Genomic DNA, 115,343 nt, shown 5'->3' on the forward strand with positions numbered 1-115,343 from the left:
GTGGCCTTGCCCGCGCCCGCGCGGGGCGGGTCGAGGACGATGAGGTCGCATTCGGTGATGCCGGTGCGGGGCAGGACCTGGTCGACCTTGCCGTGTTCGATGCGGACGCGGTCCAGGTCCTTGAGGTTGTGGCGGGCGTCCTCGACCGCGCGCTTGCCGGATTCGATGCCGAGGACGGCGCCCTTCTCGCCGATGCGCTGGCCGATGGCGCCGGCGAAGAGGCCGACGCCGCAGTAGAGGTCGAGGGCGGTGTCGTTCTTGCGGGGCAGGAGACCCTGCATGACGGCGCGGACGAGGGTGTCGGCGGCCTGGGGGTGGACCTGCCAGAAGCCGCCGGAGCCGACGCGGTAGGTGCGGTCGTCGGCGCGTTCGCGGACGAAGGCGCGGCCGTGGACGCGGTGGACGCCGCCGTCGCGTTCGTCGACGCGGAGGACGGAGACGGGCTTGTCGAGTTCGACGAGGGGGAGGCGGCCGCCGGGGCGGGGGGTGAGGATGACCTGGCGGTCGTGGGAGCCGGTGGCGGCGATGGCCTCGACCGACGCCATGCGGGGCCAGTCCTGGTGCTCGATGCCGAGTTCGGTGACGCCGGGAGCGGCGATCATGCAGTGGTCGATGATCTCGACGTCGTGGGAGCGGTGCCTGCGCAGTCCGACGCGGCCGTCCTCGTCGATGGCGTACTGGACGCGGGTGCGCCACGCGGGCACTTCGCCGGCCGGGAGCTTGTCGCCCTCGGCGGGCATGACGGTGCCGTCCCAGCCCGCCTCCTCGGGGGTGAGGCCCGCGAGCCGCTTGAGCTGTTCGGCGATGACCTCGCCCTTGAGGCGGCGCTGCGCGCCCGGCTTGGCGTGCTGCCAGTCGCAGCCGCCGCACTTGCCGGGGCCGGAGAACGGGCAGGGCGCAGGGACGCGGTCCTTGGACGCCTCGATGATCCGTACCGCGTCGGCGCGCAGGAAACGGGAGTCCGTGGCGCCGTCGGTGACCTTCGCGACGATCTTCTCGCCGGGCAGGGTGTGGCGGACGAACAGGACCCGGCCCTCGTCCGTACGGGCGATGCAGTGGCCGCCGTGGGCGACCGGGCCGACCTCGACCTCGTACTCCCTGCCGACCAGCGACTCCGGCTGCGTCTCCCCGGTCTGCGGCGACGTCGATTCGTTCTGCATGAGGGGATGGCTCCAGAGGGGAAGGGGACGGCCGGCGGCCGGACGACAACCTACGAGTCTACGTGGGTGTCGCCGGACCGCCGACCACCGTCGAGCAGCGAGTGGGCCCCGGCCGCCGTGGGACGAGGCGACCACCGTCACCGGCTCAGCCCTTCGGGGCCGGTTCCTTCGGCTTGCGCTCCACCGGGCCCCGGCGGACGGAGCCGGGGGCGTTCCAGTCGGCGCGCCTGCGGGCCCGCTTCTTGGCGGCCTCGGAGGACTCCAGCTGGTACGGGACGGAGGTGACCATCACGCCGGGGGTGAAGAGGAGCCGGCCCTTGAGGCGCAGGGCGCTCTGGTTGTGGAGCAGGTGCTCGTACCAGTGGCCGACCACGTACTCCGGGATGTAGACGCTCACGACGTCGCGCGGGCTCTCGCGGCGCAGGCTCTTGACGTACTCGATGACCGGGCGGGTCACCTCGCGGTACGGGGAGTCGAGGATCTTGAGGGGGACGTTGATGCCGCGTCGCTCCCAGTCCTCCCTGAGGGCCTTGGTCTCGGCCGGGTCGACGCTGATGGAGAGCGCCTCCAGGTGGTCCGAGCGGATGAGCTTGGCGTAGGCGAGGGCGCGCAGGGTGGGGCGGTGGAGCTTGGAGACGAGGACGATGGAGTGCACCCGGGAGGGGCGGATCGTCTCGTCCGCGGGGGTCTCGTCGGCGGCGATCTCCTCGGCGACGCGGTCGTAGTGGCGGCGGATGGCGGTCATCGTGCCGAAGAAGATCACCATGCCGAGCAGGGCGACCCAGGCGCCGTGGGTGAACTTGGTCGCGAGGACGACGACGAGCACCAGGCCGGTGAAGAAGGCGCCGAAGGTGTTGATGGCCCGCGAGCGGATCATGTGGCGGCGCTTGGCCGGGTCCTTCTCGGTACGCAGGTGGCGGTTCCAGTGCCGGACCATGCCGGTCTGGCTCAGGGTGAAGGAGACGAAGACGCCGACGATGTAGAGCTGGATGAGCCGGGTCGAGTCGGCTCCGTAGATCCACACCAGGAGGATCGCCGCGCCGGCCAGCAGCACGATGCCGTTGGAGAAGGCGAGCCGGTCGCCACGGGTGTGCAGCTGCCGCGGCAGATAGCGGTCCTGGGCCAAGATCGAGCCGAGCAGCGGGAACCCGTTGTACGCCGTGTTCGCGGCCAGGAAGAGGACGAGCGCGGTGGCCGCGGCGAGGATCACGAAGAAGAACGTCCCGTCGCCGAAGACTGCTGCCGCGACCTGGGAGATCACCGGGTCCTGGACGAATCCGGAACCGACCGGTGTGCCGTTGCTGATCAGGTCCTTCGCCGGGTTCTCGGCCATTTTCACATCGGTGGCCATGGCCAGTCCGATGATGCCGCAGAACATGGTGACGGCCAGCAGGCCCATCATCGCGAGGGTCGTGGCGGCGTTCTTGCTCTTCGGCTTGCGGAAGGCGGGGACACCGTTGCTGATGGCCTCGACGCCGGTGAGCGCGGCACAGCCGGAGGAGAACGCGCGCAGCAGCAGGAAGACGAGGGCGAATCCCGCCAGGCCCTCGCGTTCGGGCCGGATGGTGTATTCGGAGGTCGGCGCGTGCATCGTGTCGCCGAGGACCAGTCCCCGGAAGGCGCCCCACACGATCATGATGAAGACGCCGGCCACGAACAGATACGTGGGGATGGCGAAGAGCTTGCCGGACTCCTTGACTCCGCGCAGGTTCATCAGGGTGAGCAGCACGATCGCGGCGATGGCGCACAGCGTCTTGTGCTCGACGACGAAGGGAATCGCGGAGCCGAGGTTCTCCACCCCGGAGGAGATCGACACGGCGACCGTCAGGACGTAGTCGACCAGCAGCGCGCTGGCCACGGTCAGTCCGGCCTTGGGGCCGAGGTTGGTGGTGGCGACCTCGTAGTCGCCGCCACCGCTCGGGTACGCGTGCACGTTCTGGCGGTACGAGGCGACGACGGTGAACATGAGCACCACGACGGCGACCGCGATCCACGGGCTGAAGTGGTACGCCGACACACCCGCGATGGACAGCACCAGCAGGACTTCGCCGGGTGCGTACGCCACCGAGGACAGCGGGTCGGAGGCGAAGACGGGAAGGGCGATGCGTTTGGGGAGGAGCGTCTCCCCCAGCTTGTCGCTGCGCAGGGCCCGGCCGATCAGGATCCGTTTGGGCAGGTCGGTCAGTTTGGACACGCTGAGGATCGTAAGGGTTTCGTATGGGACTCTCCGACGCACCACCCCCGTGGCCCCGCAATCTCCTGCGGTTGGGCGGAAAGGCCACGGAATCCTTAACGCAATCCTTGCGCCGCCGTCGCGCGAAAGCGCGCAAATGCCCTGCGGGCCGTGTCGGACGGCGTCGCCTTTGCCACAGGGACGGCGCGATGGCCAGACTCGAATGAGGCAACGCACCCCGCGCCGCATAAGCTCATCCTGGGCAACGGCACGAAACCGTTGCCCCATTGTTTGCCCGGCCAGCCGAGGAAAGAGTGTGAGCAGGGTGTTTTCGCAGGTCAGCCGGACGACCAGGACTGCGAGGTAGGCGCAAGGTGCACATCGTCATCATGGGCTGCGGGCGCGTGGGAGCCGCTCTCGCGCAGACCCTGGAGCAGCAGGGGCACACGGTCGCCGTGATCGACCAGGACCCCACGGCGTTCCGGCGCCTGGGCTCGGGTTTCGGCGGCCGGCGGGTCACGGGCGTGGGCTTCGACCAGGACACGCTGCGCGAGGCGGGGATCGAGGAGGCCGGCGCGTTCGCGGCGGTGAGCAGCGGCGACAACTCGAACATCATCGCCGCCCGGGTGGCGCGCGAGATGTTCGGCATCGAGAACGTCGCGGCCCGGATCTACGATCCCCGGCGCGCCGAGGTCTACCAGCGCCTCGGCATCCCCACGGTCGCCACCGTGCGGTGGACGGCGGACCAGATGCTGCGCCGGCTGCTGCCCTCGGGCGCGGAGCCGCTGTGGCGCGATCCGAGCGGTGGGGTGCAGCTCGCGGAGGTGCACACGACGCCGTCGTGGATCGGCCACAAGATCAGCACCCTCCAGGAGGAGACGGGGGTGCGCGTGGCCTTCCTCACCCGTCTGGGCGAGGCGATTCTGCCGTCCTCGCAGACGGTGCTGCAGGAGGGCGACCTCGTCCACGTGATGATGCGGACGGACGAGATCGCGAAGGTCGAGGCGGCCTTCGCCGAGGGCCCCGAGGAGGGCGGTCACTGATGCGTGTCGCGATTGCCGGGGCCGGCGCGGTGGGTCGTTCCATCGCGGGCGAGCTGCTGGAGAACGGTCACGAGGTGCTGCTCGTGGACAAGGCGCCGACCGCCATCTCGGTGGAACGGGTGCCGATGGCCGAGTGGCTGCTGGCGGACGCCTGTGAGATCACCTCGCTGGACGAGGCCGCGCTGCAACGCTGCAACGTGGTGATCGCGGCGACCGGCGACGACAAGGTGAACCTGGTCGTCTCGCTGCTCGCCAAGACGGAGTACGGCGTTCCACGGGTGGTCGCCCGGGTGAACAACCCGAAGAACGAGTGGCTGTTCAACGAGGCCTGGGGCGTCGACGTCGCGGTGTCCACGCCGCGTCTGATGTCGGCCCTGGTCGAGGAGGCGGTGAGCGTCGGCGATCTGGTCCGGCTGCTGCGCTTCAGCCACGGCGACGCGAACCTGGTCGAGCTGACCCTGCCGCCGGAGTCGGCGCTGGCGGGGACGCAGGTCGGGGAGGTCGCCTGGCCCGAGGACACCTCGCTGGTCACGATCATCCGCGGGCAGCGGGTGCTGACGCCCAGCACGGAGGAGACCCTGGAGGCCGGTGACGAGCTGCTGTTCGTGGCCGCCCAGGCGCGCGAGGAGCAGCTGGAGGACCTGCTGTCGGTCCGCCGGGGCGACGACGCCGAGGACTGACCGGCGCGGGTACGCACGTACGCGAGGGGCCCGGTACCGCCAGTGGCGGTGCCGGGCCCCTCGTACGTGTGCGTGTGACGTGTGCGTGGTGCCGTGCGCTCTGGTGTGTCAGAGCTTCCCGGCCGTGTGTCAGAGTTCCCCGGCCGTGTGTCAGAGTTCCTGGCCGCGGGCCGCCTCGGCGGCGGCCGCCTTGCGGGCCTTCTCGGCCTGTTCCTCGGCCTCCATCTCGGCGAAGACGTCGATGGGCGGCGGGGCCTTCGCCAGGAAGACCCAGGTGAGGTAGACGGCGAGCAGGAACGGCGGGATCTTCAGGGCGACCAGGACCCAGCCGAACTGGGTGGTGTCGGCCCACCAGTACAGCGGGAAGAGGATCGCGCACTTGGCGAGGAGGATCAGCCCCCACGCGTAGCTGGCCTTGGTGTACGCCGTCTTGCGGCCGGGGTTACGGGTGCGCCAGGAGAGGTTCTCCTTGAACACCGGGCCCAGGATGAGGCCGATGAGCGGGACGCCCGCGAGGGCGGTGACCAGGTAGGCGAGGGCCAGACCCAGGGTGTAGAGCATGCCCGGGAGGTAGAAGTCCTTGGCGTTGCCGGTCATCTTGGCGAAGACCACACCGAAGGCGACGCCGAAGACACCGCTGAAGGCGTGCTTGACGGTGTCCTTGCGGATCAGCCGGACGGCCACGAGCACCAGCGACACGGCGACGGCCGCGATGGCCGAGTTCGTGAGGTTCTTGTCGATGGTGAAGATCGTGACGAAGAGGAGTCCGGGCAGGACCGTCTCCACCATGCCGCGCACGCCGCCGAAGGCCTCGAAGAGCGCGGCCTCGGTGACGGCCTTCGCATCGGCCTCCTGCTGGTCGGTGGTGCGGTCCGTGTCGGACGTCGGCTTGTCGAGAGACGTCACCGGCTACTCCTTGCCGAGCGGTCGGAGTTCGTATTTGGGGTTGAACAGCACCCGGCGCCCGTGGCTCATGGCGATGCGGCCGGAGGCGATGAGCTTGCGGCCCGGCTCTATGCCCACGATGGAGCGGCGGCCGAGCCAGACCACGTCGAGCGGCGCGGTGCCGTCGAAGAGCTCCGCCTCCAGGGCGGGGACTCCGGCGCGCGGTCGCAGGGTGACCGTCCGCAAGGTACCAGTGACCTTCACGATCTGGCGGTCGGTGCACTCGGAGATGCGGGTGCATCCCGACGCCTGCGCGTCCTCCTCCAGCTCCTCGCACTCCAGGTCCTCCTGGGAGCTGGAGAGGCGGTCGAGCATCCGCCGGAAGCGCCCGGACGGCCGTGGGGCCTTCGGGGACTTCTCGAATCGAGGAACAGCACTCATACCCGAAGGGTACCGGTCCCCCGGGGTCCCGGCGGGTGGCCACCGTCTCACTCGAACGGGTTATCTGCGTGGCCCCGCTCACGCCCCTTCCGGGGGCCTGCAGGGCTCACGCCTTGACGCTCACGGCCTGTCCTGGGAGTGCGGCAGGACTCACGCCTTCTCGAAGCGGTAGCCCATGCCCGGTTCGGTGACGAAGTGGCGGGGGTGCGAGGGGTCGGCCTCCAGCTTGCGCCTCAGCTGGGCCATGTAGACCCGCAGGTAGTTGGTCTCGGTGCCGTACGAGGGCCCCCAGACCTCCTGGAGCAGCTGCTTCTGGCTGACCAGGCGGCCGCTGTTGCGGACCAGGACCTCCAGCAGGTGCCATTCGGTCGGGGTGAGCCGTACGTCGCGGCCCGCGCGGTGGACCTTCTTGGCGGCGAGGTCGACGGTGAAGTCCTCGGTCTCCACGAGCACCACCTCGTCGCCGCCGTCCTGGCCGACGGGCTCGGCGCGCCGCACCGAGGCGCGCAGCCGGGCCAGCAGCTCGTCCATGCCGAACGGCTTGGTGACGTAGTCGTCGGCGCCCGCGTCCAGGGCCTCGACCTTCTCGTCGGAGGTGTGCCGGGCCGAGAGGACCAGGATCGGCACCCGGGTCCAGCCGCGCAGTCCCCGGATCACCTCGACGCCGTCCATGTCGGGCAGGCCCAGGTCCAGCACGACGACGTCGGGGTGGCGGGCGGCGGCCAGCTGGAGCGCGGTGGCCCCGTCCGGCGCCGCGTCCACCTCGTACTTGCGCGCCTTGAGGTTGATCACGAGGGCGCGCACGATCTGCGGCTCGTCGTCGACCACGAGCACCCGGGTCATCGGGGTCCTGCCTTTCTGCCGTGTGTACGCGGGGCGCGGGGCGTTCCGCGTTTCATGAGGTGACCCGCGCGGGCAGGTCGGGGCCGACCGGGGCGTGCCCGGGGGCCGCCTTGAGGGTCAGGACCATGGTGAGGCCGCCTCCGGGCGTGTCCTCCGCGTCGAGTGTGCCGCCCATGGACTCGGTGAAGCCGCGCGCGACGGCGAGGCCGAGGCCCACGCCGGCTCCGCGCGGGGCGTCCCCGTAGCGCTGGAAGGGTTCGAAGATGCGTTCCTTGGCCTCGTCGGGGACGCCGCGGCCGCGGTCGGCGACGCGGAGTTCGACCCGGTCGGCGAGGGCGCTGGCGGCCACGGTGACGCGGTCGCCCTCGGGGCTGTACTTGACGGCGTTCTCGACGACGTTCGCCACGGCCCGCTCCAGCAGTCCGGGGTCGACGGCCACCATGGGCAGCGTTTCGGGGATGTCCAGGTCGACGCTGTCCTCGGGGACACCGCCCAGGGCCATGGGCACCACCTCGTCGAGGTCGATCTCGCGGATCAGCGGGGTGACGGTGCCGGTCTGCAGGCGGGACATGTCGAGGAGGTTGCCGACGAGGTGGTCGAGACGGTCGGCGCCTGCCTCGATGCCTTCGAGGAGTTCCGCCTCGTCGTCGTCGGACCAGGCGACGTCGTCGGAGCGCAGGGAGCTGACGGCGGCCTTGATGGCGGCGAGCGGGGTGCGCAGATCGTGGCTGACGGCGGCCAGCAGGGCGGTCCTGATCCGGTTGCCCTCGGCGAGCCGGCGGGCCTCCTCCGCCTCGCCGACGAGGCGCTGGCGGTCCAGGACCACGGCGGCCTGGGCGGCGAAGGCGCCCAGCACCCGGCGGTCCTCGGCGGGCAGCACCCGGCCGGAGAGCGCGAGGGCCATGTGGTCGCCGACGGGCATGTCCGCGTCGGCGTCCTCGGGCCGGGTGACGGGCGCCGGGCCGACGCTCCCCGCGCAGGTCCACGGTTCGACGTCGCTGGTGCGCTCCAGCAGCGCGACCGACTCCATGCCGAAGGTCTCGCGGACCCGGTCCAGCAGCGCGGCCAGGGTGGTCTCGCCACGCAGCACGCTGCCGGCCAGGAAGGACAGGATCTCGGACTCTGCGCGCAGCCGGGCGGCCTGATGGGTACGGCGGGCCGCCAGGTCCACCACGGAGGCCACCGCGACCGCCACCGCGAAGAAGATCACGATGGCGACGAAGTTCTCGGGGTCCTGCACGGTCAGGGTGTGGGTGGGCGGGGTGAACCAGTAGTTCAGCAGCAGCGAGCCCACGGCGGCCGAGGCGAGGGCGGGCCGCAGCCCGCCGAGGAGGGCGGCGGCGACGGTCATGAAGAGGAAGAGCAGGACGTCGTTGGCGAGCCCCGGGCCGTTCTCCAGGCCCTTGAGGAGCAGCGCGAGCAGGGCCGGCCCCCCGACGCCCACGAACCAGCCCCAGATGATGCGGGCCCGGCCGAGCCGGGCGCCGCGGGCCATGGGCAGGCCCCGGCCCTTGGCGACCTCGTCGTGCGTGACGATGTGGACGTCCAGGTCGGTGCCGGACTCGCGGGCGACGGTGGCGCCGACGCCGGGTCCGTAGATGTACTGCCAGGTCTTGCGGCGGCTGGAGCCGAGGACGATCTGGGTGGCGTTGACGCCCCGGGCGAATTCGAGGAGCGCGGAGGGTATGTCGTCGCCGATGACGTGGTGGAAGGTGCCACCCAGGTCCTCGACGAGGGTGCGCTGGACGGTCAGCTCCTTGGGCGAGGCGGAGGTCAGTCCGTCGCTGCGGGCGACGTAGACGGCGAGGATCTCGCTGCCCGAGCCCTTGGCGGCCATCCGGGCGGCACGGCGGATGAGGGTGCGGCCCTCGGGGCCTCCGGTGAGCCCGACGACTATGCGCTCGCGGGCCTGCCAGGTGGTGCGGATGTTGTGCTCGCCCCGGTACTGCTGGAGGTATTCGTCGACCCGGTCGGCGACCCAGAGGAGGGCCAGCTCGCGCAGGGCGGTGAGGTTGCCGGGGCGGAAGTAGTTGGAGAGCGAGGCGTCGATCCGGTCGGGCTTGTAGATGTTGCCGTGGGCCATCCGGCGGCGCAGGGCCTGGGGCGACATGTCGACCAGTTCGAGCTGGTCGGCGCGGCGGACCACCTCGTCGGGGACGGTCTCGCGCTGGCGTACGCCGGTTATGGACTCGACGACGTCGCCGAGGGACTCCAGGTGCTGGATGTTGACGGTGGAGACCACGTCGATGCCGGCCTGGAGGAGTTCCTCGACGTCCTGCCAGCGCTTGGCGTTGCGGGAGCCGGGGACGTTGGTGTGGGCGAGTTCGTCGACGAGGGCGACGGCGGGGGCGCGTTCCAGTACGGCGTCGACGTCCATCTCCGTGAAGACGGCGGAGCGGTACTCGATCTCGCGGCGCCGGACCTCCTCCAGGCCGTGCAGCATCACTTCGGTGCGCGGCCGGTCGTGGTGCTCGACGAAGCCGATGACGCAGTCGGTGCCCCGCTCGACCCGGCGGTGCGCCTCGGAGAGCATCGCGTACGTCTTGCCGACGCCCGGTGCCGCACCGAGGTAGATCCGAAGTTTGCCGCGCCCCATGGCCCCATTGTCTTCCCGGTCCCGGTCACCACCAGCGGGACCGGTGGCCGCCGCGCGGCGGCCACTGTCGAAAATACCCCGTGGATATCCGGCATATCGGGCGCGGGGTGGGGCGGTGACCCGTCTTGACACAACTCTGATGCCACCGCCGCCACCGCCGTCGTCAGTGGTGGAAGAGGCGCAGACCGGTGCGGGCGAGGGCGATCCCGTGGGTGCGGCAGGCCTCGGCGACCTCGTCGGAGCGGATCGATCCGCCGGGTTCCGCGATGCAGGTCACACCGTGGCGCCGGGCGTGGTCGACGTTGTCGCGGAAGGGCAGCGAGCCGTCCGACACGAAGGCGACCCCGGTGAGCCGGGCGAGCCAGGCGGCGCGCTCCTGCGGGCCGAGTTCCGGCGGCTCGCCGCCGAGCGCCTCGCGGCAGCGGTCCCGCTCGTCGGCGGTGAGGTCGCCCTCGACGAGCCGGATCTGCCAGTTGATCCGGTCCTGCCGGCGGATTCCCTCGCGGAAGACGAGATCCCGGACGAGGGGGTGCCGGCGCAGCCACCAGGTGTCCGTCTTGGCCCCGGCCAGCCGGGTGCAGTCCACCCGGGACTGCTGTCCCGCGCCGATGCCCAGGGCCATGCCGTCCTTGAGGTAGCAGACCGCGTTGGACTGGGTACGGCGCAGCACCACGAGTCCGAGGAGCAGGTCCCGGCGGGACGCGTCGGGCATCTCCCCGGTGACGACGTCGGCGAGGAGGCCGGCGGAGACGGGGACGGGGTCGCGTTCCTGGGAGAGCCGCAGGCCGTAGACCTCGCGGGACTCGGCGGCGGGCGGGATGAAGTCCGCATCGGCCTCCAGCACCAGGAAGGACCCCTTCCGCTTCCGGCCGAGGGCGGCGGCCACGCCCGGCGCGTAACCGGGGGCGACGATGCCGTCGCAGACCACGCGGGCCAGCAGCTCGGCCAGTTCGGCGTCGACCTCGTGCGAGACGGCCGCGAAGTCCCCGTACGAGGACTTGGGGTCGCCGTCCCGGGCCCGCAGATAGGCGCTGGTGAGCGGACCGACGGTGGCCGGGTCGACGCCGTGCTGCCGGGCGACGGCCTCGTCGACAGGACCGGCCAGCGCGGCCCCGGCGGGCGAGACGTGCTTGAAGGAGGCCGCGGCCGGGGCGCCGAGCACCTCTGCGGCCTCGCGTACGAGCTGCCAGGCGTTGAGCGCGTCCAGCCAGTTGATGTAGGACGGGGTGCCGTACAGCACCCGGAGCGGGGCCCGGCCCGGGTGCACGGGGGCCGCCTCGGCGGCGGTCTGCTGGGGGTTCATTCCGTAACGCATGCGCACTGTCGCACTCCTGGTCGGACGGGCCGACGGAGCGCCCAGGCGGTCGGCGGCTCCTCCGTGGAGGGGTCGCTTCCCGGTGGTGATCCACCCTCGCCAGTCGCGACGGTGATGATCCTAAGGCGCGTCCGGGGTCTCCCGCCGGAGAGCGCCGGAAGCGGCGGCGGGAAGCCCCCGGGCCACCGACCAAAATGGACGGCCCGGAGGGCTCGGCGCCGGTCTCCCGGTTCAGTGCTCGATGATGTGCCCGTCTCAGTGCTCGATGATGTGCCCGTCGCTCAGCTCCAGCACCCGGTCGGCGAGGCCGAGCAGCTGGGCGTCGTGGGTGGCGACGAGGGCGGTGACGCCCTCGCTGCGCACCACGGCGCGCAGCAGCTCCATGACGGCCAGGCCGGTCTCCTGGTCGAGCTGGCCGGTCGGCTCGTCGGCGATCAGGAGGGCGGGCCGGTTGGCGAGCGCGCGGGCGATGGCGACGCGCTGCTGCTGACCGCCGGAGAGTTCGCCGGGGCGCTGGGCCGCGTGGTCGGCGAGGCCGACCAGGGAGAGCATGAGCGAGACGCGCTCCTCGCGCTCGCGCGGGTCGGCCTTGCGCAGCCGCAGCGGTACGCCGACGTTCTCGGCGGCGGTCAGGATCGGGATCAGGCCGAAGGACTGGAAGATGAAGCCGATCCGGTCGCGGCGCAGCTCCAGCAGCCCGTTCTCGCCGAGCGTGGAGAGGTCGGTGCCGTCGACGGTGATCCGGCCGCCGTCGGGGGTGTCCAGGCCGCCGACCAGGTTGAGCAGCGTCGTCTTGCCGGAGCCCGAGCGCCCCTTGAGGGCGACCAGCTCGCCGCGCGGGATGTCGAAGGAGACGCCGCGCAGCGCGTGCACGGCGCCCGCGCCGGAGCCGTAAGACCGGTGCAGGTCCTCGATCCGGACCATGGGGCCTTCGGCGACGGCGGTGCCGCCTCCCGCTCCGTTGTCCGGCGCGGCGCTTGTCTCGGTCATGTCGCTCCCCGTGGGTCCTCGGTCCGTCGGCCGCCAGTATGGGCACGCGGTGCGGGGACGGGCAATGCCCGGGGCGGGTCCGCGCGGGACCCGCCCCGGGACGTCCGGGCCGGTCAGGACGTCCGCGCGTCGTCCACGAGCTGCCGCAGCGCGATGTTGAGCCGCAGCACGTTGACGCGGGGCTCCCCGACGAAGCCGAGGATCCGGCCGTCGGTGTGCTGCTCGACGAGCTGTTGCACGCGCGCCGGGTCGAGGTGGTTGCGGAGGGCGACGCGCTGGACCTGGAGGCGGGCGTAGGCCGGGGAGATGTCGGGGTCGAGGCCGGAACCGGAGGAGGTGACGGCGTCGGCCGGGACGTCGGAGGGGTCGACCGGGTGGCCGGGGACGGAGTTGTCCTCGACGACGGCGGCCTTGGCGGCGGTGACCCAGTCGATCAGCTCCTTGTTGTCGCCGGAGCGGTTGGTGGCGCCGGAGAGGATCAGGGAGTACTGGGTGTTGACGCTGTTGGTGCCCAGCCCGTTGGAGGGCCGGGGCTGGAACCAGCGCAGATCGGGGGCCGCGGTGTCCTCGCCCTTCTTCAGGGGCAGGTCGTAGCGCTGCCCGATGAGTTCCGAGCCGACGGTCCGGCCGTCGGCGGTGATCTCGGAGCCGTTCGCCCGGCCCGGCATGAGGCCCTGGGCGACGCCCGTGACGACGAGCGGGTAGAGGACGCCGCAGACCAGGGTGAGGACGAGCAGGGCGCGCAGTGCGGCCCAGAGCTGCCGTGCGGAGTTGCCGAGTGAGGTGTTCATGGCGGTTCAGCCGATCCCGGGGACGAGGGAGAGGAGCAGGTCGATGATCTTGATGCCGATGAACGGGGCGATCAGGCCGCCGAGTCCGTAGACGCCGAGATTGCGGCGGAGCATCGCGTCGGCGCCGCTGGGCCGGTAGCGGACGCCCTTGAGGGCGAGCGGCACCAGTGCCACGATGATCAGCGCGTTGAAGATCACCGCAGAGAGGATCGCGGAGCGCGGCGAGGCCAGATCCATGATGTTGAGGGTCTCCAGGCCCGGGTAGACCGCGGCGAACATCGCGGGGATGATCGCGAAGTACTTCGCCACGTCGTTGGCGATGGAGAACGTGGTCAGCGCGCCCCGGGTGATCAGGAGCTGCTTGCCGATCTCCACGATCTCGATGAGCTTGGTGGGGTCGGAGTCCAGGTCCACCATGTTCCCGGCCTCCTTGGCGGCCGAGGTTCCGGTGTTCATGGCCACGCCGACATCGGCCTGGGCGAGCGCCGGGGCGTCGTTGGTGCCGTCCCCGGTCATCGCGACGAGTCCGCCGCCGGACTGCTCCCGTTTGATGAGGGCCATCTTGTCCTCGGGCGTGGCCTCGGCGAGGAAGTCGTCGACTCCGGCCTCCTCGGCGATGGCCTTCGCCGTCAGCGGGTTGTCGCCGGTGATCATGACCGTACGAATGCCCATGCGGCGCAGTTCGGCGAAGCGTTCCCGCATGCCGTCCTTGACGACGTCCTTGAGGTGGACGACGCCCAGGACCCGGGCCCCGCGCCCGTCCTCGGCGGCGACCAGCAGCGGGGTGCCGCCGGCGCGGGCGATGCGGTCGGCGAGTTCCTCGGCGTCCGGGGAGACCGCGCCGCCCCGCTCCCGCACCCAGGCCACGACCGATCCGGCCGCTCCCTTGCGGACGCGGCGTCCGTCGAGGTCCACGCCCGACATCCGGGTCTGGGCGGTGAATTCCACCCACTGGGCGCCGGACAGTTCGTCCCGGGTCCGCTCGCGCAGCCCGTACCGCTCCTTGGCGAGCACCACCACGGACCGGCCCTCGGGCGTCTCGTCGGCGAGCGACGAGAGCTGGGCGGCGTCCGCGAGTTCGTCCTCCGTGACCCCGCCCACCGGCAGGAACTCGGCGGCCTGCCGGTTCCCCAGGGTGATGGTGCCGGTCTTGTCGAGCAGCAGCGTCGACACGTCGCCGGCGGCCTCGACGGCGCGCCCGGACATGGCGAGCACATTGCGCTGCACCAGACGGTCCATGCCGGCGATGCCGATCGCCGAGAGCAGCGCCCCGATGGTGGTCGGGATCAGGCAGACCAGCAGCGCGGCCAGCACGATCATGGACTGCTCGCTGCCGGCGTAGACCGCGAAGGGCTGGAGGGTGACGACGGCCAGCAGGAAGACGACGGTGAGGGAGGCCAGCAGGATGTTCAGGGCGATCTCGTTGGGCGTCTTCTGCCGGGCGGCGCCCTCGACCAGGGCGATCATGCGGTCGATGAACGTCTCGCCGGGTTTGGTGGTGATCCGGACGACGATCCGGTCGGAGAGCACCTTCGTCCCGCCGGTGACGGCGCTGCGGTCGCCGCCCGACTCGCGGATGACCGGGGCCGACTCGCCGGTGATGGCGGACTCGTCGACGCTGGCCACGCCTTCGACGACGTCGCCGTCGCCGGGGATGACGTCACCGGTCTCGCAGACGACCAGGTCGCCGACGCGCAGATCGGTCCCGGCGACCGCCTCCTCACCGCCGGCGGTGACGCGGCGGGCGACCGTGTCGGTCCTGGCCCGGCGCAGGGTGTCCGCCTGGGCCTTGCCGCGGCCCTCGGCGACCGCCTCGGCCAGATTGGCGAAGACCGTGGTCAGCCAGAGCCAGGCGGTGATCGCCCAGCCGAACCAGTCGGTCGGGTCCAGTACGGCGAGCACGGTGGTGAGCACCGAGCCGACCAGCACCACGAACATCACCGGTGACGTCACCATCACCCGGGGGTCCAGCTTGCGTATCGCGTCGGGCAGGGCCGCTACCAGCATCCGGGGGTCGAACGCCCCGGCGCCGACGCGCCCTTCGGGACCGGGCCCGGCCGCCGTGTCGCGGTGCGGTGCGCGGACCGGAGTGGTTGCGGACATGGTGTGTTCCTGCTTCGTACGGAGGGTCATGACGCCAGCCCCTCGGCCAGCGGCCCCAGGGCGAGGGCGGGGAAGTAGGTCAGTCCGGCGACGATCACGACGGTGGCGCCGAGCACCCCGCTGAACAGCGGGCGGTGGGTGCCGAGCGTGCCGACCGTCGCCGGTACGGGCCGCTGCTCGGCCAGCGAACCGGCCAGGGCCAGGACGAACACCATGGGCAGGAAGCGGCCCAGGAGCATCGCGAGGCCGATCGTGGTGTTGAACCACTGGGTGTCGGCGTTGAGACCGGCGAAGGCGGAGCCGTTGTTGTTGGCGCCGGAGGTGTAGGCGTACAGGATCTCGGAGAAGCCGTGCGCCCCGGTGTTGGTCATGGAGTGCGGCGGGGTGGGCAGGGCCATCGCTGCGGCGGCGAAGCCGAGCACCAGGGCCGGGGTGATCAGGATGTAGCAGGCGGCGAGCTTGATCTGCCGGGTGCCGATCTTCTTGCCCAGGTACTCGGGGGTGCGGCCGACCATCAGTCCGGCGATGAACACCGCGATGACCGCCATGATCAGCATCCCGTAGAGACCGGAGCCGGTGCCTCCGGGGGCGATCTCGCCGAGTTGCATCCCGAGCATGGTGATGCCGCCGCCGAGGCCGGTGAACGAGGAGTGGAAGGAGTTCACCGCACCCGTCGAGGTCAGCGTCGTGGCCACGGCGAAAAGGGACGACCCCCCGACGCCGAACCGGTTCTCCTTGCCCTCCATGGCCCCGCCGGCGATCTCGAAGGCGGGCCCGTGGTGGGAGAACTCGGTCCACATCATCAGCGCGGTGAAGCCGAGCCAGATGACGCCCATCGTGGCGAGGATCGCGTAGCCCTGCTTGAGGGAGCCGACCATGCGGCCGAAGGTCCGGGTCAGGGCGAAGGGGATGACGAGGATCAGGAAGATCTCGAAGAGGTTGGAGAGTCCGTTGGGGTTCTCGAAGGGGTGGGCCGAGTTGGCGTTGAAGTAGCCGCCGCCGTTGGTGCCCAGCTCCTTGATGACCTCCTGGGAGGCGACCGCGCCGCCGTTCCACTGCTGCGAGCCGCCCGTGAACTGCCCTACCTCGTGGATCCCGGAGAAGTTCTGGATCGCCCCGCAGGCGACCAGCACGAGCGCGCCGAGCACGGCGATCGGCAGCAGCACGCGGACCGTGCCGCGCACCAGATCGGCCCAGAAGTTGCCCAGTTCGCCGCCGCGCGCGGCGGCGAAGCCCCTCACGAGCGCCACGGCCACGGCGATGCCGACGGCGGCCGAGACGAAGTTCTGCACCGCGAGTCCGCCGGTCTGCACGACGTGGCCCATGGCCTGCTCGCCGTAGTACGACTGCCAGTTGGTGTTCGCGACGAAGGACGCGGCCGTGTTGAACGCCTGGTCCGGATCGATCGAGGAGAAGCCGAGCGACCCGGGCAGCGCGCCCTGGAGCCGCTGCATCAGGTACAGGAACAGGACGCTCACGGCGGAGAAGGCGAGAACGCCGCGGAGGTAGGCGGGCCAGCGCATCCGGGTGTCCGGATCGGCGCCTATGGCCCGGTAGATCCAGCGCTCCACCCGCAGATGGCGGGTGGAGGTGTAGACGCGGGCCATGTGGTCACCCAGCGGGCGGTACGCCAGGGCCAGGGCCACGAGCAGCGCGAGCAGTTGGAGCACGGCTGCGAGGACGGGGCTCATATCGGACTAGAACCTCTCCGGATACAGAAGGGCGAGGACGAGATAGCCCAGCAGGGCCACGGCGACGACGAGACCGACCACGTTCTCTGCGCTCACAGCTTCGCCACCCCCTTGGCGACGAGTGCCACCAGCGCGAAGACCGCGATCGTGGTGACGACGAAGGCCAGATCGGCCATCGGATGCTCCCGGATGAGGTGCGGAGGGTTGGGACCCTCTGAGCAAACCCCTCGCCGGCCCGGCCATGACCTGCGTTGATGCCTTCCTTACGGAGACGGACGCGCCCTTGACGGCGTCCGTACGTGCCCGATACGCGCCCCATACGCACGCCCCCGCGCGCCACTCCCCCGTCCCCCTCCCCCGGGCATGCGAAAAGGCCGGTGGCCCGCACCCCACGAGGGGGTACGGGCCACCGGCCTGTGTACCGGGAGGGTGCGGGTCAGCGCACCTCGGTGATCTCGGGACCGCGCTGGAGACCGGCCATGCCGCCGGAGAACCGCGATCCCTCCTGCTCCTCCTGCTGCACGCCCTCGGGCACCATCTGGGCGTCGTTGGGGAGCTTGAGGACGATCGGGTCGCGCGGGGCCATCGGGCCCTCGCCGCGGACGACCACGGTGTCCCGGAAGATCGTCTCCAGCAGGCCCGCGGCCTCCGGCTGCACGGCACCCTGGCCGGAGATCACTCCGCGCAGGAACCAGCGGGGACCGTCGACACCCACGAAGCGCACCAGCTGCACACCGTTCGTCCCGTCGGGGAGCTGTACGGGGACCTGCGCGCGCAGCTCCCAGCCCAGCGGGCCCTCGACCTCGTCGATGATGCCGCCCTGCTGGGTGATGCCGGCGGCGATCTCCTCGCGGACCTCGCCCCAGATGCCCTCCTTCTTGGGGGCGGCGAAGGCCTGCAGCTGGATCGCGCTGTCGCGCATCACGACGGTGGCCGCGACGATCGCGTCGCCGGCGACCTCCACACGCAGCTCCATGCCCTCGACCCCGGGGACGAAGATCCCGCCCAGGTCGACCCGTCCCTCGCCGGGCTTGGACACCTCGCCGATGTCCCACGGGCCGTCCGGGCGCGGCGCCGGCGGAAGGTTCGTCCGGCGCGAGGCGCCCTCGGTGTCACCCTGCTCGTCGACGACCTGCTCGGCCTCGCGCGTCTCGTCCGCCGTGTCCTCGGCGGAACCACTGTTCTTGCGACGTCCGAACACGTCACTGTCCTTCCCGGTCGGATTCGACCGAAGCGTAGCCGTTCCCGCCCTGGGGAACCCCGCCCCGGACGCCATCAACATCAACGGCGGCATGACCGCCGGTGGACCCGAAGCCCCCTTCGGCCCGCGCCGAACCGGGGAGCTCCGACACTTCGTGGAAGCGCACCTTCTCGACCTGCTGCACGACCAGTTGGGCAATCCGGTCGAACCGCTCGAACCGCACGGTCTCGCGAGGATCGAGATTGATGACGATCACCTTGATCTCCCCACGGTACCCGGCATCCACCGTCCCCGGGGCATTCACCAGGGCGACTCCGCAGCGTGCGGCGAGGCCGGACCGGGGGTGCACGAACGCGGCGTACCCGTCCGGAAGGGCGATCGAAACCCCGGTGGGGAGTACGGTCCGCTCGCCGGGTGCCAGCTCGGCGGCCTCGGTCGTCACGAGGTCGGCCCCGGCGTCCCCGGGGTGTCCGTACGACGGAAGGGGAACCTCCGGGTCGACCCGGCGGATCAGCACGTCGACGGGGTGGCGCATCAGGGGTTCACCTCGAAGGCGCGGGCCCGCTTGACCTGGTCGGGGTCGGCCATCGCCGCCTCGATCTCGGCCGGCCGGCCGTTCTCGATGAAGTGGTCGACCTTGACCTCGATGAACAGGGCCTCGGCGCGGACCGCCACGGGCCCGTCGGGGCCGCCGATCCGGCCGGTCGCCCGGGAGTAGATCTTGCGGCCGTGCACGGCGGTGATCTCCGCGTCGAGGAAGAGCACGGTGTCGACGGGCACGGGGCGGACGAAGTCGGTCTCCAGCCGGCCGGTCACCGCGATCACCCGCAGCAGCCAGTTCAGCGAGCCGAGCGTCTCGTCCAGCGCGGTGGCCAGCACCCCGCCGTGGGCGAGACCGGGAGCACCCTGGTGGGCGGCCTGGACGGTGAACTCCGCGGTGACGCAGACGCCCTCTCCGGCCCGTGCCTGGAGGTGCAGCCCGTGCGGCTGCCCGTCGCCGCAGCCGAAACAGTGTTCGTAGTGCGCGCCGAGCAGTTCGCCGGGGGCCGGGGCTTCGGGGTGCCGGACCGGTTTCACCGCGTCGGCGGGGGGCGTCAGAGCCGCAGATGTTCCACTCACAGGCGCAGACCTTACCCGCGCGGCTCCCCGCAGGTCGCGCCGTGCCAAGCTTGGATCCATGCAGCCCTCCACCCCGCCGTTCGACGAACGGCTCACCGCACCCCGTTCGTGGTGGTTCATCGCCGTTCTGGTCGGTATCGCGTGCGCGCTGATGCTGCTGCCGCTGGGCACCCTTCCGCTGCTGGCCGGCCTCGCGGGCGGCACGGCTCTTTCGGCGGTCGCGGTGAGCGCGTACGGCTCCGCCCGGATCCGGGTGGTGGCCGGTGCCCTGGTCGCGGGGGACGCGCGGATCCCCCTGTCGGCGCTCGGCGAGGCCGAGGTGCTGGACGGCGAGGAGGCGCGCGCCTGGCGTTCGTACAAGGCGGACACCCGGGCCTTCATGCTGCTGCGCAGCTACATCCCGACGGCGGTGCGGGTGACGGTCACGGATCCGGCGGACCCCACGCCGTACGTCTATCTGTCGACGCGGCAGCCGCGGCAGCTGGCGGCGGCCCTCGGGGCGGCCGCTCCGGCGGCCTGACGCCCCTCTCAGGCCTTCCCGGTGCCGGGGCCCCCGGTATCCCCGGGAAGGCCCTCGTACGGGGTCTCGGGCCGTTCCAGCGGCGGCAGCCCGGTGAGGCGGTCCCAGGGGACCTGCCGGCTGCGCAGATCCTTGCGGACGCGCTCGGCGAGCTTCCTGGTGTCGCGCCGGTTCATCATCGCGCCGACGGCCGCGCCGATCAGGAACGGGATGAGGTTCGGCAGGTCGCGCACGGTGCGCTTCATGATCTGGTGGCGCAGTTCGCGCTTCATATGGCCGCCGAGCGCCGCGTCCACGGACATGGGCTGGGCGATGTCGATGCCGCGCTCCTCCGTCCAGGACGTGAGGTAGGCGGTGGAACGCCGTCCGAGGCCGCCGGGCGGACGCTGTCCGTAGACCTCGTGCAGCTCGGCGACGAGCTTCATCTCGATCGCGGCCACACCGGTGATCTCGGCCGCCAGCTCGGTGAGCATGGCGGGAGGCACGGGCATCATGGCCACCGCGCCGATTCCGGCGCCGACGGTGGCGGTGCCCCTGGTCGCGCCGGCGATGAGCCGGTCGGCGATCTCCTCGGGCCCCAGGCCCGGGAACTGCGCGCGCAGGGTGTCGAGGTCACGCACGGGAACGCGGGGAGCGATGTCGATGATCAGATCGGCGATATGGCCGACCACCGCCTTCGCACTCTCCCCGCTCCTGCGTACGCCCCGTTTCACTGATGTCAGACGGCCTGCCCCGGTCACGGGCTCCGTCCGCTCGGCCTGCTCGGCCCTGTCGGCCGCATCGGCCTCGATCGCGGCGATGGCCGCCTCGACCGCTTCGAGCGAGGCCGGCAGGCCCCGCCCGTCGTCGTCCTGCTCGTCGGGCCTGGGTGGCAGGGCGGACCGCTCGGCAGGGGCTGCTGTGCCTTCTGCCGGGCCTGTACCGCCCTGTCGCGCCTCCGGCTCTCCGGTCCTGCGCCGGCGACGCCGCTTCCGGAACGGTGAGTCCCGTGTCACGGCGACCGGACCTCAGTCGCAGTCGCGGCAGATCGGCTGGCCGTTCTTCTCGCGGGCCAGCTGACTGCGGTGGTGCACGAGGAAGCAGCTCATGCAGGTGAACTCGTCCGCCTGCTTGGGCAGGACCCGGACGGCCAGTTCCTCGTTGGACAGGTCGGCGCCGGGCAGCTCCAGGCCCTCGGCCGCGTCGAATTCGTCGACGTCGACGGCGGAGGCCGTCTTGTCGCTCCGGCGGGCCTTGAGCTCTTCGAGGCTGTCCTGGTCGACGTCGTCGTCGGTCTTGCGTGGGGTGTCGTAATCCGTTGCCATGTCGCTCTCCCCCTCTGGGTGTATGCGGTGTCTCAGCGCACGTAACGCGTGAGAGGCCGGACTTGTGCCCGACCCGAGGCGGAGATTTTGCCTCACATCAAGGTCTGTTACTCAATCGACACCCAAAAGGACCGCTCGAGAGTGATCGGTTTGGGTGGCGATGGGGACCGTACACGGTCCCGCTGGTGCCGCTCACGGGCGCCACCCCGTGTACTTCCCGTGATGCGGGCCCCCGAAAACCCCGGCTATCACCGGATTTCCGCGGGATCCATCGTCACGGAGCGTGGACAGGCGGAAAATCGCTCCTGTGATCGATCACACAGGAACGGCTCGGGAGCCGGTCCAGAAAATTCCGCTTAAAGCGAACGAAACTGCTGCGTGTGCCGGACGCCTCGCCCGGCCTCTCAGACGGGAAGTGAGACGCGCATCACAAGACCACCGCCTTCGCGAGGCTCCGCGATGATACGGCCTCCGTGGGCGCGCGCGACGGACCGCGCGATCGACAGGCCGAGACCGACCCCCTTGTCGCTGCCCGTGCGCTCCGTACGCAGCCGTCTGAAGGGCTCGAAGAGGTTGTCGATCTCGTACGCCGGGACCACGGGCCCGGTGTTCGTGACGACCATCAGGGCCTGGCCGGGCAGCAGCTCGGTGGTGACCTCGACCCAGCCGTCCCCGGCGACGTTGTAGCGCACCGCGTTCTGGACGAGGTTCAGTGCGATCCGCTCCAGCAGGACGCCGTTGCCCTGGACGACCGCGGGAGCGAGCACGGCCCGCATCTCCACGCCCTTGGCCTCGGCCTCGCCCCGGGCCTGGTCCAGAGCCCGGGAGGCCACCTCGGCCAGATCGACGGGTTTGCGCTCGACGATCTGGTTGTCGCTGCGGGCCAGCAGCAGCAGGCCCTCGACGAGCTGCTCGCTGCGCTCGTTGGTGGCCAGCAGCGTCTTGCCGAGCTGCTGGAGCTCGGGCGGCGCCTCCGGATCGGAGAGGTGGACCTCCAGCAGCGTGCGGTTGATCGCCAGCGGCGTGCGCAGCTCGTGCGAGGCGTTGCCGACGAACCGCTGCTGCGCGGTGAACGCGCGCTCCAGCCGGTCCAGCATGTCGTCGAAGGTGTCCGCCAGCTCCTTCAGCTCGTCGTCGGGCCCGTCCAGCTCGATCCGCCGGGCCAGGTCCGTACCGGCGACGGTCCGGGCGATGCGGGTGATCCGGCCCAGCGGCGAGAGCACCCGCCCCGCCATGGCGTAGCCGAAGGCGAAGGCGATGACGCTGAGGCCCACCAGGGCCAGCAGCGATCTGTTCAGGAGCGTGTCCAGCGCCTGCTGGCGCTGGTGGTTGACGCAGGCGTTCATCGCGGCGTTGAAGTCGTCCGCGGACGCCTTCTCCGGCAGGTTGCAGATCTCGCTGGTCACCTGGCCGTTGGCGATCTTGAAGGGCAGCTCGCTGCCCACGTGCAGGGCCTGGGCGGCCAGCATGTAGATGATCGACAGCAGCAGGATGCCCGCGATCAGGAACATGCCGCCGTACAGCAGCGTGAGCCGTATCCGGATGGTCGGCCGGAGCCAGGGGTACGGGGGCTCCTGCTGCTTGGGCTCCCAGGTGGGTTTGGGGGGCGCCGACGCGGGCGGCGGGACGGTGGGCACGGGCCTCAGATCCGGTAGCCGGAGCCGGGCACCGTGACGATCACCGGCGGCTCGCCGAGCTTGCGCCGCAGAGTCATGACGGTCACCCGGACCACATTGGTGAACGGGTCGGTGTTCTCGTCCCAGGCCTTCTCCAGCAGCTGCTCGGCCGAGACCACGGCGCCCTCGCTGCGCATCAGGACCTCCAGGACGGCGAACTCCTTGGGCGCGAGCTGCACCTCCTGGCCGCCCCGGAAGACCTCGCGGCGGTTGGGGTCGAGCTTGATGCCCGCGCGCTCCAGGACGGGCGGCAGGGCCACCGTCGTACGGCGTCCCAGGGCCCGGACCCGTGCGGTCAGCTCGGTGAACGCGAAGGGCTTGGGCAGATAGTCGTCGGCGCCGAGCTCCAGGCCCTCCACCCGGTCGCTGACGTCCCCGGACGCGGTGAGCATCAGCACCCTGGTGGGCATGCCCAGCTCGACGATCCGCCGGCACACGTCGTCGCCGTGCACCAGCGGGAGGTCGCGGTCCAGGACGACGACGTCGTAGTCGTTGACCTCGATGCGCTCCAGGGCGGCGGCACCGTCGTACACGACATCGACGGCCATGGCCTCCCGGCGCAGTCCGGTGGCCACCGCATCGGCGAGCAGCTGCTCGTCCTCCACGACGAGTACGCGCACGGCGTTTCCTTCCTCAGTGCTTCACGGGGTTCACGGGCCCGTACGGGCGGGCCCGGACAGGTGGCGTGCGGCTCCATCCTGCCCGGAACACGCATAAACCGGCGGTAAGACGGCGCTGCCCCACCTGCGGCTTCCGGGAATTCGACGGATTCCCGGGCCAGTTGAGGTTTCTCTGAGGGTCGGGCCGGGGAGGACGAATGCACACCCGCGATCACGTCTTGTATGTGGCGTGCCACAGGTCCCTCCGGCCCCGGAGAGTTGCGTGATCACCCGCCCTACCGCCTCGGCGGAGGGAAACCCGGGCACACCCCCGTGCCACCGACCCACGATGAGGGGGCGCTTCATGGACGCTTTCACCGCAGGTCTGCTGCAACGCATCAAGACCACCGAGTCCGACCTCACCAAAGCCCGCGAGACGGGCGACGACTTCCTCGCCGACGTCGAACAGAGCGAACTGGACGATCTCCACCGCCTCGCGGCGGAGCACGGCGTACACATCGGCGCGACCAGCGTCTGAGCCGTCACGAGAAGGCCCCTCGGTGCTCCACAGGCACCGGAGGGGCCTTCTCGGTTCCGCGGCCCTCCACGGCCCGTACACACGGGGTGGGACGCGTCGGGCGGCCGGGCTCTCCCCCGGGTCAGTCGTGCCAGGCTCCCAGGTCCTCCAGCAGCGCCTGGAGGGGTTCGAAGACGCCCGGTGACGCGGCCACGGTCAGTCCGCCGTCGGCGGGCTCCCCGGGCCGTCCGCCGGTGAGCGCGCCCGCCTCCCGGGCGATCAGGTCCCCGGCGGCCAGGTCCCAGGGGTGCAGTCCGCGCTCGTAGTAGCCGTCCAGGCGGCCCGCGGCCACGTCGCACAGGTCGATGGCGGCCGAGCCGCCGCGCCGGACGTCGCGCAGCCGCGGGATCAGGACCCGGGCCACCTCCGCCTGGTGCGCGCGCACGTCGGCGACGTAGTTGAACCCGGTCGACACGAGCGCCTGGGCGAGCGGCGGGGCCGGACGGCAGCGCAGCCGGGCCCCGTCCCCGTAGGGTCCGCCCCTCGCGTGGGCGCCGCCACCGAGGACGGCGTGGTAGGTCTCGCCGCGCATCGGGGCCTCCACCACGCCCACGACCCGTTCCCCGTCGCGTTCGGCGGCGACGGAGACGGCCCAGGTGGGCAGGCCGTAGAGATAGTTCACGGTGCCGTCGAGCGGGTCGATCACCCAGCGGATCCCGCTGGTCCCCTCGGAGCTGGCCCCCTCCTCGCCGAGGAAGCCGTCCCGGGGGCGGCGCTCGGTGAGGAAGCCGGTGATCAGCTGCTCGGCGGCGATGTCCATCTCGGTGACGACGTCGACCGGGCTGGACTTGGTCGCGGCCACGCCGAGGTCGGCCGGGCGGCCGTCGCGCAGCAGGGCACCGGCCCGGTGGGCGACGTCCAGGGCGAGGTCGAGCAGTTCGGACAGCAGGGGGTCGGTCACGGCGCTCCCGGAGGGGTGAGGAGGGGCTGCGGTCGGTGGCGGAGGCGTCACGCGAAGGGGCTGTCGGCACCCGCGGCGGCCGGCTTGGGCGCTCGGGCGGGGCAGCAGCCGACCGGGCAGAGATCGTGGCTCGCCCCGAGGCTGCCGAGGGCGCACCTCTCGGGGCTTCGGCCGCTCTCGGTGGCGGCGCGCTCCAGCACGAGCTCGCGGACGGCGGCGGCGAAGCGGGGGTCCGAGCCGACGGTCGCGGAGCGCCGGACGGGCAGGCCCAGCTCGGCGGCCTTCGCGGTGGCCTCGGTGTCGAGGTCGTAGAGGACCTCCATGTGGTCGGAGACGAAGCCGATGGGCGCCATCACCACGGCCGGGACCCCGTCGGCGTGCAGGGCCTCCAGGTGGTCGCAGATGTCGGGCTCCAGCCACGGGATGTGCGGGGCGCCGCTGCGCGACTGGTAGACGAGCTTCCAGGGGTGGGTGACGCCGGTGCGGTCGGCCACGGCGTCGACGATCAGCCGGGCCACGTCCAGGTGCTCGGCCACATAGGCGCCGCCGTCCCCGTGCCCCTCGGCCGGGCCGGAGGTGTCGGCGGCCGAGGTGGGGATGGAGTGCGTGGTGAACGCGAGGTGCGCGCCGGCCCGTACGTCCTCGGGGAGGTCGGCGAGGGAGGCGAGGACGCCGTCCACCATCGGCTCGACGAAGCCGGGGTGGTTGAAGTAGTGCCGCAGTTTGTCCACGCGGGGCACGGACAGCCCCTCGGCCTCCAGGGCGGCCAGTGACTCGGCGAGGTTCTCGCGGTACTGGCGGCAGCCGGAGTAGGAGGCGTAGGCGCTGGTGGCCAGGACGGCGATGCGGCGGTGTCCGGCGCGGGTCATCTCGCGCAGGGTGTCGGTCAGGTAGGGCGCCCAGTTGCGGTTGCCCCAGTACACGGGCAGATCGAGTCCGTGGCCGGCGAAGTCCTCGCGCAGGGCGTCGAGCAGCGCCCGGTTCTGGGCGTTGATGGGGCTGACGCCGCCGAAGAGGAAGTAGTGCTTGCCGACCTCCTTGAGCCGCTCCTCGGGGATTCCCCGGCCGCGGGTCACGTTCGCCAGGAACGGAACCACGTCGTCCGGTCCTTCGGGGCCTCCGAAGGAGAGCAGCAGCAGGGCGTCGTAGGGAGCGGGATCACGCACATCGGACATGGCACCGATCCTGCCACCCGCCCCGCGCCCCGTTTCCACCGACACCGGCCACCCGGGACCGCCGCGCGGGGACGGGCCGTGCCGCCCGGAAACCCACTGTCGGACATGTCGCCCGCGACCGTAAGCTGTATCGGCCGCATTCACCCCTGACATCGCGCGTGACCACGCCGTTCCGGAGATCCCTTGTCCAGTCCCTACCGCGCGATCTTCGCCGCACCCGGCTCCCGGGCGTTCTCCGCCGCCGGTTTCCTCGGCCGGATGCCGTTGTCCATGATGGGCATCGGCGTGGTGACCATGGTGTCCCAGCTGACCGGCCGGTACGGGCTGGCCGGGGCGCTCTCGGCGACGCTGGCCATGTCGGCCGCGGTCATCGGCCCCCAGATATCCCGGCTCGTCGACCGGTACGGACAGCGCCGGGTGCTGCGCCCGGCGACGCTCGTCGCGCTGGCGGCGGTGACGGGGCTGCTGGTCTGCGCGCAGCAGGGGCTGGCGGACTGGACGCTCTTCGTCTTCGCGGCGGGCGCGGGGTGCGTACCCAGCGTCGGATCGATGGTCCGGGCCCGCTGGGCGGAGATCTACCGGGGCTCGGCGCAGCGACTGCACACCGCGTACGCGTGGGAGTCGATCGTCGACGAGGTGTGCTTCATCTTCGGCCCGATCATCTCGATCGGGCTCTCCACCGCCTGGTTCCCGGAGGCCGGGCCGCTGATAGCGGCCGGATTCCTGCTGGTCGGCGTGGTCTGGCTGACCGCTCAGCGGTCCACGGAGCCGGTGCCGCATCCGCAGGCCCGGCACACCACGGGCTCCGCGCTCTCCTCCCGCGGCCTCCAGGTGCTCGTGATCACCTTCGTGGCGACCGGGGCGATCTTCGGGGCCGTCGACGTGGTGACGGTGGCCTTCGCCGAGGAGCTCGGGCACAAGGCCGCGGCCAGTCTGGTCCTCGCCGTGTACGCGCTGGGCTCGTGCCTCGCCGGAGCGGTCTTCGGCCTGCTTCGGCTGCGGGGGAAGCCGTCCACGCGATGGCTGGTGGGTGTGTGTGCGATGGCCGTGAGTATGATCCCCCTCCAACTGGCCGGGAACCTTCCGTTTCTGGCCGTGGCGCTCTTTGTCGCGGGCCTGTTCGTCGCACCGACGATGGTGACCACCATGGCTCTCGTCGAACAGCACGTACCCCGCGCCCGGCTGACCGAGGGCATGACCTGGACCAGCACCGGGCTCGCCGTCGGCGTGGCGCTCGGCTCCTCGGCCGCCGGCTGGGTGGTCGACGCCTCCGGGGCGGAGGCGGGGTACGCGGTGCCCGCCGTGGCGGGAGCGCTCGCGGCCGCGGTGGCGTTCCTGGGGTACCGCCGGCTCAGTGGACCGGCTCCTAGGGAAGGGCGCGGGGAAGATGACCGACACCTACGCACGGACGACGACGAGCGCGTGGCGTAACTGGGCGGGCAACGTCACCGCCCGTCCGGCACGGACCGTGTCCCCCGCCTCCGTGGACGAGCTGTCCGAGGCGCTGCGCCGGGCCTCGGAGGACGGGCTGAAGGTGAAGCCGGTCGGCACCGGCCACTCCTTCACCGCGACGGCGGCCACCGACGGACTGCTGATCCGCCCCGATCTGCTCACCGGCATCCGGGAGATCGACCGGGACGCGATGACGGTGACGGTCGAGGCCGGCACCCCGCTGAAGCGGATGAACGCGGCGCTGGCCCGCGAGGGCCTCTCGCTCACCAACATGGGCGACATCATGGAGCAGACGGTCGCCGGGGCGACCTCGACCGGGACGCACGGCACCGGCCGCGACTCGGCGTCCATATCGGCGCAGATCCGCGCCCTGGAGCTGGTCACCGCCGACGGTACGGTGCTGACCTGCTCGGAGACCGAGAACCCCGAGGTCTTCGCCGTGGCCCGGATCGGGCTCGGCGCGCTGGGCGTCATCACGGCGATCACCTTCGCCGTGGAGCCGGTCTTCCTGCTGACCGCCCGCGAGGAGCCGATGACCTTCGACCGGGTCACGTCCGACTTCGACGAGCTGGTCGCGGAGAACGAGCACTTCGAGTTCTACTGGTTCCCGCACACCGGCAACACCAACACCAAGCGCAACAACCGCAGCGCCGGTCCCGCGGCTCCTCCCGGGCGGATCAGCGGCTGGATCGAGGACGAGTTCCTCTCCAACGGCGTCTTCCAGGTCGCCTGCTCGCTCGGCCGGGCGGTCCCCGCCACGATCCCCTCGATCGCCAGGGTCTCCAGCCGCGCCCTGTCCGCGCGCACGTACACCGACATCCCCTACAAGGTCTTCACCAGTCCGCGCCGGGTCCGGTTCGTGGAGATGGAGTACGCCCTGCCGCGCGAGGCCGCCGTGGAGGCGCTGCGCGAACTCAAGGCGATGGTGGAGCGCTCGCCGCTGCGGATCAGCTTCCCGGTGGAGGTGCGCACGGCCCCGGCGGACGACATCGCGCTCTCCACGGCCTCGGGCCGGGACAGCGCCTACATCGCCGTGCACCTGTACCGGGGCACCCCGTACCAGGCCTACTTCACGGCGGTCGAGCGGATCATGACCGCGCACGCCGGCCGTCCGCACTGGGGCAAGGTCAACACCCGGGACGCCGCGTACCTGTCCGGGGTGTACCCGCGCTTCGGCGAGTTCACCGCGGTACGGGACCGGCTGGACCCGGACCGTCTGTTCGCCAACGACTATCTGCGCCGGGTGCTGGGCGACTGACCCCTCCCCCGTCACCCCGCGCATGGATCGGCCCCCGCCCGGAATCTCCGGGCGGGGGCCGATCCATGCGCGGGGGCCGCGGGTTCAGCGGCCGGTGTCGCCGGTGGCCGGGTCGCCCTCCTGCGCGGGGGCGCTGCCGGCGTCCGAGGGCGCGGGGGACGCGCCGTCGCCGGTGGCCGACGGGGTGGGGGTGGCGGACGGCTGAGCGCCACCGCCGGTGCCGCTGCCCGTGCCGTCCGACGGGGCCGGGGTGGGCGTCGGCGCGTCGGTGGCGGCGCCGCTGTCGCGCGGGCCAGGGCGGGTGCTCCCCCCGTCCCGCGGTGCGGTGGGCGCCGGGGAGCCGTCCCCGGCCGGGGTGGTGGCGTCGCGGTCCGTGCCGGTTCCGGGGGTCGGCTGCGGATCGGTGGATCCGCCCGATCCGCGTTCGCCGCGCACGACCGAGCCGACGGTGGTGCCCTGACCACCGCTCAGGTCGTTGCCGGAGAGCAGTTCGAAGGTGGTGATCCCGACCATGGCGACGACGAACACCACGGCGGCGCCGAGAGCCGAACGCTTCCAGCCCCGGATCCGGGTGCCGTGCGTGGTCGCCGAGGAGAAGGCGTCGTCCTGGTCCGCGGGGGCGACGGCGAGCGGCCGGGTGCCGTCCACCGCGCGCAGCTGCCGGGTCCGCTCCGCGTCGGCGGGAACCTGCCGCAGCACGGTCGTGGCATCGACCCGGCGCAGCGCCCGCGTGGCGTCGGCGTCGGCGGGGTCCACGCGGCCCAGTACCGTCGTGGCGTCCGCCGGGCGCGGGATCGCGGTGGTCGGGGCGGACGCGGCCGCCTCGCGCAGGGCGATCCGCGTACCGGCCGTCTCCCACTCCGCGTCCGGGTCACCCGCGTCGCGCGTCTGGCGCGTATGCACCGTCACCTCGCGGTCCGGGTGCTTGACCTGGACGGTCACCTCGCGGATCTGCTCGCCCGTGCGCCGGAAGAAGTGCTGGAAGACGGAGCCCCCGCAGGTGGCCACGACGCTCATCACCCCGGCGCCCATAATCGTCCCGTAGACCCCCAGTTGGGACGCCGCGACGGCCGCCGCCACCGCCGCCACCGCGCTGCCCGCCACCTGGGGCAGGCTCAGATCGATCCGCCTTTCCTTGGGTTCTATGTCGCTTTCCGGCTTCTGCACCATTTCCAGCCCTTGATTGACATCGCTCCCACCATGCACCAACAAGGGACAATTGAGCGAAGCGGATAGTTCCGTTTACGGTGATTCTGTGAAGCAGGACACGCACGACGGGCATCACGTCCCCAACTGGGTACGCCAACTCCCGTGCCCGACGAGAACTTGGACGGCGCGGCGGTCCACCCACATGGTCCTAATGGAGTACTGTGGCGAGCCCTGGGGCCGGACACCCATGCGGATGTCCGGAACCTTCGGGAGGGGGCCGAAGGAGGCACTCGATCCGGCGGCGCGGCGGCATCGCACGGGGGCCAGCTACGCGGAGTGACCATCGGTCACTGCGTGTCGCGTGAAGAGGTCACCGTGTCACACCGGCGATCACGGGCTCACGCCCGACACGCCGGGCAACACGGCAATGTTGTGGCAGGCTGCACCCGGGCAGGCCACACTCGACTAGCGGAAGCAGCGACGCACGTGACGTCGGCAGGCACCACCCGGGAGGTCCCCATGCCCGAACTGCGTGTCGTGGCCGTCTCCAACGACGGCACACGACTGGTGCTCAAAGCTGCGGACAGTACGGAGTACACGCTTCCGATCGACGAGCGGCTGCGAGCCGCCGTGCGCAACGACCGCGCCCGGCTCGGCCAGATCGAGATCGAGGTGGAGAGCCACCTCCGGCCCCGCGACATCCAGGCCCGGATACGAGCCGGCGCCTCCGCGGAGGAGGTCGCCCAGTTCGCCGGGATCCCGGTCGACCGTGTCCGCCGCTTCGAGGGCCCCGTGCTCGCGGAGCGCGCCTTCATGGCCGAGCGCGCCCGGAAGACTCCCGTGCGCCGTCCCGGCGAGAACACCGGCCCCCAGCTCGGCGAGGCGGTGCAGGAACGGCTCCTGCTGCGCGGCGCCGACAAGGAAACCGTCCAGTGGGACTCCTGGCGCCGTGACGACGGCACCTGGGAGGTCCTGCTGGTGTACCGGGTCGCCGGCGAACCTCACTCGGCGAGCTGGACCTACGACCCGCCGCGCCGGCTCGTCCAGGCCGTCGACGACGAGGCCCGTTCGCTGATCGGCGAGACGGACGACGTCGCCGCGCCCGAGCCCAGCTTCCCGTTCGTCCCCCGGATCGCCCGGCTGCCCCGTGACCGGCCGCTGGACCGCGCCCTGGACCGCCAGATGGAGCGCCCCGCTCCGCCGCCTCCCCCTGAGCCGGAGGAGCGCGTCGGCGGGGTCACCGCGAGCGAGCGGGACTCGCTGACCAGCCTGCTGGAGGCGGTGCCCAGCTTCCGCGGCGACATGGTCGTCCCCGAGCGCCCGGCTCCGCCCGAGCCGCCCGCCCTCGAACCGGCCCCCGTGCAGGAGCCCGAGGCGGAGGAACCGCCCGCCGCGTCCGCCGGCGCGGGCGCCGCGTACGCGGACGTGCTGATGCCGCGCGCGGTCGCCGGTCACCGCGACCGGCTCACCGGGACGACCGACCGGCAGGCCGAGGCCGACGGGGTCCGTCCGGGCCGCCGGGCCGCGGTGCCGAGCTGGGACGAGATCGTCTTCGGCACGCGCCGCAAGAAGCAGGACTGAGGGACCGGGTGACCGCAGCATGACGAGGGCCCGTACGCAGCGGCGTACGGGCCTTTGTCGGCTGCCCGCGCGGAACCGTGCCGCCCGGTACGGTTCCGGCGCTCCCCTACTGGGGATCGGGTCCCGTGGCGACCGGGCGGGACTCGTCGGCCGACCACTGCGACCAGGAGCCGGCGTAGAGCGCGCTGGGGCGGCCGGTGATCTCCAGGGCCAGCACCTCGTGGGCGCCGGAGACCCCGGAGCCGCAGTAGACACCGATCTCCGTACCGTCCCCCTCGGCACCCACGGCACGGAACCGGGCGTCCAGGGCGTCCGCGTCCAGGAAGCGTCCGTCTGCGTCGGTGTTCTCCGTGGTGGGCGCGGAGACCGCGCCCGGGATGTGGCCGCCCACCCGGTCGATCGGCTCCACCTCGCCCCGGTACCGCTCGGCGGCGCGGGCGTCGAGCAGCAGACCGGAACGGGCGAGCGCCGCCGCGCCGTCCGCGTCCAGCAGCGGCATGGAGCCCGGTACGGGCACGAAGTCGCCCTCGGCGGGCTCCGGGGTCTCCTTGGACAGCTCGCCGGTCCAGGCGGCGAGCCCGCCGTCCAGTACCCGGACGTCCCGGTGCCCCGTCCAGCGCAGCAGCCACCACGCACGGGCCGCGGCCCAGCCGAGCCCGCCGTCGTACACGATCACGGCACTGTCCCGGCGGACGCCCGCGCGCCGCATCGCCGCGCCGAACGCCTCCGGATCGGGCAGTGGATGGCGTCCGCCGTCACCGGCCGGACCGGCGAGTTCGGCGTCCAGGTCGACGAAGACCGCGCCGGGCAGATGACCGGCCTCGTAGTCGGGCAGGCCGTGCGGCCCGCCCAGCTGCCAACGTACGTCCAGGAGCACCGGCGGACGTGGCCCCGCCGACTCGCTCGCACATGCGGATGCGGAGATGATGGGCTTCATACCGGCCATCCTCGCGCAGCGACCGGCCCGCCCGTAACCACGCCGAAACGGCTTCACCGCCCCCATCCGGATCTCCTCCGTCGAGATCGCGGTGCCGGCGGCGCGGCCGGGGCGCATCACGCGTCCGGTGGTGCGAGCATCTTCACGGGGCGTACACATCCCGTACCGCACAACGGCGCGCCGGCCCCGATCCCCCCGTACGGCCACCACGATGGTCGGAGGAGAGAGTGACGATGACCGAGGCTGCCGCCCGACGGACACCGGGAACGCCCTGCTGGGTCAGTCTGATCGTGCACGGCCTGCACACCACCCAGACCTTCTACACCGAACTCTTCGGCTGGGAGTACGGCCCCGGGCCCGAGCAGCTCGGCCCGTACGTCCGGGCGCTGAGCGACGGCAAGGAGGTGGCGGGGCTGGGACTGCTCTCGCCCGACCGGCACCTGCCGATCGCCTGGACGACCTATCTGGCCACCGACGACGCCGATGCCACGGCCGAGGCGATCCGGTCCTGCGGCGGCACGGTGGGGGTGGGCCCGCTGGACGCCGGCGAGGCGGGCCGGATGGCGGTGGCGTCCGATCCGTGCGGGGCCGTCTTCGGGATCTGGCAGGCCGGTTCCCACGCCGGTACGGCGCAGACCGGGGCACCCGGCACCCCGGTCTGGAACGAACTGGTCACCCGGGAGACGTCGACGGTCGCGAAGTTTTACCAGACGGTCTTCGGCTACGAGACCGAGGCGGTCGTCTCGGCCGACTTCGACTACCAGACCCTGCACCTGGGCGGGCGCCCGGTGGCCTCGCTGCACGGGGTCGGCAACGCCCTCCCCCGGGACCGGGGTCCGCACTGGATGACGTACTTCGAGGTCGCGGACACCGACGAGGCCGCGCGGCACGTGGTGGAGCTGGGCGGCCATGTCCTCCAGCAGCCGCGGGACGGGTCCGCGGGCCGGGTGGCCACGGTGGCCGACCCGGAGGGCGCGGTCTTCACGATCGTGCGGTCGGAGCGTCCCTGAAGCGAGCGGTCAGCGGCCCGGGGCCTGTCCCGCGGGCCGCGCCGCCGGGGCGCCGATCATCAGTCCGGCGGTCAGGCAGGCGAGCAGCAGCGCGCCGACGGCCCACCACAGACCCGTGGTGTAGGCGCGCAGAACGGCCGTGGTCACCCCGTCCGGCGAGGTCACCCGTCCGATCTCGGCGGCGAGAACCGCCGCCGTCAGCGCGCTGCCGAGCACGGACCCCAGGTTCTGGCCGGCCGTGACCGTCCCGGCGCGTACGCCCGAGCGCCCGGGACCGCCGGCGGCCGTCGCGGTGGCGAGCAGCGGCATGAGGGCGAGTCCGCCGCCGAACCCGACGAGGACGAGGCCGGGCAGGACGTCGGCGTAGGCACCGCCGCTGTCGAGCCGGGTCATCAGGACCAGGCCGAGCGCGGTGGCCAGCAGACCGCCGATGATCAGAACGCGGGGTGCGACGCGGGGCATCAGCCGGGCGGCCACCTGGGTGGCCCCGACGACGGCGCCGGCGGCCAGTGGCAGGAAGGCGGCGCCGGCCGTGGCGGGACTGAAGCCCACGACACCGAGCAGGTAGTAGTCGCAGGCCGAGAGCGCGGCCATGGTCCCGCAGCCGGCCAGGGCCAGGGTGAGGAAGGAGCCGGCCCGGTCGAGTCCGGTGGCGGGCGACGCCTCGGGGAAGGTGTCGGTCCGTCCGGCCTGCCACACCAGGTAGGCGACGAGCAGCAGCACGCCCGAGGTCAGGGCGGCCAGGATCAGCGGGTCGGTCCAGCCGTGCGCGTCCGCCTGGGCGAGTCCGTAGCCGAGGGCGGCGAGGGCTGCGGTGCCGAGCAGGATCCCGCCCGTGTCCAGCGGGGGCTTCGGGGGTTCGGGGCGTTCGTGGACCAGGGGGACCGCGGCGATCAGGGTGACGACGGCGAGGAGGGCCGCCGCGAACAGGCAGACGCGCCAGTTCGCGGATTCGATGATCCATCCTCCGGCGAGGACGCCGACGGCCGAACCGCCCGCGGCGGTCGCGGCGTAGACCCCGAGAGCGCGGTGCCGTTCCCTCGTATCGGTGAATCCGCTCGTGACCAGGGCCAGCGCCGACGGGGTCAGCAGCGCGGCGCAGGCCCCCTGGAGGAACCGGGCGAGGATCAGGGGTCCCTCGCCCCCGGTGAGCCCGCCGAGCCCCGAGGCGAGCACGCATCCGACGAGCCCGATGACGAAGGTGCGCCGGCGGCCGATCCGGTCGGCGAGGTGCCCGCCCATGATCAGCAGACCGCCGAAGGCGAGCGTGTACGCGAGGTACAGCGGGCTCAGTCCGTCGGTGCGCATGCCCAGATCGGCCTGGACGGCCGGGGCCGCCAGGTTGAAGGACATGAGGTCGAACAGGACCAGGAGCTGGGCCAGGGTGATCACCACCAGCCCCCACCAGCGGTGCGGGTGCGGCGGCGCGGCGTCGCCGTCCGGGGCGGGGGCCGGGAATCCCGTCCAGTGGGCCGGGGGCGTCGGCGGCCCGAACCCCTGCGGCGCGCCGAACGGCGCGGGGACGGTCGGTGCGTGGGCGGGCGGCGAGGGCACCCGCTGCGGCGCGGCGTCCTTCACCAGCGGGACGGGCTGCGGGGCCGGGGTGTCCGCGGGCTGCTCCGGAGCGAAGTCGAGGAGCCCGGCCGCGTGCCGTCCGAGCTGGGCCAGGACCGCGCCGGGCAGCCACTCCTCCGGGGACTCCTGTGCGGTCCGGTCGGCGATCTCCTGCGGTGTGGGCCGCGCGGCCGGGTCCTTCGCCAGACAGGCGCGTACGAGACCGAGGAGGGAGGCGGGCACTCCGGTGAGATCCGGCTCGTCCTCGGCGATCTTGAACAGATGGGCGGGCAGACCGGTGTCGGCGGCGCCGAAGAGCAGCCGTCCGGTGGCCGCGTGGACGAGGACCGCGCCGAGGCAGAAGACATCGCTCGCCGGGGTGAGTTCCCGGCCGCGGACCTGTTCGGGGGACATGAAGCCCGGGGAGCCGATCAGCATGCCGGTGCGGGTGTGCAGGCTGTCCCCGGCGAGGCTGTCCATGGCCCGCGCGATGCCGAAGTCGATGACGCGCGGCCCGTCGACGGTGACGAGGACGTTCGACGGCTTGAGGTCGCGGTGGATGAGCCCCGCCTCGTGCACCGCCCGCAGGGCCAGGGCCAGCCGGTTGGCGAGGACCAGGACCGAGTGCTCGGGCAGCGGTCCGTAGTCCTTGCCGACGACGGTGCTCAGATCGGGTCCGGGAACGTACCGCGTGGCCACCCACGGGACCTCGGCCTCCGGATCGGCGTCCAGCACCTCGGCGGTCCACTCGCCGCCGACCCGGCGCGCGGCGGTCACCTCGCGGGCGAAGCGCCTGCGGAACTCCTGGTTCCCCGCGTACTCGGCCTGGACGACCTTGACCGCCACCGTCCGTCCGGCGTCGGACCGGCCGAGATAGACCAGGCCCATGCCTCCCTCGCCCAGCCGGGCGATCAGTCGGTACGGGCCGATGCGGGCCGGGTCCTGGGAGGTCAGCGGTTTCACGCAAGCAACATAGGGCAACTCCCGCACCGTCGCGGGTGATCGGCCCAATCGCTGAGGAAGTCCGGTGGATTCAGGGGGTATTGACCGGCAGCACATCCGGTGACAGCGCGCCCGCGCGGGCCGACGCGCTGGTCATCCGGCGGCGGTGGTGGCTGCGGCACAGCACCTCGTACCCGATGTCCTCGGCCGGGCGGTTGACGTCGCCGACCACGACCTGGGCGCCCTCGACGACCATCCGGCCGCCGACGGTGCGGGCGTTGTGGGTGGCGCGGGCGCCGCACCAGCACAGCGCCTCCACCTGGAGCGCCTCTATCCGGTCGGCCAGCTCGATCAGGCGCTGGGAGCCGGGGAAAAGCCGGGTCCGGAAGTCGGTGGTGATGCCGAAGGCGAAGACGTCGAGGCCCAGATCGTCCACGACACGGGCCAGTTGGTCGATCTGCTCGGGGGCGAGGAACTGCGCCTCGTCGACGATGACGTAGTCGGCCCTGCCGCCCCGGGAGAGCTGGTCGACGAGGTGGGCGTACAGGTCCATGCCCTCGGCCGCCTCGACGGCCTCGGTGACCAGGCCCAGCCGGGAGGAGAGCTTCCCCTGCCCCGCCCGGTCGTCCCGGGTGAAGATCACGCCCTGGAGTCCGCGGGCCGAGCGGTTGTGCCCGATCTGGAGGGCCAGCGTGCTCTTTCCGCAGTCCATCGTTCCGGAGAAGAACACAAGCTCGGGCATGAGGGGGCTATGACCTTTCGGGAGGGAGGGAAGAAGGGGCCGGACGGCAGTCTACGAGCGTACTTCGAGCAGGGGGACGAACTGCTCGACGGGGGTCATGGAGCCGTGCATCCCGACCATCGCGGACTCGTGCGGCTCGTTGACGGAGGCGGTGATCACCACATCGTCCCGGGCCGCCGCCACCACGTCGCCGATCCGGCCGAGGACCCGCTCGTCGACGCGCGGACCGAACCAGCCCGCGGCGACGGCCTCCTCGCGGCTCGCCACCCAGAACTGCTCGCCGAGCACCTCGCGCCAGACGGTCAGCACATCCGCCTCCGCGCCCGGGACGGCGTACGCGTGACGGGCACGGCCCTCGCCGCCGAGGAGCGCGACGCCCGCGCGCAGCTCCCAGTCCTCGTCGAAGTCGATCCGGGAGTGCTCGTCGAACGGGATGTCGATCATGCCGTGGTCGGCGGTGATGTAGAGCGCGGAGCGCGGCGGCAGCTGCTCGGCCAGGCGCCGGGCCAGCCCGTCCACGTACATCAGCTGTCCGCGCCAGGCGTCGGAGTCCACCCCGAAGCGGTGCCCCGCGCCGTCGACCTCGCTGTAGTAGGTGTAGACGAGCGAGCGGTCCCCGGCGGCGAGCCGCTGGGCGGCGACGTCCATCCGCTCCTCGCCGGCGAGCCGGCCGAGGAAGGAGCCGCCGCTGAGCGCGACCTTGGTCAGCGGGGTCTGCTCGAAGGCCGGGGCGGAGACCTGTGCGGTGCGCACGCCGGCGGCGTCGGCGAGCTGGAAGACCGTCGGGTGGGGCTGCCAGGCCCTGGGCGGGGTCCACGGCTTCCAGCGGAGCTGGTTCATCAGCTCGCCGGTCTCCGGGTTGCGCGCCGTGTATCCGGGCAGGCCGTGCTCGCCCGGCGGCAGACCGGTGCCGACGGAGGCGAGCGAGGTCGCGGTGGTGGCCGGGAAGCCCGCGGTGATCGGGCGGCCGGTGCCGCCGCGCGAGCTGGGCAGCAGGGAGTGCAGGAAGGGGGCCTCATCGGGGTGGGCCCCGATCTGCTCCCAGCCGAGGCCGTCGATCAGGAACACGCAGTTCCGGTCGGCGGGGGTCAGCTCGGGGATCGCGGCGGTGAACCCGGGGACCTCCTGGCCCGCGACGAGCGTGGGCAGCAGATCGGCGAGCGATCCGCCGCCGTACTCCGGTACGGGGGCGCTGTCGACGGACAGCAGGACGGGGTCCTGCCAGGCCGGCTGGGCCATCAGCGGCCGGCCGCCGTCGCGGCGGTGGCCTCGGAGAGCGCCTGGGCGAAGGCGAGCGTCTGGCGCACGGTGTCCGGGCCGTCGCCGGCCTCGCTGACCCGCAGGCTCAGGTCGTCGGCGGTGGAGCTGCCGGTGTAGCCGTGGTCGGCCTCGCAGTTGGGGTCGCCGCAGGCGGCGGGCTCCAGGTCGATCCGGGAGACCGCGCCCCAGCCGATGGTCAGGACGACCTCGCGGGGCAGGGTGCCCGCGACGTACTTCTCGGGGTTGGCGACGACGCGGCTGACCACGACCGAGGAGATCCGGTCGAGCTTGACCGACTCGGTGGAGGTGGTGGCGTACGGCGAGGGGGAGCTGGTGTCCGCGTTCTGCTCGTCGGTGTGGCTGACGATGAAGCGGGTGTCCGTGAGCACCAGGACCGTGACGTGCCGGCGCACCTCGTTGGAGTCGAACGTCGTCTCCTGGTGCACCAGGTACGAGGCGACCGGCTCACCGCCCACGGCGGCCTCCACCGCCTCGGCCACGAGGGCCGGGTAGTAGCCGCTGCGCTCGATCGCCGCGCGCAGCCCCTGGGTCGTCGTACCGGTCTTAGCCATGGACACCATCCTACGGCGGACCGATGGCTGCCGGGGACGCCCGTGACGGCCCCGGCGGGCCGGGCCCCGGGGGCCACGTGTCAGTAGTTGGAGAGCCGGCGCGGGCCCAGATCGGTGCGGGGCGGCGGAGGGGAGAGCCGGACGCTCGCGCCGAGGACGGTGAGGCCGTGCGGGGCGACGACGACCGGCTCCAGCGCGACGGAGACGACCTCGGGGTGCTCGTCGACCAGCCGGGAGACCCGCAGCAGCAGTTCCTCCAGCGCGGCGGTGTCCACCGGGGCCGCACCGCGCCAGCCGAAGAGGACGGGGGCGGCCCGGATGGACCGGATCAGCTCGGCGGCGTCGCGGTCGGTGGCGGGGACCAGCCGGTGCGCGGTGTCGCCGAGGAGTTCGGACGGGGCTCCCGCCAGACCGAACGAGAGGACGGCGCCGGCGGCCGGGTCGATGGTGGCGCGGACGACCGTGTCCACACCGCGCGGGGCCATGGACTGGACGACGGGACGCAGTTCGGCGGGGGTGCCGAGCAGATCGGTCAGCTCGCCGTACGCCCTGCGCAGCGCGGTCTCGCCCGCGAGGTCGAGGCGGACCCCGCCGAGGTCGGCGCGGTGGCGCAGATGGGGGGCGGTGGTCTTCAGCGCGACCGGGTAGCCGAGCCGGGCCGCCGCGGCGACCGCCTCCTCGGGGCCGGGCGCGGGCAGCGTCGGCCGGACGGTGATGCCGTAGCAGGCCAGGAGCGCGCGGGCCTCGTCGTGGTCCAGCGGCTTGCCCCGGGGGTCGGGGTCCGGGCCCAGCAGGGTGTCGATGAGTGCGGCGGCGGCCGGTTCGTCGATGGTGTCGTCGAGGAATTCGGGCACCTTGCCCGGCAGGGCCGCCTGCCGCCGCCACTGCGCGTACCGCACGGCCTCCGCGAGCGCCCGCACCGCCCGCTCGGCGGCGGGGTACGCGGGGATCCGGCCGGCGGCCCGGGGCGTGTCGGCGGTCGGTCCGGGGTCGGGGGCGGTGGACGCGGCGGCAGGGGTGGTCGGCGGGGCGGAGGTGGCCGGTGTCGTGGCGGGACCGTTCGGCGTTCCCGCGCTGTTCGGCGTTCCGGCACCGGCCGTCGCTCCCGTGCCGGTCGCGGGTGCCGTGCCCGGTGCCGGGCGCGGGGCGGCGGGCTGGGGGCGCTGCTGGGCGACCGTGCTGGTCGCGGCGGCCAGGGCCTCCGCCAGACCGCCGATCTCCACGTGCACCACGGCGACCGGCTTCGCGGGACCCGCGGCGGCCGCCGCGTGCAGGGCGGTCGCCAGCACCTCCCCGTCGCCGGACTCCGCCTCCCCGTCCTCGCCCACCCACGGGATCGCCGTCACCACGACCGCGTCGCAGCCGCCGTCGGCCAGGGCCGCCGACAGCGCGTCGCGGAAGTCCTGCGGCGTCGCCGCCGTGGTGAGGTCGACGGGCGGCCGGGGACGCAGCCCCTCCGCCAGGCAGGCGTCGTACGTGAGGAGCCCGAGCGACTCCGAGTTGCCGAGGATGGCGACGCGCCCGCCCGCGGGGAGCGGCTGGTCGGCCAGGAGCAGCCCGGCGTCGACCATCTCCGTGACCGTGTCGACGCGGATGACGCCAGCCTGCCGCATCAGCGCGGAGACCGTGGCGTCCGGGATCCGGCTGACCGGGACCGCGTGGCCGGGCGGGGTGGAGCCGCTGTGCCGGGCGCCCTTGACCACGACGACGGGCTTCACCGCGGCGGTCCGCCGGGCGAGGCGGGTGAACTTGCGGGGGTTGCCGAGCGATTCCAGGTACAGCAGGGCGACGTCGGTGTCCGGGTCCTCGTACCAGTACTGCAGGAAGTCGTTGCCCGAGATGTCGGCCCGGTTGCCGGCCGAGATGAAGGTGGAGAGCCCCGCGCCGCGCCGGTAGAGACCGGACAGCAGGGCGATGCCGATCGCGCCGGACTGGGTGAACAGGCCGATGCGGCCGGATGCGGGCCGCTCCGGTGCGAGGGAGGCGTTGAGCCGGACGGCCTCGGAGTTGTTGATGATGCCGAAGGCGTTGGGGCCGATGATCCGCATGCCGTACGAACGGGCCTGCCGCACCAGTTCGCGCTGGCGCTCGCGGCCCTCGGCGCCCCACTCGGCGTATCCGGCGGAGAGGACGACGAGGCCCTGGACGCCGTGCTCGCCGCAGTCGGCGACGGCTTCGGGGACGCGGTCGGCGGGGACGGCGACCACCGCGAGGTCGACCGGTTCGCCGATCTCGCCGAGTGAGCGGTGGGCGGGTACGCCGTCGAGGGTGTCCTGGCCGGGGGTGATGGCGTGGTTCACGGCGTGGACGCGGCCGGTGAAACCGGCGGCCAGGAGGTTGCGCAGGACGGTGCGTCCGACGCCGCCCGGGGTGCGTCCGGCGCCGATGACGGCGACGGAGCCGGGGGCGAGCAGTCGCTGCACGGAGCGGGCCTCGGCACGCTGTTCACGGGCGCGCTGCACGGCCAGGGACTCGGCGGTGGGTTCGAGGTCCAGGGTGAGGTGGACGGATCCGTCCTCGAAGCTGCGCTGCTGGGTGTAGCCGGCGTCACGGAACACCTTGATCATCTTGGTGTTGGCGGGCAGCACCTCGGCGGCGAAGCGCCGGATGCCGCGTTCGCGGGCGACGGCCGCGATGTGTTCGAGGAGGGTGGAGGCGACTCCACGGCCCTGGTGCGCGTCCTGGACGAGGAAGGCCACCTCGGCCTCGTCGGCGGGCGCGGAGGCGGGGCGTCCGGTCGCATCGATCCGGTCGTAGCGGACGGTGGCGATGAACTCGCCGCCCACCGTGACCGCGAGGCCCACCCGGTCGACGTAGTCGTGATGGGTGAAGCGGTGGACGTCCTTGGCGGAGAGCCGGGGGTAGGGCGCGAAGAACCGGTAGTACTTCGACTCGTCGGAGACCTGCTCGTAGAAGCTGACCAGCCGCTCGGCGTCGTCCGTGGTGATGGGCCTGATCCGGGCGGTGCCACCGTCACGGAGCACCACGTCCGCCTCCCAGTGATCGGGGTAGGCGTGATGCGGACTCTGCTCCGGAGAGGGCTGCATGCGCAAAGCCTACGGCGCCGCCACCGGTCGCGTGGGGCACGGGGCCGGGGCAGTCTGGGGTGGCCGGGCGGCGGTGGCGCACCTGCCAGGGTGCGCGGCGCGGCCCGGCCGGAGCACCGCGCACTGCATGAGAGACTGGTCTAGACAACTATTGATTCGTGAAGGGCAGAACCATGGCTGAGCGCCGCGTCAACGTCGGTTGGGCCGAGGGCCTGCACGCCCGCCCCGCTTCCATCTTCGTCCGTGCCGCCACGGCCTCCGGCATCCCCGTGACGATCGCCAAGGCCGACGGCAACCCGGTCAACGCCGCCTCGATGCTCGCCGTGCTCGGCCTCGGCGCGCAGGGCGGCGAGGAGATCGTCCTGGCGTCCGACGCGGAGAACGCCGACGCCGCCCTGGACCGCCTCTCCAAGCTGGTCGCCGAGGGCCTGGACGAGCTCCCCGAGACCGTCTGAACCGGACCGGCCGCACCCGCCGGAGCACTCCGCGCCGAAACCGCGCCACCCCCCGACCGGGGCGGCGCGGTTTTCGCTTTCCGGGGCGCCGGATCACCGCCGGACGAATCGGCGACGACCTTCGGCACGGATAACGGCACCCCTGAAAAGAAAACCGAATTCAGGGCAGCAGAAAAGCCCCCCTCGAATTCCGCTCCTCTTTGTATACGGCGCCTTCATTACGAACGGCCACTCGGGGTGTGTACGGGATGTTGCGCATTCCTCACCTTGCCCGCGGAGGCGGTACGGCGCAGCCGGTGAGCGGCCCCGGCCCGCTCGGCGTGCTGGGCGGTGAGGGCCCTGGCCCGTTCGGCGTCGCCGCGCGCCACGGCGTCCACGATGGCCCCGTACTCGGCCCAGACGTCGCCCGGCCGGGACGGCGGGTCGGCCGTGTACATCCAGGCGATCTTGTGACGGAGCTGGGTGAGCAGAGCGATGAGGCCCGGACTGCCGGAGGCCTGGGCGAGCGTCTCGTGGAACCAAGCGCCCAGGGACCGCAGGTCCTCGCCCTCGCCGCGCCTGGCCCGCTCCTGACCGAGTCTGACCAGGCCCCGGAGCACCTTCAGATGCGCCTCGGTGCGGCGCCGCGCGGCACGGGCCGCCCCCAGCGGCTCCAGCAGCGTCCGCATCTCCAGGAGGTCGACGGCCTCCTGCTCGGTGGGTTCGGCGACACAGGCTCCCGCGTGTCTGCGGGTGACCACGAACCCCTCGGACTCCAGGGTGCGCAGCGCCTCGCGCACCGGCACGCGGGAGACCCCGTACCGTCGCGCCAGCACCTCCTCGGTGAGCCGGCTGCCGCGTTCGAAGACACCCGACACAATGTCTTCACGAATGGCCGTGCATACCGAATGCGCTGGAATACGCATGTCCGAACCCCCGCCCTCGTCCCCGCGGATCGCGGCCGATCGACACCTGTCCCGCGACTCTATTGCAATGCGGTCGCATTTCCGATGCCGGGCGTTCATTCATGAATATCTTTTGGCCCCGGGCCGAGTCGGGCGCGGGTGTCCCGTCCGCGCGCCCGGACCGCCCGGACATGCCGAAGGCCCCGGCGGTGCGTGCCGGGGCCTTCGGGGTGTCGCGGGTCTCAGAGGGAGACGCCGTGGGCGCGGAGGTAGGCGATCGGATCCATGTCGGAGCCGTACGAGGGGGTGGTGCGCGCCTCGAAGTGGAGGTGGGGACCGGTCGAGTTGCCGGTGGAGCCGGAGAGTCCGATCTGCTGCCCGGCGGCGACGCCCTGGCCGACGGACACGCCGATCGAGGACAGGTGGCCGTACTGGGTGTACGTGCCGTCCGTCATCCGCAGCACGATGTTGTTGCCGTACGCGCCGCCCCAGCCGGCCTCGACGACCGTGCCGGCGCCGACGGCGACGACGGAGCTGCCGGAGGCGGCGTGGAAGTCGATGCCGGAGTGGCTGCCGGAGGACCAGAGGGAACCGCTCGACTTGTAGCCGGTGGAGACGTACGTCCCTGCGACGGGGAGCCGGTACGCGCCGAGGCGGGCGCGCTCGGCGGAACGGGCGGCGCGGGCGGCGCTCTCGCGGGCCTCCTCGGCGTCGGCGGCGCGGGCCTCGGCGGCGGCGCGGGCCTTCTTCTTCGCCTCCGCCCGGAGCTCGGCCTTCTTCTTCGCCTCGGCCTTCTTCCTGGCGGCCGCCTCGGCCTTCGCCTTCTTCTTCGCGGCGGCGTCGGCCTGGTGCTGCTGCGCCTCGGCCTGGGCGCCGACGCGGTCGGCGAGGTCCTGCTCGATGGCGATGACCTGGGTGAGGCCGGTGTCGGCGACGGACGGGGTCTCGGCGTCGGCGGCGACGGACGGGGAGGCCAGTGCGCCGACGACTCCGGTGGTGGCCAGGGTCGCGATGCCGACGGCCTTCGCACCGGCGCGGGTCAGACGGCCCGGGGCACGATGCTTCCCGGTGGCACGGGTGAACGCCATGGAGTGGCTGGTCCTTTCCTTCCTTCTCGCCTACCGGGTTAGCTGACGGGTTCGGAGCAGGAAGGTCTCCTACGGATGCCGTGGCCCCGGTCCGGGGCGTGGGCGTCCGATTCACCCCAGGGACTGCGTGGGTCCCCGGCTCCCCCGGCTCGCGCCTGAGGGGGACTCGGCGATGGCTGCCCGGTACGTCACGGATGCGGCATACGGGTGCGGACAGCGGAGCCGACGCTAAGCGGCGGCACGGAGGCGGACCAAACGGACAGCCGGATTTGTCGCACATCCCACAGGGCGAACAGTCAGCTTTCCTCCCAGAAGGTACAAAAGGGATGGACCGCGCGGAGTGTTCTCCGTGCGGTCCATCCCTCGGTCCCGTTCCCCCGGTCCCGTTCCCTCCGGACGTGTCCGTCGGCGACGCGACCGGGCCGGCCGGCCCTCAGCCCGTGACGACCGACACCTCTCCGATGCCCAGGGCCCGGACGGGCTCGGCGATCTGCGAGGCGTCCCCCACCAGCACCGTGACGAGACGGTCCACCGGGAACGCGTTCACGACGGCGGCGGTCGCCTCCACCGTGCCGGTCTCGGCGAGCCGGGCGTACAGCGTCGCCTGGTAGTCGTCGGGCAGATGCTGCTCGACCTGGTCGGCGAGGGTCCCGGCGACGGAGGCCGCCGTCTCGAACTTCAGCGGGGCGACCCCCACGAGGTTCTGCACGGCCGTCTCGCGCTCGGCGTCCGTCAGCCCCTCGGCGGCCAGTGTGCGCAGCACCTTCCACAGGTCGTCCAGCGCCGGGCCGGTGGATTCCGTGTCCACCGAACCGCTGATGGCGAGCGTCGAGGCACCCGTCGCCCCGGAGGCCGAGTCGGGGGCCGAGGAGCGCAGCACCTGGGCGAAGGCCCGCACGCCGTACGTGTAGCCCTTCTCCTCGCGCAGCACCCGGTCGAGCCGGGAGGTCAGGGTGCCGCCCAGGCAGTAGGTGCCGAGCACCTGCGCGGGCCAGACGCTGTCGTGGCGGTCGGCGCCGATCCGGCCGATCAGCAGCTGCGTCTGCACCGCGCCCGGACGGTCCACGATCACCACGCGGCCGGTGTCGTCGGCGGTGATCGGCGGGGCCGGGCGGGGCTCGACGGTGTTGCCCGACCAGTCGCCGAGGGTGTCGGCGAGCAGCGCGTCCAGGTCGATGTCCGTGAGATCACCGACGACCACGGCGGTGGCGGTGGACGGGCGGACATGGGCGTCGTAGAAGGCGCGCACGGCCGCGGCGTCGATCCGGGACACGGTCTCCTCGGTGCCCTGGCGCGGCCGGGACATCCGGGCGGTGGCCGGGAAGAGCTCCTTGGAGAGCTGCTTGGCGGCCCGCCGGGCGGGGTTCGCCTGCTCGTGCGGGATCTCGTCCAGGCGGTTGCCCACCAGGCGCTCGACCTCGCTGTCGGCGAAGGCGGGGGCGCGCAGCGCCTCGGCGACCAGCCCCAGCGCCTTGGGCAGCCGGGAGGCCGGGACCTCCAGGGAGACCCGGAGGCCGGGGTGGTCCGCGTGAGCGTCCAGGGTGGCGCCGCACCGCTCCAGCTCGGCCGCGAACTCCTCGGCGCTGCGCTTGTCGGTGCCCTCCGACAGGGCCCGCGCCATGATCGTGGCGACGCCGTCGAGGCCCGCGGGCTCGGCGTCCAGCGGGGCGTCGAGGAAGATCTCGACGGCGACGACCTGCTGGCCGGGGCGGTGGCAGCGCAGCACCGTGAGCCCGTTGGGCAGCGCGCCGCGCTCGGGGGCGGGGAAGGCCCAGGGCTTGGCCGCGCCCGGGGCGGGCTGCGGGTGGTACTGCATCGAAACTCCAGTCGCGGCAGCGTCGGTCACTGGTCCGCCCCCTCGTGCGCGTCGGTGTCGGTGTCGGCGTCCGCCTCGTCGGCCGGCTCGACCGGCTCGTAGACCAGGACCGCCCGGTTGTCGGGCCGCAGCTGGGCCCTGGCGGCCGCCTTGACCTCGTCGGCCGTGACGTCGAGGACGCGGTGCACGGCGGTCAGGGCGAGCTGGGGGTCGCCGAACAGCACCGCGTACCGGCACAGTTCGTCCGCGCGGCCCGCGACGGTACCGAGACGGTCCAGCCACTCGCGCTCCAACTGGGCCTGCGCGCGTTCCATTTCCTCGGGGGTGGGGCCCTCCTCGGCGAACCGCGCCAGCTCCTCGTCGACCGCGGTCTCGATCTGCGCCACCTCGACACCGCCGGACGTCTTGACGTCCAGCCAGCCGAGCGAGGGGGCGCCCGCCAGGCGCAGCAGTCCGAATCCGGCGGCGACGGCCGTCCGGTCGCGGCGGACCAGGCGGTTGTGCAGCCGGGACGACTCGCCGCCGCCGAGCACGGTCAGCGCGAGGTCCGCGGCGTCGCACTCGCGGGTGCCGTCGTGGGGCAGCCGGTAGGCGGCCATCAGGGCCCTCGCCGGGACCTCCTCGCGGACCTCCTCGCGCAGCTCGCCGCCGATGGTCCCGGGCAGCGCGCCGTCGCGCGGCGGCCGCTTGCCGTCGTGCGAGGGGATCGATCCGAAGTACTTCTCGATCCAGGCGAGGGTCTGCTCGGGGTCGATGTCGCCGACGACCGAGAGCACCGCGTTGTTCGGCGCGTAGTACGTACGGAAGAACGTCCGGGCGTCCTCCAGCGTCGCGGCGTCCAGGTCGGCCATCGAGCCGATCGGGGTGTGGTGGTACGGGTGGCCCTCCGGGTAGGCGAGGGCGGTCAGCCGCTCGAACGCGGTGCCGTACGGAACGTTGTCGTAGCGCTGGCGGCGCTCGTTCTTGACGACGTCGCGCTGGTTCTCCATGGACTCCTCGTCGAGCGCGGCGAGCAGCGAGCCCATCCGGTCGGCCTCGAGCCACAGGGCCAGCTCCAGCTGGTGCGCCGGCATCGTCTCGAAGTAGTTGGTGCGCTCGAAGCTCGTGGTCCCGTTGAGGGAGCCGCCGGCGCCCTGCACGAGTTCGAAGTGTCCGTTCCCCTTCACCTGTCCGGAGCCCTGGAACATCAGGTGCTCGAAGAGGTGAGCCAGTCCGGTGCGTCCCTCGACCTCGTGGCGCGAGCCGACGTCGTACCAGAGGCACACCGCGGCGACCGGGGTCAGATGGTCCTCGGAGAGCACCACGCGCAGGCCGTTGGCCAGACGGTGCTCGGTCGCTGTCAAGCCGCCGGAGCCGGCCTGGGCTGTGGCCGTGTGACCCATGGGCATGTACGTCCCTTCGATCGCGATACTGGTTTTACTGCGAGACCTGCCACTGTAAGCAAGCGCACCGACACCTGGCGAAGTTCCCGTACCGCGAAAGTTCGCGGGAAAGAGGGTCACCACCGCCTCGGGGCGGACGGAGAACGTGCTTTGGGACGGGTCGAGGTCCACGTTGTCAGTGGGGCGGTCCACAATGGTGCGCGTCAGAACCTGAGGAAACCCGAGGGAACCTGAGGTTGCCCGATCAGAATCCGTGAAGGAGTCGCAGCAGCGATGGCCCGCCGCAGCACGAAGACCCCGCCGCCGGACGACTTCGAGGAGAAGATCCTCGACATCGACGTCGTCGACGAAATGCAGGGCTCCTTCCTGGAGTACGCGTACTCGGTGATCTACTCCCGGGCCCTGCCGGACGCCCGCGACGGTCTGAAGCCGGTCCACCGCCGCATCGTCTACCAGATGAACGAGATGGGCCTGCGCCCCGAGCGCGGGTTCGTGAAGTGCGCCCGGGTGGTCGGCGAGGTCATGGGCAAGCTGCACCCGCACGGCGACGCGTCGATCTACGACGCGCTGGTACGTATGGCGCAGCCCTTCTCCATGCGGCTCCCGCTGGTCGACGGCCACGGCAACTTCGGCTCGCTGGGCAACGACGACCCGCCCGCCGCCATGCGGTACACGGAATGCCGGATGGCCGACGCGACCTCGTTGATGACGGAGTCGATCGACGAGGAGACCGTCGCCTTCCAGTCGAACTACGACGGGCAGGAGAAGGAGCCGGTCGTCCTCCCGGCCGCGTATCCGAACCTGCTGGTCAACGGCACGACCGGGATCGCGGTCGGCATGGCGACCAATATGCCGCCGCACAACCTGGGCGAGGTCGTCGCGGCCGCCCGGCACCTGATCAGGCATCCGGGCGCCGACCTGGAGACCCTGATGCGGTTCGTCCCCGGACCCGACCTGCCGACCGGCGGCCGGATCGTGGGCCTGGGCGGCATCAAGGACGCGTACGCCTCGGGCCGCGGCACGTTCAAGATCCGCGCCACCGCCTCCGTGGAGAACGTCACCCCCCGCCGCAAGGGCCTGGTCGTCACCGAACTGCCCTTCACCGTCGGCCCGGAGAAGGTGATCGGCAAGATCAAGGACCTGGTCGCGGCGAAGAAGCTCCAGGGCATCGCCGACGTCAAGGACCTCACCGACCGCGCGCACGGTCTGCGTCTGGTCATCGAGATCAAGAACGGCTTCGTGCCCGAGGCCGTCCTCGAACAGCTCTACAAGCTGACGCCGATGGAGGAGTCCTTCGGCATCAACAACGTGGCGCTGGTCGACGGACAGCCGCTCACGCTCGGCCTCAAGGAGCTTCTGGAGGTCTATCTCGACCACCGCTTCGACGTGGTGCGCCGGCGCAGCGAGTTCCGCCGGGGCAAGCGCCGCGACCGGCTGCACCTGGTCGAGGGCCTGCTCGTCGCGCTGCTCGACATCGACGAGGTCATCCGCCTCATCCGTTCCAGTGACAACTCGGCCCAGGCGAAGGAGCGGCTCGTCGAGCGCTTCTCGCTGAGCGAGATCCAGACCCAGTACATCCTGGACACCCCGCTGCGCCGGCTGACCCGTTTCGACCGGATCGAGCTGGAGAGCGAGCGGGACCGGCTCAACACGGAGATCGAGGAGCTGACCGCGATCCTGGAGTCGGACTCCGAGCTGCGCAAGCTGGTCTCCTCGGAACTGGCGGCGGTCGCGAAGAAGTTCGGCACCGACCGGCGCACGGTGCTGCTGGAGTCGGCCGGCGCTCCGGTCGCCTCGGTGCCGCTGGAGGTCGCGGACGACCCCTGCCGGGTGCTGCTGTCCTCGACGGGTCTGCTGGCTCGCACGGCCAACGACGACCCGATCGTGTTCGCCGAGGACGCCAAGCGGGCCAAGCACGATGTGATCGTGTCGGCCGTCCCGGCCACGGCGCGCGGCGACGTCGGGGTGGTGACGACCACCGGGCGGCTGCTGCGCCTCGCGGTCATCGACCTGCCGCAGCTGCCCGGCACGCACGCGGCGCCCGTCCTCTCCGGCGGGGCGATGGTCTCGGAGTTCCTGACGCTGGAGTCGGACGAGGAGGTCGTCTGCCTCACCACGCTCGACGAGTCGTCCCCGGGACTGGCGATCGGCACGCTCCAGGGCGTCGTGAAGCGTGTCGTACCCGATTACCCGGCCAACAAGGACGAGCTGGAGGTCATCGCCCTCAAGGACGGCGACCGCGTCGTCGGCGCGGCCGAGCTGCGGACGGGCGAGGAGGACCTGGTCTTCGTCACCTCGGACGCGCAGCTGCTGCGGTATCCGGCGGCGCAGGTCCGTCCGCAGGGCCGTCCGGCCGGCGGTATGGCGGGCGTCAAGCTGGCGGCCGGTGCCGAGGTGCTGTCCTTCTCCGCGGTGGACCCGGCGGCGGACGCGATGGTGTTCACGGTCGCCGGATCGCACGGCACGCTGGACGATTCGGTGCTGACCTGCAAGCTCACCCCGTTCGACCAGTACCCGCGCAAGGGCCGGGCGACCGGTGGGGTGCGCTGCCAGCGGTTCCTGAAGGGCGAGGACGTGCTGGTGTTCGCCTGGGCCGGTGCCGCGCCGGCGCGCGCCGCGCAGAAGAACGGCGCGCCGTCCGAGCTGCCCGAGCCGGACCCGCGCCGCGACGGTTCGGGGACGCCGCTGGCGGCCCCGGTCGCGGTGGTCGCCGGCCCCGTGTAGCCCCCGGCCCGGCGGCGGTGGCGCGTTACGCGTCGTCGCCGCCGGGCTGCTGCACGTAGCGCAGGACGCCCCACATGGCTCGCTCGTGTGCGGCGTCCCGCGTCGTTTCCGGGCCGGTCTCCCCCACCGCCCGGCAGCTCTCCAGTTCCTTGCGCAGGGCGGACGCGTCGATGCCGGAGCCGATCAGGACGAGACGGGTGAGCCGGGGTTCGTCGCGGGCCCAGGGGCGCGGGACGAAGCGCAGGAACCGTCCCACGGCGTGCACCCCGTAGGCGTTGTCCCGGTCGCCGTCGCCGAAGTCGACATGTCCCTTGATGCGGTAGAGGCCCTCGGGCCGGGAGTCCAGGAACGCCATCAGCGCACGCGGGTCCATGGGGACGTCGGCGGTGAAGTCGACGCTTTCGTACGCCGTGTGCAGATGGTCCCCGTGCGCCTCGCCGGTCTCCTCGGCCCGCTGTTCCAGGTACAGGTCCTCGAACGTGAGCTGCCGGGCCCTCTCCTCGCCGTCGGGGCGCAGCGCCGGGTCGAAGAGCAGTTCCGGGTCGATCCGTCCGTGGACGGCGGGGACGACGGCCGCGGTGCTGCCGCTCGCCGCGACGGCCTCGCGCACCCGGGCCTGTTCCGCCTCGTCGGCGCGGTCCGTCTTGTTCAGCACGACGAGGTCGGCGACGGCGAGATGGCGGTCGATCTCGGGGTGCCGCTCCCGGGTGGCCGAGAACTCGGCGGCGTCCACGACCTCGACCAGTCCGCCGTACAGGATGTGCGGGTTGTCGCTGGCCAGGATCATCCGGACGAGTTCCTGGGGTTCCGCCAGCCCGCTCGCCTCGATGACGATCACATCGAGGCGGGCGGCGGGGCGGGTCAGGGTCTCCAGATAGGTGTCCAGTTCGCTCGCGTCGACCGCGCAGCACAGGCAGCCGCCGCCGAGCGAGACCGTCGAACCGACCTGTCCGGACACCGTCATGGCGTCGATCTCGATGGTGCCGAAATCGTTGACGACGACGCCGATGCGGTTGCCCGCGCGGTGGCGCAGGAGGTGGTTGAGCAAGGTCGTCTTGCCCGATCCCAGGAATCCCGCGAGGACGATGACGGGGATCTGCCGGCTGCGGGAGGGGGACGACACGTTCGACGGGGCCTTTCCTGAGGGTCAGACGGCCGGGACCGGCTGCGGCGGGGGCGGGCCGACGTAACGGGCCGCCGGGCGGATGATCTTGGTGTCCTCCGCCTGCTCCAGGATATTGGCGCTCCAGCCGACGACCCGCGCCGCGCAGAAGGTCGGGGTGAACATCTCGCGCGGCAGCCCGCACAGTTCCATGACGACGCCGGCGTAGAACTCGACGTTGGTGTGCAGTTCGCGGCCGGGCTTCAGCTCGGCGAGGATCGCCTCGACCTGCCGTTCCACCTCGACGGCGAAGTCGACCAGGGGGCCGCCGAAGCCCTGGGCGAGGGAGCGCAGCATGCGGGAGCGGGGGTCCTCGGTGCGGTAGACGGGGTGCCCGAATCCCATGATCCGGTCGCCGGCGAGCACCCGTTCGCGGATCCATCCGTCGATGCGGTCGAGGGTGCCGATCGCGTCCAGGGTGTCGAGGGCGCGGCTGGGCGCTCCGCCGTGCAGCGGCCCGGAGAGCGCGCCGACGGCCGCGACCAGGCAGGCCGCGACGTCGGCTCCGGTGGAGGCGACGACCCGTGCGGTGAACGTCGAGGCGTTGAAGCCGTGGTCGACGGTGGAGATCAGGTACTGCTCGACGGCCCGTACCCGAGCGGCGTCCGGGACCTCACCGGTGAGCATGTAGAGGTAGTTGGCCGCGTACGGCAGGTCGTCGCGCGGCTCGACGGGGTCGAGGCCCCGACCCAGGCGGTACAGGGCGGTCAGCACCGTGGGGACGGCGGCGCAGGCGGTGAGCGCGTCGTCGCGCTGGCGGTCCGCGCCGATGTCGTACACGGGCCGGAAGCCGGACTCGGCGCCGAGCAGGGAGAGGGCCGTGCGCAGCCCGGAGAGGGGGCCGGATTCGGCGCTCGCCCGCGCTATGGCCGGCAGGGCACCGCGCACCCCGGCGGGCAGCCGGCGCAGCGCGGCGGTGCGGGCGGCGAAGCCGGCGCGGGCCTGCGGTCCGGGCAGTTCGCCCTCGGTCATCAGGTACCAGACGTCCTCGAAGCTCCGGGTCCGTGCGAGTTCGATCGCCGAGTACTGCCGGTAGTGGTAGAAGCCCTCGCGGCCCCGGACATCGCCGAGTGCGGTGTCGGTGACGACGACACCGGCGAGGCCCCGGGGGGCTTCGAGCGGCGCGGGGGCGGTGGTGGTCGTCATTGATTCCTCCAGGGGTGCCGTCGTCGCGCGGACCGCACCGGGAGAGCCCGGCCAAGGGATCCTGCGACGCCTGTTGACATTGATTTGACTGTCCATGCTTGACTGTAGATCTGTCAATGTTGATTGAATCAATATGGATACGGTGGGCGGCATGACGGATCAATCAGGGGCAGCCTCTTCGACGGCCGGGCAGGACGGGCCCGGCCTGCGCAGACTCACCACGCGGGAGACGGCCGAACGCCTGGGCGTGAAGCCCGAAACGGTGTACGCGTACGTGAGCCGGGGCCAGCTCAGCAGCAACCGCGCGCCGGGCGGGCGCGGGAGCACGTTCGACGCGAGGGAGGTGGAGGCGCTCGCCCGCCGGACGGGGCGCAGAGAACACGCGGCCCCTTCCGGGGAGCCCGCCTTCCCCACCGGCATCACCCTCATCGAGCGCGACGCGTACTACTTCCGGGGCGTGGACGCGACGGAACTGGCCCGGAACCACGCGTACGAGGAGATCGCCGAGTGGCTCTGGACCGGGACGCTGCGGCCGGGAATCCGGTTCACGGCACCGGCCGACGCCCGCGCCGCGGCTCGCCGGGCTGTCGCCGCACTGCCCCCGCACAGTGGCTCCACGGACCGGCTGAGGGTGGCCGTGGTGGCGGCGGCCACCACGGATCCGCTGCGGTTCGACCTGTCGCGCGAAGCGGTGCTGGGCGGGGCCAGGAGCCTGATCCCGACCCTGGTCGCCGCGCTGCCCGCGATCGGGGAGGAGGCCCCGGCCGCCGCCGAGGACGGCGTTCCACCGGGGCTGGCCCGGGAACTGTGGCCGAAACTCACCCGCCGTCCGGCCGACGAGGCGTCACTCGCCGTTCTGGACACCGCGCTCGGGCTGCTGATCGACCACGATCTGGCGGCGTCCACCCTGGCCGCCCGGGTCGCGGCCTCGGCCCGCGCCCATCCGTACGCGGTGGTATCGGCGGGGCTCGGAGTCCTGGAAGGCCCCCTCCACGGCGCGGCGAGCGGACTGGCACACCGCATGCTGGCCGAGGCACTGGAACGGGGCGGCGCGGCCCCGGTGGTCGCGGACCATCTGCGGACGGGGCGGCGGGTGCCCGGTCTGGGACACCGGCTCTACACCGGCGAGGACCCTCGGGCCGGCACCCTGTTCCGCCTGCTCGAACGGGTCCCCGAGGCCGCGCCCGCCCTGAACGCCGCCCGGGACGTGGTCACCACGGCGACCCGCCACATGCCCCTGCACGCCAATGTCGACCTGGCGCTGGCCGTGCTCTCGGTCTCCTCGGGCATGGCCGCCGAGGCGGGCGAGACGGTGTTCGCCGTCGCCCGCACGGCGGGCTGGATCGCCCACGCCCTGGAGGAGTACGGGGAGCATCCGCTGCGGATGCGGCCGAGCGGGCAGTACACCGGCCCGCGCCCGCCCCAGCCGCTCCCCTCCGCGGACGGCTCCCAGAGCGCAGGCCCTGACAGGACGGAAACATCTCCGCAATAGACGGCGTCATCGACGCAAATAAACAACGGTCAGCGGGAAGTGCTGCGCGGGGGCTGGGCCGTCGAACCCCGGACCACCAGTTCGGGCTCGAAGAGCAGTTCGTCGGACGGCACCTTGCGGCCCCCGATCTGGACGGAGAGCAGTTCGACTGCGGCCCGGCCCATGGCCTCGATGGGCTGACGGACGGTGGTGAGCGGCGGCTCGGTGCAGTTCATGAACGCCGAGTCGTCGTAGCCCACGACGGAGACGTCGGCGGGCACCGAGAGGCCCCGCCGGCGGGCCGCGCGCACGGCGCCGAGGGCCAGCGGGTCGCTGGCGCAGATGATTCCGGTGACACCGTCGTCCATCAGCCGGGCGGCGGCCGCCTGCCCGCCCTCCAGCGAGAACATGGCCCTGGCCACCCAGGCGTCCGGCACCGACCGCCCGGACTCCTCGGCGAGCACCCGGGCGGCGGCCAGCTTGCGCTGCGAGGGCATGTGGTCGGAGGGGCCGAGCACCAGGCCGATGCGCTCGTGGCCCAGCGAGACGAGATGGCGCCAGGCCTGCTCGATGGCGACGGAGTCGTCGCAGGAGACACAGGGGAAGCCGAGGTGGGCGATGGCCGCGTTGATCAGGACGACGGGGATCTTGCGGTCGGCGAGCACCTTGTAGTGGTCGTGCGGGGCGTCGGCCTGGGCGTACAGACCACCGGCGAAGACCACGCCCGACACCTGCTGCTGGAGGAGCAGTTCGACGTAGTCCGCCTCGGAGACGCCGCCCTTGGTCTGGGTGCACAGGACGGGGGTCAGCCCCTGCTGCGCGAGCGCGCCGCCGACCACTTCGGCGAAGGCGGGGAAGATCGGGTTCTGCAGTTCGGGCAGGACGAGGCCGACCAGCCGGGCCCGCTCCCCCCGCAGCTGGGTCGGGCGCTCGTAGCCGAGAACGTCCAGCGCGGACAGGACGGCCTGTCGCGTGGCGTCGGACACCCCTGGCTTGCCGTTGAGCACCCGGCTGACCGTGGCCTCGCTGACTCCAACCTTCTGGGCAACCTGAGCAAGTCGTCGCGTCATGAACGCAAGATTAGCGCAAGAAGCGCAAGAAGATTGCGTGGAGTGGGAAACAAGACGATTCTCGGAACGCACCGGACTGCGTTCCGCCGTTCCCCTGCCGTACGCCCTGTCCCGCCGCGCCGGAACACCGCACCGTCCGGACCTCTGAACGTGTCCGCGCACTCCGTCGCCCGCCCGGTGTCCGTCCCCCGCGGTCACCGTACTCGCCACCGGCCTCCCCGCGGCACCCCTCGGTCACACCCCGCACAACGGCCGGCTCCGCCCCGACGCGGTCACACCGCCCCGGCACCGGTGAGCGCCCGCACCTCGGTCTCCGCGTGCCTGGCCTCGTTGGGCGGTTCGTCCGAGGTGACGGTACCGATCCAGCCGGCGAGGAAGCCCAGCGGGATCGAGACCAGACCGGGGTTCTCCAACGGGAAGAGCTGGAAGTCCACTCCGGGGAAGAGCGCGGTGGGGCTGCCGGAGACAACCGGCGAGACCAGCACCAGCACCACGGCGGGGATCAGGCCGCCGTACACCGACCAGACCGCACCCCGCGTGGTGAACTTCCGCCAGAACAGCGAGAAGAGCAGCACCGGCAGATTGGCCGAGGCCGCGACGGCGAAGGCCAGACCGACCAGGAACGCGACGTTCAGGTTCTGCGCGACGAGGCCCAGACCGATGGCGGCCACCCCGATCCCTGCGGCGGCGATCCGGGCCACCGTCACCTCGCTGTACTGCCGGGAGCCGGGCCGCCGCAGCGTGGCGTAGAGGTCGTGGGCGACGGAAGCGGAGGAGGCGAGCGTGATCCCGGCGACGACGGCGAGGATCGTCGCGAAGGCCACGGCCGCGACCACGGCGAACAGGATGGTCCCGCCGGTCGATCCCTCACCGCCGCCGAGCACCATGGCGAGCAGCGGAACGGCCGTGTTCCCCGCGGCGTTGGACTCCCGGACGTTCGCCGTACCCACCAGGGCCGCCGCCCCGAAGCCGAGCACGATCGTCATCAGGTAGAAGCTGCCGATGAGGCCGATGGACCATACGACCGAACGGCGCGCGGCCCGCGCGGTGGGAACCGTGTAGAAGCGCGACAGGATGTGCGGCAGCCCTGCCGTACCGAGCACCAGCGCCAGCCCGAGGCTGATGAAGTCGATGCGCGCCGTCCAGCTCCCGCCGTACCGCAGACCCGGCGCGAGGAAGTCCTTCCCGTATCCGCTGCTGTCGGCCGCCGAGTTCAGCAGTTCGTTGATGTTGCCGTGGAAGTGCACCAGGACCAGCACCGTGAGCACCACGGTGCCCGCCATCAGCAGGACGGCCTTCACGATCTGGATCCAGGTGGTGGCCCGCATTCCGCCGAGGGACACGTAGACCACCATCAGGGCCCCCACGCCGATGACCGTCCACGAGCGCGCGGCGCCGCTCGTACCGCCCAGGAGCAGCGCCACGAGGCTCCCCGCGCCGACCATCTGCGCCACCAGGTAGAGCACGGAGACGGTGACCGACGAGGTGCCGGCGGCGATCCGCACCGGCCGCTCGGCCATCCGCGCCGCCACCACGTCGGCGAGCGTGAACCGCCCGCAGTTGCGCACGAGTTCGGCCACTAGCAGCAGTACGACCAGCCAGGCGACGAGGAATCCGACCGAGTAGAGCATCCCGTCGTACCCGAAGAGCGCGATCAGCCCGGAGATCCCGAGGAACGAAGCGGCCGACATGTAGTCGCCCGCGATGGCGAAACCGTTCTCCATCGGGGAGAACAGCCGGCCCCCCGCGTAGAACTCCTCCGCCGAGCCGTGCCGGCTCCGGCTCACCCAGGTGGTGATGCCGAGGGTCACCGCGATGAATGCGCTGAACAGCAGCAGCGCCAGGGTCTGGTGGTTCCCGCTCAACGCCCGATCCCCCGCGTCATCTCCTGGGTGTCCCAGCGCAGATCGAGCGCCGCCCGGTCCCTGCGCAGCCGCGCGTGCCGCGCGTACGCCCCCGTGAGCAGGAACGTGGTCAGGAACTGTCCGAGCCCGACGACCATCGCCACATTGACCGCTCCGGCGACCTGCCGGTCCATCAGTCCGGGCGCGGTCACCGCCGTGACGACATAGGCCAGGTACCAGACGAGGAAGGCGAGCGTGGCGGGAACCACGAACCGCCGGTACCGCCGGCGCACCTCCTGGAAGGCTTCGCTGCGCTGCACCTCCAGATAGATCTCTGCCGCGCTGGGGGCGCGCCGCGGAACGGCGGGTGCGGGCACCCGGGCGGGCTCGGCGTCTCCCGCTCCCTCCGGCTCCCCCCATCCGGAGGCCGTCGCGTCGTCCCACGGGTCGTCGAGGCGCGTCCCCGCGGCCTCGCGCCCTGCTTCCTTGTCCACCGAACAACTCCCCTGATCCACGGACCACTTCGGCCGCGTACCCAAGAATGGGCAGATCGGGAAGATCTCGGGCACGTCATTCCCCGGACTTCACCTCTTCAGGTGAAGGATCTTCCGGGTGGCCGTGCGAGCCCTCGAACATACGCGTACCGCACGGCCTGGGCCCGGTCCCGCAGTCCCGCCTTCGCGAACAGGTTGTTGATGTGGCTCTTCACCGTCGCCTGCGAGATGTGGAGGCTCCGGGCGATCTCCGCGTTGGACATGCCCTCGGCGATCAGCGCCAGCACCTCGGCCTCACGCGGCGTCATCCCGTCCGGCGGCTCCGGCTCCCCGCCGCCCTCGACGGGGCGGGGCTCAGCGGTGACCTGCTCCAGCAGCCGTCGCTGAATGGCGGGCGAGAGCCCCACCTCCCCCGCGACCACCGCCTCGATGGCCCGGACGATCTCGTCTCCCCCTGCGTCCTTGGTCAGATAGCCGCGGGCCCCCGCCCTGAGCGCCGGGAAGAGCGAGTCGTCGTCCGCGAACGTCGTGAGCACCACCACCTGCGTCCCGGGAAACTCCGCGCGGATCCGCCGCGTCGCCTCCACCCCGTCGCAACGGGGCATCCGCAGGTCCATAAGCACCACGTCCGGCGCGTGCTCGGCGACGAGGGCCACCGCCTCGTCCCCGTCCTTCGCCGATCCGACCACCTCGATCCCGGGCAGCAGGCCCAGCAGCATGACAATGCCCTCGCGGACCACCGACTGATCGTCGGCGACCACCACCCGCGCACTCACGCGGGCACCCGCAGACTCACCACGAACCCCTCCTCGCCGGGTCCCGCGTCCAGCGTCCCGCCCAGCAGTTCGGCGCGCTCCCGCATCCCCAGCAGACCGTAACCGGAGCCACTGACAGCCAGCTCTCCCGCCGTGCCTCCCCCGCCCTCGTCGCTGACCTCCAGGGCGACCGTGTCGGGCCGGTACTCCAGTCTGATCACGACCCTGGCGCCCGGGGCGTGCTTGCGTACGTTGGTCATCGCCTCCTGCGCCACGCGTCTGACCGCCTGCGAGGCCTCGGCCGTCAGCGTGCGCGGCTCCCCCTCCACCCGGACCTCGGCCGGCTCCGCGGCCACCAGCTGCCGCAGGAAGTCCTCCACGGGCGATACCTCCCCGCGCAGCGCGGAGAGTGCCTGACGGGTCTCCGCGAGCCCTTCCCGGGCCATGGAACGGGCCGCGACCACCCGTTCCAGAACCTGATCCCGGAACTCCCCCGCCGGTTCCCTCTCGATCAGCAGCCGCGCCGCCTCCAGGTGCACGAGCTGGGCGGAGAGGCTGTGCGCGAGCACATCGTGGATCTCCCGGGCGATCCTCGACCGCTCGTCCAGCGCGGCCGTCCGGGCCTCCGCCGCGAGCGCCGCCCGCTCCTGGGCCAGGAGCCGCTGCGCGGCCCCGCGCGCCTCGGCGTCCAGGCGCAGCACGTAGCCCGCGAGGCAGAGCCCGACGGTGGTGGCCGCGGTGGACGGCCAGTCATCGGTGTTGACCACGGCGTAGGCCCCCAGCGCCACCGCGGTGGCGGGAAGCCCCGCCGCGAACGGCAGCCGTTCCAGGGCCGTGACCGCACAGGCGCACCAGAGCACGGCCGCCGGCACCCCGGCACCCGCCTGCTGCGCCCCGAGAGCGGCGAGCATGAGGAGGGCCAGCAGGCCCAGCGAGGGCCACAGGCGGTGCTCCAGACTGGTCCGGAAGAACGCCACGGCGACAGCCGCGCACCCGGCCACCCCGACCAGACCCACGAGGATCTCGAAGGGGCCGAACCGGCCGCCCGTGAAGGTCCCCCAGAGCATCAGGACGAGCAGCCCCAGCCTCACCACCCAGCCGATCACGCTCCGGGAGCGGGTGCGTGACTCGCGGGCGAGGGCCTCTCTGGACGGCCAGCCCGTCCAGGCAGCGGATGTCACAGGCGGTCCTTCCCCACCGGCTGCCGGAGCGAAGCGCCCCCGGCAGACACACCGTACGGCTCATCGGGGGCGGCCCGTCGGGTCAGAAGGCCCTCTCGCACCAGCAGGGTGACCGCGAGAGCCGCCATCAGGGCGGGACCGCCCTGATCTATGCCCAGTGCCGCCGCAAGCCCGTACAGAGCCGCACGGAGGACCAGGCCGCCCGCCCAGACGTAGACGGTCGCTCTGGTACCCCTGCTCCACAGCGTTCCGTCCTGGGCACGCCAGACGCGCGTGGTCCACGCCCAGCCGGCGCCCGTGACCGCGCCGACGACCAGCTCCGCGCCGAGGACGACGGCTGCCGATGCTTCGTGGTGCGCGTCGAGCAGGGCCGGCTCACGCAGCGCCATCACGAGCAGCACGCCCGGCAGGACCCATCGACTGCGGTCGCCGGAGAGCGGCTGGGCGGAGAACTGGCGGACCACGACGACGGCCACCACCGCGACGATCACCACGGCATTGACGAGCCCGGACATGGGCGCCTCCGGATTGCGAGGAAGTTCGGTGACTTCGACGCTACGGAAAGTCACCGGCCGCGTGATCGGCCCACGGGTGGATCACGGGTGGAGCCGTTGTCTCCACCCGTGGGTGGAGACAACGGCTCCTGGTGCCGGTGGAGGGGCTTGGCGCCTGCCCGGGACCTGACCCGGACAGCGAAGCGCCGGGGCCGCCCCGGGGGTGTCTCAGACGTCGATGCGCGAACGGTCCAGCGTGGCCGCGGAGCTGGTGATGAACTCCTTGCGGGGCGCCACCTCGTTGCCCATCAGCAGATCGAAGACCTTCTCGGACGATTCGAGATCGCCGATGTTGATGCGCCGCAGGGTGCGGTGGCGCGGGTCCATCGTCGTCTCGGCCAGCTGGTCGGCGTCCATCTCGCCCAGGCCCTTGTAGCGCTGGATCGAGTCCTTGTACCGGACGTTCTTCCGCTGGAGCTCCAGCAGTCGCTGGCGCAGCTCGTTGTCCGAGTACGTGTAGATGTACTTGTCCTGGCCCTTCTTCGGCTGGACCAGCTCGATCCGGTGCAGCGGGGGCACCGCGGCGAAGACCCGGCCCGCCTCGACCATCGGCCGCATGTACCGCTGGAACAGGGTCAGCAGCAGGATGCGGATGTGGGCGCCGTCGACATCGGCGTCGACCAGCAGCACGATCTTTCCGTAGCGTGCCGCGTCGATGTCGAACGTCCGACCGGATCCGGCTCCTATGACCTGGATGATCGCCCCGCACTCGGCGTTCTTCAGCATGTCGGAGACGGATGCCTTCTGAACGTTGAGGATCTTGCCCCGGATCGGCAGCAGAGCCTGGAACTCGCTGTTCCGCGCGAGCTTGGCGGTGCCGAGGGCGGAATCGCCCTCGACGATGAAGAGCTCGCTTCGCTCGACGTCGTCACTGCGGCAGTCGGCCAGCTTCGCGGGCAGCGAGGAGGACTCCAGGGCCGTCTTGCGGCGCTGGGCGTCCTTGTGCTGCCGGGCGGCGATGCGGGTGCGGGCCGCCGCCACGGCCTTGTCGAGAACAGCCCTGGCCTGCGCCTTGGCGTCCCGCTTGGTGGAGGTCAGGAACGCCTTGAGCTCCTTGGCCACGACATTGGCGACGATCCGGTTGGCCGCCGAGGTGCCGAGGACCTCCTTCGTCTGTCCCTCGAACTGCGGCTCGGCCAGGCGGACGGTGACGACGGCGGTGAGACCTTCGAGGGCGTCGTCCTTGACGATGTCGTCCTCGGCGACGCGGAGGAGCTTCGCGGAGCGCAGCACCTCGTTGACCGTCTTGGTCACGGAGCGCTCGAAGCCGGTGACGTGGGTGCCGCCCTTGGGGGTGGCGATGATGTTGACGAAGGACTTCAGCGTCGTGTCGTAGCCGGTGCCCCAGCGCATCGCGATGTCGACGGCCAGTTCCCGCGTGACCTCGGTCGGCGTCATGTGGCCGCGGTCGTCGAGGACCGGCACGGTCTCCTTGAACGTGCCCTGCCCGGTCAGACGCAGGACGTCGCAGACGGCCTTGTCCTGGGCGAGGTACTCGCAGAACTCGCTGATGCCCCCGTCGAAGCGGAAGGTCTCCTCGGTCTTGCCCTCGCCGTCCAGGCCGCGCTCGTCGCGCACGACGATGGTCAGGCCGGGGACGAGGAAGGCCGTCTGTCGGGCCCGCTGGTGGAGCGTCTCCAGGTTGAGCTTGGCGTCCTTGAGGAAGATCTGGCGGTCGGCCCAGTAACGGACGCGGGTGCCGGTGCGGGTCTTCGGCACCCGCTTGCCCTTGCGCAGACCGTTGGCCGGGTCGAAGGGGCTGTCGGGCCCCTGCTCGGTGAAGATGCCGGGGACACCGCGCCGGAAGCTGATCGAGTGGACCGCGCTGTTGCGGTCGACCTCGACGTCGAGGCGAGCGGAGAGGGCGTTGACGACGGAGGCGCCGACGCCGTGCAGACCGCCGGAGGCGGCGTAGGAGCCGCCGCCGAACTTGCCGCCCGCGTGCAGCTTGGTCATGACGACCTCGACGCCTGAGAGACCGGTCTTGGGCTCCACGTCGATCGGGATGCCCCGGCCGTTGTCACGGACCTCGACGGAGTTGTCGTCGTGGAGGATGACCTCGATGTGGTCGCAGTACCCGCCGAGGGCCTCGTCGACCGAGTTGTCGATGATCTCCCAGAGGCAGTGCATGAGGCCGCGGCTGTCCGTGGACCCGATGTACATGCCGGGGCGCTTGCGAACCGCTTCGAGCCCCTCGAGTACGAGCAGATGCCGCGCGGTGTAGTTGGAACCGTCTCGGTCTGCTCCGGTCAGCAGCGCAGTGGACGGCACGGACGTATCGGCGGTCACGCGGTTCGCTCCTCGCTGAATTTCACATGGGGCCCAGTGGGTAACGGGCTCGGCTTCGGTCGCCGCTGAGAGGGTACCGAGGCCTGGTAGAGCGGTTGTAACGCCACCCTCGGAGAACCCTCACAGTAGTCCAGCCTCGCATACACGTTCGATCCCTCCTTGGAGTGACGTGCACATCACGTTCCCTTCCAGGCATGAACCATTTAGGCTCCGGGCACGTCCTCATGAACAAACCGGCACGCCAGCCGGCGGGACCGACCCACCCCAGCAACGCGAAACCGTAGCGCTACGCAATACGGCACATTCGCCGCGAACCGGCAACAGACAGCCATCCTGAGAAGAAGTTTCGAAGAAATGCCACGAGCGGGAACGTTTTCGGCCTGGTTGGATGTTGACCCTGGTACGACAGCTCGTCGAGCTAGAGAAGAGGCGACGTGACTACTGTTCTGACCCCCGCGAGCCCGCTGACCGCAGCAGACCGCTGTGACCGTTGCGGCGCCCAGGCATACCTGCGCGTCGTCCTGATCAGCGGCGGTGAACTGCTCTTCTGCGCCCACCACGGTCGCAAGTTCGAGCCGGAACTCAAGAAGATCGCCGCGGAAATACAGGATGAGACCGACCGGCTGACGGCCGTCCAGGCCCAAGCCGCCGAAGAGGAACACTGACACCTCGCATCCACGACGAGCCAGGGACCGGTTCCTTACCGGCCGACGGGCGGCTCCCCCGCAAGGGGAGCCGCCCGTTCTCGTACGCGCGAGGCCGCCGCCGTCAGGCGGCACCCTTCATCCACTCGAGGGCGGCGGACATCCGGGTGTAGACCCCCGGGCTGCCCGCCCGGCCGCAGCCGTTCCCCCACGACACCAGCCCCACGAGCCGCCCCTGGGCCACCAGAGGGCCTCCGCTGTCCCCCTGGCAGGCGTCGTACCCGCCCTGGGGTTCGCCGGCGCAGAGCATCGACGAGGCCTCGTAGGTGCCCGTCCTGCCGCCGGGGTAGGCCCGCTCGCAGGAACTGTCCGGCAGCACGGTCACGTCGGCGGAGCGCAGCGACGACGCGTAGTCACCGTTGCCGGTCGTGTCGCCCCATCCGTAGACGACGGCCGCCGTCCCGGAGGCGTACGCGGAGTCACCCGCCTTCGCCGGCCGGATCACGTTCTGCTCGGGCAGCGCCTCGGCGAGCGTGAGCACGGCGACGTCCCCGCTGTTCGTGGAGGCGTCGAATCCCGGGTTGACCCAGGTCCCGCTCACGGCGATCTCCTTGCCACCCGTACCGTTCAGTTCGTCCCGGCCCGCGATGACCCGCAGATCGGGGACCTGTGCGACATCGCCGCCCAGCGCCTCACGGCTCAGGCAGTGGGCCGCCGTCAGCACCTTCTTCGGCTCGACGAGGACGCCGCCGCAGAACTGACCGGCACGGGTACCTCCGAACCGGTCACGGCTGGCGAGTGCCACCACCCACGGACTGTCCTTCACATGGGCGGGCCGGCCGCCGATGATGATGCTGTCCGCGACCGCCGGGGCGGAGGACGCGAGGGGTATCACCGCCGTTGCGGCAGTGAGGGCGAGTGCCCCGGTCACGGTGCGGACGACTGTACGGAACATGCGTACTCCCGACTCTGTGATGGTGTGTGCCTACCCAGAGTCATTCCGTCGACCCCAACCCGCACCCGCGACAGAGGCCGGGGGCCCGGATCCATGGATCCGGGCCCCCGGCCGGGGGGGGGGCGCGACCCAGGCGGGGGACGGCCGCGGGGGGGGAGTGCCGCCGCCCCGGCGAGCCCGCCCGGGGACGGGGCGTGGGCCGCGTCTTGGACTCGATCTGACGGATGCGCTCACGCGTCACGCCGTAGACCTTGCCGATCTCGTCCAGCGTCTTCGGCTGGCCGTCGGTGAGGCCGAAGCGCATGGAGACCACGCCCGCCTCACGCTCGGACAGGGTGTCGAGCACGGAGTGCAGCTGCTCCTGGAGGAGCGTGAAGCTCACCGCGTCGGCCGGGACGACCGCCTCGGAGTCCTCGATGAGGTCACCGAACTCGCTGTCCCCGTCCTCACCCAGCGGGGTGTGGAGGGAAATCGGCTCACGGCCGTACTTCTGGACCTCGATGACCTTCTCGGGGGTCATGTCGAGCTCCTTGGCCAGCTCCTCCGGCGTGGGCTCGCGGCCCAGGTCCTGGAGCATCTGGCGCTGGACGCGCGCGAGCTTGTTGATGACCTCGACCATGTGCACCGGGATACGGATGGTGCGGGCCTGGTCGGCCATGGCGCGGGTGATCGCCTGCCGGATCCACCAGGTGGCGTACGTGGAGAACTTGTAGCCCTTGGTGTAGTCGAACTTCTCGACGGCACGGATCAGACCGAGGTTGCCCTCCTGGATCAGGTCCAGGAAGAGCATGCCGCGGCCGGTGTACCGCTTGGCCAGGGAGACCACGAGACGGAGGTTGGCCTCCAGCAGGTGGTTCTTGGCGCGGCGGCCGTCCTCGGCGATGATCTCCAGCTCACGCTTGAGCTTGGGGGCGAGCTTGTCGGCGTTCGCCAGCTTGTCCTCGGCGAAGAGACCGGCCTCGATGCGCTTGGCGAGCTCGACCTCCTGCTCCGCGTTGAGGAGCGGGACCTTGCCGATCTGCTTCAGGTAGTCCTTGACCGGGTCGGCGGTGGCACCGGCGACGGCGACCTGCTGCGCGGGCGCGTCGTCCTCGTCGTCGTCGGAGAGGACGAAGCCCTTGTTCTCGCCCTCGCCCTCCTCCTCCTCGACCTTGCCGGCCTTGACCTCTTCCACGACGTCGTCGCCGTCGAGGATGTCCTCGTCCTGCTTGCCGGACTTCTTGGCCGCGGTCTTCTTGGCCGCCGTCTTCTTCACGGCGGTCTTCTTGGCGGCCGTCTTCTTGGCGACGGCCTTCTTCGCGGGCGCGGCAGCGGCGGTGTCATCGGCCGCTGCGTCCACCGTCTCACCGGACGAGGTGGCGGTGGCCGCGACGGTCCGGGTCACGGTCGTCTTGGCGGCGACGGTCTTGGTCGCGGTGCGCTTGACCGGGCTCTTCGCCGCGACGCTGCTCTTGCGGGCGCGCTTCGACGGCTCCGCTGCACTGACCATCAGCGTCACACCCTCTTCCTCGAGGATCTGGTTGAGGCTGCGCAGAACGTTCTTCCACTGGGTTGGCGGAATCTGGTCAGCCTCGAAGGCCCGACGCACGTCGTCGCCGGCGATCTGCCCATCAGCCTTTCCCCGCTCGATGAGCGCCATGACAGATTCGGACTCGGCGATCTCCGGCGGGAGCGTACGGGATGTGCTGGCCGACACGAACAACCTCTCGGAACGATGGAAACGGCTTCCGGTCCGGCCCCGGAGGGCTGGAACCGACGACCGCCGGGCTGGGAATGTACCGACGGCGCGCGGGTTGGGCCTCAGAACTGCACAGCGCGTGGAACAGCTGCTGTATTCCTTCCGAGGCGGTCACCTCTTAAGTCATCGCGCTGTTTCGAGGAGTGTTACGCCCAATCCGCGTGGCCCGAGTCACACCCCATGTGCCGCAAACAGTACAGAAGCGGCATGACTCGACCATTGTGCCGCCGAACTCGGACGTTCGGCGGCACAGGACCCGCGCGCTCCGGACGCGCCGCGCTCAGTGCTCGCGCGGCGCCGGCACGACGGGCTGGACCACCAGCAGCTGGCGCATGGCCCCCTCGGCCGCGTCGGGATCGCCCGCCGCGAGAGCGTCGACGATACGGGCGTGGTGGGCGAGGGAGGCGTCGCTCGGCCGGTCACAGCCCGTGACCGGGCCGCCGGAGACCTGGAGCGCGGCGCAGACGATCCCGGAAAGATGCTCAAGCATGCGGTTGCCCGCCGCCTGGATGAGCAACGAGTGGAACTCGGCGTCCGCCCGCGCACAGGTGATCACGTCACCCTGCCCGATCGCGTGCCCCATGATCTCGACCATGTCCACAAGGCGCTGCTGAAGGTCCTCGCGTCCATGACCGGCCGCCAGGCGCGCGGCGAGGGGTTCGATCGTCCAGCGCAGCTCACCCAGCTCGCGGCGCTGGTCCTCGCGCTGCGGGCCGTACGCACGCCATTCGATGATGTCGGGGTCGAGCAGATTCCAGTCGCAGACGGGCCGGACCCTGGTCCCCACATTGGGGCGGGCGCTGACCAGGCCCTTGGCCTCCAGTACGCGCAACGACTCCCGGACCACGGTGCGGGAGACCTCGAATCGCTGGCCGATCTCCTCGGGCACCAGGGGCCGGTCGGCACCCAGGTCACCGGAGACGATCATCTGTCCCAGCTGCTGAACAAGTTGGCCGTGCAGGCCCCGGCCCCGGCTGGCCGTGCCGCGCCGGGCCACCCGGCCGAGCTCGGTATCGGCCCCCTCCCAGGACCGGGCGGCGGCTCGCTCGCCGGACGGCGTCTCCGCGTAGGTGAATCGGTCGAGTTCGCCCGGACCGGCGAGGCCGGAGTCGACGGTACGGGCGGCGGTCATCGGGGTGTGCGCAAGGGTACTCACGCATCCTTTGTCGGCGTCGCTCCGCCGCCCCTTGAGGTCTTTGGTGAAAAGCACACGAAAGGGTGATCGGCGTCGACCTCCCAATTGACGCCTAAGTGGTATAAAACCGGCATTCTCAATGGAGTTCCGAGGGTTCTGGCGATCTTCACGCGCCCCGCACCCCTCCGCGCGATCACCAACGCACTCTGCCGCGAAGGCTCGTGAACAGATACGCGCAGACAAGGACCGACAACGACAGCGCCAATGCCACCCCAACGGGGTGCGCCACCACGCGCACTCCGGCAGCCAGCCACCCGTCGGCCTCGTGCGGCCATCGCAGCCAGGCCAGTTCCCTCAGCCGGCCCGGAAGCCCGTTCACCGAACGGGTCGTCGGAGCCTTCGACACCGCCTGGAGCAGCGGAACCATGAGGACGGGAACGGCGAGAACGGCCGCCACCCCAGCCGCCGTCACCCGGAAGATTCCGGCAGCCAGCAGTCCCGCCCAGGCGCAGCCCACGGACAGGCAGGCCCAACTCATGACCAGCGAAAGCGCGTTCGGCGGGGTCCCGGCCAAGTCGCCCCCGTAGACCAGCCGCAGGGACTCCGCCGACACCGCCACCACGAGCAGGGCCAGGAGCAGTGCGACACCACCCGACACCGCGAGCTTGGCGAGGAGCAGTCCGAGCCGTCGCGGGACGGTTCCCCGGCCCGCGGCGAGCGCGGGATAGCGGAACTCGTCGCCGAAGGACAGCGCGCCGAGCAGACCGGCCCCGAGCGCGGCGGGGGGCAGCGGCAGCAGCGACGGCCAGCCGGCGAGCACCTGCGGAATCGGTGTGCGGCCGTCGCGGGCGAGCAGCACCGACACCGCGGCCGAGGCCACGAGCGTGGCGAAGATGATCATCGTCGTGGTTCTGACGCCGAACAGGCGGCGCAGCTCGTAACGCACCGGCCGCATCGGTCCCCGGGCCGGACGCCGCCGGATCGGCGGCGCCTGCGCGGCAGCGCTCCGCCCCTCCCGCTGTGGAACACCATTCTCAGCGGACCCACCACCGGTGGCACCCTCGGCATCGACATCACCTCCGGCGCCGGGGAACGCCGTGGTGGCGGTGGAGGGATCGGACGCGTCGGCAGGATCGGGGCGGGGAGGGCAGGTGTCGCCGACCTCGTCGGCCAGCAGATGGACGGGGAGCCCGTGCCGGAACGCCACGTCGCCGATCTCCGCACAACTGCTCCCGTAGACGGAGATCAAGCTGCTGCTCGCCCCGGTGACGACCTCGACAGGGCGGCGGGACGCGCGCGCCTCGCGGCTGACGATCGAGGCGAGCCGGGCGGCATGGGGCGAACGGACCGCCACTCGGGGGCGCAGCCGGGTACGGGAGAAGTCTCCGACGCTCTGGTCGGAAACGAGCCGGCCGGCCTCGACGGTCACCACGCGGCCGGCCGTCCGGGCGGCCTCCTTGGGGTCCGGCGTGGTGAAAAGGACCGTGCCGCCCCGGGCCGCGTGGGACCGGAGCATCTCGCGCATCCAGTCCGCCTCCCGCGCGACGAGCCCGTCGGCGGGCTCGTCCAGGATCAGTGTGTGCGGGTCGCCGAGCAGGGCGGAAGCGAGTGCGAGCCTGCGGTCCATGCCGAGGGAGAGCGTGCCGATGCGCTGGTCCCTCAATCCGTCGAGACCGACCTCGTGGAGCACTTCGTCGGCCCGGGAGGCGGGCACTCCCGCCGCCGCGCAGAGCATGCGGAGCTGCCCCCGGGCGGTGCGGGCCGGGTGGCCCGGCACGTCGCCGAGCAACACCCCGACCTCTCTGGCCGGATGGGTCACACGGTGCAGCGGTCTGCCCCTGAAGTAGGTGATGCCCCGCCCCGGTTCCAGTTCGAGCATCAGCCGCAGGGCCGAGGTCTTACCGGAACCGGTCGGGCCCAGCAGTGCCGTGACGCAGCCCGGTTCCGCTTCGAACGTGAGGTCGTCCACGGCGGGTGGCAGTCCGCGGTGGCGGGCGCTGGTGAGTCCGATGGCCTGGAGCATCGCTTCTCTCGCAGGAGGTGAGACCGCTCGGCGGCAGGGCGTATCGCAGTACGATAACCCGGCATATCGGACTTTCCATGGACCGTCGTCGTAGCGTTGCGGTCCGCGGCTCCGCCCCCTGCGACCACACGCGTCGGCGTGCGGGGCGCCTCAGACCTCGGGGCGCAGCATCGGCGGGTTCAGCACCGTGGCGGACCCCGCCCGGAAGAGTTGGGCCGGGCGGCCCCCCTGTCGCGTGGTCGTCCCGCCGGCGGGCACCAGGAAGCCGGGCGTGCCGGTCACCTTGCGGTGGAAGTTCCGCGGGTCGAGCACCACGCCCCACACCGCTTCGTACACCCGGCGCAGTTCACCCACCGTGAAGGTGGGCGGGCAGAACGCCGTGGCCAACGAGGAGTACTCGATCTTGGAGCGGGCGCGCTCCACACCGTCGGCCAGGATCCGGGCATGGTCGAAGGCCAGCGGAGCATGCCGTTCGCCGTCCTGCCCGTAGCCCCCCTCCGGCCCCAACAGGTCGTCGACCGGTGCCCAGCGCGCACTGTGCGCGTCCCCGCCCGCCCGCGGCGCCGGCAGATCGGGGGCCAGGGCCAGATGGGCAACGCTGACGACCCTCATCCGGGGATCGCGTTGCGGATCGCCGTACGTGGCGAGCTGTTCGAGGTGCGCGCCGTTGCCGGCCTCCGGGTTCACCGGGTCGTGCGCGCAGAGCCCGGTCTCCTCCACGAGTTCGCGGGCGGCCGCCGCACCGAGGTCCTCGTCGGCTCTGACGAACCCGCCGGGCAGCGCCCACCGCCCCTGGAAGGGCGTCTCGCCCCGGCGGACCACCAGCGCACAGAGCGCGTGACGGCGCACCGTGAGCACGACCAGGTCGACGGTGACAGCGAAGGGCGGAAAGGTCGACGGGTCGTAGGGCGGCATGCGGTGATCATAGTCGTCTGCCTGACGATAAACACTCCCTTCATGACCATCTTCTTGGTCCACGGCCTCCTGTCGCGCACCGCGCCGGCAGCGCGTCGCTCGTCGGTGGCGACGTGGCCCTTCCGTACACGGCCTTGTGCGGGGTGGGTGCGATGCCGGTGTCCGGCACCGCACCCTCCGGTTCAGCGACCGGTCCGGGTCCCCCGCCGCCCCCGGGTGCCACGGCCCGGCACCCGGCGTCCACCCATCGCCGTCGCCGGGCGGGTGGACGCGGAGTGGCCCCGGCGCCGGACGGCCCGCCGCATCGGTGCCGTACGGGCCCCCGCGACCCGTACCGCACCTCGGCCACTCCTCTGCCGCACCACGCGCGCACGGCCCGGCCGGTCCCGGGGCACCTCGCACTCCTCTCGCTGCCCGCGTTCGCCCCGCAGGCAACGCCTCAGCGTCTCCGGGTCCAGGCCCTGGTTGCAGGCCTCGTGCAGGAGCTGGGCGAAGGTGTACCCCGGGTCCGCCCTCAGGGCCAGGCCCAGAGCCACGCGCGCGGCCGGCTCGTCGCCGGTCGACCACGCGACCCAGCCGGCCAGGGTCAGCGGCGCTGCCGCGTGCTCCTCGTACGGCGTGACGCACCGCCGCGCCAGTGCGCGCCACAGCCTCAGCGCCGGACCCGCGTCCGGACCCTCCATCCATTCGGCCGCGCGGTCCCGGGTGTCACGGTCCTGCAGACCGAGGATCACCTCGGCGGCCTCCTCGTCACCGATGAGCCGGTCGTCGTTGATGTCACCGAGCGAGGCCGTGGCGGCCGGGGCCGCGGCGAGACGCGTCATGAGCTGCCGGGCCAGAACCAGCGTCGCGTCCCCGACCTCTTGGTGTCCGGCCTCGTCGAGGAGCTTCGGCACGAGCGCGGCACCCACCGAGTCCAGCGCTCGCTGCTGCGCACGGCCCGGCTCACCGGCCCGAGGAGCCAGCCCGGCCTCCATCTCGCGCAGCGAGCCACGTACCTGAATGCCCGCGTACGCGGCCGCGGCCGCCATCACCGTGGTGCCCGGCATGGCCAGAGGATTGCCCTCGGCGGGGCAGCACCGGGTATCGGGGCAGACATACGACCAGTACCGGTCGCCGGAGATGCAGAGGGCTTCGAGGACGGGAACGTCCAGCGCCCCGCAGGCCGTCCGCAGTCGCTGGGCGAACGGCCTCAGGCGCTCCATCGTCGCGCTCCCGGTCTCGCCCTCCGCCGGGTCCTGGCAGAGGAAGACGACGATCGCGTCGGGCCGTCCGCCGCGCCGTTCGCTGCCCTTGATCAGGCACTCCGCGAGCTGCTCGGCGACCGGGGACCATTCCTGCGGGGACTCGGGGATACCCAGCCTGAGCCGTCCGCCGAACCTGCCCCGGCCGCCGTGCAGGGCGACCATGACCACGCTGTCGTTCGGATGGAATCCCATGAGGTAGGGAAGGGCATCGGCCAGCTCCGCAGGACCTCGGAGAGTGATCTGCTGTTCGTCGGACGGGCCAGTGGGTTCGTGGTGCTTGTTCATGGCACGACGGTCCCGTGTTCCGGCGAATTTCGCCACCCCCTGTGGATAACTTACCCACAGACAGTAATCATGCCTGATGGTGGCACCTGCCCGCGAGACCGGTCAGGATTCGGGCACCCACACCTTGGGCCAGTCCAGACCGCGCAGCCGGGCGTCCAGGCCGCCGTCGCAGTACATCAACGTGCCGACGCAGTAGCCCGACTTGGGCGAGAGCAGGAAGAGCAGCAGTTCGGCGACCTCTTCGGGAAGCCCCGCCCGGCCGGCCGGGACGGACTTGAGGAAGGCCTCGATGCCCGCGGCGGTACGCGGGTCCTTGCGGGCCGCCTGGGTCATCGGGGTGTCGATGAATCCGGGTGCGATGGCGTTGAGACGGATGCCGTCGGCGATGTAATCGGCCGCACGCGTGCGGGTGTAGTAGGCGATGGCAGCCTTGGTGGCCGGGTACGTGAGAACTCCGCCCGCGTCGTCCGAAGAGTCGGCGAGAGTACGGGCCGCCTCCTCGTCACCCGCCAGACAGGCCTCGGCCAGCCGCGGGTTCCAGCCGGGCTGAGTGGTCGTGGAGTTGGACGAGGCGAGCACCACGGAGGACTCCCCCGCCGCGGCGAGCGCCGGGCGCAGTTCCTCCAGCATTCCGATGGCGCCGAAGTAGTTGACCGAGACGAGCAGGCTCGCGGGCCGGCCCGCGGCGGCCGAGATGCCCGCGAAGGGGACCAGTCCGTCGAGGCGCCCGTCGGCGAGGCGGGTCACCTCGGCCGCGGCCGCCGTGCGGCCTTCCGGGGTGCCGAGATCGGCCTCCACGTCGGCTCCGCGCAGGTCGACGCCGATGACGCGGTGCCCCTGCTCGGCCAGTCGGGCGGCGATGGACGCGCCCATTCCGGAGGCTGCTCCGGTGACGGCGATGGTTCCCATGACGGTGTTCTCCAGATGTGTTGGGTGGGGGGTGCCTGGCGGCCGATCGGCCGCCAGGGGCGGCCGGCACGTGGTGCGTGCCGGAGCAGGGGTCGGGGCCGGTTCCCGGCCGGTCGTCCGGTGCGGACGGCCGCACGGTACGCGGTGGTGTCGGGCCCGTGGTCAACGAGGCCCCGGACCGCCCCCGTACGAAGGGGCGGCGTTCAGGCCGGCCACGACGAAGGCCATGACGGCGGCCATCGGCGGACGCGGGATGCGGCCGAGGTCGGCGTCGTCGGACTGCGGCTCGCCGTAGACCGAGAGCAGCAGGTCGTAGGTCATGCGCAGGCGGTCGGCGACCTCGGGGCGGGACAGCTCGGGCCGGGCCGCGGCCAGCAGTTCGTTCCACGGCTCCGGCCCGAACCAGCGCGCGTCGAACGGGAGCTCACGGCGGCGCAGCACGAGGCGGGCGAGCAGATGGATCAGCATCCGGCCCTTCGGCCGGGCGGTGAGTTCGTCGACGGGGCGCACGAGCAGGTCGACGAGTTCCTCGACCGATGCCGGGCGGCCCTCTGCCAGCCGCTGCTCCATGCTTGCGAGCGGTTGCGCCCACAGCGGGCCGAGGCGACGCTCCAGCAGGGCCGCGACCAGGTCCTGCTTGGTGCCGAAGTGGTAGTTCACGGCGGCCGGGTTCATTCCGGCCGCCGCGTTCACGGCGCGGACGGAGACCTGTTCGTAGCCCTTGGCCAGGAACAGGCGCTCCGCGGCGTCGAGCAGTGCCGCCCGGGTGGAATCTGTGGACATAACCCCATGAGAGCACCCCTCGGACACGATTTCAATCAGTGATTGAAAATGCCGGGAGGCACCCTGCCGCGGGCTGCTCGTTGCCGCTGTTCTCCGTTTCCGTGTTCCGTACGGGACTGTCGGCTCAGCCCGCCGTGGCGAGGACCAGGGGGAGCACCTGGGTGCTGCCCGCCTGGCGCAGGAGCCGGGCGGCGACCGCGAGGGTCCAGCCGGAGTCCGTGGAGTCGTCCACGAGCAGGACCGGCCCCGGCGTGGCGGCCAGGGCGCCCGCCAGCTCGTCCGGGACGGTGAAGGCGTCGGACAGCGCCTTGAGGCGCTGGGCCGAATTGCTGCGGCGTGCCGCGTGCGTGCCGTCCGGACCCGTGTGCGCCAGCGTGCCCAAGAACGGAAGCCGACCCACGTTGGCGATGCCCTCCGCCAGCGAACCGACCAGCTGCGGACGGGTCAGCGAGGGCACCGCCACCACGCCCACCGGGCGGTCGGTGGCGTCCGCCACGTTCGGCGCCCAGCCGCCCGGGGAGCGCGCCCAGTCGGCGAGGACCGCCACCGCGGCCCGCAGCACGTCGTCGGGAACCGGCCCGTCGGGGGTGCTGTCGGCCAGCAACGGGCGCAGTCGGTTGCCCCAGCCGATGTCGGAGAGCCGTCCGAGCGCCCGCCCGGTGGCGCTCTGATCCTTGGCCGGGATGCGGCCCTTGAGATCGACCCCGAGCGCGGCCATCCCCGTCGGCCACATCCGGCGCGGCTCGATCTCCACGCCCGGCCGGTCCAGTTCCTTCTCGGCGCCCGTCAGCGCCTCGGCCGACACGGCGCTGTCGGCCCAGGGCCCGGCGCAGTTGTCGCAACGCCCGCACGGGGCCGCCCCCTCGTCGTCCAGTTGCCGGCGCAGGAACTCCATCCGGCACTCGGTGGTGCTCGCGTAGTCGCGCATCGCCTGCTGCTCGGCGGCCCGCTGCCGGGCGACCCAGGCGTAACGCTCCGTGTCGTACACCCAGGGGGCCCCGGTCGCCGCCCAGCCGCCCTTGACCCGCTTGACGGCGCCGTCGACGTCCAGGACCTTCAGCATCGACTCCAGCCGACTGCGCCGCAGGTCCACCGCCGCTTCCAGCGCCGGCACGGACAGCGGCCGCCCTGCCGCTTCGAGGGCCGCCAGGGTCTGCCGTACCTGCGCCTCGGGCGGGAATCCCGCATCGGCGAAGTAGCGCCAGATCGCCTCGTCCTCCCGGCCGGGCAGCAGGAGCACGTCGGCGTGGGCCACACCGCGCCCGGCGCGACCGACCTGCTGGTAGTAGGCGATGGGCGAGGAGGGCGAGCCCAGGTGCACGACGAAACCGAGGTCCGGCTTGTCGTAGCCCATGCCGAGCGCCGAGGTGGCGACCAGCGCCTTCACCCGGTTCTCCCGCAGGTCGGTCTCGGCCTGGAGACGGTCCGCGTTCTCCGTCTTGCCCGTGTACGAGGCGACGTGGAAGCCACGCTGTCTCAGGAAGGCGGTGGCCTCCTCGGCCGCGGCCACCGTGAGCGTGTAGATGATCCCCGAGCCCGTCAGATCGTTCAGATGCTCGGCGAGCCAGCCCAGGCGGTGGGCGGCGTCCGGCAGTTGGACCACACCCAGGCGGAGGCTCTCCCGGTCCAGCGCACCGCGCAGCACCAGGGCCTCCCCCGCGCCCGTGCCCAGCTGATCGGCCACGTCCGCAGTGACCCGCGCGTTGGCCGTCGCCGTGGTGGCCAGGACGGGCACGCCCTCGGGCAGTTCGGTGAGCATCGCCCGCAGGCGGCGGTAGTCCGGGCGGAAGTCATGGCCCCAGTCGGAGATGCAGTGCGCCTCGTCGACCACGAGCAGGCCCGTCGTCGCCGCGAGTCTCGGCAGCACCTGATCGCGGAAGTCCACGGAATTGAGCCGCTCCGGGCTGACCAGGAGGACATCGGTCTCGCCGCGCTCGACCTCGCCGTAAATCGTCTCCCACTCCTCCGGATTGGCCGAGTTGATCGTGCGGGCCCGGATGCCCGCGCGCTCGGCCGACTCCACCTGGTTGCGCATCAGGGCGAGCAGCGGCGAGATGATCACCGTGGGGCCGGACCCCCGTCTGCGCAGCAGCGCGGTGGCCACGAAGTAGACGGCCGACTTGCCCCACCCCGTCCGCTGCACGACCAGTGCCCGGCGCCGTTCCCGCACCAGTGCGGCCACCGCCTGCCACTGGTCCTCCCTCAGCCGCGCCGTGCCCTCGGGGGCACCGACGAGCTCGGCGAGAACGGCATCGGCTTCGGTACGCAGCTCCAGGTTGTCCATGACTCCATGCAACCCGATGGGTCCGACAATCGACGACTTCACCCCACGTGATCGCACCCTCACCCGCGGTCTGCGGCCGGAATCCAGGGGTGTTTCCGCTGGTCCTCGCTGTTCGGGCGGGACGGGTGGCGTCATCCGTGGCTGGACTGGGCAGGGATATGCGTGTCATTCCGGCTGATTACCGTCAGCCTCGCCAATTGCTCGTTGCCGCCTGCCGATACGCCAGGAAGAATTGGAGTCGCTCCCCGCACGGTCTTTTCGCGGGCCCGGAAGGGCTGTGCCGCGGCGCGCCCTCACCCGACCCTGCCCGCATCGTGGGCGCGTATGCGAAGGGAGGACCGTGACCTTCGGATTCGCCTCGTCCGCGGCCACTTCGATGTCGCCCGCCGCCGACTCCGCCAACCGCCTTGCCAGAATGCTCGAACCGGCCGAGTGGGCCGAGGCGGGCATACCGCTGCTGCGCAGTCCGCGCGAGGTGGTCAGCGGCCTGCACGCGCGGCACCGTCCGACGCCGGAGACGGCCGTCGTCGCGGTGCTCGACCACGAGGAGCGGCTGACCGCCAGCGCCTCGTTCCCCCGACGCTCGGTGACGGCCGACGGCTGGGAGTTCCGCAACGCGCTGCTGGCGCACCTGCGCCGGGTCATCCCGCACGATCTGCGCCGCCGTACTCCGGTGCGTACGGCCGTCCTGCTCTACTGCCGCGAGGGGGACGAGCGCTGGACGGAGGAGGACGGCGCCTGGATGTGGGGACTGCGGGATGCCTGCACGCTGCACGGGCTGCGCTGCGGTGCCTACATCACGCTGACCCGAGGCGGCTGGCAGGTGCTGGGCGAGGGGCGTGGCGGCCGACGGCCGAACTCGACCTCCCCGCCGTCCGCTCTCTCCGAGAGCGCGATGGACCAGGACACCGCGCCGCTGCGCACGGGCGGTGGAGCTGTCCAGGCACTGCACCGCGCCGCGGCCCGCTGACCCGGGACGTGGGCCCGGCCGCCCTCATGGGTGGCCGGGTCACCACGGTCGGGTCAACGCGCCGCGGATCAGACCGCCGCGCCGAGCACGGCGTTGACCTCCTGCGGGTCACCGCAGACGATCAGCAGGGCACCCGCACGGTCGCGGGCCTCGGACAGGGCGTGCGCGGCGGCGGCGTCGACGGTTCCGTTCACCGAAACGATCACCACCGGGCGGGACGCCACCCGGTCCAGGGAAACGGCACCGGCGAAGAACACGTCGTCGCCCGCGTCGTGCTGGGCCCAGTAGGCGGCCTCGCCGAAGGACAGCTCGTGCGTCGCCCACGGGTGCGGATCGCCGGTGGTGAGCACCAGGATGTCGCCGGGCGCGCGGCCGGAGTCGAGCAGCAGGTCCACCGCTTCGTCGGCGGCGTCGAGCGCACCGCCGGCCGCTGCGGGGATCAGCTGGAACTGCGGTGCGGAACGATTCTCCGTCCGGGCCGCCTGGGGCGGGCCGGGAACGGGGTGCGGGCGCGGCGCCGGGGGCGCGGGCCTCGCGGGGCCGGGACCCGGGCGACCGGGACGCGGCGTGGCCGCGGAACGCGGACCGGGTACGGGACGAGGGGTCGACGCGGTGCGGCCGGTGGCCGGAGTGGCGCGGGGACCCTGGGCGCTCTCGTGAATCTGAGGCTCCTCGGGGATGAGAGGCATGGGTGGTTGTCTATCAAACGCCGCCGCACGGGGCAGCGGCGGGGGGCGATGTGCGCACGGTCAGAAGTCGAAGCCGAGTTGGCCCCCGTCTTCCAGTGCGGCCGCCTCGGCGGAGATACGGACCTTCTTGAGGTGCCGCCACCGGGGCAGCGCGTCGAGGTAGGACCACGAGAGGCGGTGGTGGGCCGTGGGCCCCCTCCGCTCCAGCGCGGCCCGGTGCACGGGGGACGGATATCCGGCGTTGGCGTCGAAGGCGAAGTCCGTGTACTCCCCGGACTCCGCGCCGAGTTCGGCCATCATCGTGTCCCGGCGGACCTTGGCGATCACCGAGGCGGCCGCGACCGCGATACAGGACTGGTCGCCCTTGATCACGGTGCGGACCTGCCAGGGACTGCCCAGGTAGTCGTGCTTGCCGTCCAGGATCACCGCGTCCGGGCGCACGGGCAGCGCCTCCAGGGCGCGCACGGCGGCCAGCCGGAGCGCGGCGGTCATCCCGAGTTCGTCGATCTCCTCCGGCGAGGCGTCACCGAGTCCGTACGCCGTGACCCAGCGCTCCAGCAGCGGAGCGAGTTCCGCGCGGCGCTTGGGGGTGATCAGCTTGGAGTCGGTGAGTCCGGGAGGAGGTCTGCGCAGACCGGTGACCGCCGCACACACGGTGACCGGACCTGCCCACGCTCCGCGTCCGACCTCGTCGACACCGGCGACGGTCTTGGCACCGGTGGTGGCGCGCAGTGAGCGCTCGACGGTGTGCGTGGGTGGTTCGTACGGCATGGCGCCAGCAAGAGTACGCCGACGGGGACGTCGGCGACACCCCGGGGCGGCCGTGAAGGCGCAGCGCTGTCCGCCGAACCGTGCTCCGTGCCGACGGGGGCCGGGAGCGGACCTGGGGGCGCGTGCGGTGACGGGGTGCTCCGGGACCGGGCCGGTGCCGGGCCGCCCCGGCCGGCTCAGCCGGGACCGGAGCGGTAGAGGGGCATCGCGACCCGGTCGATCAGCTCGGTGATCTCCTCGTCCGTCCATTCGCTCCCGCACACCTTGCCGCGGTACATCATCATCGCGGGGATGACGTCGAAGGCCAGTTCGCAGAGGGCCTCGGGGCGTACCTCGCCGCGTTCGACACCTCGGCTCACCACCTGCCTGATGAGGGTGGTGGAGGGAGTGATCACACCGTTGAGGATCACCGACTGGAAGCGCTCGGCGGTGTCGGCGTCACATTCGTGAATGACCGCGCGCAGCGCGGAGCCCGAGGTGGAGAGCATCGCGTCGCGGAGACGGCAGCAGAGCTGGAGGAGGTCGTCGCGGATGTTCCCCCCGTCGGGGGCGTCGCCGATCGGGGGCAGGGCGCTGCGGAGCGCCTCCGCGACCAGTTCCTCCTTGGACGACCAGCGCCGGTAGACGGCGGCCTTCCCGGTCTGGGCACCCGCCGCGACCCCTTCCATGGTCAGCCCGTTCCAGCCGACCGTGCTGAGCCGCTCCAGGGCGGCGTCGAGGATCGCGCGCTCCAGCACGGGACCGCGGCGGCGCAAGGACACCACCGGCTGCCGGGCGGCGGCGGCCGATCGCGAAGTAGCCATCAGTTTCACTCCATCGGAAACGGGGCGGGTCGGGGTGACTCGACGGACCGGCGCGGGGAGGGCGGGGGCCCGCCGGCCGGTTCGGGGGATCGGGGCACCGAGCGACGACGAAGGACTCAGTGAACGCTTGCGTTCCTTGAGGGGGATTCACTACCGTAGACGCCACAGTGAACGGATGCGTTCACTAATTCATTTGTGGGGGAACCATAGTGACCACCTCTCAGTTAGAAGCACGGAGCGCACCGGGTGCGGCGCGGCGACAGGGCCGCCCGGGGATCGCCCTGGCCGTCATCGCCGCCTGCCAGTTGATGGTTGTGCTCGATTCCACGATCGTCAACATCGCTCTCCCGGGCATCCAGAACGCGCTCGGCTTCTCGACCACCGATCTGTCGTGGGTCCTCAGCGCGTACACGCTCACCTTCGGCGGGCTGCTGCTGCTCGGCGGCCGGGCCGGCGACATCCTGGGCCGCCGCCGGGTGTTCCTGACGGGCATCCTGGTCTTCACCCTCGCCTCCCTGCTCGGCGGATTCGCCCAGGAGCCCTGGCAACTGCTGGCGGCCCGCGCGCTCCAGGGCATCGGCGGCGCCATCGCCTCACCGACCTCGCTCGCCCTCATCACCACGACGTTCCCCGAGGGCCCCGAACGCAACCGCGCCTTCGGCGTGTTCGCCGCGGTGTCCGCGGGCGGCGGCGCCATCGGCCTGCTCGGCGGCGGGATGCTGACCGAATGGCTCGACTGGCGCTGGGTCTTCTTCGTCAATGTGCCGATCGGTGTGCTGATCGCCGTCCTGACCCCGATGTACATCAACGAGTCCGAGAAGCACCCGGGCCGTTTCGACATCGCGGGGGCCCTCACGTCGACCCTCGGTATGGCCTCGCTCGTGTACGGCTTCATCCGGGCCTCCGAAGAGGGCTGGCGGGACTCCCTCACCCTGGGTTCCTTCGGTGCCGCGGTGCTCCTGCTCGCTTCCTTCGTCCTTGTCGAGATGCGGGCCAAGGAACCGATCACGCCGCTGCGGATGTTCGCCGACCGCAACCGCTCCGGCACGTATGTGATCATGCTCAGCCTGGCCGCCGCGATGTTCGGCATGTTCTTCTTCATCGTGCTGTTCGCGCAGAACGTGCTGGCGTACTCGCCGATCGAGGCGGGGCTGGCATTCCTGCCCGTGACCGTCGCGATCGTGGTGGGGGCAGGGCTCTCGCAGCGCTTCCTCCCGGTGCTGGGCCCGAAGCCCTTCATGGTCACCGGTGCCTCGTTCACGGGTGCGGGCCTCATATGGCTGACGTTCATCTCGCCGGACAGCTCGTACCTCTCCGGCGTCCTCGGCCCGATGCTCGTGTTCGGTGTCGGCATGGGGCTGAACTTCGTGACCCTCACACTGACGGCGGTCTCCGGCGTCGCCCCGCACGAGGCGGGTGCCGCCTCCAGCCTGCTCAACGCGAGTCAGCAGGTGGGCGGTTCGCTGGGCCTGTCCATCCTGGTCACCGTCTTCGGCACGGCCAGCCGCGACGAGGCGGAGAAGCAGGTCCCGAAGTTCCTGGCACAGGCGTCGCCGGAGCAGAAGGCCGAGTTCGCCAGAACCCATGAGCTGCCGGGAAGTTGGGGCCACACCGTGCTCGCCCAGGGCATATCGACCGCCTTCCTGGCGGCCGTGGCCATGGCTGTTCTCGCCCTGCTGACGGCCGTGCTGGTGATCCGGGTACGCAAGAGCGACCTGGACGCGCTCAGCGGGAACGCGGCTGCCGGGGGGCCGGTCGCCTAGAGCGTACGGACGGCGGCGGGTGCTCCGGCCGGCACGGGTGTCGCGTCGGCCCGGGGAGACACCGCGCCGGCCCGCCGGAAGACCGGCGGGCCGGCGGAGAGGGCCGGTGCGTGCGGGGATCAGTACGGGTCGTAGGGGTCGTACGTCTCGCCGCTCCCGCCGCGGTCCCCGCCGTTGTCACCGGTGCTCAGGGCTCCGCAGTCCCGCAAGCGGTGGACGGGTTTCCAGTCCCCCAGGATGTCCCGTGCACGGGCCTCGCCCCAGCTCGTGGCATACCACGGTTCGTCCGAGTCGAGCAGCCCCCGCTGGATCTCCTCCAGGGCACAGGAACGCAGGGGTTCCGGCAGGGTGTTCAGAGCCGGCACGGCGTCGGCGGACAGACCGCGGAGGTATTCGATGTCGATGGAGTGGGCGTCGCGGTAGCGCTGGACGTTCTGTTCGGCGATGAGGCCGTCGGGTGAGACCAGTCCGAAGACCAGGACTCCGAGGGCCGCGCTCGCCGCGACAGCGCGGGGCAGCATGCGGGCTCCGAAGAAACCGGCGGCCATGATCAGGACGAGAACCACGCCCAGCCAGAGTTCCACGGCGGCCACGGAGATCCGCAGCCGTGTCAGTCCGTACGCGTCGACGTAAAGGTCCATGCGCCGCAGCGCCGACGCCACGACGACGAGCGTGAGCAGGCAGAGCGTGCCGAGAACCCCTCGAACGAGGGTGCGGTCGCGGGGGCCTCCGCGCGGTGCCCAGCGCAGCGCGAGCGCGATGACCAGGAGGGTGAGCAGTGTGGCCCAGAGCAGTTGCCAGAAACCCTGGCGGGCGTACTCGGAGTAGCTGAGATCGGTCTCGGCCATCACCTTGTCGTAGCCGCCGAGCAGCACCGTGAGCTGAATGGCGAGGAAGGCGGCGAAGAGCAGGTTCAGGACAATCAGCGGCAGGGCCCATTCCAGCCGTCCCCGCGGCTTGCCCGGCTCCGTCGTCAGTCCGTCCCAGCGCACGGGCGCCGCCGCCGTGTACGCGGCAGCGAGGGCACCGACGAGGCCCAGCAGGCCCAGGAAGAACCGCCACGGACTGTCGCTGATGGACACATCGGGCGTCAGGTCGCCGAGGACGTCGGCGAAGGCGGCGTCGGCGCTCGCGAAGAGCGCGCCGAACACGAGGAGGAGCACGAACGCGACGGCCGCCGAGCGCAGGACGACGCCCCAGCGGCCCCGGGAGCCGGTCATCCGGGCGCGGATGCCCCGTGCCGCCCAGCCCAGCGCCTCCGCGACCGAGGTGAGGACCCCCAGCGAACCGAGGAAGACCCCGATCCAGCTGCGGCTGCCGTGCAGCGCCAGCGAACCGAGCGCGAAGGCGGACACGATGGCGAGGAAGCTCGGCCAGCCGGCGTCCCTGAGGGCCGGGACGGCGAGCAGGGCGAGTCCGCCCACCGCCCAGACGACGGTCCAGGGCCGCGGTCGGCGTGTGGTCGGGCGGACCGCGAAGTAGGTGGCGAGCGCTGCCGGGATCGCGACGACGAGCAGGTTCAGACCGATGCCGTCGCCGAGCAGCGCGGCGCTCAGCAGCGCGGTCGCGAGCGCGCACCAGAGGGTGCCGACGGGAATGGTCCCGGGCACGCCCGTGCGGAGCCGAGACATGTCCGACGGGGCCGTCTGAGCGGTTCCGTTCGGCCTGCCCCAGGGATCCTTGGGGGCACCCGGCCGCTCCTGGCGGGCATAGGCGGGAATCCTCGGCGGTTCCGGGGCCGGGGACGCCGCACTGTGCGCATCGGCGGCCGGGTGAACGCGCGGCGGTGCGCTGTCGGCGGCCGGCGTGGCCGTGGAGGGCGGCGCCGCAGCGGCGGAGCCTTCCGTTCCGCCGTGCTGCGGCTGCTGCTGGGCCGGGGCTGTCTCGTCCCGCGCCTCCTGCGCGGACCCGGAGGCCGGGGCCGGTGACGGTCCCGGGCCCGCCGTCTGTGCCGGGACCGACGACGGCGGCGGGGCGGAATCCTGCTCCGGCGCTTCATTCGGGCCCGGGACGGCGGGCGGCGTGGACGCGCGCTCCGTCCGGGGCGGCTCTGGTATGTGATCGGACACGGGACCCCTCCCCACCGGGGTCCGCTCGCGCGGCCTCTGGCTGCACGGCCCCCCGGCGTCTCATTCGATGCGCGCCGTCGAGATGATCACCGAGGGCGGCGTGGCCGAAAGAGTAACCCTGTGCGCACGGTGTCAGCCGTCCGGGGCGGGGCTGTGGCAGGACCGTGACAGTCGGACGTGCACCGGTGTCGCGCGTGCGGACCCCGCGGCGACGCCCGACCCGTCGGGCCGGGCACCACCGGGAGGGAGCGGTTCAGGTACTACGGGGAACGGTTCCGGTGCTACTCGGTCGTCCAGTTGGGAACGTCCTCCGTCTGGGCGACCCAGGCCGCCGGAGGTGCGCCCGTGGTGCCGGCGGCGACCACTCCGCCGACGATCGCGCAGGTCGTGTCGACGTCTCCGCCCGCCTGGGCGGTGACCCAGAAAGCCTTCTCGAAGTCGCCGAGTCCACGGGCCGCGGACCAGAGGGCGAAGGGGACGGTGTCGTGCGCACTGGTCCGGCGGCCGTTGCCGAGGACGGCGGCGACCGTGCCCGCGTCGTTGTAGTCCAGCATGTCGCGTGCCCTGCGCAGGCCTGCGCCGACGGCGCTGCGCGGCACCAGGGCGATCACTCCGTCCAGCAGGTCCGTCGCCGTGGGCGGGCCCGAGGGTGCGGCGGCGAGGGCCGCGGCGGCCGCGACCGCCATCGCCCCGACCACGGCCTCGCGGTGCTGGTGCGTGGTGTACGACGAGATCTCCGCCTGGTGCGTCGCCTGCTCGGGGTCGTCCGCGTACCAGGCGCCGAGGGGCGCGATGCGCATGGCCGAGCCGTTGCCCCACGATCCCTGGCCCTGGAACAGCGAGGAGGCGAGTTCACGCCAGTCGCCGCCCTCCCGGACCAGCCTGAGGAGGCGGTTCACGGCGGGGCCGTAACCCCGGTCGAAGTCGTGGTGGGTCGCGAAGGAGTGGGCGAGGGCGTCCTGGTCGATGCGGCCGTGCCGGTGCAGCACGGCCACGACCGAGGCGGCCATCTCGGTGTCGTCGGTCCACTGCCAGGGGCCGGGCGGCAGCGCGCGGTCCTTCAGGAGCGGATAGTTGGCGGGCACGAAGAACTGGGAGCCCAGGGCGTCTCCCACGGACAGGCCGCGCAGGCTGGCAAGGGCGCGGTCCACGCGCTGGTCAGAAGTGGATTCGGTCATCGTTTCCACTCTATCCGGTGATGCCGTAGGGCTCAGGTGTGCGCCAGCGCTCGAAGGGCCGGTCCAGGGTGTACCGCCCGTCCTTGCCTAGCAGCAGCGTCCGCGACTCCCCGTTGCCGGGATTGGACAGCGACTCGAATTCGGCGACGGACCAGTGGAACCAGCGCATGCAGAACAGGCGCATGGTCAGTCCGTGGGTGACGAGCAGGACGTTGGGCGGGTGGTCGGGGTCCTCGAAGCTGCGGTGCAGGCTCTCCAGGAAGGCGCCGACCCGGTCGTACACATCGGCGCCCGACTCGCCCTGTGCGAAGCGGTAGAAGAAGTGTCCGTAGGCATCGCGGTAGGCCTTCTGGAGCCGCACGTCGTCGTGGTCCTGCCAGTTCCCCCAGTCCTGCTCGCGCAGCCGGGGCTCCTCCCGCACCCTGACCCGCTCCAGGTCCAGCCCGAGGGAACGGAACGTCTCGTGGGTGCGGCGGTAGGGCGAGATGTACACGCTGACCCGCTCCTCGCCGAACAGCTCGCGCAGCCGTGTTCCGGTCTCGCGGGCCTGCCGCAGTCCCGTCGAGGTGAGTCTCAGCGCGTGGTCGGGCTCGCGCTCGTAGACGGTGTCGTCGGCGTTGCCCTCGGACTCCCCGTGCCGGACGAGGACGATGCGTTGCGGTCGTGCCATGACTCGACCCTAGATCGAGTCGGCGCGGTTCGAGCAGTTGTCCGGAATTCGACGCTCTGTGGCGACGACGGAGAGCTCCTCCGTCACACCGTCCACGAGGGTTCGAGCTGGACGACGTCGCCGGCCAGGGCGGCCACGTCCTCCTCCAGCTGGGCGCGTTGCGAGAGCCGGTCGACGCTTCCCGGCCGGTACTTCCCGCGCTCGGCGCCGGACTGCCACATGGACAGGACGAGGAACTCGTGGCCGGGAGCCTCGCCGAAGACCCCGCGCACCATCCCGGGCGATCCGGCCATCGCAGGGTTCCACACCCGCTGCTGCATCAACGCGAAGTGGTCGACCCGCTCCTCGTGCACGGTGCTGTGCGCCACCCTGATCACGTCGACATCACCGAATTGGGGCTCGAAGCCGGTCTTCACGTCGAAGCGGTGCTCGAACAGCTTCACCTGGACATCGGTGCAGGTCCCGGACTGCGCGGCGGCCAGGGCGTCGTGCCCGCGCGCCATGAAGGAGTCGTAGAAGACCCGGTTCTCCCAGAAGGCGAAGACATGCGCCACCTCGGGCCGGGTACGGCTCCAGCCGCCGCCCTGTCCCCGGAAACCCGGCTCACCCAGCAGCCCCGCCCACTTCCGCTGCCCCCGTTCGAAACCACGACGGTCCACCACGCTGCAGCGAATCCACTTGACCAGCACTGCGCCATCGTACGGGCCCCGGACGTGGCATGGGTCACGCTCGGACGGAGTGCGTCAGAACCGGTCAGCACCGGCACGCGGGAACCCGGAGCACAGTGGCCCGAATGCGCCCCTGGAACCCAAGGCGGTTGGTTCCACGGTCCGTTACGGACATCATCGGGTGGTAAAACCGGAGCGACGGCCCCGTGTGAAGGAGCGAAGTCGGATGAGCACTCCGAACAAGGACATCGAGAAGGTCGAGATCCGGCTCAAATGGGATCCCAGTCCCCACGGCGAGCCCGATCACGATCTCGACATCATCGCGGCGACCTATCCGGCCGGGGATCCGTACGGCGACCCCGCGTACCTGGTGCACTTCGACAGCCGTGCTCCCGACGGCACGATCACGCTCAACCGTGACAGCAGGACCGGGCAGGGCCTCGGTTACGACGAGATCATGACGGTGGAGCTGCACCGGGTCTCGGAGTCGTACGGCCGGGTCGTCGTCGGAGTCGCCATACAGCAGCGGGACGGCCGACGGACCTTCGCCGAGGTGGCGAACACCGGAGTGCAGATCCGGGAGGGGTACACCGTCCTCGCCGAGGACGACTTCTCGTCCGTCGGCGCCGCGACGGCCGCTGTGGTCGCCGAGTTCGTCCGGGACCCCTCGGGGGCGTGGCGGCTCCACGACACGGTCCGCGGATTCGACGGGGATGCCGACGCGTTCGCCGCCTCCATGGGGAACCGCCCGGCCGGAGCGTGACCGGGAGGGCGCGGCGCCGGGAGACCGGCGGCCGGCCGCGCACCGTCGACACACGGTCCGCGTCGTCGCCCGACCCCGGTAGTCGGCCGTCGCCCTCGTCCGCGATGGTCACACCATGAACGACGACATGTGGGCACGGGTGGCGGACGCCGTCGCGTCGCACGTCCGGCATTTCTTCGCCGGCCACTCCGTCGAAGTCGTCGACTACGACGTCGGCCCGGAGCGGCGGTGGGCGCTTCCCGGTCTGCGGGTGCTCGTCGTCGGTCCCGGCCCGCGCGACTCGGGCTGGGCCTACGTGACCGCGGGCTGCGGCGCCGTGAGCGGTCCCGGGCAGCACGGTCTCGAGTTCCTCATGACGGCCCAGGTCCGTGACCGGCGCTTCATCGATCTGATGGCGATGACCGCGTACTACCACCGCGGCGGGCACCCGCTCGGCCTCCAGCACAGCATGCCTCTGGGTGAGCCGTGGCTGCCGGGTTCCGCCTGCGACCACTTGCTGATCAGTCTGCCGTACCTCCACGGCCCCGGACTGGAGCACTGCCCCGTCCCCGGCGGCCGCGCCCGCGTCCTGTGGGTCCTGCCCGTCACCGCGGCCGAGATCGCCTTCCGCAGGAAGCGCGGGCACGAGGCGCTGGAACAGCTCTTCGACGAGGTGGGCATCGTCCCCACCGACCCGTTCCGGGCCTCGGTCGTCTGACCTGCCGTGACGACGCGTGGCCCTAACCCGCGCCGTTCCGTTCGGCATCGGCATCGGCATCGGCATCGGCATCGGCATCGGCCGACAACGCGGAAGAGGGAGCCGGCGCATGGCCGGCTCCCTCTCGCCTCGTCAGGTCAGTGACGTCCGCAGCCGATGCTCAACGAGGCATCGGATGCGGTTGCGTCCGCTGTCAGCTGCAGCCGCTGGTCGAGCCGCAGCCCTCGCAGATGTAGCAGGAGCCGGCGCGCTGCATCTTCGTACCGCAGGAGAAGCAGAGCGGGGCGTCCGCGCTGATGCCGAGCTGCATCTCGACGAGCTCCGCCGAGGTGTGCGCGGTCTTCGGGGCGGGGGTTTCGAGGGGGGCGACGGCCTTCAGGGGCTCCGCCTGGAGGGGGGCCGACTGGGCCCGGCTCTCGGCCTCCAGCTGCTCCTCCTCGAAGGTCGGCTCGTAGGAGCCGGTGTCGAGGTGGCGCTGACGCTCCTCCGCCGAGTGGATGCCGAGGGCCGAGCGGGTCTCGAAGGGCAGGAAGTCGAGCGCCAGGCGGCGGAAGATGTAGTCGACGATCGACTGCGCCATCCGCACGTCCGGGTCGTCCGTCATACCGGCCGGCTCGAAGCGCATGTTGGTGAACTTCGAGACGTAGGTCTCCAGCGGAACGCCGTACTGGAGGCCCACCGACACGGCGATCGAGAAGGCGTCCATCATGCCGGCGAGGGTGGAGCCCTGCTTGGACATCTTCAGGAAGACCTCGCCGAGACCGTCGTCCGGGTAGGAGTTGGCGGTCATGTAGCCCTCGGCGCCGCCCACCGTGAAGGAGGTGGTGATGCCGGGACGGCCCTTGGGGAGACGCTTGCGGACCGGGCGGTACTCGACGACCTTCTCGACCGCGGTGCGGATGGTCTCCTCGGCCTTGGCCGTGACGGCCTCCTTCTCCTTCTCCTTGGTCTTCGCGGAGAGGGGCTGGCCGACCTTGCAGTTGTCGCGGTAGATGGCGAGCGCCTTGACGCCCATCTTCCACGCCTCGAAGTAGACCTCCTCGACGTCCTCGACGGTGGCCGTCTCGGGGAGGTTCACCGTCTTGGAGAGCGCGCCGGAGATCCACGGCTGGATGGCCGCCATCATGCGGACGTGGCCCATGGCGGAGATGGAACGCTCGCCCATCGCGCAGTCGAAGACCTCGTAGTGCTCGGTCTTCAGGCCGGGGGCGTCGATCACATTGCCGTGCTCGGCGATGTGGGCGACGATCGCCTCGATCTGCTCCTCCGGGTAGCCCAGGCGGCGCAGGGCCTGCGGGACCGTGCCGTTGACGATCTGCATCGAGCCGCCGCCGACGAGCTTCTTGAACTTGACCAGGGCGAGGTCGGGCTCCAGGCCGGTGGTGTCGCAGGACATCGCGAGACCGATGGTGCCAGTGGGCGCGATGACCGAGGCCTGAGCGTTGCGGAAGCCGTTCTTGGCGCCGAGGCGGAGGACGTCCTGCCAGGCCTCCGTCGCGGCGGCCCAGATCGGGTTGTCCAGGTCGTCGCCGTGGACGGCGACGGCGTTGGCGTCGGCGTGCTGCTTCATGACGCGCTGGTGCGGCTCGGCGTTGCGGGCGTATCCGTCGTAGGGGCCGACGACGGCGGCCAGCTCGGCGGAGCGCTTGTACGAGGTGCCGGTCATCAGCGAGGTGATGGCGCCGGCGAGCGCGCGGCCGCCGTCGCTGTCGTAGGCGTGGCCGGTCGCCATCAGCAGGGCGCCGAGGTTGGCGTAGCCGATGCCGAGCTGGCGGAAGGCGCGGGTGTTCTCACCGATCTTCTCGGTCGGGAAGTCGGCGAAGCAGATCGAGATGTCCATCGCGGTGATGACCAGCTCGACGACCTTGCCGAAGCGCTCCGAGTCGAAGGACTGGTTGCCCTTGCCGTCGTCCTTGAGGAACTTCATCAGGTTCAGCGAGGCGAGGTTGCACGAGGTGTTGTCCAGGTGCATGTACTCGCTGCACGGGTTCGAGCCGTTGATCCGGCCGGACTCCGGGCAGGTGTGCCACTGGTTGATGGTGTCGTCGTACTGGATGCCGGGGTCGGCACAGGCCCAGGCCGCCTCGGCCATCTTGCGGAAGAGGGACTTGGCGTCGACCTCCTCGATGACGTCACCGGTCATGCGGGCGCGCAGCCCGAACTTCCCGCCGGACTCGACGGCCTTCATGAACTCGTCGTTCACACGGACCGAGTTGTTGGCGTTCTGGTACTGGACGGACGTGATGTCGTCGCCGCCCAGGTCCATGTCGAAGCCCGCGTCGCGCAGGGCGCGGATCTTCTCCTCCTCCTTCACCTTGGTCTCGATGAAGTTCTCGATGTCGGGGTGGTCGACGTCGAGGATGACCATCTTGGCCGCACGGCGCGTGGCGCCGCCCGACTTGATCGTTCCTGCGGAGGCGTCGGCACCGCGCATGAAGGAGACCGGACCGGAGGCGTTGCCGCCGGAGGAGAGCAGTTCCTTGGAGGAGCGGATGCGGGAGAGGTTCAGGCCGGCACCGGAGCCGCCCTTGAAGATCATCCCCTCTTCCTTGTACCAGTCGAGGATCGACTCCATGGAGTCGTCGACGGCCAGGATGAAGCAGGCGGAGACCTGCTGCGGCTGGGGCGTGCCGACGTTGAACCAGACGGGAGAGTTGAAGCTGAAGATCTGGTGCAGGAGGGCGTACGCCAGCTCGTGCTCGAAGATCTCGGCGTCGGCGGGGGAGGCGAAGTAATGGTAGTCCTCGCCGGCCTTCCGGTACGTCTTCACGATCCGGTCGATCAGCTGGCGCAGACCGGTTTCGCGCTGGGGAGTGCCGACGGCCCCGCGGAAGTACTTGCTGGTGACGATGTTGACCGCGTTCACCGACCAGAAGTCGGGGAACTCGACGCCACGCTGCTCGAAGTTGATCGAGCCGTCGCGCCAGTTGGTCATGACGACGTCACGACGCTCCCAGACCACCTCGTCGTACGGATGCACGCCGGGGGTGGTGTGGATGCGCTCGATACGCAGGCCCTGCTTGGTCGCAGTCGACTTGGCTCCCTTACCGCGGGAACCTCGTGCCGGGCCGCTCGCCGTCTCTGTCATGCCGCCTCCCATATGTGGGCAAAAACGCCCTGAAGTGCCGAGAACTTCCCCAGGCACAGTCTGTCTCTGATGCCCCCGACGCCACGCACAGCGTCCGGAGCAGGTCTACGTGCCGTCCGGCCGCCGGTCGTCGGACCGGTCGGGCGGACAGGTGGTGCCGCTCAGTCGGCGGCGACGGCGGGAACGGGGACCTCAAGGGTCTCGCCGGTCCCGCGGGTTTGTGCGGGAGGCCGTCCGTCGCGGAGTTCCGCGATGGCGGCCTCGAAGTCTTCGAGGGTGTCGAACGCCCGGTAGACGGACGCGAACCGCAGGTACGCGACGAGGTCGAGTTCCTGCAGGGGGCCGAGGATGGCCAGACCCACGTCGTGGGTGGTCAGCTCGGCGCTGCCGGTGGCCCGCACCGCCTCCTCGACCCGCTGGCCGAGCTTGGCGAGCGCGTCCTCGGTGACCGGCCGCCCCTGGCACGCCTTGCGCACGCCGGAGATGACCTTGGTACGACTGAAGGGCTCGGTGACACCGCTGCGCTTGACCACCATGAGCGAACAGGTCTCCACCGTCGTGAAACGGCGGGAGCAGTCGGGGCACTGGCGGCGCCGGCGGATCGAGGTCCCGTCGTCGGTGGTGCGACTGTCGACGACCCGGCTGTCGGGGTGCCTGCAGAAGGGGCAGTGCATGGCTCCCAACCCTCCTTCACAGCACGACTGAATAGCCTCTTCAGGCCCGGCGACGGGCCCTCGAAGCGGTCTCAAGCATAGGCGATGACCACACCCCCGACGGACGGGGACCACAACTTCTGGGTGGCTGGAGCAATCCAACCACTAGATCTTGGGTTGGGTCGCGCATTTGGCCCTAGCGCGTGTCGCGCGCCCCGGGCGGCCGGAAGGCAGCGTACGACCGACCACGAGGGTACGGGAAGCAGGCTGCGCCACCGATCTCGGGGCTCCCCTTCCCGGGCCGCCCGGACCGCCCGGCGAACGGCGCGCCGCACCCCCGCGAACCACCCCCGCACCTTCGCGTCCGGCGGGCGCACGCTACCGTAATCGTCCGAATTGCCCATGGGCCCGCCCGCCGGGGGAACGGCAGAGGAACCCCCGGCCGACACCGCTCAGGAGCGCGCGAAAGCCCGCCACAGCTTCGCTCATACACCTGACGTCGAACCACCGGCAGACTTTTATTCGTTTTTCACTCGAACGTGTGTTTGGCGCAACCTTTCGAAAGCTACTACCGTTGTCCAGCTAGGGAGACCATTCGAGAGGGGCCGACGTGACCACCACCGCAGACAGTGCCATCATCACTGCCCAGGACCGCTCGCAGAGCCGACTCGAGCCGGTGCATGCCATGAATGACTCAGTCACGAACGCGGAGGAGCCCGCGCGCCCAGCGCGCTCGCTGCCCGGCCGACCTCCCGGTATCAGGGCGGACAGTTCGGGACTCACGGACCGGCAGCGGCGCGTGATCGAGGTCATCCGGGACTCGGTCCAGCGGCGCGGCTACCCCCCGTCGATGCGCGAGATCGGCCAGGCGGTCGGCCTGTCCAGCACCTCGTCCGTCGCCCACCAGCTGATGGCACTGGAGCGGAAGGGCTTCCTCCGCCGGGACCCGCACCGCCCCCGCGCCTACGAGGTGCGCGGCTCCGACCAGCCGAGCACCCAGCCCACGGACACCACCGGCAAGCCCGCCGCCTCGTACGTGCCGCTGGTCGGCCGGATCGCCGCCGGTGGCCCGATCCTCGCCGAGGAGTCGGTCGAGGACGTGTTCCCCCTCCCCCGCCAGCTGGTCGGCGACGGCGAGCTGTTCGTGCTGAAGGTCGTCGGTGACTCGATGATCGAGGCCGCGATCTGTGACGGGGACTGGGTCACGGTGCGCCGCCAGCCGGTCGCGGAGAACGGCGACATCGTCGCCGCGATGCTGGACGGCGAGGCCACGGTCAAGCGCTTCAAGCGCGAGGACGGCCATGTATGGCTGCTCCCGCACAACGCCGCGTACCAGCCGATCCCCGGCGACGAGGCGACCATCCTCGGCAAGGTCGTGGCGGTGCTGCGCCGGGTGTGAAGGCCCTGGCCGCACCCCTTCGAGCACCATCACGGGGCCCTTGAGGACCGGCTGCGCCCGCCGGTCCTCAAGGGCCCCGTCGCATGCGTCCGTGACAGCCGTCCCGGGCGCGCAGGGGCGGCGCTGCCGCCGTCCCGTACGCGCCCGGACCCAGCCCGTCTACTTCCCGTCGGCCTTCGCCGCCGCGTCGATCGCGGCCAGCGAGCGGCGTGCCTGATTGCGATCCGTCGTGTACCAGAAATCGGGGAGCGAAGCCCGCAGATAGCTGCCGTAGCGCGCGTTGGCCAGCCTGGGGTCGAGCACGGCGACCACGCCCTTGTCTCCCGTCGCCCGGACGAGACGGCCGGCCCCCTGCGCCATCAGCAGCGCCGCGTGGGTGGCCGCCACGGCCATGAAGCCGTTGCCTCCGGCCTGCTCGACCGACTTCTGCCGGGCGCTCATCAGCGGGTCGTCGGGGCGCGGGAACGGGATCCGGTCCATGACCACCAGCTGGCAGCTGGGCCCCGGGACATCGACGCCCTGCCAGAGCGAGAGCGTGCCGAAGAGACAGGTCTCGGGGTCGGCCGCGAAGTTCTTGATCAGCTCGCCCAGGGTCTCCTCCCCCTGGAGCAGGATCGGCTTGTCCAGCCGGCCGCGCAGCTCCTCGGCCGCCGCCTTCGCGCCCCGCATCGAGGAGAACAGCCCCAGGGTGCGTCCGCCGGCGGCCTCGACCAGCTCGGCCAGCTCGTCCAGCATGTCGGTCCGGGAACCCTCCCGGCCCGGGGTCGCCAGATGGCGGGCGACGTAGAGGATCCCCTGCTTCGGATAGTCGAAGGGCGAGCCGACGTCCAGGCCCTTCCACTGCGGGACGTCGTCGCCGACCGTGCCCTCCGGGGAGAGGCCGAGGGACGCCCCCACCCCGTTGAAGTCCCCGCCGAGCTTGAGCGTCGCCGAGGTCAGCACCACGGAGCGCTCGGAGAAGAGCTTCTCGCGCAGCAGTCCCGAGACGGAGAGCGGGGCGACCCGCACCGAGGCGCCGAAGCGGTCGTCCCGCTCGTACCAGACGACGTCGTACTCCGAGCCCTGGGTGATGCGCTCGGCCACGCCGTGGATCGACTCCACGGAGGCCAGTGCCTGCTTGCGGACCACGTCCTCGTCCTGGACGGACTTGTCGCGGGTGGAGCCGAGCGCGGTGATCACCGTACGGGCGGCGTCGCGCAGCGCCGTGAGCGCGTATCCCAGATCCTCCGGGACCTCTTCCAGGCGGCCGGGCAGCGCCAGCTCCATGACCCGCTCGAAGCCCTCGGAGGCGGTCTGCAGGGCATCGGCCGCCTTCTCGTTGACCAGCTTCGCCGCCCGGCGCACCGCGCGGTTGACCTGGCCGGGGGTGAGCTCTCCGGTGGCGACGCCGGTGACGCGGGAGACCAGCTCGTGCGCCTCGTCGACGATCAGCACCTCGTGCTGCGGGAGGACCGGGGCGCCCTCGATGGCGTCGATGGCCAGGAGCGCGTGGTTGGTCACCACGACATCGGCGAGCTTCGCCCGCTCCCGGGCCTGCTCGGCGAAGCACTCGGCGCCGTACGCGCACTTGGTGGCGCCCAGGCATTCACGCGAGGAGACCGAGATCTGGCCCCAGGCCCGGTCCGAGACGCCGGGCGTGAGGTCGTCCCGGTCGCCGGTCTCCGTCTCGTCCGCCCAGTCGCGCATGCGCAGCAGGTCCTGGCCGAGCTTGCTCGACGGGGCCGCCGCCTCGAAGGGGTCGAAGAGTCCCTCCTCCTCGTCCTGCGGCACACCCTCGTGGAGGCGGTGCAGACAGAGGTAGTTCGACCGGCCCTTCAGCATGGCGAACTGCGGACGGCGGCGCAGCAGCGGATGCAGGGCGTCGACCGTCCGCGGAAGATCGCGCTCCACGAGCTGCCGCTGGAGCGCCAGCGTCGCCGTGGCCACCACGACGCGCTCGCCGTGCGCCAGGGCGGGCACCAGATAGCCGAGCGATTTGCCCGTGCCGGTGCCCGCCTGGACGAGCAGATGGGATTGGTCGTCTACGGCCTCGGCGACGGCACCGGCCATGGCGGCCTGTCCGGGGCGCTCCGTACCGCCGACGGCGGTCACGGCGGCGTGCAGGAGATCGGGGAGGGTTGGCTTCGTCATAGCCCGGCCAGCCTACGGGGCGCCACTGACACCGACGGTCATTCCTGGACTCAGGGGGCGGGGTGCAGCGGGTTGGCGACGCTGCCGTGGACGGCCGCGTGCGGGCGCTCGGGCCGGTCGCGGTAGCCGTCCAGATGCAGGCGGTTGCGGTTCAGACAGAGACGCTCGATCCGCGGCGTCAGCATGTCGAACAGTTCGAACCGCTCCTTCAGCTCCGGGAACCGGGCGTGGTGGCGCAGGATCTCCGCCCGCACGAGTGACCAGAAAGTGTCCTCCGGAACGTCCAGCTGCTCCTCGCAGAGCGGGGAGAGGAAGCGGAAGACGCCGGTGAAGAGCCCCGAGTGGATGAACTGGGTGAGGAAGGCGGGTTCCTCGGTGAGCAGGACGTCGCGCACGTCCCGGGGCATCGAGTCGTGCTCCGGCAGCGGCCGGGCGCTGACGTTCACGTCGTCGACGAAGTCCTTGATCGCCAGCCGGACGGGGACGTCGTTCCCGTCGAAGACCACGATGGCGTTCTCGCCGTGCGGGGAGAAGACGGTGCCGTAGCGGTAGAGGAAGTGCAGCAGCGGCGGGAGGAGCGCGGCGAAGAGCCGGGTGAGCCAGGCGGTCGGGGTGAGTCCCGAGCGGGCGACCAGTTCCGCGGTGAAGGAGCGGCCCCGCGGGTCCGTGTGCAGCAGGGAGGCGAGGGTGCGGGCGCGTTCGCCGGGGGCCAGGCGCGGCGGCAGCGGTTCGCGCCAGATCGCGCCGAGGATCTCCTTGAACTGGTACGGCGTCTCGGGAAGGTGGTCGTAGAGCGGGTGCTCGACCGTGACCGAGGCGACCTCTCCCAGGAGGATCACGCCGCAGGTGTCGCGGAGGAAGGGGTCGTTGTCGCGCAGTCCCTGCACCCAGGCGGTGACGGCGGGGGCGGCGACGGTGCGTTCGGTCGGCAGGCCGCGCCAGACCAGGGTGTTGAGGATGGAGAGCGGAAGCTTGACCGTGTGCCGGTCGGGGCGGGCGACATTGGCGAAGGTGCGGATGGACTGCTGGGGCAGGCGCAGGTCCTCGTCGGCGTGGAGCGGCACGATGTCGCCCGCCGCGATGGCCGGGGCGAACAGGGGCACGATCCACTCGTCCCACTGCCAGGGGTGGACGGGGAGGAAGAGGTAACCGTCGGGGGCGAGGCCCCGCTCGCGCAGCGAGGCGGCGAAGGAGGCGCGGATGCGGGGTTCCAGCTCCTGGGCGTAGAGCGTTTCGCGGTCGGTGAGCGGACCGGTGCCCCGGTAGGCGGCGATCCGCTCGGAGACGGCGATCCACGGCAGGGTGACCGGGACGCGTGCCTCGGGCGCGTAGCGGGAGGCGTCGGTGGCGGAGAAGCCGAGCCGCCCCTTGTTGGCGACGATCCAGGGATGGCCGGTCTGGTGGCCCTCCAGCGCGGCGTAGTCGAGATCGGCCAGCTCGGCCGCGGTCAGCGCCCGGTGGTCGAGGCGGGCGTCGGCCGTGAGCGTGGTCGTCAGCTCGCGCACCAGGTGGCCGAGCGTGGCGCCGTCCAGACCGAGGAGCCGCCGGGACCGGGCGAGGAACTGGAGCGGATCACGGAAGGGGACGCTGTCCGCGTCCGGATCCGCCACTGGTCCCCCGGGACCCTCCGCTCCGGCGGCCGCCTCGGCCTCGGTGGCGGCGATACCCGCCGCGCGGATCGAGTCGGGCGCCACGCGCCAGCTGCCGTAGACACCGCGCCGCGCGGTGAAGCGGAGGCTGCCGCCGTCGTCGAGGACCAGGCTGTACGCGCCGTCCCCGACGGCCCGGGGCACGGGCTGGATCACCTCCTCGTACGCGAACTCGCCGAGCATCTTGGCGAGCATCCGAGCGGCGGCCCGGTCCCAGACCACCGGGTTGAGCTCCGGGGTGCTGAGCAGCAGGGGCGAGGGGGCCGCTGCGTCACGGCTCACGGGATATTTCGGCACGGGGACTCCTCAGGGGACCGACGGGATGCGAGCGGTGCGGTGCGGGGTTCACAGCTGGGCACGGTGGGCTCGGTCGCGGACCATCAGCGCGGCCCGCTTCTCCGGGAGTGCGAACTCCGCGGAGTAGCGGAATCCGGCGCCGAGGAAGGCGGAGACGGACGGGGTGTTGCGCACGTCGGGTTCCGCCACGACGCGGGTGCAGCGGGGGCGGTGGTCCAGGACGAGGTCCGCGACGGCCCGCAGCAGGATGGTGCCCAGGCCCCGGCCCCGGTGGGCGGCGGAGCCGATGAGCACGTGGATGCCGGTGTCGTGCGGGCGGATCGGGCCGTAGCGCGCCAGCCGGTCGAGGTCGGCCCGGTAGATCTCCCAGTAGCTCATCGGGACGCCGGCGAGGACGCCGAGGCAGGGCACGCTGCGTCCGTCGCCGTCGAGCTGGGGGGTGAGGTGCGCGGCCGTCACGCTCTCGTCCCCCGCGAGTTCCCAGAAGGCCGCGACGGCCGGGTCGTTCATCCAGCCGGTGAGGGTGGGGAGATCGCGTGCCGGCGTCACGGGGACGAGCTGGAACGCGCCGGCCGATGTGGGGACGGGGGGCCACTCGCCCGGCCGGTCGAGGAGGCCGGAGTCCCGCGCGCCGCGCCGGGGCGCCGGTGCCTCCGTCCCCAGCAGCGCGCGGAGTTCCGCCGTGAGCCGTGGCTCCGGTGGGCCCTCGGTGCCCGAGCCGGTCCGTGGGACGGGCCCGGGGTCGGTGTGCGCATCGGCGGGAGGCACGGCGGGGCTCTCCTCTCTCGGGGGTTCGGACGGTTCCCGGCGCGGGCGAGGGGCCGGTTCTCAGCCGTGCAGCGGGTTGCCGACGGAGACGTAGACGGACTGGGTGTCGACGGGTCCGACCAGTTCGTCGAGGCCCTGGAGGCGGGTCAGCATGTTGGCCTTGCAGCGCAGTCGGGGCGTTTCCAGGAGGTGGGCGGGGAGCGATGATCCGGTGGCGGTGACGGCGGCCGAGCCCAGGAAGCGCCGGAAGGCGGCGAGGAGCACCTGTTCGTCGGCCAGGCGCTGGGCGCCGAACGCTCCGATCAGCCCGAAGACGTTGTTGATGCCCAGGTAGTACGCGAAGCGTTCGTCGGTGACGGCGTCGGAGACGAAGGTGTCGCTGACCGCTCCGATGCCCGGAAGACGGTGGTCGAGCGCGGTGCGGTGGGACTCCCGGAAGTAGTAGCCCTGATTGTCACGGTAGCGGCCGCCGACCGGCCAGCCCTCGGCGTCGAGCAGGACCAGGGTGTTCTGCTGGTGGGCCTCCAGGGCGACTCCTGCGTGGCCGTCGAGCCAGAGGACCGGGTGGACGACCCGGTCCAGGTAGCGCAGGAACCATTCGGCCGCCACGGCCGTCGTGGTGCGTCCGGTGACGGAGGCCAGCCGGCGGACGACGTCGGCGAGGCGGGAGCGCATCTCCGGCCGGTCCGGCCAGGGGCGCGGTGCGGTGAGACCGGCGATGCAGACCGCGTCGTCGTTCCGGCCGAAGGGGTTGTGACGGAGCATCACGTCGAGGCCGGGGACGGGATCGCCCTCGGGGGTGTCCACGGCGATCCAGGCGGGGTCGCGGACGATGTCGAAGCCGGGGTGCGCCTCCTGCCACACCCGGTCGAGGCCGGTGCGCAGCAGACGGTGGACCTCGACGCCCCGGTGCAGCTCCTTGCGGAGGTTCTCCCGGCGGGAGTTGGTGATGCGGACGCCGAGGGAGAGCTTGAGCATGAGGTCGGTGCCGGGGCGCTGGACGGTGCGCACCGAGGAAGTGGGGTGCCAGGCGGGGCCGTAGGGACCGAGGTCGTGGAGGAGCCCGGAGTCGGCGAGGGCGGCGACCTCCGGGCGGCTCATCAGGTCGCGGGCCTGCCAGGGGTGGAGCGGGAGCGGCACGGTGTTCCCCGGGAGGGGCAGTCCCTCGGCGTGCCGCGCCGCCAGCTCGCCGGCCGGGACCGTGCGTCCACGGGCGGTCCACGCGGAGTCGGTGGCCAGGACGGACCGGTCGACGGCCATCCAGTGCAGCGGGAACGAGCCGTGGGTCTCGGGAGAGTAGAGGCGGGACTCGGTGTCGGAGAGTCCCTCCCGGCTCTTGGGCGAGGGGTGCAGGGGGTGGCCGAACAGGAGCGACTGCTCGGCGGTGAGGAAGAGGTCGGCGGCGGCCGGGGCGACGGGGCGGCGCCGCCGTACCTCGATGAACCCGGCGGTGCGCCGTACCGAATCGGCGACCCTGCCGACCATGTCTGCGCTCTCGCGGTGGCCGGCCTCCCGGCCGAGGAGGGCGGCGACGGTGACCGCGTCGGCGGTGGGCGCGCTGCAGGGGGCTGTCTCCAGGGCGGGCGGGCCGAAGCGGTGCCAGCCGGTGGCGGACCAGTGGCGGACGGGGACGAGCAGGGCGGTGCCGCTGGCGGGGAGCGGAATGCGCAGGGTGTCGCCCTCGGGGCGGGGCAGGTCCCGTTCACGGACCCAGCAGCGGAGCAGGTTCTCGATGCCGGCGGCGTCGGCGGCGCGGAGCGGATCGGGATGGTCCAGGGGATCGGCGGACGGTGCCGGGGCGTGGGACACGGTCCGGGGAGTGTGCCACTGGGCGTGCGGCACCTCCTTCTGGCGCGGCACGGTCGACGGTTCCACGGCGAGCTGGCCGCAGCTCGCGGCTTCTCCCCGGTGGTGGGTGCAGGGCGGGCCGTCGGCCTCGGGCGCGGGGGTGGGGTTCACGGCGGTCTTTCTGTGGGGGTGTGCGGAATCAGCGGACCGACCCGGTCGCGGTCCGTCGGTGCGGGGAGCGCTCGGCGGCGGCCAGCGCGTCGGCGAGGCGGTCGACGACTGCCGCCGCCTGTTCGTCGGTGAGCGTGAGGGGCGGGAGAAGGCGGACGACCGTGGAGTGGCGGCCGCCGAGTTCCACGATGAGACCGCGGCTGAGGCATTCCTGCTGGACGGCGGTGGCGAGGGCCGGGTCGGGCGGTGCGGCGCCGGTGGCGTCGGCGGGTGCCTCCGGATCGACGAGTTCCACGCCGATCATCAGTCCGCGCCCCCGGACGTCGCCGATGCTTGGATGGTGTCCGGCCAGGGACCGCAGTCCGGCGAGCATCCGGGCGCCGAGCTCACCGGCACGCCGGTCGAGGCGGTTCTCCCGGACGTAGGCGAGGGTGGCGGCGCCGGCGGCCATGGCGAGCTGGTTGCCCCGGAAGGTACCGGCGTGCGCACCGGGCTGCCAGGTGTCGAGTTCGGCGCGGTAGACGACGACGGCGAGCGGCAGCGAACCTCCGATGGCCTTGGAGAGGACCATCACGTCGGGGACGGTGCCGCTGTGCTCGACGGCCCAGAAGGCGCCGGTCCGGCCGACCCCGGTCTGCACCTCGTCGGCGATCAGAGGAATGGAGCGGGCGGCCGTGATCTCCCGCATCCGGCGCATCCAGCCGTCGGGAGCGGGGTTGACGCCGCCCTCGCCCTGGACGGGTTCGAGGATCATGCCGGCCGGGGTGCGGGTGCCGCTCTTGGGATCGTCGAGCACGCTCTCCGTCCAGCGCGCGGCCAGCTCCGCGCCGCGCTCGCCGCCGGTGCCGAACGGGCAGCGGTAGTCCTGCGGGAAGGGCAGCCGGGTCACCCGGACGTCCTCGGCGCCGCCGGACGCGGCGAGGGCGCCCGCCGTCATCCCGTGGTAGGCGCCGGTGAAGGCCAGCAGCCCGCTGCGGCCGGTGGCGGCGCGGACCAGGGTGAACGCCGCCTCGACCGCGTCCGTTCCGGCGGGGCCGCAGAACTGGATGCGGGCGTTGTCCGCGAACTCCCGGGGCAGGGTGGCGAACAGCTCGGTGGTGAAGGCGTCCTTGACCGGTGTGGCGAGGTCCAGCACGTGCAGCGGGGCGCCGGAGTCGATGACCTTCTTGATGGCTTCGAGGACCACCGGGTGGTTGTGCCCGAGGGCCAGCGTGCCCGCCCCGGACAGGCAGTCCAGATACCTCCGCCCGTCCGCGCCCTCGATGGTCAGACCCCTCGCCCGCACCGGAACGATCGGCAGCGAGCGCGCGTAGGTGCGCGCGGACGACTCGCGCAGCGACTGACGGCGCAGGATGCCCTCGTGCGGCGTCGGATGCGGTGCCGGAGCTGGTTCGGTCACGGCCACGGCTGTTGTTCCTCCCGCTGTAACAGTTGCGTTGCACGTCGGCACGATTCCGTACGGACGGACCGCACGGGTGAACCCTGTCTGCGTGTCCCCCGTACGTACCAACGACGCCGGGGGCGGGAGATCACGGGTAAATCCGAAGATCCTCGCGGAACGGTGCCCTGCCGCACGCCGCCCGCGGCGTCACCGGCATAGTGGGGGGCCGTGCCATGGCCCGGGACGTCCTCCCGGTGACCGCGGCCGTCCGCCCGGGGGTGAGCCGCCGTCCGGCGGACGGGGCCCGCAGGGGCCGCATGTGCAGTACGGAAGCGTTGGGTTACGAAGTCCCAGGGGGATCACCAGATGCGACTCATACGACCAGGGTTCACCGCACGCCGGGGCGGGAGCGCGCGCCGCTCCCCCTCCCCCGTGCTGGCCGTCGCCGCGGTCACCGCGGTCCTCGCCCTCACCGCCACGGCCTGCGGGCCGGACGAGGAGAAGGCGGCCTCCGAGCCGAGCAGCAGCGCCACGGGCCCGTCGTCGGACGGCGGGATCACCGTCCCGGACGATCTGAAGAACCGGCTCAAGCAGCACGGGATCGACCTCGACCAGTGGAAGAACGGCGAGTGGAAGAACTGGGACAAGGACACCTGGCTGCGTGAGGCCAAGGACTTCGTCAACCCGATCATCGAGGGGCTCTGGGACGGGGACCGGATGCGGGACGCCGACAAGGCGCCCGAGCAGCCGGTCGACAACGACATCTCCGGCGATGTGGGTGTGACGGACCCGACGCCCGTGCCGGTGCGGGCCGTGGGCGTGCGGACGCCGCTGCACGACGCCGCCCCGGAGTCGGGGAAGCTGTTCTTCGACAGTCCCGAGGGCTCCATGGTCTGCTCGGCGACCGTGGTGCAGGACCCGGCGCACCCGGGCAAGTCCAACCTGGTGTGGACGGCGGGCCACTGCGTGCACGCGGGCAAGAAGGGCGGCTGGTACCGCAACATCGCCTTCGTGCCCTCGTACAACAACACGGGCCTGTCCATCGACGAGCTGCGCAAGAACCCGCCCAAGGAAAAGATCGCCCCCTACGGCGTGTGGTGGGGCTCCTGGGCGCAGACCTCGCAGCAGTGGATCGACCAGGGCGCGTCGGTCGGCGGGCTCGGCGCACCGTACGACTTCGCCGTGCTGCATGTGACGCCGGAGAAGGGGTCGGACGGCAAGTCCCTGGAGGAGACGGTCGGTTCGGCGCTTCCGGTCGACTTCAACGCCCCGGCGGTGCCCAAGATCGCCGCGATGACGGCGACCGGCTTCCCGGCGGCCCCGCCGTACGACGGCCAGAAGCTCTACCGCTGCCAGGACAAGCCGGGCCGGCTCTCACTGACCGAGGACGACCCGACGATGTACCGCATCGGCTGCTCGATGACCGGCGGTTCCTCCGGCGGCGGCTGGGTCGCGACCGGGCAGGACGGCAAGCCCGCGCTCGTCTCCAACACCTCCATCGGCCCGGTGACGGCCGGCTGGCTGGCCGGACCCCGCCTCGGCAAGGAGGCCAAGGGCGTCTACGACGCGGTCAGCAAGAAGTACGCGAACGAGTGACACCGGATCGCCGTCCGCCCGGGGGCGGATGACGGTTCCTCAGGGGTTCTCGGCGCACCGGCCGCCGAGGGCCCCTGAGCCGCTTCGTGCCGCGGCCCGTGGTGCGGACGTGGCGCCGAACACCCTTCCACCCGTCATAGGGTGGTGCCCGCGCCGTGGCCGGCACGTGGCCGGCCCGGTCTGCGGCATGACACGCTCATGCCATTTCCATGCTTTCAGGGGGATTTTCACCATGCGATCCATACGTCCGCTGCTCACCGCGGCCGGACTCGTCGCCGCGCTCACGCTGACGGCCACCGCCTGCGGTCCGGAGGAGGACCAGGCGTCCGACAAGCCGAGCGCCTCGGCCTCCGCGGGCAAGGACGGCTCCGGCGGTCTGCCCGACGGTCTGGCCGACACGCTCAAGAAGCACGGCGTCGACCTCGACAAGTGGAAGAACGGCGAGTGGAAGAACTGGGACAAGGACACCTGGCTGCGTGAGGCCAAGGACTTCGTCAACCCGGTCATCGAGGGGCTGTGGAAGCCCGACCGGATGAAGTCCGCCAAGGACCCCGCCAAGACCATGTCCGCCGGGGACTTCTCGGGCGACCAGGGCGTCACCGACCCCGAGCCCAAGCCCGTCACGGCCCAGCCCGAGAAGACGCCGTACCACAACTACGCCGCCCCGGTCGGGAAAGTCTTCTTCGACTCGCCCGAGGGCTCCATGGTCTGCTCGGGCACCGTCGTCAAGGACCCGAAGAACCCGGGCAGGTCCAACCTCGTCTGGACCGCCGGGCACTGCGTCCACGCCGGTTCCAAGGGCGGCTGGTACCGCAACATCGTCTTCGTGCCCGCGTACAACGACAAGGGCAAGAGCGCCGCGGCGCTGGAGAACGCCCAGAGTTACGAGATCGCCCCGTACGGCGCCTACTGGGCGGACTGGGCCGCGACCTCGGGCGAGTGGATGCGCGACGGCGGCCCCACCGGCGGCGAGGGCGCCCCGTACGACTACGCGGTGCTGCACGTGAAGCCGGAGAAGGGCACCAAGTCCCTGGAGGAGACGGTGGGCAACGCCCTGCCGGTCAACTTCGACGCTCCCGAGGTGGCGCAGATCAGCGCGATGGGCGCCTGGGGCTACCCGGCCGCTCCGCCGTACAACGGTCTGATCATGCACAAGTGCGTGGACCGTCCGGGGCGGCTCTCGATCAGCCCCTCGACGCCGACGATGTACCGCATCGGCTGCACGATGACCGGCGGTTCCTCCGGCGGCGGCTGGTTCAGCGAGGCGTCGAACGGCAAGCTTGCGCTGGTGTCCAACACCTCCATCGGCCCGGTGACGGCCGGCTGGCTGGCCGGACCCCACCTGGGCGAGGGCGCCGAGCAGATCTTCACGATGATGAGCGACAAGTTCGGCGGCCGGTGACCGGCCGACCCGTGGCACGGTAGGCGAAAGGCCCGCTCCCCCGTGAGGGAGCGGGCCTTTCCCGTGTACGGGAAGGTCAGTGCACGGCGGGCACGAAGGTGGACAGCTCGGCCGCCAGCTCCTCGTGCACCCGGGCCTTGAGCAGGGTGCCCTCCGACGTGTGCTCCTCGGAGATCACCTCGCCCTCGGCGTGCACCCGGGAGACCAGCCCGCCCTGGATGTACGGCACGAGCGCCTCGACCTCGACCGAGGGCCTCGGCAGCTCGCTGTCGATCAGCGCGAGCAGCTCGTCGATTCCGGCACCGGTCCGCGCCGACACCGCGATCGCGTGCTTCTCGTTGCGCAGCAGCCGCTGGAGGACCAGCGGGTCGGTCGCGTCCGCCTTGTTGACGACCACGATCTCGGGCACGTCCACCGCGCCCACCTCACGGATCACCTCGCGCACGGCGGCCAGCTGCTCCTCCGGGACCGGGTGCGAACCGTCCACCACGTGGAGGATGAGATCGGAGTCCCCGACCTCCTCCATGGTGGAGCGGAACGCCTCGACCAGGTGGTGCGGCAGGTGCCGTACGAACCCGACGGTGTCGGCGAGGGTGTAGACCCGCCCGCTGGGCGTCTCGGCCCGGCGCACGGTCGGGTCGAGGGTGGCGAACAGGGCGTTCTCCACCAGCACGCCCGCACCGGTCAGCCGGTTGAGCAGCGAGGACTTGCCCGCGTTGGTGTAGCCGGCGATGGCCACCGAGGGGACCTTGTTGCGCTTGCGCTCCTGGCGCTTGATCTCGCGGCCGGTCTTCATCTCCGCGATCTCCCGGCGCATCTTCGCCATCTTCTCGCGGATCCGTCGCCGGTCCGTCTCGATCTTGGTCTCACCGGGACCGCGGGTGGCCATGCCGCCCCCGCCGCTGGATCCGCCGCCGCCCATCTGACGGGACAGCGACTGACCCCAGCCGCGCAGCCTGGGCAGCATGTACTGCATCTGGGCCAGCGAGACCTGGGCCTTGCCCTCCCGGGACTTGGCGTGCTGGGCGAAGATGTCGAGGATCAGGGCGGTGCGGTCGACCACCTTGACCTTGACGACGTCCTCCAGATGGATCAGCTGGCCGGGGCTCAGCTCACCGTCGCAGACGACGGTGTCCGCGCCCGACTCGATCACGATGTCGCGCAGCTCAAGGGCCTTGCCGGAACCGATGTAGGTGGCCGGGTCGGGCTTGTCACGGCGCTGGTACACCGCGTCCAGCACCTCGGCGCCCGCCGTCTCGGCGAGCGCGGCCAGCTCCGCGAGGGAGTTCTCGGCGTCCTGCACCGTGCCCGAGGTCCAGACACCGACGAGCACCACGCGCTCCAGGCGCAGCTGCCGGTACTCGACCTCGGTGACGTCCTCGAGTTCGGTGGAGAGGCCCGCTACACGCCGCAGGGCTGCGCGCTCGGAGCGGTCCAGCTGTTCGCCGTCCCGCGCTCCGTCGATCTCGTGGCTCCAGGCGACGTCCTCTTCCATCAGGGCGTCGGCCCGAAGGCTCTCGGTGAGGCTCTCGGTGACATTCTCCGTGGCACTCCGCGCGTTCTGCGCGTCCTGGGGAAGGGAAGAAGAGGAGGTCATTGGATCCTTACGTCGAAAGGTGTGGGTTTCATCAGTCACAACGCGTGACCTCTTGGAATGATTCCCGCGGGGGAATTCTCCGGTCCGGCCGCCGCGGCGACCCGTTGATAGTGGCACGGCGGCCCGGGGACGTCACGCGGGTTTCGCGGCGGCCGGCCGCGTTTCCGCGCGCCAGTCGGGGTGTCCCGGCATCGGCGGTGTGCGCGTGCCGTACAGCCAGCCGCTGAGGAACGCGGTCAGGTCGCGGCCCGCGACCCGGGAGGCGAGGGCGGTGAAATCGGCCGTGGTGGCGTTGTCGTCCCGGTGACGGCGCACCCAGAGCCGCTCCAGCAGGCCGAATGCCTCGGCGCCGATCTCCTGGCGGAGGGCGTAGAGGACGAGCGCGCTGCCGTCGTAGACGACCGGCCGGAAGAGGCTGATCTTGTGGCCCGGCGAGGGCGGCGCGGGGCGGGCGGGCGGTCCGCCCGCGGCGCGCCAGTCGTCGGAGCGGGCGTAGGCGGCGCGCATCCGCTTCACCAGCGCCGGGCCGCCGTGCTCCTCGGCGTAGCGCGCCTCGTACCAGCTGGCGTGTCCCTCGTTGAGCCAGAGGTCGGACCAGGTCCGGGGCGAGACGCTGTCGCCGAACCACTGGTGGGCGAGTTCATGGACCATGACGGATTCGACGTACCAGGCGGGAAAGGCGTCGGTGAACATCCGGCGCTCGAACAGGGAGAGGGTCTGGGTCTCCAGCTCGAACCCCGTCTCGGTGTCGGCGACGAGCACCCCGTAGTTCTCGAACGGATAGCGGCCCACCTGGCGTTCCATCCACTCCAGATGTCCGGGTGTCCTGCTCAGCCAGGGCTCCAGTTCCTCCCGCTCGGCGGCGGGGACGACATCGCGCACGGGCAGCCGGTGCGGTCCGGTCCGTTCGACGACGGCGGAGCGGCCGATGCTGACCTGGGCCAGTTCCGTGGCCATGGGGTGCTCGGTGCGGTAGGTCCAGGTGGTGCGGTCGCCGTGGCGGGCCGTGCCGGTCCGCACCCCGTTGGCGACCACGGTCAGCTCCTGCGGGGCGGTGACCCGGAAGGTGAAGTACGCCTTGTCGGCGGGGTGGTCGTTGCCCGGGAAGACGCGGTGGCCGGCGTCCGCCTGGTTGGCCATCGCGAGCCCGTCGGCGGTCCGCACCCAGCCGCCGGTGTCGCGTTCGCCCCTCGGATCGCTGGTGTGCCGGACGGTGATGCGTACGGGCACGCCCTCGGGGAGGGAGCCGATCGGTTCCACGATCAGGTCCTCGTCGGACACCGTGAAGTCGGCGCGCACCCCGTTGACGGCGACGGAGCGCACGGTGCCGCGGGTGAAGTCGAGGTTGATCCGGTCCAGCGCCTCGGTCGTGCGCGCGTCGATCGTGGTGACGGCCTCCAGCGGCCTGTCGTTGTCGCCCCGGTAGTCGAGGGCGATGTCGTAGGCGAGGACGTCGTACCCGGGATTGCCCAGGTGCGGGAAGAGCGGGTCCCCGATGCCCAGGGGCACCGGGGCGGGCAGGGTGGCGGCGACGAGCGTGGAAACCGTTGCGGCGGCCAGCAGGGCGGCCCGCAGCGGGCGGGAGAGGAACGGCATGGACTACGGCTATCAGCGCCGCCCCGCACGACAGGCGCGGCGCGCGCCGCGCCACTCGAACGGGGTCCGCCGAGGCGGACGGGGGAACGCTCAGAGGGCGGTGGCCGGGTGCTGGGCACGGCTCACGTCGTACACCCCCGGCACCTCGCGCATGGCGCGGATCAGCGCGGGGAGTCCCGCCGCGTCGGGGAGGTGGAGCGTGTAGGTGTGGCGCACGCGCTGTTCGCTGGGGGGTTCCACGGTGGCGGAGACGACGGCCGCGTCGGCCCCGGCGATGGCCTCGGTGAGGTCGGCGAGCAGCCGGGGCCGGCCGAAGGACTCGGCGACCAGGGTGACCCGGCAGGCGGGGGTGTCGCCCCAGCTGACGGGGACGGGCACCCGGCCGACGGCGGCCATCCGTCCGACGGCCGGACACTCCAGCCGGTGCACGGTGACGGCGCCGCCGCGCACGGTGAATCCGGTGACGTCGTCGGGGGGCACCGGGGTGCAGCAGCCGGCCAGCCGGACCGGGGTGTCGGGTCCGTCGACCACGGCGCCGACGGTCCGGGCGGACTCCCGGGCCGTTCCGGTCCGTGCCGGGCGGCCGGGCTGCGGTACGGGGCCGCGCGCGCCGGCCGGGGCGGTGTCCTCGGCGTCCTGCGGATGGGCGTCGAGCCAGCCGGTGATGGCGATGCGGGCGGCCGGGGTGCGGGCGTGGTCGAGCCAGGCGGGCGAGGGGCCGGAGGCGGCGTCCTCCGCGAGCAGGAGCTGCACGGTGTCGCCGTCGCCGAGGACCGTGCCGAGGGTGGCGAGCCGGCCGTTCACCCTGGCGCCGATGCAGGCGTGCGCGGCGTCGCCGTACTGCGCGTAGGCGGCGTCCACGCAGCTGGCGCCCGCGGGCAGGCCGAGCGTGCCGCCGTCCGTGCGGAAGACGGTGATCTCGCGGTCCTCGGCGAGGTCCGCGCGCAGGGTGGTCCAGAAGGTGTCGGGGTCGGGGGCCGACTGCTGCCACTGGAGGAGCCTGGAGAGCCAGCCGGGGCGGGTGGGGTCGGCCCGCTCGCCGTCGGCCGGTTCGGCACCGGCGGTGCCGTCGGCGGCGTACGGATTGCCGAGCGCGATGACGCCGGCCTCGGCGACCCGGTGCATCCGGTGGGTGCGGATGAGGACCTCGGCGACTTCGCCCCGCGGGCCCACCACCGCGGTGTGCAGCGACTGGTAGAGGTTGAACTTGGGTGAGGCGATGAAGTCCTTGAACTCGGAGATCACCGGTGTGAAGCAGGTGTGCAGTTCGCCGAGGACGGCGTAGCAGTCGGCGTCCTCGCCGACCAGGACCAGCAGCCGGCCGAAGTCGCTGCCGCGCAGTTCGCCGCGTTTCATCCGGACGCGGTGGACGGAGACGAAGTGGCGGGGCCGGACGACGGTCTCGGCGGGGATGCCGGCCTCGCGGAGCACCGCGGAGACCCGGTCCGCGGTGGCGGTGAGCGGGTCGTCGCCGGTGGTGGCGGCGGAGATCAGGGCCCGGGTGTGCGCGTACTCCTCGGGGTGGAGGATCGCGAAGACGAGGTCCTCCAGCTCGGTCTTGAGTGCCTGGACGCCGAGCCGTTCGGCGAGCGGGATCAGCACGTCGCGGGTGACCCTGGCGATCCGGGCCTGTTTCTCGGGGCGCATCACACCGAGGGTGCGCATGTTGTGCAGGCGGTCGGCGAGCTTGATCGACATCACGCGGACGTCGTCGCCGGTGGCCACGAGCATCTTGCGGAAGGTCTCGGGTTCGGCCGCGGCCCCGTAGTCGACCTTCTCCAGTTTGGTCACGCCGTCGACCAGGTAGCAGACCTCCTCGCCGAACTCCTCGCGCACCTGGTCGAGGGTGACCTCGGTGTCCTCGACGGTGTCGTGGAGGAGGGAGGCGGTGAGGGTGGTGGTCTCGGCGCCGAGCTGGGCGAGGATCAGGGTGACGGCGAGCGGATGGGTGATGTACGGCTCGCCGCTCTTGCGCATCTGTCCCCGGTGCGAACTCTCGGCGAGGACGTAGGCCCGGCGCAGCACGGAGAGGTCGGCGTCGGGGTGGTGGGCCCGGTGCGTCTCGGCGACGTGTCCGATGGCGTCGGGCAGCCGGTCCCGGGAGACCGGGCCGAGCAGGGCCACCCGGCCGAGCCGGCGCAGATCGATCCGGGGACGGCTCCGCCTGCGGGCGGGAGCACCTGGATTGGTGGCCTCTGCGCTCATGGGGCACCTCCGGCTGCGTCGACCGGCGGGTGGAAGGTGCGGTCGCGCCTCCGGGCCGGTGCTTGATGCTACCGAGCCCACCACGTGGCGGAGTGCCGCTCTCGCTCAGCGTGAAACGGATCACCCATTCGAGCGAAGTGCTATCCGTTCAGCGTTTCGAGCCAGGCCGTGTCGATCTTGCCTTCGGCGACGATCTCGGCGGGGCCGGTCATCTCGATGCCGCCGTCGGGGTGCTCGGTGATGACGAGGGTGCCGCCGGGCAGGTCGACGGTGTACGTGACGGGGGTGCCGGTCACGGCCGGGTCGGCGCCGTCCCGGCGGGCGGCCGCGACGGCCACCGCGCAGGCGCCGGTGCCGCAGGAGCGGGTCTCGCCGGAGCCGCGCTCGTGGACGCGCATGGCCACGTGCCGGGGGCCCCGGTCGACGACGAACTCGATGTTGACGCCGTCGGGGTAGACCGGGGCGGGACCGTAGGAGGGCTCGGAGGTGAGCGCGCCGGCGTGCGCCAGGTCGTCGACGAAGGCGACCGCGTGGGGGTTGCCCATGTTCACGTTGCGGGCGTCCCAGCTGCGGCCGTCGACCGTGACGGTGACGCCGTCGGCCGGAAGCGCGGCGCGGCCCATCGCGACGGTCACGTCGCCGTTCTTGGCGAGGTGCACCTTCTTGACCCCGCCGCGGGTGGCGACGGCCAGGTCGCCCTCCTCGGCGGCGCCGGCCCGCTGGAGGTAGCGGGCGAAGACGCGCACGCCGTTGCCGCACATCTCGGCGACGGAGCCGTCCGCGTTGCGGTAGTCCATGAACCACTCGGCCTCGTCCGCCATGGACCGCCCCTCGGGGTGGGCGGCGCTCCGCACGACGTGGAGCAGTCCGTCACCGCCGATGCCGGCCCGGCGGTCGCACAGCCCGGCGACGAGGGACACGGGCAGGTCCAGGGCGTTGTCCGGGTCGGGAACGATCACGAAGTCGTTCTCGGTGCCGTGGCCCTTGAGGAAGGCGATCTGCGAGGTGGTCACGGGACAACTGTACGAGGCGGCGCCGACAGCGGGAAAACGGGCGCGGGTCCCTCAGCCGCGCAGCCGGGCCACGCGCCAGACGGCCAGCGCGACCAGCGCGAGCGCCACGGCGGCGTACAGGGCGACCACGCGCCAGTCGGCGCGCTCCCCCGCGCCCCGGCCCGGCAGTCCGGGCCAGGTGTAGCCGACGCGACGGGCGGCCATCATGCCCCAGCCGGCCGCGCAGCCGCTGATCAGCAGCCCCAGCATCGCGACCACCGGGCCGCCGTCGCCCACCTCGAAGGCGAGCGGGAAGGCGAACATGAGCGAGCCGAGGGCGGCGAGCATCACGATGGGCGCGAGCTGCCAGATGCGCAGCCGCCGGGCCGGCCGCAGCTCGACCTCGACCTCGGGGGTCACGGTCGGCTCGTCAGGCCCGTCGGGGCTCAGACCGCCCGCGTCGTGCCGCGTCGGCGATGCGTCTCGTTCCGTGTCGCGAGGGCCGGCCTCCATCGCCACGCGCCCTCCCAACTCGGACTCCACTGGTCGATCGATGCTCGATGATGGCACGCTCCGGGTCCCCGAACTGACGGGCAGGGCGTCCCGATGCCATCACGTGATCAGGCTGTAACCGCCCGTTCGACCAACGCCAGCGCCTGGCCCGGGAGTTCCCCGCGGTGCTCGACGGCGCCGTTCAGCCACCGGACGCGCGGGTCGCGGCGGAACCAGGAGTCCTGACGGCGCGCGAAGCGTTTGGTGGCGCGCACGGTCTCGGCGCGCGCCTCGTCCTCGGTGCACTCCCCGGCCAGGGCGGCGAGGACCTGCTGGTAGCCGAGGGCGCGGGAGGCCGTGCGGCCCTCGCGCAGCCCGCGCGCCTCCAGGGCGCGGACCTCGTCCACGAGTCCGGCCTCCCACATCCGGTCGACGCGGCGGGCGATGCGCTCGTCGAGTTCGGGGCGGGCGACGTCGACGCCGATCTGGACGGCGTCGTAGACCGCGTCGTCGCCGGGGAGGTTGGCGGTGAAGGGCTTGCCGGTGATCTCGATGACCTCAAGGGCGCGGACGATGCGCCGGCCGTTGCTGGGCAGGATGGCGCGGCCCGCCTCGGGGTCGGCCGCCGCCAGCCGTGCGTGCAGGGCGCCCGAGCCGCGCAGGGCGAGCTCCGCCTCCAGGGCGGCGCGGACGGCCGGGTCGGTGCCGGGGAACTCCAGGGCGTCGATGGCGCCCTTCACGTAGAGGCCGGAGCCGCCGACCAGGACGGGGGTGCGGCCCTCGGCGAGCAGCCGGTCGATCTCGGCGCGGGCCAGGCGCTGGTACTCGGCGACGCTGGCGGTCTCGGTGACGTCCCAGATGTCCAGCAGGTGGTGGGGGACGGATCCGCGCTCGGCCGGGGTGAGCTTGGCGGTGCCGATGTCCATGCCGCGGTAGAGCTGCATGGAGTCGGCGTTGACCACTTCGCCCCCGAGCCGCTGCGCGAGGAACACCCCCAGGTCGGACTTTCCGGCTGCGGTGGGACCGACGACGGTGATGACCCGCGGTGCGGGAGCTGGACTTGTCACCGGCACAGTCTCGCAAACCTCGGGGCCGTTCCCGAACGGACGATGCGGGAGGGACGGGCCGGACGCCGTATGACGAGCCGTCGAGTAAACTGACGACTACATATGGGTGGTTTCTCACGGTTCCGCCGTCGGCCTCCCCGATCCGCCTCCGTCGGCGGCCGGGAATGCGCCGGGGTGGGGCGGGTAGGCGGAGCCGGAGAGAGCACGCGCACGCAGCCCCCAGCAGAGAAGGTGCCCGATGGGCCTCATGGACAGTTTGAAGGCGAAGCTCGGCCCGGCGAAGGACAAGATCAGCGACCTCGCGCAGCAGCACGGGGAGAAGATCGACCAGGGGCTCGACAAGGCCGCGCGGACCGTGGACGAGAAGACCAAGGGCAAGTACAGCGACAAGATCGTGTCCGGCACGCAGAAGGCGAAGGACGCGAGGGAGAAGCTGTCCCACAAGGACGGCGACGGCAAGCCGCCGGCTCCCGGCAGTACGCCTCCCGCCTCCTGATCCCCGGTCCTGACGGAGCCGCGCGCGAAGGCCGCGGAGCATTGTGCTCCGCGGCCTTCGCGCGTACGGGCGAGCACCTCAGGACCAGGCGGCGACCAGATAGCCCACGCCGTAGGGCGCGTCGTCGTACAGCAGGCGGCCGACCGGCCGGGCCCCCTGGGCCGCCCCGGCGAGCAGCTGCCAGGGCGCGCGGCCCGCGGCCTTGAGTTCGTACGCCAGGGTCTCGTCCAGTGCCATCAGCGCGTCCGGGTCCGCGGCGGCGAGCGCGCGGGCGGCGGCCGCGTCGAATCCGGCGGCGCGCTCGTCGAGGTAGCCGGGGGCCTTCAGGGTGCGGCAGGCACTGCCGTCGCCCATCACCAGCAGGGCGACCCGGTCCGCGCGGGCGGCCAGCGCGCGCCCCTCCGCCACGCAGCGGGCGGTCTCCAGCGGTTCGCCCACCCCGAGCGCCTCGACGGGCGCGCCGTCCCATCCGGCGTCGGCCAGCAGCCAGGCGCCGACGGCGAGGGACGGGGCGAGCGGGCGCTCGGCCGTCGACCCGAGGTCGCGTCCGAGCCGTACGCCGAGGTCGACGCCGAACTCGCGGAAGTCCCCGGTGGCGCCCTCGGGGTGCGGGCCGCGGCCCGCGAGGCCCGCCGGACCGACCACGACGAGGAGATCGGGCCGGGCGGCGGCCAGGACGCCCAGTGCGTCGGCGCACGCGGCCCTCAGGGGGTCGAGTTCGGGCGCGGCACCGGCGGCGACGTCGGGGACGAGCAGCGGGGGGCAGGGACAGACAGCGGCGGCGACAAGCATGGAGGGCAGCGTACTGGCCGCCCGTCGCCCGGCCGTGTGCCACCCGCGTACGCCGGAGTGCGGCCTGATCACTGCCCTGACCGCGCTCGCGCGGATCGTGCCACGCGCGTACGCCGGAGTGCGGCAGCGCCCGCGCCGGGGCGGGTGCCACCGCACTCCGTGGCGGAGCCGGTCGGTCCGGTCAGTCGCAGCCGCAGCCGGGGGCCGAGGCGGCGGGCAGCGGCTCGGGGGCGCCGATCTTCGGCAGGCCGAGCATGACACCGGCCGGCTTGGCGGCCTCGGCGGCGTTGCGCCGGGCCCAGGCGTCGCCGGAGCGGGTGCGCCGCACGGCGAGGGGGGCGCCCTCGGCGAGCAGGTGGTGCGGAGCGGCGTAGCTGATCCCAACGGTCACCACGTCGCCCGGCCGCACGTCCTCGTCCGGCTTGGTGAAGTGCACGAGGCGGTTGTCGGGTGCGCGGCCGGACAGGCGGTGGGTGGCACCGTCCTTGCGGCCCTCGCCCTCGGCGACCATGACCTCCAGGGTGCGGCCGACCTGCTTCTTGTTCTCCTCCCAGGAGATCTCCTCCTGGAGGGCGGACAGGCGCATGTAGCGCTCCTGGACGACCTCCTTGGGGATCTGGCCCTCCATGTCGGCGGCGGGGGTCCCGGGGCGCTTGGAGTACTGGAAGGTGAAGGCGTTGGCGAAGCGCGCCTCGCGGACCGCGTGCATGGTCTGCTCGAAGTCCTCCTCGGTCTCGCCGGGGAAGCCGACGATGATGTCGGTGGAGATCGCGGCGTCGGGCATCGCGGCCCGCACCTTGTCGATGATCCCGAGGAAGCGTTCCTGCCGGTACGAGCGGCGCATGGCCTTCAGGACCCGGTCGGAGCCGGACTGCATGGGCATGTGGAGCTGCGGCATCACGTTCGGCGTCTCGGCCATGGCGGCGATCACGTCGTCGGTGAAGTCGCGCGGGTGCGGCGAGGTGAAGCGGACCCGCTCCAGGCCCTCGATCCGTCCGCAGGCGCGCAGCAGCTTGGAGAACGCCTCGCGGTCGCCGATGTCGGAGCCGTAGGCGTTGACGTTCTGGCCGAGCAGGGTGATCTCGGAGACGCCCTCGGCGACCAGGGCCTCGATCTCGGCGAGGATGTCACCGGTCCGGCGGTCCTTCTCCTTGCCGCGCAGCGCCGGGACGATGCAGAAGGTGCAGGTGTTGTTGCAGCCGACGGAGATCGAGACCCAGGCGGCGTACGCCGACTCGCGGCGGGTGGGCAGCGTGGAGGGGAAGGCCTCCAGGGATTCGGCGATCTCGATCTGCGCCTCCTCCTGGACGCGGGCGCGCTCCAGCAGGACGGGCAGCTTGCCGATGTTGTGCGTGCCGAAGACGACGTCGACCCAGGGGGCCCGCTCGACGATGGTGTCGCGGTCCTTCTGGGCGAGGCAGCCGCCGACGGCGATCTGCATGCCGGGGCGCTTCGTCTTCATCGGGGCGAGGCGGCCGAGGTTGCCGTAGAGCTTGTTGTCGGCGTTCTCGCGGACCGCGCAGGTGTTGAAGACGACGACGTCGGCGTCGCCGTCGGAGCCCTCGGGAGCCCGTACGTACCCGGCGTCCTCCAGCAGACCCGAGAGCCGCTCGGAGTCGTGGACGTTCATCTGGCACCCGTAGGTGCGCACCTCATAGCTTTTTCTGACGTCCACTGCTTCGCTCCGGTTGCCGCTGCTCATGCGACAAGGGTAGGCGCTGCCCGGACACCTCCCGTCGCGGCCGGGGTCGCACGGGTGCGGGATCACGGGCCGCCCCTGGTCAGGGCCGGGACGGACCTGGCAGGATCGCCGCCATGCTCCCGGCGCTCTCCCGAACGGTCCGGCGGCGCTCGCTGCGGGCGGGCGCCGTCCTCGCCGTCGTGCTCGGACTGCTGCTGTGGTGGCTGCTGCCCCTGGGGGAACCGGCTCCGACGGGCTCGCTGACCTTCAGCACCGGGGTGCGCAGCGGTGTCTACCAGCGCTACGGCGAGCGGCTCAGGGGCGCCCTGGACAAGGATCTGCCGAACGTCTCCATACACCTGCAGACCAGTGAGGGCTCGCAGCAGAACATCGCCCGGGTGGCGACGGGCCGGGCGGACTTCACCATCGCGACCACCGACGCGCTCGCCACGTACCTCCGGGACCGCAAGCCCGGTTTCGAGCGGCTGCGCGGCTGTGTACGGCTGTACGACGACTACATCCAGCTCGTCGTGAAGCGCGGCTCGGACATCGGCAAGGTCGCCGATCTGCGGGGCCGGACCGTCGCGGTCGGGCAGCCGGGCTCGGGGGTGCGGCTGGTCGCGGACCGGATCATGACGGCGGCCGGGCTGGACCCGGTCGAGGACGTGACGGCGGTGCCGGCCGGGATCGACACCATGCCGAAGCTGCTGGAGGACGGCCGGCTGGACGCCTTCTTCTGGTCGGGCGGGCTGCCCACCAGTGCGGTGGCCGATCTCGCGGCCCGCTTCCCGATCCGGTTGGTGCCCCTGGAGGAGGCGCTCGTCAAGCGGCTCCAGGCGGCCGGCGGCTCGACGCGGTACTACCGCTCCGCCGTGATGCCCGCCGACGCCTACCTCAACGCCCAGCAGGGCCAGGCCGTCCCCACGGTCGCGGTGGCCAATGTGCTGGTGACCACCGACCGCACGGACCCGGCGATGACGGAGGCGTTCACCCGTACCGTGATCGACAGCCGGGATCGGATCGGCCGCGAGGTGCACGCCGCGCAGTTGGTGGACCTGCGGACGGCGATCTACACCGATCCGCTGCCGCTGCACGAGGGGGCCAAGCGGTACTACCGCTCGGTCAAGCCCTGACGGGCCGGGGTCTGCTCAGCCCCGGGGGTCGTCGCGGGGCACCGAGACGGTCACGCACAACCCGTGCGGGGTGTTGCGGGAGCAGGACAGCGTGCCGCCGCCCGCGGCGAGCAGCGCCTTGGAGATGGAGAGGCCGAGGCCGGAGCCGCTGATGTTCTGGTGCTGGGAGCTGCGCCAGAACCGGTCGCCGATGCGTTCCATCTCCTGGTCGGTGAGGCCGGGGCCGTGGTCCGCGACGACGACGGTGGCATGGGCGCCGGCCACGGCGACGGAGACCCGGACCTCCTCGTCCGCCGGGGTGAACTTGAGCGCGTTGTCGATGACGGCGTCGAGCGCGCTGGACAGGGCGACGGGGTCGGCCCAGGCGGTGACGGCCGGCAGGTCGTCCGCCCGGAGCCGTACGCCCTTCTCCTCGGCCACCGGCCGCCACGAGGCGACGCGCTCCGCGGTCAGCGCGCCGATGTCGGTGAGGCGCAGATCGGCGTCGGCGTGCTCGGCGAGCGCCAGATCGAGCAGGTCGTCGAGGACCTGGCCGAGGCGCTTGCCCTCGGTGCGCACGGAGGCGATCTCCTCGTTGCCCTCGGGCAGTTCGAGGGCGAGCAGCTCGATGCGCAGGAGCAGCGCGGCCAGCGGGTTGCGCAACTGGTGCGAGGCGTCGGCGACGAAGGCGCGCTGCTGCTCCAGCACGTCCTCCACGTTGTCGGCCATCTCGTTGAACGAGCGGGCCAGGCGCCGGAGTTCCGGCGGTCCGCCGGAGGCCGCGACCCTGGAGCGCATCCTTCCGCTGGCGATGTCGTGGGCGGCGGCGTCCAGGGTCCGTACGGGCAGCAGGACCCAGCCGGTGAGGCGGTTCGCCGCGCCGAGCGCGACCAGCATGGCGACCACCTCGCCGGCGGCGATCAGCAGCCAGCCGCGGAGCGTGCCGGAGCGCATTTCCCCGGTGGGCGAGTCGATGACGACGACGGCGATCACGTCGCCGTCCCGGACGACGGGCGAGGCCACGACGACACGTCCGTCCTGCCAGGGCCAGACCTGCGGCGGATCGTGGCTGCGCCGGCCGAGCAGCGCCTCCTTGAAGGCCTGGCGGCCCTCGCCCTCGGCGGGCAGCGCCCAGGCGGCGGGGGCCTTGGCCATCGCGGTGTCGTCGCGGTAGAAGACACCGGCGCGGATGCCGTACACCCCGGCGTAGGTCTCCAGTTCGATCTGGAGCGTGCGGCGCCGCTCGTCGTAGCCGGTGGTGCGCTCGGTGATGAACTGGGCGAGCGCCGCGAAGCGTGCCGTGTCGTCGATCCGGTCGATGACGACGCGCTGCTGCTGCGCCGCCGCCACGCTCACCGCCAGCGGGAAGCCGAGCGCCAGCAGGACGCTCGCCATGAGGACGATGAGCAGCGGGAGCAGCCGGGTGCGCA

At 71.9% G+C, this 115,343-nt stretch carries 93 protein-coding genes, 1 pseudogene and 2 riboswitches (2 of these 96 cut by a window edge); of the genes and pseudogenes, 21 read left to right on the forward strand and 73 right to left on the reverse strand.

What is annotated here, in order from left to right; all coding sequences use genetic code 11:
• Positions 1-1,160, reverse strand: the 5' portion of a protein-coding gene (locus tag ACFVDM_RS28425) for a class I SAM-dependent RNA methyltransferase (protein ID WP_383646279.1). It extends 196 nt beyond the left edge of the window; 1,160 of the gene's 1,356 nt are visible here — the first part of the coding sequence; the start codon lies at positions 1,158-1,160; its stop codon lies off the left edge, out of view.
• Between the two features lie 145 nt (positions 1,161-1,305).
• Positions 1,306-3,354, reverse strand: coding sequence for an APC family permease (locus ACFVDM_RS28430; protein WP_383646281.1), 2,049 nt, complete (start codon positions 3,352-3,354; stop codon positions 1,306-1,308).
• 353 nt (positions 3,355-3,707) lie between these two features.
• On the opposite strand from ACFVDM_RS28430, the gene ACFVDM_RS28435 reads away from it, so the two are divergent.
• Together ACFVDM_RS28435 and ACFVDM_RS28440 are read left to right on the forward strand one after the other, a co-directional pair.
• Positions 3,708-4,376 carry a TrkA family potassium uptake protein gene (locus ACFVDM_RS28435; RefSeq protein ID WP_026242838.1) on the forward strand — a complete coding sequence of 223 codons (669 nt, stop codon included), beginning with the start codon at positions 3,708-3,710 and terminating at the stop codon, positions 4,374-4,376.
• Positions 4,376-5,056, forward strand: coding sequence for a potassium channel family protein (locus tag ACFVDM_RS28440; protein ID WP_383646284.1), 681 nt, complete (start codon positions 4,376-4,378; stop codon positions 5,054-5,056). Before ACFVDM_RS28435 ends, ACFVDM_RS28440 begins: the two co-directional genes overlap by 1 nt.
• A 150-nt stretch (positions 5,057-5,206) precedes the next feature.
• Here ACFVDM_RS28440 and ACFVDM_RS28445 read toward each other — a convergent pair whose 3' ends face one another.
• From ACFVDM_RS28445 to ACFVDM_RS28505, 13 genes are all read right to left on the reverse strand, one after another.
• Entirely contained in the window at positions 5,207-5,962 is a 756-nt protein-coding gene (locus ACFVDM_RS28445; RefSeq protein ID WP_383646287.1) for a DUF3159 domain-containing protein, read from the reverse strand.
• Between the two features lie 3 nt (positions 5,963-5,965).
• Entirely contained in the window at positions 5,966-6,382 is a 417-nt protein-coding gene (locus ACFVDM_RS28450; protein ID WP_383646290.1) for an OB-fold nucleic acid binding domain-containing protein, read from the reverse strand.
• Positions 6,383-6,532: 150 nt separating this feature from the next.
• Positions 6,533-7,225: a response regulator gene (locus tag ACFVDM_RS28455; protein WP_383646294.1), complete on the reverse strand. Its 693-nt coding sequence runs from the start codon at positions 7,223-7,225 to the stop codon at positions 6,533-6,535.
• A gap of 52 nt (positions 7,226-7,277) precedes the next feature.
• On the reverse strand, positions 7,278-9,821 hold the full coding sequence (locus tag ACFVDM_RS28460) for an ATP-binding protein (RefSeq protein WP_383646297.1): 2,544 nt from the start codon (positions 9,819-9,821) through the stop codon (positions 7,278-7,280).
• A gap of 163 nt (positions 9,822-9,984) precedes the next feature.
• A complete protein-coding gene (locus tag ACFVDM_RS28465) occupies positions 9,985-11,136 on the reverse strand; it encodes a phosphoribosylaminoimidazolecarboxamide formyltransferase (protein ID WP_383646300.1) in 1,152 nt (383 codons plus the stop codon).
• Positions 11,137-11,168: 32 nt separating this feature from the next.
• Positions 11,169-11,253, reverse strand: a riboswitch (ZMP/ZTP riboswitch).
• 138 nt (positions 11,254-11,391) lie between these two features.
• The gene (locus ACFVDM_RS28470; RefSeq protein ID WP_383646304.1) at positions 11,392-12,126 is read right to left on the reverse strand and encodes an ABC transporter ATP-binding protein; all 735 of its coding nucleotides are present in this window, start codon (positions 12,124-12,126) and stop codon (positions 11,392-11,394) included.
• 113 nt (positions 12,127-12,239) lie between these two features.
• Positions 12,240-12,917 carry a potassium-transporting ATPase subunit C gene (locus ACFVDM_RS28475; protein WP_383646307.1) on the reverse strand — a complete coding sequence of 226 codons (678 nt, stop codon included), beginning with the start codon at positions 12,915-12,917 and terminating at the stop codon, positions 12,240-12,242.
• A gap of 6 nt (positions 12,918-12,923) precedes the next feature.
• Positions 12,924-15,020: a potassium-transporting ATPase subunit KdpB gene (kdpB, locus tag ACFVDM_RS28480; RefSeq protein ID WP_383646311.1), complete on the reverse strand. Its 2,097-nt coding sequence runs from the start codon at positions 15,018-15,020 to the stop codon at positions 12,924-12,926.
• A 26-nt stretch (positions 15,021-15,046) separates the two neighbouring features.
• Positions 15,047-16,711: a potassium-transporting ATPase subunit KdpA gene (gene kdpA, locus ACFVDM_RS28485; RefSeq protein WP_383646314.1), complete on the reverse strand. Its 1,665-nt coding sequence runs from the start codon at positions 16,709-16,711 to the stop codon at positions 15,047-15,049.
• 6 nt (positions 16,712-16,717) lie between these two features.
• Positions 16,718-16,807, reverse strand: coding sequence for a K(+)-transporting ATPase subunit F (gene kdpF, locus ACFVDM_RS28490; RefSeq protein WP_383646317.1), 90 nt, complete (start codon positions 16,805-16,807; stop codon positions 16,718-16,720).
• Positions 16,808-17,147: 340 nt separating this feature from the next.
• Positions 17,148-17,912 carry a DUF3710 domain-containing protein gene (locus ACFVDM_RS28495; protein ID WP_383646319.1) on the reverse strand — a complete coding sequence of 255 codons (765 nt, stop codon included), beginning with the start codon at positions 17,910-17,912 and terminating at the stop codon, positions 17,148-17,150.
• Position 17,913: 1 nt separating this feature from the next.
• Positions 17,914-18,447: a dUTP diphosphatase gene (dut, locus tag ACFVDM_RS28500; RefSeq protein WP_383646322.1), complete on the reverse strand. Its 534-nt coding sequence runs from the start codon at positions 18,445-18,447 to the stop codon at positions 17,914-17,916.
• The gene (locus ACFVDM_RS28505) at positions 18,447-19,031 is read right to left on the reverse strand and encodes a PaaI family thioesterase (RefSeq protein ID WP_383646325.1); all 585 of its coding nucleotides are present in this window, start codon (positions 19,029-19,031) and stop codon (positions 18,447-18,449) included. The genes dut and ACFVDM_RS28505 overlap by 1 nt, the downstream gene beginning before the upstream one ends.
• Positions 19,032-19,089: 58 nt before the next feature.
• Here ACFVDM_RS28505 and ACFVDM_RS28510 point away from each other — a divergent pair, with 58 nt between their 5' ends.
• Positions 19,090-19,551, forward strand: a complete 462-nt coding sequence (locus tag ACFVDM_RS28510; RefSeq protein ID WP_383646328.1) for a DUF3093 domain-containing protein — start codon at positions 19,090-19,092, stop codon at positions 19,549-19,551.
• Positions 19,552-19,559: 8 nt separating this feature from the next.
• Here the strand turns inward: ACFVDM_RS28510 and ACFVDM_RS28515 are convergent, their stop codons facing one another.
• The 4 genes from ACFVDM_RS28515 to ACFVDM_RS28530 all read right to left on the reverse strand — a co-directional run bounded on the left by ACFVDM_RS28515 (position 19,560) and on the right by ACFVDM_RS28530 (position 23,151).
• Positions 19,560-20,546, reverse strand: coding sequence for a hypothetical protein (locus ACFVDM_RS28515; RefSeq protein WP_383646330.1), 987 nt, complete (start codon positions 20,544-20,546; stop codon positions 19,560-19,562).
• Positions 20,547-20,558: 12 nt separating this feature from the next.
• Positions 20,559-20,855, reverse strand: coding sequence for a DUF4193 domain-containing protein (locus ACFVDM_RS28520; RefSeq protein WP_003965732.1), 297 nt, complete (start codon positions 20,853-20,855; stop codon positions 20,559-20,561).
• Between the two features lie 404 nt (positions 20,856-21,259).
• Positions 21,260-22,492, reverse strand: coding sequence for a sensor histidine kinase (locus tag ACFVDM_RS28525; protein WP_383646333.1), 1,233 nt, complete (start codon positions 22,490-22,492; stop codon positions 21,260-21,262).
• A 5-nt stretch (positions 22,493-22,497) separates the two neighbouring features.
• Positions 22,498-23,151, reverse strand: a complete 654-nt coding sequence (locus tag ACFVDM_RS28530; protein WP_383646337.1) for a response regulator transcription factor — start codon at positions 23,149-23,151, stop codon at positions 22,498-22,500.
• A gap of 343 nt (positions 23,152-23,494) precedes the next feature.
• On the opposite strand from ACFVDM_RS28530, the gene ACFVDM_RS28535 reads away from it, so the two are divergent.
• Entirely contained in the window at positions 23,495-23,668 is a 174-nt protein-coding gene (locus ACFVDM_RS28535; RefSeq protein ID WP_383646340.1) for a hypothetical protein, read from the forward strand.
• A 121-nt stretch (positions 23,669-23,789) separates the two neighbouring features.
• On the opposite strand, the gene ACFVDM_RS28540 is transcribed toward ACFVDM_RS28535, so the two are convergent.
• Together ACFVDM_RS28540 and ACFVDM_RS28545 are read right to left on the reverse strand one after the other, a co-directional pair.
• A complete protein-coding gene (locus ACFVDM_RS28540) occupies positions 23,790-24,608 on the reverse strand; it encodes an inositol monophosphatase family protein (RefSeq protein ID WP_383646343.1) in 819 nt (272 codons plus the stop codon).
• A gap of 47 nt (positions 24,609-24,655) precedes the next feature.
• On the reverse strand, positions 24,656-25,783 hold the full coding sequence (locus ACFVDM_RS28545; RefSeq protein ID WP_383646347.1) for a ferrochelatase: 1,128 nt from the start codon (positions 25,781-25,783) through the stop codon (positions 24,656-24,658).
• A gap of 183 nt (positions 25,784-25,966) precedes the next feature.
• On the opposite strand from ACFVDM_RS28545, the gene ACFVDM_RS28550 reads away from it, so the two are divergent.
• Positions 25,967-27,214, forward strand: coding sequence for an MFS transporter (locus ACFVDM_RS28550; protein ID WP_383646350.1), 1,248 nt, complete (start codon positions 25,967-25,969; stop codon positions 27,212-27,214).
• On the forward strand, positions 27,171-28,493 hold the full coding sequence (locus ACFVDM_RS28555) for a D-arabinono-1,4-lactone oxidase (RefSeq protein ID WP_383646353.1): 1,323 nt from the start codon (positions 27,171-27,173) through the stop codon (positions 28,491-28,493). The genes ACFVDM_RS28550 and ACFVDM_RS28555 overlap by 44 nt, the downstream gene beginning before the upstream one ends.
• 84 nt (positions 28,494-28,577) lie before the next feature.
• Here the strand turns inward: ACFVDM_RS28555 and ACFVDM_RS28560 are convergent, their stop codons facing one another.
• Positions 28,578-29,663: a hypothetical protein gene (locus tag ACFVDM_RS28560; protein ID WP_383646356.1), complete on the reverse strand. Its 1,086-nt coding sequence runs from the start codon at positions 29,661-29,663 to the stop codon at positions 28,578-28,580.
• 498 nt (positions 29,664-30,161) lie between these two features.
• Here ACFVDM_RS28560 and sepH point away from each other — a divergent pair, with 498 nt between their 5' ends.
• Complete coding sequence (sepH, locus tag ACFVDM_RS28565; protein ID WP_383646359.1) at positions 30,162-31,223, forward strand: septation protein SepH; 1,062 nt, start codon at positions 30,162-30,164, stop codon at positions 31,221-31,223.
• A 106-nt stretch (positions 31,224-31,329) separates the two neighbouring features.
• Here the strand turns inward: sepH and ACFVDM_RS28570 are convergent, their stop codons facing one another.
• Positions 31,330-32,160: a sulfurtransferase gene (locus ACFVDM_RS28570; RefSeq protein ID WP_383646362.1), complete on the reverse strand. Its 831-nt coding sequence runs from the start codon at positions 32,158-32,160 to the stop codon at positions 31,330-31,332.
• Between the two features lie 233 nt (positions 32,161-32,393).
• On the opposite strand from ACFVDM_RS28570, the gene ACFVDM_RS28575 reads away from it, so the two are divergent.
• Positions 32,394-33,170 (forward strand): VOC family protein, encoded by a 777-nt coding sequence (locus ACFVDM_RS28575; protein WP_383646365.1) that lies wholly within the window; start codon positions 32,394-32,396, stop codon positions 33,168-33,170.
• Positions 33,171-33,179: 9 nt separating this feature from the next.
• Here ACFVDM_RS28575 and ACFVDM_RS28580 read toward each other — a convergent pair whose 3' ends face one another.
• The 5 genes from ACFVDM_RS28580 to ACFVDM_RS28600 all read right to left on the reverse strand — a co-directional run bounded on the left by ACFVDM_RS28580 (position 33,180) and on the right by ACFVDM_RS28600 (position 41,287).
• Positions 33,180-35,687 carry an MFS transporter gene (locus ACFVDM_RS28580; protein WP_383646369.1) on the reverse strand — a complete coding sequence of 836 codons (2,508 nt, stop codon included), beginning with the start codon at positions 35,685-35,687 and terminating at the stop codon, positions 33,180-33,182.
• 70 nt (positions 35,688-35,757) lie between these two features.
• Entirely contained in the window at positions 35,758-36,408 is a 651-nt protein-coding gene (locus ACFVDM_RS28585; RefSeq protein ID WP_383646372.1) for a thymidine kinase, read from the reverse strand.
• A 51-nt stretch (positions 36,409-36,459) separates the two neighbouring features.
• Positions 36,460-37,647, reverse strand: coding sequence for an alkaline phosphatase family protein (locus tag ACFVDM_RS28590; protein WP_383646375.1), 1,188 nt, complete (start codon positions 37,645-37,647; stop codon positions 36,460-36,462).
• Entirely contained in the window at positions 37,647-38,240 is a 594-nt protein-coding gene (locus ACFVDM_RS28595; protein ID WP_383646379.1) for a DUF5998 family protein, read from the reverse strand. Before ACFVDM_RS28595 ends, ACFVDM_RS28590 begins: the two co-directional genes overlap by 1 nt.
• Positions 38,241-38,320: 80 nt before the next feature.
• Positions 38,321-41,287, reverse strand: coding sequence for a GNAT family N-acetyltransferase (locus ACFVDM_RS28600; RefSeq protein ID WP_383646382.1), 2,967 nt, complete (start codon positions 41,285-41,287; stop codon positions 38,321-38,323).
• Positions 41,288-41,460: 173 nt separating this feature from the next.
• Between ACFVDM_RS28600 and ACFVDM_RS28605 the strand changes: the two genes are divergently transcribed.
• Positions 41,461-41,742, forward strand: coding sequence for an HPr family phosphocarrier protein (locus ACFVDM_RS28605; protein ID WP_383646385.1), 282 nt, complete (start codon positions 41,461-41,463; stop codon positions 41,740-41,742).
• A gap of 218 nt (positions 41,743-41,960) precedes the next feature.
• Here the strand turns inward: ACFVDM_RS28605 and ACFVDM_RS28610 are convergent, their stop codons facing one another.
• The 4 genes from ACFVDM_RS28610 to ACFVDM_RS28625 form a co-directional block, all read right to left on the reverse strand.
• The gene (locus tag ACFVDM_RS28610) at positions 41,961-42,647 is read right to left on the reverse strand and encodes a GntR family transcriptional regulator (RefSeq protein ID WP_383646388.1); all 687 of its coding nucleotides are present in this window, start codon (positions 42,645-42,647) and stop codon (positions 41,961-41,963) included.
• Positions 42,648-42,868: 221 nt separating this feature from the next.
• Positions 42,869-43,714 (reverse strand): M23 family metallopeptidase, encoded by an 846-nt coding sequence (locus tag ACFVDM_RS28615; RefSeq protein WP_383646391.1) that lies wholly within the window; start codon positions 43,712-43,714, stop codon positions 42,869-42,871.
• Positions 43,715-43,727: 13 nt separating this feature from the next.
• A riboswitch (cyclic di-AMP (ydaO/yuaA leader) is annotated at positions 43,728-43,896 on the reverse strand.
• A 251-nt stretch (positions 43,897-44,147) separates the two neighbouring features.
• Entirely contained in the window at positions 44,148-45,530 is a 1,383-nt protein-coding gene (locus ACFVDM_RS28620) for a M16 family metallopeptidase (RefSeq protein WP_383646394.1), read from the reverse strand.
• Between the two features lie 26 nt (positions 45,531-45,556).
• Positions 45,557-46,918 carry a M16 family metallopeptidase gene (locus ACFVDM_RS28625; protein WP_383646397.1) on the reverse strand — a complete coding sequence of 454 codons (1,362 nt, stop codon included), beginning with the start codon at positions 46,916-46,918 and terminating at the stop codon, positions 45,557-45,559.
• A 267-nt stretch (positions 46,919-47,185) separates the two neighbouring features.
• Here ACFVDM_RS28625 and ACFVDM_RS28630 point away from each other — a divergent pair, with 267 nt between their 5' ends.
• Positions 47,186-49,636 (forward strand): DNA topoisomerase (ATP-hydrolyzing) subunit A, encoded by a 2,451-nt coding sequence (locus ACFVDM_RS28630; RefSeq protein WP_383646400.1) that lies wholly within the window; start codon positions 47,186-47,188, stop codon positions 49,634-49,636.
• A 25-nt stretch (positions 49,637-49,661) separates the two neighbouring features.
• On the opposite strand, the gene ACFVDM_RS28635 is transcribed toward ACFVDM_RS28630, so the two are convergent.
• A complete protein-coding gene (locus tag ACFVDM_RS28635; RefSeq protein WP_383646403.1) occupies positions 49,662-50,759 on the reverse strand; it encodes a CobW family GTP-binding protein in 1,098 nt (365 codons plus the stop codon).
• Positions 50,760-50,783: 24 nt separating this feature from the next.
• The gene (locus ACFVDM_RS28640) at positions 50,784-51,944 is read right to left on the reverse strand and encodes a citrate synthase/methylcitrate synthase (RefSeq protein ID WP_383646406.1); all 1,161 of its coding nucleotides are present in this window, start codon (positions 51,942-51,944) and stop codon (positions 50,784-50,786) included.
• A 151-nt stretch (positions 51,945-52,095) separates the two neighbouring features.
• Here ACFVDM_RS28640 and ACFVDM_RS28645 point away from each other — a divergent pair, with 151 nt between their 5' ends.
• Positions 52,096-53,436 (forward strand): citrate/2-methylcitrate synthase, encoded by a 1,341-nt coding sequence (locus tag ACFVDM_RS28645; RefSeq protein ID WP_383646409.1) that lies wholly within the window; start codon positions 52,096-52,098, stop codon positions 53,434-53,436.
• A gap of 29 nt (positions 53,437-53,465) precedes the next feature.
• Here ACFVDM_RS28645 and ACFVDM_RS28650 read toward each other — a convergent pair whose 3' ends face one another.
• The 7 genes from ACFVDM_RS28650 to ACFVDM_RS28680 form a co-directional block, all read right to left on the reverse strand.
• The gene (locus tag ACFVDM_RS28650; protein ID WP_383646412.1) at positions 53,466-54,485 is read right to left on the reverse strand and encodes a LacI family DNA-binding transcriptional regulator; all 1,020 of its coding nucleotides are present in this window, start codon (positions 54,483-54,485) and stop codon (positions 53,466-53,468) included.
• Positions 54,486-54,757: 272 nt separating this feature from the next.
• The gene (locus ACFVDM_RS28655) at positions 54,758-56,350 is read right to left on the reverse strand and encodes a cation acetate symporter (RefSeq protein ID WP_383646415.1); all 1,593 of its coding nucleotides are present in this window, start codon (positions 56,348-56,350) and stop codon (positions 54,758-54,760) included.
• The gene (locus ACFVDM_RS28660; protein WP_383646418.1) at positions 56,347-56,823 is read right to left on the reverse strand and encodes a DUF485 domain-containing protein; all 477 of its coding nucleotides are present in this window, start codon (positions 56,821-56,823) and stop codon (positions 56,347-56,349) included. Before ACFVDM_RS28660 ends, ACFVDM_RS28655 begins: the two co-directional genes overlap by 4 nt.
• A gap of 98 nt (positions 56,824-56,921) precedes the next feature.
• Positions 56,922-57,599: a response regulator gene (locus ACFVDM_RS28665; RefSeq protein ID WP_383646421.1), complete on the reverse strand. Its 678-nt coding sequence runs from the start codon at positions 57,597-57,599 to the stop codon at positions 56,922-56,924.
• Entirely contained in the window at positions 57,596-58,759 is a 1,164-nt protein-coding gene (locus ACFVDM_RS28670) for a sensor histidine kinase (RefSeq protein ID WP_383646424.1), read from the reverse strand. Before ACFVDM_RS28670 ends, ACFVDM_RS28665 begins: the two co-directional genes overlap by 4 nt.
• Positions 58,756-59,274, reverse strand: a complete 519-nt coding sequence (locus ACFVDM_RS28675) for a DUF1453 domain-containing protein (RefSeq protein WP_383646659.1) — start codon at positions 59,272-59,274, stop codon at positions 58,756-58,758. Before ACFVDM_RS28675 ends, ACFVDM_RS28670 begins: the two co-directional genes overlap by 4 nt.
• Positions 59,275-59,481: 207 nt before the next feature.
• Positions 59,482-61,602: a type IIA DNA topoisomerase subunit B gene (locus ACFVDM_RS28680; RefSeq protein WP_383646427.1), complete on the reverse strand. Its 2,121-nt coding sequence runs from the start codon at positions 61,600-61,602 to the stop codon at positions 59,482-59,484.
• Positions 61,603-62,036: 434 nt separating this feature from the next.
• Between ACFVDM_RS28680 and ACFVDM_RS28685 the strand changes: the two genes are divergently transcribed.
• A complete protein-coding gene (locus ACFVDM_RS28685; RefSeq protein WP_018105354.1) occupies positions 62,037-62,267 on the forward strand; it encodes a hypothetical protein in 231 nt (76 codons plus the stop codon).
• Positions 62,268-62,370: 103 nt separating this feature from the next.
• On the opposite strand, the gene ACFVDM_RS28690 is transcribed toward ACFVDM_RS28685, so the two are convergent.
• The 9 genes and pseudogenes from ACFVDM_RS28690 to ACFVDM_RS28730 form a co-directional block, all read right to left on the reverse strand.
• Positions 62,371-63,201 (reverse strand): S1 family peptidase, encoded by an 831-nt coding sequence (locus tag ACFVDM_RS28690; RefSeq protein WP_383646430.1) that lies wholly within the window; start codon positions 63,199-63,201, stop codon positions 62,371-62,373.
• Between the two features lie 202 nt (positions 63,202-63,403).
• A pseudogene (locus ACFVDM_RS28695) lies at positions 63,404-64,897 on the reverse strand (RNA polymerase sigma factor); the annotation flags it as partial.
• A gap of 322 nt (positions 64,898-65,219) precedes the next feature.
• The gene (locus ACFVDM_RS28700) at positions 65,220-66,071 is read right to left on the reverse strand and encodes a FadR/GntR family transcriptional regulator (RefSeq protein WP_383646662.1); all 852 of its coding nucleotides are present in this window, start codon (positions 66,069-66,071) and stop codon (positions 65,220-65,222) included.
• Positions 66,072-66,267: 196 nt separating this feature from the next.
• Positions 66,268-68,097: an ATP-binding cassette domain-containing protein gene (locus ACFVDM_RS28705; RefSeq protein ID WP_383646433.1), complete on the reverse strand. Its 1,830-nt coding sequence runs from the start codon at positions 68,095-68,097 to the stop codon at positions 66,268-66,270.
• Positions 68,098-68,247: 150 nt separating this feature from the next.
• The gene (locus ACFVDM_RS28710; protein ID WP_383646436.1) at positions 68,248-69,012 is read right to left on the reverse strand and encodes an NUDIX domain-containing protein; all 765 of its coding nucleotides are present in this window, start codon (positions 69,010-69,012) and stop codon (positions 68,248-68,250) included.
• Between the two features lie 182 nt (positions 69,013-69,194).
• Positions 69,195-70,544, reverse strand: a complete 1,350-nt coding sequence (locus tag ACFVDM_RS28715) for a DUF4192 domain-containing protein (RefSeq protein WP_383646439.1) — start codon at positions 70,542-70,544, stop codon at positions 69,195-69,197.
• A gap of 102 nt (positions 70,545-70,646) precedes the next feature.
• Positions 70,647-71,453: an SDR family oxidoreductase gene (locus ACFVDM_RS28720; RefSeq protein ID WP_383646442.1), complete on the reverse strand. Its 807-nt coding sequence runs from the start codon at positions 71,451-71,453 to the stop codon at positions 70,647-70,649.
• Positions 71,454-71,615: 162 nt separating this feature from the next.
• Positions 71,616-72,236, reverse strand: a complete 621-nt coding sequence (locus ACFVDM_RS28725) for a TetR/AcrR family transcriptional regulator (RefSeq protein WP_383646445.1) — start codon at positions 72,234-72,236, stop codon at positions 71,616-71,618.
• A 124-nt stretch (positions 72,237-72,360) separates the two neighbouring features.
• Complete coding sequence (locus ACFVDM_RS28730; protein ID WP_383646448.1) at positions 72,361-74,520, reverse strand: RecQ family ATP-dependent DNA helicase; 2,160 nt, start codon at positions 74,518-74,520, stop codon at positions 72,361-72,363.
• Positions 74,521-74,860: 340 nt separating this feature from the next.
• Here ACFVDM_RS28730 and ACFVDM_RS28735 point away from each other — a divergent pair, with 340 nt between their 5' ends.
• Positions 74,861-75,490, forward strand: a complete 630-nt coding sequence (locus ACFVDM_RS28735; protein WP_383646451.1) for a hypothetical protein — start codon at positions 74,861-74,863, stop codon at positions 75,488-75,490.
• 68 nt (positions 75,491-75,558) lie between these two features.
• Here the strand turns inward: ACFVDM_RS28735 and ACFVDM_RS28740 are convergent, their stop codons facing one another.
• The 3 genes from ACFVDM_RS28740 to ACFVDM_RS28750 form a co-directional block, all read right to left on the reverse strand.
• Positions 75,559-76,179, reverse strand: coding sequence for a hypothetical protein (locus ACFVDM_RS28740; RefSeq protein ID WP_383646454.1), 621 nt, complete (start codon positions 76,177-76,179; stop codon positions 75,559-75,561).
• A gap of 60 nt (positions 76,180-76,239) precedes the next feature.
• A complete protein-coding gene (locus ACFVDM_RS28745; protein ID WP_383646456.1) occupies positions 76,240-76,950 on the reverse strand; it encodes a ribonuclease HII in 711 nt (236 codons plus the stop codon).
• Between the two features lie 176 nt (positions 76,951-77,126).
• On the reverse strand, positions 77,127-77,753 hold the full coding sequence (locus ACFVDM_RS28750) for a TetR/AcrR family transcriptional regulator (protein ID WP_383646459.1): 627 nt from the start codon (positions 77,751-77,753) through the stop codon (positions 77,127-77,129).
• A 209-nt stretch (positions 77,754-77,962) separates the two neighbouring features.
• On the opposite strand from ACFVDM_RS28750, the gene ACFVDM_RS28755 reads away from it, so the two are divergent.
• Positions 77,963-79,516, forward strand: coding sequence for an MFS transporter (locus tag ACFVDM_RS28755; protein WP_383646463.1), 1,554 nt, complete (start codon positions 77,963-77,965; stop codon positions 79,514-79,516).
• A gap of 119 nt (positions 79,517-79,635) precedes the next feature.
• On the opposite strand, the gene ACFVDM_RS28760 is transcribed toward ACFVDM_RS28755, so the two are convergent.
• The 4 genes from ACFVDM_RS28760 to ACFVDM_RS28775 form a co-directional block, all read right to left on the reverse strand.
• The gene (locus ACFVDM_RS28760; RefSeq protein ID WP_383646466.1) at positions 79,636-81,147 is read right to left on the reverse strand and encodes a DUF4153 domain-containing protein; all 1,512 of its coding nucleotides are present in this window, start codon (positions 81,145-81,147) and stop codon (positions 79,636-79,638) included.
• Positions 81,148-81,866: 719 nt separating this feature from the next.
• Positions 81,867-82,763, reverse strand: coding sequence for an ADP-ribosylglycohydrolase family protein (locus ACFVDM_RS28765; RefSeq protein ID WP_383646470.1), 897 nt, complete (start codon positions 82,761-82,763; stop codon positions 81,867-81,869).
• A 10-nt stretch (positions 82,764-82,773) separates the two neighbouring features.
• A complete protein-coding gene (locus tag ACFVDM_RS28770; RefSeq protein WP_383646473.1) occupies positions 82,774-83,433 on the reverse strand; it encodes a histidine phosphatase family protein in 660 nt (219 codons plus the stop codon).
• Between the two features lie 83 nt (positions 83,434-83,516).
• The gene (locus ACFVDM_RS28775) at positions 83,517-84,122 is read right to left on the reverse strand and encodes a YdbC family protein (RefSeq protein WP_383646476.1); all 606 of its coding nucleotides are present in this window, start codon (positions 84,120-84,122) and stop codon (positions 83,517-83,519) included.
• Between the two features lie 205 nt (positions 84,123-84,327).
• Between ACFVDM_RS28775 and ACFVDM_RS28780 the strand changes: the two genes are divergently transcribed.
• Positions 84,328-84,864 (forward strand): TerD family protein, encoded by a 537-nt coding sequence (locus tag ACFVDM_RS28780; RefSeq protein WP_383646479.1) that lies wholly within the window; start codon positions 84,328-84,330, stop codon positions 84,862-84,864.
• A gap of 115 nt (positions 84,865-84,979) precedes the next feature.
• The gene (locus ACFVDM_RS28785) at positions 84,980-85,561 is read left to right on the forward strand and encodes a suppressor of fused domain protein (RefSeq protein ID WP_383646482.1); all 582 of its coding nucleotides are present in this window, start codon (positions 84,980-84,982) and stop codon (positions 85,559-85,561) included.
• A 193-nt stretch (positions 85,562-85,754) separates the two neighbouring features.
• Here ACFVDM_RS28785 and ACFVDM_RS28790 read toward each other — a convergent pair whose 3' ends face one another.
• Complete coding sequence (locus ACFVDM_RS28790) at positions 85,755-88,649, reverse strand: vitamin B12-dependent ribonucleotide reductase (RefSeq protein WP_383646485.1); 2,895 nt, start codon at positions 88,647-88,649, stop codon at positions 85,755-85,757.
• Positions 88,650-88,810: 161 nt separating this feature from the next.
• Positions 88,811-89,323 carry a transcriptional regulator NrdR gene (nrdR, locus tag ACFVDM_RS28795; RefSeq protein WP_383646488.1) on the reverse strand — a complete coding sequence of 171 codons (513 nt, stop codon included), beginning with the start codon at positions 89,321-89,323 and terminating at the stop codon, positions 88,811-88,813.
• Between the two features lie 589 nt (positions 89,324-89,912).
• On the opposite strand from nrdR, the gene lexA reads away from it, so the two are divergent.
• Positions 89,913-90,701, forward strand: a complete 789-nt coding sequence (lexA, locus tag ACFVDM_RS28800) for a transcriptional repressor LexA (protein ID WP_383646491.1) — start codon at positions 89,913-89,915, stop codon at positions 90,699-90,701.
• 159 nt (positions 90,702-90,860) lie between these two features.
• Here the strand turns inward: lexA and ACFVDM_RS28805 are convergent, their stop codons facing one another.
• Genes ACFVDM_RS28805 through ACFVDM_RS28825 form a run of 5 tightly spaced genes read right to left on the reverse strand, consistent with a single transcriptional unit; the run spans position 90,861 to position 98,909 of the window.
• A complete protein-coding gene (locus ACFVDM_RS28805; RefSeq protein WP_383646494.1) occupies positions 90,861-92,831 on the reverse strand; it encodes an ATP-dependent DNA helicase in 1,971 nt (656 codons plus the stop codon).
• A gap of 50 nt (positions 92,832-92,881) precedes the next feature.
• Positions 92,882-94,777 carry an IucA/IucC family protein gene (locus ACFVDM_RS28810; RefSeq protein WP_383646497.1) on the reverse strand — a complete coding sequence of 632 codons (1,896 nt, stop codon included), beginning with the start codon at positions 94,775-94,777 and terminating at the stop codon, positions 92,882-92,884.
• A gap of 48 nt (positions 94,778-94,825) precedes the next feature.
• Complete coding sequence (locus ACFVDM_RS28815) at positions 94,826-95,545, reverse strand: GNAT family N-acetyltransferase (RefSeq protein WP_383646500.1); 720 nt, start codon at positions 95,543-95,545, stop codon at positions 94,826-94,828.
• A 60-nt stretch (positions 95,546-95,605) separates the two neighbouring features.
• Positions 95,606-97,504 (reverse strand): IucA/IucC family protein, encoded by a 1,899-nt coding sequence (locus tag ACFVDM_RS28820; protein ID WP_383646502.1) that lies wholly within the window; start codon positions 97,502-97,504, stop codon positions 95,606-95,608.
• A 28-nt stretch (positions 97,505-97,532) separates the two neighbouring features.
• Positions 97,533-98,909, reverse strand: a complete 1,377-nt coding sequence (locus tag ACFVDM_RS28825; RefSeq protein ID WP_383646505.1) for a diaminobutyrate--2-oxoglutarate transaminase family protein — start codon at positions 98,907-98,909, stop codon at positions 97,533-97,535.
• Between the two features lie 342 nt (positions 98,910-99,251).
• On the opposite strand from ACFVDM_RS28825, the gene ACFVDM_RS28830 reads away from it, so the two are divergent.
• Together ACFVDM_RS28830 and ACFVDM_RS28835 are read left to right on the forward strand one after the other, a co-directional pair.
• Entirely contained in the window at positions 99,252-100,481 is a 1,230-nt protein-coding gene (locus ACFVDM_RS28830) for a trypsin-like serine peptidase (RefSeq protein WP_383646508.1), read from the forward strand.
• A gap of 232 nt (positions 100,482-100,713) precedes the next feature.
• Positions 100,714-101,883, forward strand: coding sequence for a trypsin-like serine peptidase (locus ACFVDM_RS28835; RefSeq protein WP_383646511.1), 1,170 nt, complete (start codon positions 100,714-100,716; stop codon positions 101,881-101,883).
• Between the two features lie 76 nt (positions 101,884-101,959).
• Here ACFVDM_RS28835 and hflX read toward each other — a convergent pair whose 3' ends face one another.
• From hflX to miaA, 6 genes are all read right to left on the reverse strand, one after another.
• Entirely contained in the window at positions 101,960-103,480 is a 1,521-nt protein-coding gene (gene hflX, locus ACFVDM_RS28840) for a GTPase HflX (protein WP_383646514.1), read from the reverse strand.
• A gap of 132 nt (positions 103,481-103,612) precedes the next feature.
• A complete protein-coding gene (locus ACFVDM_RS28845; RefSeq protein ID WP_383646516.1) occupies positions 103,613-105,076 on the reverse strand; it encodes a M1 family metallopeptidase in 1,464 nt (487 codons plus the stop codon).
• 90 nt (positions 105,077-105,166) lie between these two features.
• Positions 105,167-107,281 carry a RelA/SpoT family protein gene (locus tag ACFVDM_RS28850; protein ID WP_383646519.1) on the reverse strand — a complete coding sequence of 705 codons (2,115 nt, stop codon included), beginning with the start codon at positions 107,279-107,281 and terminating at the stop codon, positions 105,167-105,169.
• A 140-nt stretch (positions 107,282-107,421) separates the two neighbouring features.
• Positions 107,422-108,294, reverse strand: a complete 873-nt coding sequence (gene dapF, locus ACFVDM_RS28855) for a diaminopimelate epimerase (RefSeq protein WP_383646522.1) — start codon at positions 108,292-108,294, stop codon at positions 107,422-107,424.
• Between the two features lie 51 nt (positions 108,295-108,345).
• Positions 108,346-108,786: a hypothetical protein gene (locus tag ACFVDM_RS28860; RefSeq protein ID WP_383646665.1), complete on the reverse strand. Its 441-nt coding sequence runs from the start codon at positions 108,784-108,786 to the stop codon at positions 108,346-108,348.
• Between the two features lie 107 nt (positions 108,787-108,893).
• Positions 108,894-109,832, reverse strand: coding sequence for a tRNA (adenosine(37)-N6)-dimethylallyltransferase MiaA (gene miaA / locus ACFVDM_RS28865; RefSeq protein ID WP_383646526.1), 939 nt, complete (start codon positions 109,830-109,832; stop codon positions 108,894-108,896).
• A 238-nt stretch (positions 109,833-110,070) separates the two neighbouring features.
• Between miaA and ACFVDM_RS28870 the strand changes: the two genes are divergently transcribed.
• Positions 110,071-110,328, forward strand: a complete 258-nt coding sequence (locus tag ACFVDM_RS28870; RefSeq protein ID WP_383646531.1) for an antitoxin — start codon at positions 110,071-110,073, stop codon at positions 110,326-110,328.
• 78 nt (positions 110,329-110,406) lie between these two features.
• Here the strand turns inward: ACFVDM_RS28870 and ACFVDM_RS28875 are convergent, their stop codons facing one another.
• The gene (locus ACFVDM_RS28875) at positions 110,407-111,120 is read right to left on the reverse strand and encodes a class III extradiol dioxygenase subunit B-like domain-containing protein (RefSeq protein ID WP_383646537.1); all 714 of its coding nucleotides are present in this window, start codon (positions 111,118-111,120) and stop codon (positions 110,407-110,409) included.
• A gap of 181 nt (positions 111,121-111,301) precedes the next feature.
• The gene (gene miaB / locus ACFVDM_RS28880; protein WP_383646542.1) at positions 111,302-112,822 is read right to left on the reverse strand and encodes a tRNA (N6-isopentenyl adenosine(37)-C2)-methylthiotransferase MiaB; all 1,521 of its coding nucleotides are present in this window, start codon (positions 112,820-112,822) and stop codon (positions 111,302-111,304) included.
• Between the two features lie 113 nt (positions 112,823-112,935).
• Between miaB and ACFVDM_RS28885 the strand changes: the two genes are divergently transcribed.
• Complete coding sequence (locus ACFVDM_RS28885; RefSeq protein WP_383646549.1) at positions 112,936-113,934, forward strand: TAXI family TRAP transporter solute-binding subunit; 999 nt, start codon at positions 112,936-112,938, stop codon at positions 113,932-113,934.
• Between the two features lie 15 nt (positions 113,935-113,949).
• Here ACFVDM_RS28885 and ACFVDM_RS28890 read toward each other — a convergent pair whose 3' ends face one another.
• Positions 113,950-115,343, reverse strand: partial view of an ATP-binding protein gene (locus tag ACFVDM_RS28890; RefSeq protein ID WP_383646555.1) — the 3' portion only. Its footprint extends 1 nt past the window's final position; 1,394 of the gene's 1,395 nt are visible here — the last part of the coding sequence; its start codon straddles the right edge of the window (only 2 of its three bases are visible, at positions 115,342-115,343); it ends in the stop codon at positions 113,950-113,952.

The sequence above is a fragment of the Streptomyces sp. NPDC057682 genome (genome assembly GCF_042799575.1).
Taxonomy (GTDB): Bacteria; Actinomycetota; Actinomycetes; order Streptomycetales; family Streptomycetaceae; genus Streptomyces.

Coding starts and splice junctions, on each gene's coding strand:
- ACFVDM_RS28860 (WP_383646665.1), bottom strand. CDS start 108,786: ATGGAGGCCGGCCCTCGCGACACGGAACGAGACGCATCGCCGACGCGG.
- ACFVDM_RS28750 (WP_383646459.1), bottom strand. CDS start 77,753: ATGGCTACTTCGCGATCGGCCGCCGCCGCCCGGCAGCCGGTGGTGTCC.
- kdpB (WP_383646311.1), bottom strand. CDS start 15,020: ATGTCCGCAACCACTCCGGTCCGCGCACCGCACCGCGACACGGCGGCC.
- ACFVDM_RS28520 (WP_003965732.1), bottom strand. CDS start 20,855: ATGGCAACGGATTACGACACCCCACGCAAGACCGACGACGACGTCGAC.
- ACFVDM_RS28575 (WP_383646365.1), top strand. CDS start 32,394: ATGACCGAGGCTGCCGCCCGACGGACACCGGGAACGCCCTGCTGGGTC.
- ACFVDM_RS28765 (WP_383646470.1), bottom strand. CDS start 82,763: ATGACCGAATCCACTTCTGACCAGCGCGTGGACCGCGCCCTTGCCAGC.
- ACFVDM_RS28835 (WP_383646511.1), top strand. CDS start 100,714: ATGCGATCCATACGTCCGCTGCTCACCGCGGCCGGACTCGTCGCCGCG.
- ACFVDM_RS28785 (WP_383646482.1), top strand. CDS start 84,980: ATGAACGACGACATGTGGGCACGGGTGGCGGACGCCGTCGCGTCGCAC.
- ACFVDM_RS28590 (WP_383646375.1), bottom strand. CDS start 37,647: ATGGCCCAGCCGGCCTGGCAGGACCCCGTCCTGCTGTCCGTCGACAGC.
- ACFVDM_RS28645 (WP_383646409.1), top strand. CDS start 52,096: ATGACGGATCAATCAGGGGCAGCCTCTTCGACGGCCGGGCAGGACGGG.
- ACFVDM_RS28650 (WP_383646412.1), bottom strand. CDS start 54,485: ATGACGCGACGACTTGCTCAGGTTGCCCAGAAGGTTGGAGTCAGCGAG.
- ACFVDM_RS28845 (WP_383646516.1), bottom strand. CDS start 105,076: ATGCCGTTCCTCTCCCGCCCGCTGCGGGCCGCCCTGCTGGCCGCCGCA.
- ACFVDM_RS28710 (WP_383646436.1), bottom strand. CDS start 69,012: ATGCCGCCCTACGACCCGTCGACCTTTCCGCCCTTCGCTGTCACCGTC.
- ACFVDM_RS28740 (WP_383646454.1), bottom strand. CDS start 76,179: ATGCCTCTCATCCCCGAGGAGCCTCAGATTCACGAGAGCGCCCAGGGT.
- ACFVDM_RS28770 (WP_383646473.1), bottom strand. CDS start 83,433: ATGGCACGACCGCAACGCATCGTCCTCGTCCGGCACGGGGAGTCCGAG.
- ACFVDM_RS28560 (WP_383646356.1), bottom strand. CDS start 29,663: ATGGTGCAGAAGCCGGAAAGCGACATAGAACCCAAGGAAAGGCGGATC.
- ACFVDM_RS28545 (WP_383646347.1), bottom strand. CDS start 25,783: ATGTCCGATGTGCGTGATCCCGCTCCCTACGACGCCCTGCTGCTGCTC.
- ACFVDM_RS28715 (WP_383646439.1), bottom strand. CDS start 70,544: ATGAACAAGCACCACGAACCCACTGGCCCGTCCGACGAACAGCAGATC.
- ACFVDM_RS28555 (WP_383646353.1), top strand. CDS start 27,171: ATGACCGACACCTACGCACGGACGACGACGAGCGCGTGGCGTAACTGG.
- ACFVDM_RS28700 (WP_383646662.1), bottom strand. CDS start 66,071: ATGACCGCCGCCCGTACCGTCGACTCCGGCCTCGCCGGTCCGGGCGAA.
- ACFVDM_RS28470 (WP_383646304.1), bottom strand. CDS start 12,126: ATGACCGAGACAAGCGCCGCGCCGGACAACGGAGCGGGAGGCGGCACC.
- ACFVDM_RS28475 (WP_383646307.1), bottom strand. CDS start 12,917: ATGAACACCTCACTCGGCAACTCCGCACGGCAGCTCTGGGCCGCACTG.
- nrdR (WP_383646488.1), bottom strand. CDS start 89,323: ATGCACTGCCCCTTCTGCAGGCACCCCGACAGCCGGGTCGTCGACAGT.
- ACFVDM_RS28465 (WP_383646300.1), bottom strand. CDS start 11,136: ATGCGTTACGGAATGAACCCCCAGCAGACCGCCGCCGAGGCGGCCCCC.
- ACFVDM_RS28885 (WP_383646549.1), top strand. CDS start 112,936: ATGCTCCCGGCGCTCTCCCGAACGGTCCGGCGGCGCTCGCTGCGGGCG.
- ACFVDM_RS28745 (WP_383646456.1), bottom strand. CDS start 76,950: ATGCCGTACGAACCACCCACGCACACCGTCGAGCGCTCACTGCGCGCC.
- hflX (WP_383646514.1), bottom strand. CDS start 103,480: ATGACCTCCTCTTCTTCCCTTCCCCAGGACGCGCAGAACGCGCGGAGT.
- ACFVDM_RS28605 (WP_383646385.1), top strand. CDS start 41,461: ATGGCTGAGCGCCGCGTCAACGTCGGTTGGGCCGAGGGCCTGCACGCC.
- ACFVDM_RS28850 (WP_383646519.1), bottom strand. CDS start 107,281: ATGAGCGCAGAGGCCACCAATCCAGGTGCTCCCGCCCGCAGGCGGAGC.
- ACFVDM_RS28455 (WP_383646294.1), bottom strand. CDS start 7,225: ATGACCCGGGTGCTCGTGGTCGACGACGAGCCGCAGATCGTGCGCGCC.
- ACFVDM_RS28570 (WP_383646362.1), bottom strand. CDS start 32,160: ATGAAGCCCATCATCTCCGCATCCGCATGTGCGAGCGAGTCGGCGGGG.
- ACFVDM_RS28440 (WP_383646284.1), top strand. CDS start 4,376: ATGCGTGTCGCGATTGCCGGGGCCGGCGCGGTGGGTCGTTCCATCGCG.
- ACFVDM_RS28705 (WP_383646433.1), bottom strand. CDS start 68,097: ATGCTCCAGGCCATCGGACTCACCAGCGCCCGCCACCGCGGACTGCCA.
- ACFVDM_RS28760 (WP_383646466.1), bottom strand. CDS start 81,147: ATGTCTCGGCTCCGCACGGGCGTGCCCGGGACCATTCCCGTCGGCACC.
- ACFVDM_RS28535 (WP_383646340.1), top strand. CDS start 23,495: ATGGACGCTTTCACCGCAGGTCTGCTGCAACGCATCAAGACCACCGAG.
- ACFVDM_RS28690 (WP_383646430.1), bottom strand. CDS start 63,201: ATGTTCCGTACAGTCGTCCGCACCGTGACCGGGGCACTCGCCCTCACT.
- ACFVDM_RS28720 (WP_383646442.1), bottom strand. CDS start 71,453: ATGGGAACCATCGCCGTCACCGGAGCAGCCTCCGGAATGGGCGCGTCC.
- ACFVDM_RS28620 (WP_383646394.1), bottom strand. CDS start 45,530: ATGCAGTACCACCCGCAGCCCGCCCCGGGCGCGGCCAAGCCCTGGGCC.
- ACFVDM_RS28610 (WP_383646388.1), bottom strand. CDS start 42,647: ATGCGTATTCCAGCGCATTCGGTATGCACGGCCATTCGTGAAGACATT.
- ACFVDM_RS28450 (WP_383646290.1), bottom strand. CDS start 6,382: ATGAGTGCTGTTCCTCGATTCGAGAAGTCCCCGAAGGCCCCACGGCCG.
- ACFVDM_RS28790 (WP_383646485.1), bottom strand. CDS start 88,649: ATGACAGAGACGGCGAGCGGCCCGGCACGAGGTTCCCGCGGTAAGGGA.
- ACFVDM_RS28640 (WP_383646406.1), bottom strand. CDS start 51,944: ATGACGACCACCACCGCCCCCGCGCCGCTCGAAGCCCCCCGGGGCCTC.
- ACFVDM_RS28600 (WP_383646382.1), bottom strand. CDS start 41,287: ATGCAGCCCTCTCCGGAGCAGAGTCCGCATCACGCCTACCCCGATCAC.
- ACFVDM_RS28780 (WP_383646479.1), top strand. CDS start 84,328: ATGAGCACTCCGAACAAGGACATCGAGAAGGTCGAGATCCGGCTCAAA.
- ACFVDM_RS28630 (WP_383646400.1), top strand. CDS start 47,186: ATGGCCCGCCGCAGCACGAAGACCCCGCCGCCGGACGACTTCGAGGAG.
- ACFVDM_RS28595 (WP_383646379.1), bottom strand. CDS start 38,240: ATGGCTAAGACCGGTACGACGACCCAGGGGCTGCGCGCGGCGATCGAG.
- ACFVDM_RS28875 (WP_383646537.1), bottom strand. CDS start 111,120: ATGCTTGTCGCCGCCGCTGTCTGTCCCTGCCCCCCGCTGCTCGTCCCC.
- ACFVDM_RS28830 (WP_383646508.1), top strand. CDS start 99,252: ATGCGACTCATACGACCAGGGTTCACCGCACGCCGGGGCGGGAGCGCG.
- dut (WP_383646322.1), bottom strand. CDS start 18,447: ATGCGCCACCCCGTCGACGTGCTGATCCGCCGGGTCGACCCGGAGGTT.
- kdpA (WP_383646314.1), bottom strand. CDS start 16,711: ATGAGCCCCGTCCTCGCAGCCGTGCTCCAACTGCTCGCGCTGCTCGTG.
- ACFVDM_RS28615 (WP_383646391.1), bottom strand. CDS start 43,714: ATGGCGTTCACCCGTGCCACCGGGAAGCATCGTGCCCCGGGCCGTCTG.
- sepH (WP_383646359.1), top strand. CDS start 30,162: ATGCCCGAACTGCGTGTCGTGGCCGTCTCCAACGACGGCACACGACTG.
- ACFVDM_RS28870 (WP_383646531.1), top strand. CDS start 110,071: ATGGGCCTCATGGACAGTTTGAAGGCGAAGCTCGGCCCGGCGAAGGAC.
- ACFVDM_RS28625 (WP_383646397.1), bottom strand. CDS start 46,918: ATGCCCATGGGTCACACGGCCACAGCCCAGGCCGGCTCCGGCGGCTTG.
- ACFVDM_RS28805 (WP_383646494.1), bottom strand. CDS start 92,831: ATGACGAAGCCAACCCTCCCCGATCTCCTGCACGCCGCCGTGACCGCC.
- ACFVDM_RS28730 (WP_383646448.1), bottom strand. CDS start 74,520: ATGGACAACCTGGAGCTGCGTACCGAAGCCGATGCCGTTCTCGCCGAG.
- ACFVDM_RS28460 (WP_383646297.1), bottom strand. CDS start 9,821: ATGGGGCGCGGCAAACTTCGGATCTACCTCGGTGCGGCACCGGGCGTC.
- ACFVDM_RS28510 (WP_383646328.1), top strand. CDS start 19,090: ATGCAGCCCTCCACCCCGCCGTTCGACGAACGGCTCACCGCACCCCGT.
- miaB (WP_383646542.1), bottom strand. CDS start 112,822: ATGAGCAGCGGCAACCGGAGCGAAGCAGTGGACGTCAGAAAAAGCTAT.
- ACFVDM_RS28725 (WP_383646445.1), bottom strand. CDS start 72,236: ATGTCCACAGATTCCACCCGGGCGGCACTGCTCGACGCCGCGGAGCGC.
- ACFVDM_RS28675 (WP_383646659.1), bottom strand. CDS start 59,274: ATGTCCGGGCTCGTCAATGCCGTGGTGATCGTCGCGGTGGTGGCCGTC.
- ACFVDM_RS28585 (WP_383646372.1), bottom strand. CDS start 36,408: ATGCCCGAGCTTGTGTTCTTCTCCGGAACGATGGACTGCGGAAAGAGC.